99 protein-coding genes and 1 pseudogene (1 of these 100 running past the window's edge) are annotated in these 115,343 nt (G+C 72.0%); 60 read left to right on the top strand and 40 right to left on the bottom strand.

Translation table 11 applies throughout. The features are described from left to right. From ACZ7CF_RS05600 to ACZ7CF_RS05590, 3 genes are all read left to right on the top strand, one after another. Window positions 1-2,386, top strand: partial view of an nSTAND1 domain-containing NTPase gene (locus ACZ7CF_RS05600; protein WP_470368949.1) — the 3' portion only. Its footprint begins 1,148 nt before the window's first position; only the last 2,386 of its 3,534 coding nucleotides appear in the window; its start codon lies beyond the left edge, outside the window; its stop codon occupies window positions 2,384-2,386. A gap of 119 nt (window positions 2,387-2,505) precedes the next feature. Next, the gene (locus ACZ7CF_RS05595) at window positions 2,506-3,357 is read left to right on the top strand and encodes an NAD(+)/NADH kinase (RefSeq protein WP_360384571.1); all 852 of its coding nucleotides are present in this window, start codon (window positions 2,506-2,508) and stop codon (window positions 3,355-3,357) included. 20 nt (window positions 3,358-3,377) lie between these two features. Next, entirely contained in the window at window positions 3,378-3,734 is a 357-nt protein-coding gene (locus tag ACZ7CF_RS05590) for a 5-carboxymethyl-2-hydroxymuconate Delta-isomerase (RefSeq protein WP_458432697.1), read from the top strand. Here ACZ7CF_RS05590 and ACZ7CF_RS05585 read toward each other — a convergent pair. Continuing rightward, window positions 3,731-4,270: a CGNR zinc finger domain-containing protein gene (locus ACZ7CF_RS05585; RefSeq protein WP_458432698.1), complete on the bottom strand. Its 540-nt coding sequence runs from the start codon at window positions 4,268-4,270 to the stop codon at window positions 3,731-3,733. The two genes, ACZ7CF_RS05590 and ACZ7CF_RS05585, sit on opposite strands and share 4 nt — an antisense overlap. Before the next feature lie 72 nt (window positions 4,271-4,342). Here ACZ7CF_RS05585 and ACZ7CF_RS05580 point away from each other — a divergent pair, with 72 nt between their 5' ends. From ACZ7CF_RS05580 to ACZ7CF_RS05560, 5 genes are all read left to right on the top strand, one after another. Further along, entirely contained in the window at window positions 4,343-4,804 is a 462-nt protein-coding gene (locus tag ACZ7CF_RS05580) for a mycothiol transferase (RefSeq protein WP_470368948.1), read from the top strand. Further along, window positions 4,801-5,901, top strand: coding sequence for a MalY/PatB family protein (locus ACZ7CF_RS05575; RefSeq protein ID WP_470368947.1), 1,101 nt, complete (start codon window positions 4,801-4,803; stop codon window positions 5,899-5,901). Before ACZ7CF_RS05580 ends, ACZ7CF_RS05575 begins: the two co-directional genes overlap by 4 nt. Window positions 5,902-5,905: 4 nt before the next feature. Beyond that, a complete protein-coding gene (locus ACZ7CF_RS05570; protein ID WP_470368946.1) occupies window positions 5,906-6,097 on the top strand; it encodes a hypothetical protein in 192 nt (63 codons plus the stop codon). Window positions 6,098-6,252: 155 nt separating this feature from the next. Continuing rightward, window positions 6,253-6,975, top strand: a complete 723-nt coding sequence (locus ACZ7CF_RS05565; protein WP_360384584.1) for an MgtC/SapB family protein — start codon at window positions 6,253-6,255, stop codon at window positions 6,973-6,975. A 264-nt stretch (window positions 6,976-7,239) separates the two neighbouring features. Beyond that, a complete protein-coding gene (locus ACZ7CF_RS05560) occupies window positions 7,240-8,184 on the top strand; it encodes a hypothetical protein (RefSeq protein ID WP_360384586.1) in 945 nt (314 codons plus the stop codon). 160 nt (window positions 8,185-8,344) lie between these two features. Here ACZ7CF_RS05560 and ACZ7CF_RS05555 read toward each other — a convergent pair whose 3' ends face one another. Then, window positions 8,345-8,920, bottom strand: coding sequence for a TetR/AcrR family transcriptional regulator (locus ACZ7CF_RS05555; RefSeq protein WP_458432704.1), 576 nt, complete (start codon window positions 8,918-8,920; stop codon window positions 8,345-8,347). Between the two features lie 107 nt (window positions 8,921-9,027). Between ACZ7CF_RS05555 and ACZ7CF_RS05550 the strand changes: the two genes are divergently transcribed. From ACZ7CF_RS05550 to ACZ7CF_RS05525, 6 genes are all read left to right on the top strand, one after another. Further along, the gene (locus tag ACZ7CF_RS05550; protein ID WP_470369330.1) at window positions 9,028-10,551 is read left to right on the top strand and encodes an MDR family MFS transporter; all 1,524 of its coding nucleotides are present in this window, start codon (window positions 9,028-9,030) and stop codon (window positions 10,549-10,551) included. A 4-nt stretch (window positions 10,552-10,555) separates the two neighbouring features. Next, on the top strand, window positions 10,556-11,038 hold the full coding sequence (locus ACZ7CF_RS05545; RefSeq protein WP_360384590.1) for a universal stress protein: 483 nt from the start codon (window positions 10,556-10,558) through the stop codon (window positions 11,036-11,038). A gap of 34 nt (window positions 11,039-11,072) precedes the next feature. Next, the gene (locus ACZ7CF_RS05540; RefSeq protein ID WP_470368945.1) at window positions 11,073-11,546 is read left to right on the top strand and encodes a GNAT family N-acetyltransferase; all 474 of its coding nucleotides are present in this window, start codon (window positions 11,073-11,075) and stop codon (window positions 11,544-11,546) included. A 612-nt stretch (window positions 11,547-12,158) separates the two neighbouring features. Further along, window positions 12,159-13,169 carry a CobW family GTP-binding protein gene (locus ACZ7CF_RS05535; RefSeq protein WP_470368944.1) on the top strand — a complete coding sequence of 337 codons (1,011 nt, stop codon included), beginning with the start codon at window positions 12,159-12,161 and terminating at the stop codon, window positions 13,167-13,169. Continuing rightward, window positions 13,169-14,293, top strand: coding sequence for a GTP-binding protein (locus ACZ7CF_RS05530; RefSeq protein WP_470368943.1), 1,125 nt, complete (start codon window positions 13,169-13,171; stop codon window positions 14,291-14,293). Before ACZ7CF_RS05535 ends, ACZ7CF_RS05530 begins: the two co-directional genes overlap by 1 nt. A gap of 73 nt (window positions 14,294-14,366) precedes the next feature. Beyond that, window positions 14,367-15,326 (top strand): alpha/beta fold hydrolase, encoded by a 960-nt coding sequence (locus ACZ7CF_RS05525; RefSeq protein WP_360384598.1) that lies wholly within the window; start codon window positions 14,367-14,369, stop codon window positions 15,324-15,326. Between the two features lie 51 nt (window positions 15,327-15,377). On the opposite strand, the gene ACZ7CF_RS05520 is transcribed toward ACZ7CF_RS05525, so the two are convergent. After that, a complete protein-coding gene (locus ACZ7CF_RS05520; RefSeq protein WP_470368942.1) occupies window positions 15,378-16,679 on the bottom strand; it encodes a helix-turn-helix domain-containing protein in 1,302 nt (433 codons plus the stop codon). Window positions 16,680-16,801: 122 nt separating this feature from the next. Here ACZ7CF_RS05520 and ACZ7CF_RS05515 point away from each other — a divergent pair, with 122 nt between their 5' ends. The 22 genes from ACZ7CF_RS05515 to ACZ7CF_RS05410 all read left to right on the top strand — a co-directional run bounded on the left by ACZ7CF_RS05515 (window position 16,802) and on the right by ACZ7CF_RS05410 (window position 57,053). Continuing rightward, the gene (locus ACZ7CF_RS05515; protein WP_360384602.1) at window positions 16,802-17,749 is read left to right on the top strand and encodes an alpha/beta hydrolase; all 948 of its coding nucleotides are present in this window, start codon (window positions 16,802-16,804) and stop codon (window positions 17,747-17,749) included. Window positions 17,750-17,829: 80 nt separating this feature from the next. Next, window positions 17,830-18,900 (top strand): FecCD family ABC transporter permease, encoded by a 1,071-nt coding sequence (locus ACZ7CF_RS05510; RefSeq protein WP_470368941.1) that lies wholly within the window; start codon window positions 17,830-17,832, stop codon window positions 18,898-18,900. Next, window positions 18,897-19,970 (top strand): FecCD family ABC transporter permease, encoded by a 1,074-nt coding sequence (locus ACZ7CF_RS05505; RefSeq protein ID WP_470368940.1) that lies wholly within the window; start codon window positions 18,897-18,899, stop codon window positions 19,968-19,970. The genes ACZ7CF_RS05510 and ACZ7CF_RS05505 overlap by 4 nt, the downstream gene beginning before the upstream one ends. Before the next feature lie 29 nt (window positions 19,971-19,999). Then, window positions 20,000-20,833 carry an ABC transporter ATP-binding protein gene (locus ACZ7CF_RS05500; RefSeq protein ID WP_360384608.1) on the top strand — a complete coding sequence of 278 codons (834 nt, stop codon included), beginning with the start codon at window positions 20,000-20,002 and terminating at the stop codon, window positions 20,831-20,833. Between the two features lie 103 nt (window positions 20,834-20,936). Then, window positions 20,937-21,959, top strand: coding sequence for an iron-siderophore ABC transporter substrate-binding protein (locus ACZ7CF_RS05495; RefSeq protein ID WP_470368939.1), 1,023 nt, complete (start codon window positions 20,937-20,939; stop codon window positions 21,957-21,959). A 34-nt stretch (window positions 21,960-21,993) separates the two neighbouring features. Next, window positions 21,994-23,787 carry an ABC transporter ATP-binding protein gene (locus ACZ7CF_RS05490; protein ID WP_360384612.1) on the top strand — a complete coding sequence of 598 codons (1,794 nt, stop codon included), beginning with the start codon at window positions 21,994-21,996 and terminating at the stop codon, window positions 23,785-23,787. A 29-nt stretch (window positions 23,788-23,816) separates the two neighbouring features. Continuing rightward, entirely contained in the window at window positions 23,817-34,775 is a 10,959-nt protein-coding gene (locus ACZ7CF_RS05485; RefSeq protein WP_470368938.1) for a non-ribosomal peptide synthetase, read from the top strand. Next, window positions 34,762-36,465 (top strand): ABC transporter ATP-binding protein, encoded by a 1,704-nt coding sequence (locus ACZ7CF_RS05480; protein ID WP_470368937.1) that lies wholly within the window; start codon window positions 34,762-34,764, stop codon window positions 36,463-36,465. The genes ACZ7CF_RS05485 and ACZ7CF_RS05480 overlap by 14 nt, the downstream gene beginning before the upstream one ends. 34 nt (window positions 36,466-36,499) lie before the next feature. Then, window positions 36,500-37,576 (top strand): alpha/beta hydrolase-fold protein, encoded by a 1,077-nt coding sequence (locus tag ACZ7CF_RS05475; RefSeq protein ID WP_470368936.1) that lies wholly within the window; start codon window positions 36,500-36,502, stop codon window positions 37,574-37,576. Between the two features lie 124 nt (window positions 37,577-37,700). Further along, complete coding sequence (locus ACZ7CF_RS05470) at window positions 37,701-38,774, top strand: hypothetical protein (RefSeq protein WP_470368935.1); 1,074 nt, start codon at window positions 37,701-37,703, stop codon at window positions 38,772-38,774. A gap of 1 nt (window position 38,775) precedes the next feature. Then, window positions 38,776-39,918: a toxic anion resistance protein gene (locus tag ACZ7CF_RS05465; RefSeq protein ID WP_470368934.1), complete on the top strand. Its 1,143-nt coding sequence runs from the start codon at window positions 38,776-38,778 to the stop codon at window positions 39,916-39,918. Beyond that, entirely contained in the window at window positions 39,915-41,528 is a 1,614-nt protein-coding gene (locus tag ACZ7CF_RS05460) for a substrate-binding domain-containing protein (protein WP_470368933.1), read from the top strand. The genes ACZ7CF_RS05465 and ACZ7CF_RS05460 overlap by 4 nt, the downstream gene beginning before the upstream one ends. Further along, complete coding sequence (locus tag ACZ7CF_RS05455; RefSeq protein WP_458432723.1) at window positions 41,515-42,105, top strand: hypothetical protein; 591 nt, start codon at window positions 41,515-41,517, stop codon at window positions 42,103-42,105. Before ACZ7CF_RS05460 ends, ACZ7CF_RS05455 begins: the two co-directional genes overlap by 14 nt. A 60-nt stretch (window positions 42,106-42,165) precedes the next feature. After that, a complete protein-coding gene (locus ACZ7CF_RS05450; protein ID WP_470368932.1) occupies window positions 42,166-44,499 on the top strand; it encodes a glycoside hydrolase family 3 protein in 2,334 nt (777 codons plus the stop codon). A gap of 741 nt (window positions 44,500-45,240) precedes the next feature. After that, window positions 45,241-47,922, top strand: coding sequence for an AfsR/SARP family transcriptional regulator (locus ACZ7CF_RS05445; RefSeq protein WP_470368931.1), 2,682 nt, complete (start codon window positions 45,241-45,243; stop codon window positions 47,920-47,922). A gap of 91 nt (window positions 47,923-48,013) precedes the next feature. Continuing rightward, window positions 48,014-48,193: a thiazolylpeptide-type bacteriocin gene (locus ACZ7CF_RS05440; protein WP_360384633.1), complete on the top strand. Its 180-nt coding sequence runs from the start codon at window positions 48,014-48,016 to the stop codon at window positions 48,191-48,193. Next, window positions 48,190-50,607 (top strand): lantibiotic dehydratase, encoded by a 2,418-nt coding sequence (locus ACZ7CF_RS05435; RefSeq protein WP_470368930.1) that lies wholly within the window; start codon window positions 48,190-48,192, stop codon window positions 50,605-50,607. Before ACZ7CF_RS05440 ends, ACZ7CF_RS05435 begins: the two co-directional genes overlap by 4 nt. Next, window positions 50,604-51,683, top strand: a complete 1,080-nt coding sequence (locus tag ACZ7CF_RS05430; RefSeq protein WP_360384638.1) for a hypothetical protein — start codon at window positions 50,604-50,606, stop codon at window positions 51,681-51,683. Before ACZ7CF_RS05435 ends, ACZ7CF_RS05430 begins: the two co-directional genes overlap by 4 nt. A gap of 4 nt (window positions 51,684-51,687) precedes the next feature. Further along, window positions 51,688-53,169 (top strand): hypothetical protein, encoded by a 1,482-nt coding sequence (locus tag ACZ7CF_RS05425; protein ID WP_470368929.1) that lies wholly within the window; start codon window positions 51,688-51,690, stop codon window positions 53,167-53,169. Beyond that, entirely contained in the window at window positions 53,166-54,725 is a 1,560-nt protein-coding gene (locus ACZ7CF_RS05420; protein ID WP_470368928.1) for a YcaO-like family protein, read from the top strand. Before ACZ7CF_RS05425 ends, ACZ7CF_RS05420 begins: the two co-directional genes overlap by 4 nt. Before the next feature lie 12 nt (window positions 54,726-54,737). Beyond that, on the top strand, window positions 54,738-56,243 hold the full coding sequence (locus ACZ7CF_RS05415) for a thiopeptide-type bacteriocin biosynthesis protein (protein ID WP_470368927.1): 1,506 nt from the start codon (window positions 54,738-54,740) through the stop codon (window positions 56,241-56,243). Window positions 56,244-56,453: 210 nt separating this feature from the next. Further along, the gene (locus ACZ7CF_RS05410; RefSeq protein WP_470368926.1) at window positions 56,454-57,053 is read left to right on the top strand and encodes a DedA family protein; all 600 of its coding nucleotides are present in this window, start codon (window positions 56,454-56,456) and stop codon (window positions 57,051-57,053) included. Here the strand turns inward: ACZ7CF_RS05410 and ACZ7CF_RS05405 are convergent. After that, window positions 57,016-57,735 (bottom strand): SDR family NAD(P)-dependent oxidoreductase, encoded by a 720-nt coding sequence (locus ACZ7CF_RS05405; RefSeq protein ID WP_470368925.1) that lies wholly within the window; start codon window positions 57,733-57,735, stop codon window positions 57,016-57,018. The two genes, ACZ7CF_RS05410 and ACZ7CF_RS05405, sit on opposite strands and share 38 nt — an antisense overlap. Window positions 57,736-57,846: 111 nt before the next feature. On the opposite strand from ACZ7CF_RS05405, the gene ACZ7CF_RS05400 reads away from it, so the two are divergent. Further along, entirely contained in the window at window positions 57,847-58,689 is an 843-nt protein-coding gene (locus tag ACZ7CF_RS05400; protein ID WP_360384648.1) for an alpha/beta fold hydrolase, read from the top strand. On the opposite strand, the gene ACZ7CF_RS05395 is transcribed toward ACZ7CF_RS05400, so the two are convergent. The 8 genes from ACZ7CF_RS05395 to ACZ7CF_RS05360 all read right to left on the bottom strand — a co-directional run bounded on the left by ACZ7CF_RS05395 (window position 58,664) and on the right by ACZ7CF_RS05360 (window position 67,745). Next, window positions 58,664-59,770: a macrolide family glycosyltransferase gene (locus ACZ7CF_RS05395; RefSeq protein WP_470368924.1), complete on the bottom strand. Its 1,107-nt coding sequence runs from the start codon at window positions 59,768-59,770 to the stop codon at window positions 58,664-58,666. The genes ACZ7CF_RS05400 and ACZ7CF_RS05395 overlap by 26 nt on opposite strands. Window positions 59,771-59,811: 41 nt before the next feature. Continuing rightward, window positions 59,812-60,726: a Gfo/Idh/MocA family protein gene (locus ACZ7CF_RS05390; protein WP_470368923.1), complete on the bottom strand. Its 915-nt coding sequence runs from the start codon at window positions 60,724-60,726 to the stop codon at window positions 59,812-59,814. Between the two features lie 15 nt (window positions 60,727-60,741). Beyond that, on the bottom strand, window positions 60,742-61,806 hold the full coding sequence (locus tag ACZ7CF_RS05385) for an ABC transporter permease (RefSeq protein WP_360384654.1): 1,065 nt from the start codon (window positions 61,804-61,806) through the stop codon (window positions 60,742-60,744). A 1-nt stretch (window position 61,807) separates the two neighbouring features. Beyond that, entirely contained in the window at window positions 61,808-62,677 is an 870-nt protein-coding gene (locus tag ACZ7CF_RS05380) for an ABC transporter ATP-binding protein (RefSeq protein WP_360384656.1), read from the bottom strand. A 125-nt stretch (window positions 62,678-62,802) separates the two neighbouring features. Beyond that, window positions 62,803-64,242, bottom strand: coding sequence for an alpha/beta hydrolase (locus ACZ7CF_RS05375; protein ID WP_470368922.1), 1,440 nt, complete (start codon window positions 64,240-64,242; stop codon window positions 62,803-62,805). A gap of 331 nt (window positions 64,243-64,573) precedes the next feature. Further along, window positions 64,574-65,716 carry a galactokinase gene (gene galK, locus ACZ7CF_RS05370; RefSeq protein WP_470368921.1) on the bottom strand — a complete coding sequence of 381 codons (1,143 nt, stop codon included), beginning with the start codon at window positions 65,714-65,716 and terminating at the stop codon, window positions 64,574-64,576. Between the two features lie 125 nt (window positions 65,717-65,841). Beyond that, complete coding sequence (locus ACZ7CF_RS05365; RefSeq protein WP_458432742.1) at window positions 65,842-66,492, bottom strand: response regulator; 651 nt, start codon at window positions 66,490-66,492, stop codon at window positions 65,842-65,844. Then, window positions 66,489-67,745: a sensor histidine kinase gene (locus tag ACZ7CF_RS05360; protein WP_360384665.1), complete on the bottom strand. Its 1,257-nt coding sequence runs from the start codon at window positions 67,743-67,745 to the stop codon at window positions 66,489-66,491. Before ACZ7CF_RS05360 ends, ACZ7CF_RS05365 begins: the two co-directional genes overlap by 4 nt. Before the next feature lie 156 nt (window positions 67,746-67,901). On the opposite strand from ACZ7CF_RS05360, the gene ACZ7CF_RS05355 reads away from it, so the two are divergent. Then, a complete protein-coding gene (locus ACZ7CF_RS05355; protein WP_360384667.1) occupies window positions 67,902-69,215 on the top strand; it encodes an alpha-lytic protease prodomain-containing protein in 1,314 nt (437 codons plus the stop codon). 73 nt (window positions 69,216-69,288) lie between these two features. After that, the gene (locus ACZ7CF_RS05350; RefSeq protein ID WP_360384669.1) at window positions 69,289-70,035 is read left to right on the top strand and encodes an MBL fold metallo-hydrolase; all 747 of its coding nucleotides are present in this window, start codon (window positions 69,289-69,291) and stop codon (window positions 70,033-70,035) included. Here the strand turns inward: ACZ7CF_RS05350 and ACZ7CF_RS05345 are convergent. The 5 genes from ACZ7CF_RS05345 to ACZ7CF_RS05325 form a co-directional block, all read right to left on the bottom strand. Beyond that, the gene (locus ACZ7CF_RS05345) at window positions 70,022-70,444 is read right to left on the bottom strand and encodes a VOC family protein (protein WP_360384671.1); all 423 of its coding nucleotides are present in this window, start codon (window positions 70,442-70,444) and stop codon (window positions 70,022-70,024) included. The genes ACZ7CF_RS05350 and ACZ7CF_RS05345 overlap by 14 nt on opposite strands. Window positions 70,445-70,454: 10 nt before the next feature. Beyond that, window positions 70,455-70,889, bottom strand: coding sequence for a helix-turn-helix transcriptional regulator (locus ACZ7CF_RS05340; RefSeq protein ID WP_458432745.1), 435 nt, complete (start codon window positions 70,887-70,889; stop codon window positions 70,455-70,457). A gap of 44 nt (window positions 70,890-70,933) precedes the next feature. Continuing rightward, complete coding sequence (locus ACZ7CF_RS05335; protein ID WP_470368920.1) at window positions 70,934-71,827, bottom strand: helix-turn-helix transcriptional regulator; 894 nt, start codon at window positions 71,825-71,827, stop codon at window positions 70,934-70,936. A 55-nt stretch (window positions 71,828-71,882) separates the two neighbouring features. After that, on the bottom strand, window positions 71,883-72,686 hold the full coding sequence (locus ACZ7CF_RS05330; RefSeq protein ID WP_470368919.1) for an SDR family oxidoreductase: 804 nt from the start codon (window positions 72,684-72,686) through the stop codon (window positions 71,883-71,885). 165 nt (window positions 72,687-72,851) lie between these two features. After that, a complete protein-coding gene (locus ACZ7CF_RS05325) occupies window positions 72,852-75,128 on the bottom strand; it encodes a glycosyl hydrolase family 18 protein (RefSeq protein ID WP_470368918.1) in 2,277 nt (758 codons plus the stop codon). Between the two features lie 181 nt (window positions 75,129-75,309). Here ACZ7CF_RS05325 and ACZ7CF_RS05320 point away from each other — a divergent pair, with 181 nt between their 5' ends. After that, window positions 75,310-75,756 (top strand): hypothetical protein, encoded by a 447-nt coding sequence (locus ACZ7CF_RS05320; protein WP_470368917.1) that lies wholly within the window; start codon window positions 75,310-75,312, stop codon window positions 75,754-75,756. 57 nt (window positions 75,757-75,813) lie between these two features. On the opposite strand, the gene ACZ7CF_RS05315 is transcribed toward ACZ7CF_RS05320, so the two are convergent. The 9 genes from ACZ7CF_RS05315 to ACZ7CF_RS05275 form a co-directional block, all read right to left on the bottom strand. Continuing rightward, entirely contained in the window at window positions 75,814-76,266 is a 453-nt protein-coding gene (locus ACZ7CF_RS05315; protein WP_458432750.1) for a DUF4396 domain-containing protein, read from the bottom strand. 210 nt (window positions 76,267-76,476) lie between these two features. Next, the gene (locus ACZ7CF_RS05310) at window positions 76,477-77,472 is read right to left on the bottom strand and encodes a YdcF family protein (protein ID WP_360384683.1); all 996 of its coding nucleotides are present in this window, start codon (window positions 77,470-77,472) and stop codon (window positions 76,477-76,479) included. Window positions 77,473-77,494: 22 nt separating this feature from the next. Continuing rightward, window positions 77,495-77,695, bottom strand: coding sequence for a hypothetical protein (locus ACZ7CF_RS05305; protein WP_360384685.1), 201 nt, complete (start codon window positions 77,693-77,695; stop codon window positions 77,495-77,497). A gap of 32 nt (window positions 77,696-77,727) precedes the next feature. After that, complete coding sequence (locus ACZ7CF_RS05300; RefSeq protein ID WP_360384687.1) at window positions 77,728-77,880, bottom strand: hypothetical protein; 153 nt, start codon at window positions 77,878-77,880, stop codon at window positions 77,728-77,730. Window positions 77,881-77,920: 40 nt separating this feature from the next. Next, window positions 77,921-78,652: an aminoglycoside phosphotransferase family protein gene (locus ACZ7CF_RS05295; RefSeq protein ID WP_360384689.1), complete on the bottom strand. Its 732-nt coding sequence runs from the start codon at window positions 78,650-78,652 to the stop codon at window positions 77,921-77,923. Between the two features lie 46 nt (window positions 78,653-78,698). Further along, on the bottom strand, window positions 78,699-79,145 hold the full coding sequence (locus ACZ7CF_RS05290) for a YflT domain-containing protein (RefSeq protein WP_360384691.1): 447 nt from the start codon (window positions 79,143-79,145) through the stop codon (window positions 78,699-78,701). Between the two features lie 37 nt (window positions 79,146-79,182). Further along, entirely contained in the window at window positions 79,183-79,614 is a 432-nt protein-coding gene (locus ACZ7CF_RS05285; RefSeq protein ID WP_458432754.1) for a DUF2243 domain-containing protein, read from the bottom strand. Continuing rightward, on the bottom strand, window positions 79,614-80,828 hold the full coding sequence (locus ACZ7CF_RS05280) for an Nramp family divalent metal transporter (RefSeq protein ID WP_458432755.1): 1,215 nt from the start codon (window positions 80,826-80,828) through the stop codon (window positions 79,614-79,616). The genes ACZ7CF_RS05285 and ACZ7CF_RS05280 overlap by 1 nt, the downstream gene beginning before the upstream one ends. A 13-nt stretch (window positions 80,829-80,841) precedes the next feature. Continuing rightward, the gene (locus ACZ7CF_RS05275) at window positions 80,842-81,705 is read right to left on the bottom strand and encodes a manganese catalase (RefSeq protein ID WP_458432756.1); all 864 of its coding nucleotides are present in this window, start codon (window positions 81,703-81,705) and stop codon (window positions 80,842-80,844) included. A gap of 200 nt (window positions 81,706-81,905) precedes the next feature. On the opposite strand from ACZ7CF_RS05275, the gene ACZ7CF_RS05270 reads away from it, so the two are divergent. From ACZ7CF_RS05270 to ACZ7CF_RS05260, 3 genes are all read left to right on the top strand, one after another. Then, window positions 81,906-82,586 carry an AfsR/SARP family transcriptional regulator gene (locus ACZ7CF_RS05270; RefSeq protein WP_458432757.1) on the top strand — a complete coding sequence of 227 codons (681 nt, stop codon included), beginning with the start codon at window positions 81,906-81,908 and terminating at the stop codon, window positions 82,584-82,586. Window positions 82,587-82,622: 36 nt separating this feature from the next. Further along, window positions 82,623-84,068 (top strand): aminotransferase class I/II-fold pyridoxal phosphate-dependent enzyme, encoded by a 1,446-nt coding sequence (locus tag ACZ7CF_RS05265; RefSeq protein ID WP_470368916.1) that lies wholly within the window; start codon window positions 82,623-82,625, stop codon window positions 84,066-84,068. A 375-nt stretch (window positions 84,069-84,443) separates the two neighbouring features. Continuing rightward, on the top strand, window positions 84,444-86,996 hold the full coding sequence (locus ACZ7CF_RS05260; protein ID WP_470368915.1) for an NPCBM/NEW2 domain-containing protein: 2,553 nt from the start codon (window positions 84,444-84,446) through the stop codon (window positions 86,994-86,996). A 23-nt stretch (window positions 86,997-87,019) separates the two neighbouring features. Here the strand turns inward: ACZ7CF_RS05260 and ACZ7CF_RS05255 are convergent, their stop codons facing one another. The 6 genes from ACZ7CF_RS05255 to ACZ7CF_RS05230 form a co-directional block, all read right to left on the bottom strand. Continuing rightward, complete coding sequence (locus tag ACZ7CF_RS05255; RefSeq protein ID WP_470368914.1) at window positions 87,020-87,208, bottom strand: DUF3072 domain-containing protein; 189 nt, start codon at window positions 87,206-87,208, stop codon at window positions 87,020-87,022. 53 nt (window positions 87,209-87,261) lie between these two features. Next, window positions 87,262-87,555 (bottom strand): hypothetical protein, encoded by a 294-nt coding sequence (locus ACZ7CF_RS05250; RefSeq protein WP_360384699.1) that lies wholly within the window; start codon window positions 87,553-87,555, stop codon window positions 87,262-87,264. A gap of 396 nt (window positions 87,556-87,951) precedes the next feature. Continuing rightward, entirely contained in the window at window positions 87,952-88,155 is a 204-nt protein-coding gene (locus ACZ7CF_RS05245) for a hypothetical protein (protein WP_458432760.1), read from the bottom strand. A gap of 13 nt (window positions 88,156-88,168) precedes the next feature. Further along, window positions 88,169-88,345, bottom strand: a complete 177-nt coding sequence (locus ACZ7CF_RS05240; RefSeq protein WP_470368913.1) for a hypothetical protein — start codon at window positions 88,343-88,345, stop codon at window positions 88,169-88,171. Between the two features lie 207 nt (window positions 88,346-88,552). Continuing rightward, entirely contained in the window at window positions 88,553-89,617 is a 1,065-nt protein-coding gene (locus ACZ7CF_RS05235; protein ID WP_470368912.1) for a CU044_5270 family protein, read from the bottom strand. Continuing rightward, complete coding sequence (locus ACZ7CF_RS05230; RefSeq protein ID WP_360384705.1) at window positions 89,610-90,197, bottom strand: RNA polymerase sigma factor; 588 nt, start codon at window positions 90,195-90,197, stop codon at window positions 89,610-89,612. The genes ACZ7CF_RS05235 and ACZ7CF_RS05230 overlap by 8 nt, the downstream gene beginning before the upstream one ends. 174 nt (window positions 90,198-90,371) lie before the next feature. Between ACZ7CF_RS05230 and ACZ7CF_RS05225 the strand changes: the two genes are divergently transcribed. From ACZ7CF_RS05225 to ACZ7CF_RS05190, 8 genes are all read left to right on the top strand, one after another. After that, window positions 90,372-91,376, top strand: coding sequence for a LacI family DNA-binding transcriptional regulator (locus tag ACZ7CF_RS05225; RefSeq protein WP_360384707.1), 1,005 nt, complete (start codon window positions 90,372-90,374; stop codon window positions 91,374-91,376). A 10-nt stretch (window positions 91,377-91,386) separates the two neighbouring features. Further along, window positions 91,387-92,985, top strand: coding sequence for an FAD-dependent oxidoreductase (locus tag ACZ7CF_RS05220; RefSeq protein ID WP_470368911.1), 1,599 nt, complete (start codon window positions 91,387-91,389; stop codon window positions 92,983-92,985). A gap of 15 nt (window positions 92,986-93,000) precedes the next feature. Continuing rightward, window positions 93,001-94,194 (top strand): ABC transporter substrate-binding protein, encoded by a 1,194-nt coding sequence (locus ACZ7CF_RS05215; RefSeq protein WP_470368910.1) that lies wholly within the window; start codon window positions 93,001-93,003, stop codon window positions 94,192-94,194. Further along, the gene (locus tag ACZ7CF_RS05210; protein WP_458432762.1) at window positions 94,191-95,078 is read left to right on the top strand and encodes a carbohydrate ABC transporter permease; all 888 of its coding nucleotides are present in this window, start codon (window positions 94,191-94,193) and stop codon (window positions 95,076-95,078) included. The genes ACZ7CF_RS05215 and ACZ7CF_RS05210 overlap by 4 nt, the downstream gene beginning before the upstream one ends. Next, window positions 95,068-95,886, top strand: coding sequence for a carbohydrate ABC transporter permease (locus ACZ7CF_RS05205; RefSeq protein WP_360384715.1), 819 nt, complete (start codon window positions 95,068-95,070; stop codon window positions 95,884-95,886). The genes ACZ7CF_RS05210 and ACZ7CF_RS05205 overlap by 11 nt, the downstream gene beginning before the upstream one ends. Then, the gene (locus ACZ7CF_RS05200) at window positions 95,883-96,767 is read left to right on the top strand and encodes an alpha/beta hydrolase (protein ID WP_470368909.1); all 885 of its coding nucleotides are present in this window, start codon (window positions 95,883-95,885) and stop codon (window positions 96,765-96,767) included. Before ACZ7CF_RS05205 ends, ACZ7CF_RS05200 begins: the two co-directional genes overlap by 4 nt. A gap of 140 nt (window positions 96,768-96,907) precedes the next feature. Continuing rightward, window positions 96,908-97,207, top strand: coding sequence for a hypothetical protein (locus tag ACZ7CF_RS05195; RefSeq protein WP_360384719.1), 300 nt, complete (start codon window positions 96,908-96,910; stop codon window positions 97,205-97,207). Window positions 97,208-97,295: 88 nt separating this feature from the next. After that, window positions 97,296-97,451, top strand: a complete 156-nt coding sequence (locus ACZ7CF_RS05190; protein ID WP_360384721.1) for a hypothetical protein — start codon at window positions 97,296-97,298, stop codon at window positions 97,449-97,451. 14 nt (window positions 97,452-97,465) lie between these two features. On the opposite strand, the gene ACZ7CF_RS05185 is transcribed toward ACZ7CF_RS05190, so the two are convergent. After that, a complete protein-coding gene (locus ACZ7CF_RS05185; RefSeq protein WP_470368908.1) occupies window positions 97,466-97,939 on the bottom strand; it encodes an MSMEG_6728 family protein in 474 nt (157 codons plus the stop codon). 77 nt (window positions 97,940-98,016) lie between these two features. Here ACZ7CF_RS05185 and ACZ7CF_RS05180 point away from each other — a divergent pair, with 77 nt between their 5' ends. Then, a complete protein-coding gene (locus ACZ7CF_RS05180) occupies window positions 98,017-98,295 on the top strand; it encodes a hypothetical protein (RefSeq protein WP_360384725.1) in 279 nt (92 codons plus the stop codon). Window positions 98,296-98,356: 61 nt separating this feature from the next. On the opposite strand, the gene ACZ7CF_RS05175 is transcribed toward ACZ7CF_RS05180, so the two are convergent. Continuing rightward, entirely contained in the window at window positions 98,357-98,752 is a 396-nt protein-coding gene (locus ACZ7CF_RS05175) for a RidA family protein (protein WP_470369329.1), read from the bottom strand. Between the two features lie 91 nt (window positions 98,753-98,843). Between ACZ7CF_RS05175 and ACZ7CF_RS05170 the strand changes: the two genes are divergently transcribed. Continuing rightward, window positions 98,844-99,809: a helix-turn-helix transcriptional regulator gene (locus tag ACZ7CF_RS05170; RefSeq protein ID WP_470368907.1), complete on the top strand. Its 966-nt coding sequence runs from the start codon at window positions 98,844-98,846 to the stop codon at window positions 99,807-99,809. Here the strand turns inward: ACZ7CF_RS05170 and ACZ7CF_RS05165 are convergent. Further along, window positions 99,800-99,925, bottom strand: a pseudogene (locus ACZ7CF_RS05165) (family 2 encapsulin nanocompartment cargo protein terpene cyclase); the annotation flags it as partial. The gene ACZ7CF_RS05170 and the pseudogene ACZ7CF_RS05165 overlap by 10 nt on opposite strands. Before the next feature lie 415 nt (window positions 99,926-100,340). Between ACZ7CF_RS05165 and ACZ7CF_RS05160 the strand changes: the two are divergent. Further along, the gene (locus tag ACZ7CF_RS05160) at window positions 100,341-103,055 is read left to right on the top strand and encodes a CHAT domain-containing protein (RefSeq protein ID WP_458432770.1); all 2,715 of its coding nucleotides are present in this window, start codon (window positions 100,341-100,343) and stop codon (window positions 103,053-103,055) included. A gap of 237 nt (window positions 103,056-103,292) precedes the next feature. Beyond that, window positions 103,293-106,094: a right-handed parallel beta-helix repeat-containing protein gene (locus ACZ7CF_RS05155; RefSeq protein WP_470368906.1), complete on the top strand. Its 2,802-nt coding sequence runs from the start codon at window positions 103,293-103,295 to the stop codon at window positions 106,092-106,094. Window positions 106,095-106,168: 74 nt separating this feature from the next. Here the strand turns inward: ACZ7CF_RS05155 and ACZ7CF_RS05150 are convergent, their stop codons facing one another. Then, window positions 106,169-106,942 carry an ion transporter gene (locus ACZ7CF_RS05150; RefSeq protein ID WP_360384994.1) on the bottom strand — a complete coding sequence of 258 codons (774 nt, stop codon included), beginning with the start codon at window positions 106,940-106,942 and terminating at the stop codon, window positions 106,169-106,171. A gap of 64 nt (window positions 106,943-107,006) precedes the next feature. Beyond that, entirely contained in the window at window positions 107,007-107,963 is a 957-nt protein-coding gene (zapE, locus tag ACZ7CF_RS05145) for a cell division protein ZapE (protein WP_360384733.1), read from the bottom strand. Between the two features lie 120 nt (window positions 107,964-108,083). On the opposite strand from zapE, the gene ACZ7CF_RS05140 reads away from it, so the two are divergent. The 5 genes from ACZ7CF_RS05140 to ACZ7CF_RS05120 all read left to right on the top strand — a co-directional run bounded on the left by ACZ7CF_RS05140 (window position 108,084) and on the right by ACZ7CF_RS05120 (window position 111,805). Beyond that, a complete protein-coding gene (locus tag ACZ7CF_RS05140) occupies window positions 108,084-109,025 on the top strand; it encodes a pirin family protein (protein ID WP_360384735.1) in 942 nt (313 codons plus the stop codon). A gap of 98 nt (window positions 109,026-109,123) precedes the next feature. Further along, the gene (locus ACZ7CF_RS05135) at window positions 109,124-109,525 is read left to right on the top strand and encodes an SsgA family sporulation/cell division regulator (RefSeq protein WP_360384737.1); all 402 of its coding nucleotides are present in this window, start codon (window positions 109,124-109,126) and stop codon (window positions 109,523-109,525) included. 20 nt (window positions 109,526-109,545) lie between these two features. After that, complete coding sequence (locus tag ACZ7CF_RS05130; RefSeq protein WP_470368905.1) at window positions 109,546-110,739, top strand: amidohydrolase; 1,194 nt, start codon at window positions 109,546-109,548, stop codon at window positions 110,737-110,739. 63 nt (window positions 110,740-110,802) lie between these two features. Continuing rightward, the gene (locus ACZ7CF_RS05125) at window positions 110,803-111,654 is read left to right on the top strand and encodes a helix-turn-helix domain-containing protein (RefSeq protein ID WP_470368904.1); all 852 of its coding nucleotides are present in this window, start codon (window positions 110,803-110,805) and stop codon (window positions 111,652-111,654) included. Then, on the top strand, window positions 111,629-111,805 hold the full coding sequence (locus tag ACZ7CF_RS05120; protein WP_360384743.1) for a DUF397 domain-containing protein: 177 nt from the start codon (window positions 111,629-111,631) through the stop codon (window positions 111,803-111,805). The genes ACZ7CF_RS05125 and ACZ7CF_RS05120 overlap by 26 nt, the downstream gene beginning before the upstream one ends. A gap of 5 nt (window positions 111,806-111,810) precedes the next feature. On the opposite strand, the gene ACZ7CF_RS05115 is transcribed toward ACZ7CF_RS05120, so the two are convergent. From ACZ7CF_RS05115 to glpK, 3 genes are read right to left on the bottom strand one after another with little or no spacing between them, the layout of a single operon-like run. Next, a complete protein-coding gene (locus tag ACZ7CF_RS05115; protein ID WP_360384745.1) occupies window positions 111,811-112,107 on the bottom strand; it encodes a hypothetical protein in 297 nt (98 codons plus the stop codon). Window positions 112,108-112,129: 22 nt separating this feature from the next. After that, a complete protein-coding gene (gene glpD / locus ACZ7CF_RS05110) occupies window positions 112,130-113,740 on the bottom strand; it encodes a glycerol-3-phosphate dehydrogenase (RefSeq protein WP_470368903.1) in 1,611 nt (536 codons plus the stop codon). Between the two features lie 22 nt (window positions 113,741-113,762). After that, window positions 113,763-115,280: a glycerol kinase GlpK gene (glpK, locus tag ACZ7CF_RS05105; protein ID WP_360384749.1), complete on the bottom strand. Its 1,518-nt coding sequence runs from the start codon at window positions 115,278-115,280 to the stop codon at window positions 113,763-113,765. Window positions 115,281-115,343 lie beyond the last annotated feature (63 nt).

The following is a 115,343-nucleotide window of genomic DNA, read 5'->3' as shown; positions in this document are numbered from 1 at the left end:
GGACCACGACCGGGTGGAGCTCACCCACGAGGCGCTGATCCGCTGCTGGCCCCGGCTGCGCGAGTGGCTCACCGCCGACCGCGACGGCCTGCGCGCCCACCGCGACCTCACCGAGTCCGCCGGTGTCTGGGAGTCGCTCGACCGCGACCCCGGCGCGCTGGTGCGGGGTGCGCGGCTCGCGGCGTTCCGGTCGTGGCTCGACGAGCCGCCGCACCCGCTGACCGCCCGTGAACGCGACTTCCTCACCGCGAGCCTGGCCGCCGAGTCCGCGGAGCTCGCGAAGGCCCGCTCCGACCGGCGCCGGCTCGGCCTGCTCACCGCGCTGCTGTCGGTGCTGCTGGTGGCCACGGCCATCGGTGCCGTCACGGCGGTCGACGCGGGTTCCGAGGCCACCCGGCAACGCAACAACGCGCTTTCGCAGAAGGTCGCCCAGGACGTGCACCGCCTGCGCGGCACCGATCCCGCGCTCGCCGCCCAGCTCGCGCTGGCCGCGTTCCGCCTGTCCCCCACCGTCGAGGCGCGCAGCGCGTTGCTGGGCTCGTTCACCCCGTCCTACGCCACCCTGCTGACCGGCCACACCGACGCCGTCAACGCGGTCGCCCACAGCCCGGCGCGGCACCTGCTGGCCAGTGCGAGCCACGACCGCACGGTGCGGCTCACCGACATCGCCGACCCGCACCACCCCCGTGAGGTGCGCACGCTGACCGCCCACACCGACAACGTCCCGCACGTCGCGTTCAACTCCACGGGCAACGTGCTCGCCACGGCCGGTTGGGACCGCACGGCACGCTTGTGGGACACCAGCTCCGGCGCCGTTCTCGCGACGCTGACCGGTCACACCGGGCCGGTCAACGCCGTCGCGTTCAGCCGTGACGACCGCCTGCTCGCGACCGCCGGATCGGACAACTCCGTGCGGTTGTGGGACCTCACGGACCTCCGCTCACCCCGCGAGGTCGCCGTTCTCCCGCACCCGGCACCGGTGGTGGCGCTCGACCTGGGCGACCGGCACCTCGTGACGGGGTCGTGGGACGGCTCGGCGCTGCTCTGGGACCTCGGCACCCGCCGGGCACGGCCGTTGACCGGGCACACCGGCGCGGTCCAGGCGGTCGCGGTCAGCCGGGACGGCACCCTGGTCGCCACGGCGGGCCAGGACCGGGTGGTCAGGGTCTGGCCGGTCGAGGGCGGCGAGCCGCGCGTGCTGACCGGGCACACGGACGCCGTGCGCGGGCTGGCCTTCGAGGGCTCCCGGCTGGTGAGCACCGGCGTCGACCGCACGGCCCGCGTCTGGGACCTCGACCACCCCGGTGACCCGCTGGTGCTGACCGGCCACACCGCCGCGGTCGTCGGCGCGGTGGTCGCGGACGGCACGCTGGTGACCGCGAGCGACGACCACACCGTCCGGCTGTGGGACCTGCCGTTGCCGTTGAGCCACAACGACTCGGTGTACTCGGTGGCCTCCTCCGGCCCCCTCGTCGCCTCCGGCGGCTACGACCGCACGGTCCGGTTGCTGGCGGACGGCCGGACGGCCGCGGTGCTCACCGGACCGGCCGGCGCGGTGAACTCGGTGGCGTTCTCCGCCGACCGCCGCACCCTCTACGCCGCGAGCGCCGACCAGCGCGTGCACCGCTGGGACATCGGCGATCCCCGGCAGCCACAACCGCTGCCGCCGCTGACCGGGCACACCGACGCGGTGAACGCCATGGCCGTCAGCCCGGACGGCAAGGTGCTCGCCACCGGCAGCACCGACCGCACGATCGTGCTGTGGGACACCGCCACCGGCACGTCCCTGGGCACCCTGACCGGGCACGCGGAGTCGGTGCAGGCACTGGCGTTCAGCCCGGACAGCCGCAGGCTCGCGAGCGGCGGCGGCGACTTCGGCGTGCGGATCTGGGACGTGGACACCCACCGGGTCACGACCCACCTGCCCGGCCAGGGGCACGTGGTGAAGTCGGTCGCGTTCAGCCCCGACGGCACCCGGATCGCCACCGGGACCACCGACTTCGCCGTCCGCGTCTGGGACGCGGCGACCGGCGCCCGCACGGCGGAGCTGACCGGGCGCACCGACACCGTCCACGCCGTCGCGTTCTCCCCGGACGGCACGACGTTGGCCAGTGCGAGCGCCGACCACGACGTGCGGTTGTGGCGCCTGTCCGACCACACCCCGTTCGCGGTGCTCAGCGGGCACACCGAACGGGTGTACGGGCTGGCCCACCCGGACGCGCACACGGTGCTCAGCGCGAGCGGCGACCACACCGTCCGGACCTGGGAGGCCGACGAAGAGCATGCCGCGCAACGGGTCTGCGCCACCGCGTCACCACCGTTGTCACCGCAGGAGCACGACCGGCACTTCCCCGGCGTCGGGCACACCCCGCTCTGCGGATCGTGACCTTCCCCGAACGGGGTGCCGGCCGTGGCGGGAGGCCCGGTACGTCCCCCGTACCGCACGCTTCCCGCCGGACGAGGGCAGACTGGCGTCCGTGACCCAAGACGTGAGGACCCGCTGACGTGCACGCCGCAGGACTGGTGCTGCACCCGCGCCGTGACTCCGCCGCCGCGGTCGAGGCCGTGCTCGGCTGGGCGGCCAACCGCGGTGTCGAGATCCTCGGCATCGACGACGAGATCCAACGCCTGCGCTGCGCCGCCACCCCGGTGTCGGCGGTGGAGCTGGGGCGGCGGGCCGACCTGGTGGTGAGCCTGGGCGGTGACGGCACGATGCTGCGCGCGATGCGGCTGGCCGACGGGGAGAAGGCGCCGGTGCTGGGCGTGAACCTGGGCAAGCTCGGGTTCCTCGCCGAGGTCGACGTGCCGGACCTGCCCGCTGCTCTGTCGGCCATCGACGCGCACGAGTTCACCGTCGAGCCGCGGCTGGCGGTCGACGCGACGTTCGGCGATCAGGAGGTGACCGCGTTCAACGACGTCGCGGTCGTGCGCACGCCCGGTCAGGGCAGTGCGCGGGTGGCGGTGCGGGTCGCGCGGCAGCCGTTCGTGAGCTACGCGGCGGACGCGGTGATCGTCGCGACGCCGACCGGGTCGACCGCGTACAGCTTCTCGGCCGGTGGGCCGATCACCAGCCCGTCGGTGGAGGCGTTGCTGGTCACCCCGGCCGCGCCGCACTCGGCCTACAGCCGCGGGGTGGTGCTGTCGGTGGCCGACGAGGTGGACCTCGACCTGCTGCCGTCGAGCGGGCGGCTGGCCGTCGAGGTGGACGGGCAGGTCGCGGGCTACGTCGAGCCGGGTGAGCGGGTGTCGTTGCGCGGGCGGCCCGCCGCCGCGAAGGTGGTGCGGCTGGGGATGACCACGTTCTACCAGCGGGCGCGGCGCAAGCTGCAGCTCACCGACTCGGCCGAGCTCACCTGAGCACCCAGTAGGTTGACCTCATGCCACAGATCACCGTCGAGTACTCCGCCGAGCTGGCCGGCGCGTTCGACCGCCGCGGGTTCGCCCTCGCACTGCACCGGGCCGTGTCACCGCTGGTCTCCTCCGAGGTGGCCGCGTTCAAGACGCGGTTCCGGCAGATCGAGGAGTCGGTGATCGGCGAGGGTGCGCCGGCCGCGATGGTCCACGTCCGGGTCGGCCTGCTCTCCGGCCGTCCGGCCGAGCTGAAGCAGGAGGTCGGCCGCACGGTCGTCGGGCTCGCCGGTGAGCACCTCAAGCCGGTGGAGGGCCTGCCCACGCAGGTGACGCTGGAGGTCTACGACATGGACCGGGAGCAGTACCGGCAGCTGGAGTCCTAGCCGCTCCTGCGGCGGGCGCGGTACTGGGCCGCCTTGATCCGGTTGCCGCACTCCTCCATGTCGCACCAGCGCCGGTTGCCGGTGCGCGAGCGGTCGATGAAGATCCGCGTGCACTCGGCGCGCCCGCACTCCCTGATCACCAGCTCGTCCGCGCGCTCCAGCAGGGCCGCTGCCGCACGCGCGATCTCGCCGCCCACCGCACGCGCGGTGCCGTGCCTGCGCACCCCGGTTTCCGTCAGCGTGAACGTCGGCGCCGGGGCGTCCGCGTAGGAGTTCACCCGCAGCAGGTCGTCCTCCGGCCGGCCGCTGCCCGCGAGCGTGGCCCTGACCAGCCGGTACACCGACTCCCGCAGCTCGACGAGCGCGGTGAGCTGGGCCGCGGTCACCTCCGGCTGCTCCGTGACCAGCCCGGCCGCCACCGCCCACGCACCCACGTCCCGCGGGCCGGTCAGCAGCTCCTCGTCGTCGCCGCCGCGCCACTTCAGGGTGCCCAGGAAGTCCAGTGCCAGGTTGCCGCTGACGAACGCGAAACTCACGTCACCATCTTGACAGGTGACGCGGGTGCCCGGCAACGTTCGCGTCACCATCTGAGAAGGTGACGCGAACTGATGATCACTGTCGAGCAGTACCTCCACTTCACCGGCCAGGCCCTCGACGGCATGGCCGCGACCGTGCGCGACCTCGGAGCCGAGCGCGCGAACCGCACGCCCATTCCCGGCGTGAGCAGCCCGTACGCCCTGCTCACGCACTGCTGCGGCGTGGTCGACTACTGGGCGGGTGAGCTCGTCACCGGCCGACCGGCGCACCGCGACCGCGACTCCGAGTTCGTCGCCACCGGACCGGTCGAGCCGCTGCTCGCCCGCGTCGGCCGCACGAAGGCCGCGCTGGAACGCGCTGTGCGGCAGGCGGACTTCCGCGCGCCGCTGAAGGCCGAGCCCGACTCGAACTTCCTCGGCCCCGGCCTCCCGCTCGACCAGGGCGCCGCCCTGCTGCACGTGTACGAGGAGCTCGCCCAGCACCGCGGTCACGTGGACATGCTGCGGGCCGTTGTCGAACGGGGCACCGCGTGAGCTTCGACCGGATCGACGAGTCCCGGCTGCGGTCGGGTTCGGGCGTGAAGTGGGGTTCGCTGCCCACGGGCACGATCGGCGCGTGGGTCGCGGACATGGACTTCGGCCTCCCGCCCGCGGTGAAGGCCCGGCTGTGGCAGGAGGTCGAGCGCGAGGACTTCGGCTACCCGCACTGGCCCTCCGGCGACCCGGTGGTCGCGGCGTTCGAACAGCGGATGCACACGCGCTACGGCTGGACGCCGTCGGCGGGCCACACCAGGGTGTTCAGCGACCTCATCCAGGTGCTGCAGGTCGTCATCGAGCACACCACCGCACCCGGTGACGGCGTCGCGCTGCACGTGCCGACGTACCCGCCGTTCCTCGCGAGCATCCGGCGCGCCGGCCGCCGGGTCGTGCCGATCCCCCTGCGGCACACCGGGGACGGGTGGCGGTTCGACGCGGAGGTGCTGCGCGGGACGGGGTGCCGGTTGCTCGTGCTCGTCAACCCGCAGAACCCGACCGGCCGGGTCTTCACCCGCGCGGAGCTGACCGGGATCGCCGCACTGGCAGAGGAACTGGACCTCGTCGTGCTGTCCGACGAGATCCACGCCGACCTCACCCACCCCGGTCACCGGCACCTCCCGTTCGCGTCGCTGAGCGCGGAGACGGCCCGGCGCACGGTGACCGCCACGTCGGCCACCAAGGCGTTCAACATCGCCGCCCTGCGCTGCGCGGTGGCGCACATCGGCGTTCCGGCCCTGCGCCGGGCGCTCGACGCGGCACCGCTCGACTACTTCGGCACGCCGAACACGCTGGGGCGGGCGGCCACCGTGGCGGCGTGGCAGGACGGCGACCCGTGGCTCGCGGAGCTGCTGGAGACGTTGCGGCGCAACCGGGACACCGTGACCGCGTGGCTGGGGCCCGACCGGCGCTACCACCCGCCGGAGGCCACCTACCTGGCGTGGTTCGAGGGCACGGCCGCGCCGGGGGTGAAGCTCAGCGAGGGCGCGGAGTTCAGCGCGGGCACCGGCGTGGACACCTCGGCGTTCGTGCGGCTGAACTTCGCGACGAGCCCGGACACCCTGGCGGAGGTCCTGCGGCGGTTGGCATCCTCGTAACGGTGTGCCCGCCGCGCTCGATGTCCTGCGGCACGCGTTGACCGGCACCCCGGACGTGCCCGCTCCCCCGTCCCGCCGCGAGCTCGCCGCCCTGCTCACCGCTCCGAACTGGACAGAGGTGCTGCACGTCCTCGCCGCGTCAGAGCCGGAAGTCCTGCGGCAGCTCGCGGAGGCGTTGCCGGCGCTGTACCGGTAGCGGTCCCACCGCACGGGACCCGCGGGCCGCCGGAAAGTTCCCGGCGGCGTTCAAGATCATCCCTTGGTGGCGCATCGGGCAGGAGGGGTGGCCGCGTGGAGCGTCCACATCGGATACTCCGGTGGCCTTGGCCGCGACCGGAGGAAGGCCGCACGATGACCACCGCGGAAATGCTGCTGCGCCTGGGCACGGGTGTGGGGCTGGGTGCGCTGATCGGCATCGAGCGCCAGTACCGCGCCCGCATGGCCGGGCTGCGCACCAATGCGCTCGTCGCCGCCGGTGCGACGTTGTTCGTGCTGCTGTCCGCGCACGGCTTCACCGGCGGCACCGCCGACCCCACCAGGGTCGCCGCGCAGATCGTGTCCGGCATCGGGTTCCTCGGCGGCGGTGTCATCCTGCGCGAGGGCCTCACCGTGCGCGGACTGAACACCGCCGCCACGCTCTGGTGCTCGGCCGCGGTCGGAGCGCTCGCGGGTGCCGGCCTGCACCTCATGGCGGTGGCCGGAACCGTTGCCGTGGTCGCCGTCCACCTGGTGTTCCGCCCGCTCGGCCGGGTGCTGGACCGGCGCCCGGACACCGGTGAGGAGACACCGGCCACCTACACCTTCCTCGCGGTCACGAGGGACGACGACGAGGCCCACGTGCGCACGCTGCTCGTGCAGGCCCTGTCGCGCACCGACTTCGCGCTGCAGTCGATCGAGAGCACCAACGCCGGCCGCGACGGCCTGGTCGAGGTGCGGGCGGCGTTGAGCGCCGAACAGCGCGACGACAAGCAGATGGAGTCGGCGGTCAGCCGCCTGTCGCTGGAGCCGTCGGTCACCAGCGTGCGGTGGCGGGTGCACGCACCCGGCGAGCGCAACGACGAGGACGGCTGGTGACGCGGTCAGCCGATCCAGTTACCCCGCACGAGGTCTAACACCCCTTCAGGTGGCCGGTACATCAACGCACGATCAGCGCGTGTCGCCCGTTCAGCTATCGCTTGACCAGCATGTTTTCCGCCCTCCGGCACGGTTATTCCCACCCCGGGAGTCACGGTGCTCCGTCGAGAGGAGGGCTCTGCGCGGACGTGGTTCCCATGCTGTGTCCCGCACATCCGAAACGACATCACGTTCCAAGGCAGTTGTCGTCAAGGAAGGAAGACAATGCGCAAGAAACTCAAGGGCGGTCTGCTGGCCGCCGCCGTGGCCGGTGGGCTCGTGCTCGCGAGCGGGCCCGCCTCCGCGGACGTCGCCGCGTTCCACCCGTACTGGTTCGGCGGCGGCGCACACCCGCTGGCCGGGGAGATGCTGCTGCACCACGCTTCACCGTCCACTGTGGCCGCTGAGGACGACGAGGACGCCGAGGACGAGGACGGGCACCACCCGCACGGCCACGGTCACCACCACACCGGCCAGGCCGACTCGGACGCCACCGCGCTCGCCGTGGGCGGTCACGGCGCCCCGTCCGGTGAGGGCGGCGACGCCGAGAGCCAGAACATCGCCCTCTCCGGTCACTCCGGTGACTCCGGTGACTCCGGTGACACCGGCGACAACAGCGCGATCATCATGTGCGTGCAGGCCGACTGCGCGGCGGACGTGTCCTCCGGCGACTCGGGCGACACCGGCAGCGGTGACACCGGCGACGCCGTGAACCTCAGCGCCACCAACGGCGGCGACACGGGCAACGGCGGCAACGGCGGCGACGCCGGGGCCATCGCGGAGAGCGCGACCGCGACCGGGTCGGAGGACGACGACCACGGCTCGGCGAACGACTCGGACGCCACCGCGGTTGCCGTGGGCGGTCACGGCGCCCCGTCCGGTGAGGGCGGCGACGCCGAGAGCCAGAACATCGCCGTCTCGGGCAACTCCGGGCACTCCGGTGACTCCGGTGACACCGGCGACAACAGCGCGATCGTGATGTGCCACAAGGCGAACTGCATCGCCGACGTGAGCTCTGGCCACTCCGGCAACACCACCACCGGTGACACCGGCGACGCGGTCAACACGAGCGTCACGAACGGCGGCGACACCGGCCACGGCGGCAACGGCGGCGACGCCGGCGCATGGGCCACTTCTCTGAGCGAGCTGTACGAACTGGACCTCGACTGATGCCGTGACCGCCGGTGGGACGGACGGGATCGCCCCCTGTCCCGTCCGTCCCACCGGCGGTTCAGTCGAATGCGGGTCTTCGCCATCCGGATGACCGGCAGGCACGGCAGCGCCGGTTCGGGCCCGTCCGGCGCTGCCGTTCCGGGCTGCGGCCTCCCGCTCAGCAGCTGATCCCGCACCGGCCGAGCAGCCGGTCCACCAGGTCGGGCAGCGGTTCGTCCGCGCCCTCCAGCCACAGCGCGACGCCGGTGCGCAGGACCGCGAAGAACGTCGCCGCCGTCAGCCGCGCCAGCTCCGGGTCGGGGCCGCGCGCCACCAGCACCTCCGTCAGGTCCCGTTCGACCGCCACCTGGTCGCCCGCCTGCCGCGCGAGCAGCGACGGGTGCCTGCGCAGCATCCGCAGCTGGGCCATCCACTCCAGGTCGGGCACGGGCCACGTGGCGTACAGCCGGGCCGTCGCCGCGCGTAAGGCCGGCCACGGCTCCTCCTCCGCCGGCCGTGCCGCGACCAGGGCGACCAGTGCCCTGGTCCGTTCGCGCTCGGCCTCCAGGACGGCGTCTTCCTTGCCGGCGAAGTAGTTCGAGAAGGTGCGCCGGGAGACCCCCGCCGCGTCCGCGATGTCCTCGACCGTCACACCGTCCAGACCGCGCTCCATCGCCAGCCGCAACGCCGCCGCGGCCAGCGACCGCCTCGTCACCGCCTTCTTCTGCGCGCGGAGCGTGGTGAGGGTCTCCATGCACCCAGACTAGCCGTGGAGTAAGTTGCCCATTGTGCAAATTTGCACGACGCGCAAGAATTGAGGGGACGAAGGGACTCGGGGTGAAGACGCAAGAGAGCGGCGCGATGGGGCACCGGCAGGTGCTCGAGTCGTTGTCCGGACTGCTGCTCGCGCTGTTCGTGGCCATGGTCAGCTCCACGGTGGTGTCCACCGCGCTGCCGCGGATCATCGGCTCGCTGAACGGCACGCAGACCCAGTACACGTGGGTGGTCACCGCCACCCTGCTCACCGCGACGGCCACGACCCCGGTCTGGGGCAAGCTCGCTGACCTGTTCAACAAGAAGACGCTGGTCCAGGCCGCGATCGTGATCTTCGTGATCGGGTCGCTGCTGTCCGGCTTCGCACAGGACACCGGTCAGCTGATCGCCGCCCGCGCGTTCCAGGGCCTCGGCGTCGGCGGTCTGCAGGCGCTGGTCCAGGTCGTGATCGCCGCGATCATCCCACCCCGCGAGCGCGGCCGGTACAACGGCTACCTCGGCGCGGTCATGGCGGTCGCCACGGTCGGCGGCCCGCTGCTCGGCGGCCTGATCGTGGACGTGTCGTGGCTGGGCTGGCGCTGGTGCTTCTGGGTGGCCGTGCCGATCGCCGCGCTCGCGTTCGTCGTGCTGCAGGCCACGCTGAAGCTGGAGACCGTGCGCAGGCAGAACGTGAAGATCGACTACCTCGGCGCCGCCCTGATCGCCGCCGGTGTCAGCGTGCTGCTGATCTGGGTGTCGTTCGTCGGCAACTCGTTCGACTGGCTGTCCTGGCAGACCGCGGCGATGGTGGGCGGCGGGCTGGTGCTGCTCGGTGCCGCCGTGGCCGTGGAACTGCGCGTGCCCGAACCCGTGGTACCGCTGCACATCGTCACCCAGCGCACCCCGGCGCTGGCGATCATCGCGAGCCTCGCGGTCGGCATGGCGATGTTCGGCGGCGCGGTGTTCCTCGGCCAGTACTTCCAGATCGGCCGCGGCTACTCCCCCACGGAGGCCGGCCTGCTGACCATCCCGATGATGGCGGGCGTGCTCGTCTCCTCGACCGTCTCCGGCCGCATGATCAGCCGTTCCGGCAAGGTCAAGCCGTACATCGTGTCCGGCACGGTCATCCTGGTGCTCGGCTTCCTGGGCCTCGGGTTCGTCGACCACGCGACCGCGCTGTGGATCGTCGGCATCGCGATGGCCGTGGTCGGCATCGGTGTCGGCATGACCATGCAGAACCTCGTGCTGGCGGTGCAGAACACCGTGCCGCTGCGGGAGCTGGGCGCCGCGAGCGCCACGGTCACGTTCTTCCGCTCGCTGGGCGGCACGATCGGCGTGTCCGTGCTGGGCGCCGTGCTGGCCAACCGGGTCACCGCCGACCTGTCCGCCGCGCTGCACGTGCCCGCGGGCCAGTCGACCGGCGAGACCAGCGCCCTGAACCTGCAGGCGCTGCCGCCGCAGGTGCAGACCGTCGTGCACACCGTGTACGGCGACGCGACCGCCCACATCTTCCTGATCTCCGCGGCCGTGGCCGTGGTCGGTGTGGTCGCGGCGCTGCTGCTGAAGCCGATCACCTTGCGCACGACCATCGACCTCGAGAAGAAGGACGCCGACACCGCTGTCGTGAGGTGACATCGTGGACCGTTCGCTCAACACCTTCGAAGCCACCAAGGACGACTTCGGCCCCCGCCCGGTGCCGTCCGCGCGGACCATCCTCGTCGGCGTGGACGGCTCCGACACGGCCATGCGGGCCGCCGCCTTCGCCTTCGGCTCGGCCCGCCGCCAGTGCGCCCGCCTGGTCGTCACGTTCGTCGCCTGCCACTCGACGCTGGCCTCGCTGAGCCCTGGCGCGGCATCGGTGTTCGAACACGAGGCCACGGCCGGCCTGTACGCCGAACTGCGCGGCCAGGTGCGGGCGGCCGCCGAGGAGCTGGACGTGCCGGTGACGTTCGTGAAGACCTTCGGCGACCCGTTCACCACCCTGCGCGACTGCGCCGACCGCTGCCAGGCGGACATGGTGGTGGTCGGCGCCTCGCAGCAGGCGGGACACCGCTTCGCGGGCTCGGTGGCGACCCGGCTGATCCGCACGGGCCACTGGCCGGTGCTGGTCGTGCCGTGAGTTTTTCGTCGGTGCTCGTCGCTACGGTCATCCCATGCCCCACGTCACGTTGCGAGAGATCGAAGAGTCCGACCTGGACGCGCTGTTCGAGCTGATGCGCGATCCCGAGTCGGTGCGCATGGCCGCTTTCGTCGCCGACGACCCGGACGACCGCGCGGCCTTCGACGCGCACTGGCAGCGCATCCTGGCGCGCCCCGACGTCACGAACCGCGCCGTGCTGGCCGACGGCCGGTTCGCGGGCACCGTCGCGAGCTTCGTGCTGGAGGGCGACACCGAGGTCACGTACTGGATCGACCGCAGCCTGTGGGGGCAGGGCGTGGCCAGCCGTGCGTTAACGCTGCTGCTGGAGCTCGTGCCCGTCCGGCCGGTGTACGGGCGGGCGGCGAGCGACAACGCCGGGTCGAGGCGGGTGCTGGAGAAGGCGGGCTTCGAGGCGGTGGGGACCGACGTCGAGTACGCCACCGGGCGGCGTGAGGAGGTGGAGGAGACGATCATGCGGCTGGGCTGAGCCCGGTCGGCTTTGGTCTGCGCGGTCGCGCTGGCCAAGCGGCCTGTGTTGCCCTGCGGGCTCATGGTGTCCGCCGGACCCGCGCCGCCTCGCCGATCCGACGCGCGTCGGATCGTGGGCTCACGTTGCCTAGTTGGCACGCGCCGACCCGCGCCGTCCAGCGAACCTGCGTCGCCCCCGACCCGCGCTGCCCAGCGGGCCTGCGCTGCCCAGCCGACCCGCGCTGCCCAGCCGACCCGCGCTGCCCAGCCGACCCGCGCTGCCCAGCCGACCCGCGCTGCCCAGCCGACCCGCGCTGCCCAATCGATCGCGACGCCCGCTGGCATGCGCCGCCCAACCGATCCGCCGTCCGGCTGCCCTGCCCAGCTGGCACGCGCCGCCAGATCAACCTGCGCTGCCAGGCGGCTTGCGCTGGCCTGCGCTCCCTGGCGGACCCGCGCTGCCCAGACCAGCCCGTCTCCCTCAGCCGACCCGCACCGCCCAGCCCACCGCATCGCCCACCCCACACCACCCAACTCGCCCGCGCAGCCAACCACCCCACGTCGGCCCCAACCACTCTCCCACCCCACCCACTTGTGCTAACGATAATCATTGTCATGTACGCTGCCACCCATGGCAGCGAGGGTCGTATTGGTAGCCGGGTTCACGCAGCACGACGTGGCGGACGAGGTGTGGCGGGCGTCGCCGGACTCGGTGCTGGTCCGGCACGACCTCAGCCGCCTCGCCGACGGGGTGGTGCGCAGGTGGGTCGACGGCCGGTTGACGGTGCTGGAGCTGGCGCACGGGTGCGTGTCGTGCACGTTGCGGCTGGACCTGGTCCCGTTGCTGGAGGGGCTCGACGCCCGTGTGGTCGTGCACCTCGACCCGGCGTTGGAGCCGGAGGCGGTGTGCTTCGCCCTCAGCGCGACCGAGGTCGAGGTGGAGGCGGTGCTCACCGTCGTCGACCCGGCGCGGTGGCTGGCCGACGCCACCGGTGGTGACACGCTGGCCGAGCGCGGCATGGGTGCGGCGGCGGAGGACGAGCGGACGGTGGCGCAGGTCGTCGTCGGGCAGGCGGAGTTCGCCGACGCGCTGGTGCTCACCGCGGCACCAGACCCGGCGACGGCGGCGGTGCTGGAGCGGCTCAACCCGTTGGCGCCGCGGCAGCAGCTCGACGGGATTGACGTGCCGGCGTTGCTCGCCGCCATTCCCGCGACGGCGCGGCGGGGTGGGTTCGACGACGGGTTCGGGTCGTTGCTCTACGGGGCGCCGCCGCTGCACGCCGCGCACGGGGTGTCGGTGGTGTGCTTCAGCGAGGCGCGGCCGTTCCACCCGATGCGGTTGCACAAGGCGGTGGACGTGCTGCTCGACGGGGTGGTGCGCACGCGCGGGCGGGTGTGGGTGGTGAGCCAGCCCGATGAGGCGCTGTGGCTGGAGTCGGCCGGTGGCGGGTTGCGGGTGGGGAACCTCGGGGCCTGGCCGCGGGACAGGGGTCAGGAACTCGTCGTGATCACCACGAAGGACCCGGCGCGGATCACCGCCGCGCTGACGGCCGCGGTGGTCACGGACGAGGAGCTCGCGCTGGCGGACGAGCTCGACTTCGTGGACCCGTTCGGCGAGTGGCACGAGGAGGCGGAGCTCTGATGCGCACGCCCGTGACGGTGCTGTCGGGGTTCCTCGGCGCCGGCAAGACGACGTTGCTCAACCACGTGCTCGCCAACCGCGAGCAGCGCAGGGTGGCGGTGGTGGTCAACGACATGAGCGAGGTCAACGTCGACGCCGCGCTCGTGGCCGGGCAGGGGACGCTCGACCGCACCACCGAACGGCTGGTGGAGCTGACGAACGGCTGCATCTGCTGCACGCTGCGGGAGGACCTGCTGGAGAGCGTGGGCGAGCTGGCGCGGTCGGGGCGGTTCGACTCGATCCTCATCGAGTCGACCGGCATCTCCGAGCCGATGCCGGTGGCCGCCACGTTCGAGTGGACCTTCGAGGACGGCACCAGTCTGTCCGACCACGCCCGCCTCGACACGATGGTGACGCTGGTCGACGCGGCCGGGTTCCTGCGTGAGCTCAAGGCGGGTGACCGGCTCGACGAACGCGACCTGGCCGCCGCGGAGGAGGACGAGCGCACGATCTCGGACCTGCTCGTGGACCAGGTGGAGTTCGCCGACCTGATCGTCGTCAACAAGACGGACCTGGTCGGCGCCGAAGAGCTCGCGACGGTGAACGCGCTGCTCAAGCGGCTCAACCCGGTCGCACGGCTGCTGCACACCCAGCGCGGCGTCATCGACCTGACCGAGGTGTTCGACACCGGCCGCTACGACCCGGTCACCGCGGCCCGGTCCCCCGGCTGGGCGCAGGAGCTCGCGGGCACCCACACGCCGGAGACCGAGGAGTACGGCATCCGGTCGGTCACCTACCGCGCCGACCGGCCGTTCCACCCCGGCCGGTTGCTGGCCGCGCTGATGGACTGGCGGACACCGCTGCGCAGCAAGGGTTTCTGCCACATCGCCACCCGGCGGGACGTGCTCGCGGTGTGGTCGCAGGCCGGTCCCAACCTCACGTTCGAACCCGGCCAGCTGCTCACCGGCGACGAGCGGCCGCGGCAGGAGCTGGTGTTCATCGGTGTCGGTCTCGACCCCAACGAGCCGCGCCGCGTCCTCGACCCCGCCCTGCTGACCGATGCCGAGCTGGCGGACCCGGCCGGCTGGGCCGCGTTCGACGACCCGTTGCCGCCGTGGAGCGCCGAGGACCTCCACGCGCACTGACCGGTTCCACCGGTCTTCAAGCGCCGCTTGTTCGGATGTCCGCGCCGAGCAACGGGATGTGGGGGTAGGGACGATGGAGTTGAACAGACGCGGCGTCTTCGCACTGGGCGCCGCACTCGCCGCGGGCACGGGGGTCGCGGGCACCGGGGTCGCGAACGCGGAGGGCGCCGGGGCGAAGCACGCGGAACCGAACCTGCCCGGGTTCAAGCACAACTACGCGCGGGTGAACGGCGTCCGCCTGCACTACGTCACGGGTGGCAGCGGCGAGCCGCTGGTGCTGCTGCCGGGGTGGCCGCAGACGTGGTGGCTCTACCACAAGATCATGCCCGCGCTGGCCGCCCGGTACCGGGTGATCGCGGTGGACCTGCGCGGCATGGGCGGTTCGGACAAGCCGCAGTCCGGGTTCGACAAGAAGACGATGGCGACCGACATCCACGAGCTGGTGCGCGCGCTCGGGTACAGCAAGGTCAACGTCGTCGGCCACGACCTGGGCAGCATGGTCGCGTTCGCGTTCGCCGCGAACTTCCCCGCAGCCGTCGACAAGGTCGCGTTCATGGACGTGCTGCACCCGGACGAGAGCTTCTACCACATCCCGCTGCTCCCGCCGCCCGGCGGATTCAGCCTGTGGTGGTTCGCGTTCAACCAGGTGCAGGCCCTGCCGGAGCAGCTGCTCGCCGGCCGGTTCCGCCACCTCGCCGACTGGCTGTTCGCGAACACCGCGTTCACGCCGGCCGCGATCGACGAGCGGTCCCGCCAGATCTACGCGCGGTCCTACAACTCACCGGACGCGATCCGCGCGAGCAACGGCTGGTACCAGGCGTTCCACCAGGACATCGCCGACGGCAAGACCTACGCCAAGCTCGTCCCGCCGGTGCTGGGCCTCGCGTCCGTCTCGTCCTACGACCAGTTCCTGGGCGCGCTGCCGGCCGTGGCGAACGACTTCCAGGTCGTGCGGGTCGACGGCTCCGGCCACTGGCTCGCCGAGGAGCAGCCCGACTTCGTGGCACGGGCGCTCACCGAGTTCTTCGGCTGACCGCCCAGCGGCAGCGGGACGACCGCGGGCGCAGGGAGTGCGCCTGCCGGATCAGCCGGACCCGTTGTCCCGCAACCGGCGCAGCAGCAGCGCGAGGTGCAGCCGAAACCGCCCGCCCGCCGAGTCGACCTCGAACCCGAGCACCGTCTCGGCGCGGGCCAGCCGGACGGTCATGGTGCTGTGGTGGCGGTGCAGCACGGCGGCGGCCTTGCGCACCGATCCGGTGGCGCACAACGCGTCCAGTGCCGCGAGCGTGTCGGGCTGGACAGCGGCCAGCCGGTCGAGTGCGCGGACGTCGTCGAGCGCGGCGACGTCGTCCCGGTCGACTCGCTCGGCCACCAGCGCGAGGCCGCCGAGCCGGTCCCACCACACCACGGGTTCGCTGTCCGCGGTGAACCGCAACGCCTTCAGCGCGTCCTGCCACGACCGGGCCGCCTCGATCGCGGGCACCACCGGCCCGACGCCGACCCGCACCCCGGCTGCGGCCGGCAGCCTTGCAACGCCCGGTGCCCAGGCGGCACCCGGCACCCCGGCGGCATCCGGCGGCCCGACGACGCCTGGCATCCCTGCGGTGCCCGGCAGCCCTGCAACGCCCGGCGCCCAAGCGGCATCCGGCACCTCGGCGGCGCCTAGCAGCCCGACGGCACCCGGCACCCCGACGGCACCCGGCACCCCGACGGCGCCTGATACCCCGGCGGCGCCCGGCAGCCCGACAGCACCCGGCAGCCCTGCAACCCCAGGCGCCCCGGCGACGCCCGGAAGCCCGACGGCCGCCGGCACGTCGGCGGCTGGCACGTCCATGCTCAGCACCGCCCGCACGCTGCCCAGCACCACCGACCGCCCCGGCAGGTCGCCGGTGGTGGCCAGCACCCGCAACCGGCTCGTGGCGGCGATGCCGAGCAGGTGCAGCGCCCGCGAGCGCTCCGCCGTGCCGGCGCCCTCCGAGAGCACCAGCTCCACCAGCGCGGGATCGCCCAGTTCGGGCAACGGCACGCTGGAGTGGTCCAGCAGCACGGCGGCGGCGATGGCGAACCGTTCGAGCAGCATGTCGTCCAACGGCGCGGGCGCGCCCTCGCGGGCCACCCACACGTCGGCGCCGCCCTCCAGTGCGCGGACCGCTGCACGTGCGGGAGCCGGTGCGGCCGTCACGCCGGTGCCAGGGGCGGCGCGCAGCACCAGGCCCTGGCCGGGGGCCCGCAGGCCGACCGGGCAGCCGGCCAGCTCGGCCGTGCTGTGCACCAGGGTGTCGAGGCCGGAGCGCTCGGTGATCAGGCGGTCGAAGAACCCGATCACCCGCACGGCGTTCTCGGCATCGGCGTCCAACCCGGACAGCCGCAGCAGCAGGCCCTTCATCCCGTCACGATAGCCCCGCGGGACGGCCGCACCGGGCGATCCGCCACCTGGCTGTCCCGGAGCGCCGATCCCCCGCCACGTGTCGGCTGCCGCCGGAGCTGGAACGGCTCCATGATCGGTGCATGAGCTACGCCATCGACCCGGAACTGCTGCCCTGGCTCGACATGCTGCCCGCACTGCGGTTCACCGACCACGAGGAGCTGCTGGCCGCCCGCGCCAGGCAGTCCGAGCTCCTCGCCGCCATGCCGACGTACGAACCGGTGAACGCGATCGACGTCCGCGACACCACCGTGCCGGGACCCGACGGCGCGCCGGACGTGCCGGTGCGGGTCTACTCACCGACCAGGGACGCGCAGCCCGTACCCGGCCTGCTCTACGTCCACGGCGGCGGGTTCATCGTCGGCGACCTCGACATGTTCCACTCCTCCGTGCTGCGCATGGTCGACGAGCTGGGCGTCGTGGTCGTGTCGGTGGACTACCGGCTGGCACCGGAGCACCCGTTCCCGGCACCGGTCGAGGACTGTTATGCGGCCCTGCGGTGGCTCTCGGCCAACGCGGCCGAGCTGGGCGTCGACCCCGGGCGCATCGGCGTGGCCGGGGAGAGCGCGGGCGGCGGGCTGTCCGCCGGGGTCGCGCTGCTGGCCCGCGACCGCGGCGGGCCCGCGCTGTGCTTCCAGCTGCTCGGCATCCCCGAGCTGGACGACCGCCTCGACACCGAGTCCATGCGCGACTACGTGGACACGCCGCTGTGGAACCGGCCCAACGCGATCTTCAGCTGGGCCAGCTACCTCGGTGGTGCCGAGGAGGTCTCGCCCTACGCCGCGCCCGCCCGCGCCACCGACCTGTCCGGGTTGCCGCCCGCGTTCGTGACCGTCTGCCAGTTCGACCCGCTGCGCGACGAGGGCATCGAGTACGCCCGCCGGCTCGCGCACGCGGGGGTGCAGGCCGAGCTGCGCCTCTACCCCGGCACGTTCCACGGGTCGAGCCTCGTCGAGAGCGCGGAGGTCTCGCGGCGGATGTTCACCGACGAGCTGGACGCGCTGCGCCGGGGACTGCGGATCACGGGCTGACCGGGGGCCGGGCCAGGCACGCGGTCACGTGATCGACGCGCGTCACCCACTTAGGTAAGGGTGAGCTAACGTAGCGGCTCGTGAGCATCGTGGTGGAGCAACGCGGAGTCGACCCCGCACCGGCCGGTGGGGGCGCCGGTCCGCGACGGCGCAGGCTGCTGGGACTCGTCCTCCTGGTGGTCATGCTCGCCGCCACCGCGGTGCTCTCCACGACGATCGGCGCACGGGCGCTCAGCCCGGCGCAGGTGTGGCAGGGGCTGTTCGGCGACCCCGGCACCGACCAGCGGCTCACCGAGATCGCGCTGATCATCCACACGTCGCGCATCCCGCGCACGGTCCTCGCGGTCGTGGCGGGGCTCGCGCTCGGGGTCGCCGGTGCGCTGATCCAAGGCCACACCCGCAACCCGATCGCCGACACCGGCCTGCTGGGCGTCAACTCCGGCGCGTCGTTCGCGGTGGTGCTCGCGGTCTACCTCTTCGGCCTGCAGAACCCGCTGCAGTACCTGTGGTTCGCGCTGGCCGGTGCCGCGGCGGCCGGTGTGGTCGTGTTCGGGCTGGCGAGCCTCGGCCGCGGCTCGGGCAACCCGCTGACGCTCGCGCTGGCCGGGCAGGGCGTCACGATCTTCCTCGCCGCGATGACGACGGCGGTGGCGTTGCAGGACAAGGCGTCGCTGGACGTGCTGCGGTTCTGGAACGCCGGTTCGATGCAGGGCGTCGGCTGGAACGTCATCGCGGTCGCCGGGGCGTTCGTCGCCGCCGGGCTGGTGCTGGCGGTGGTGAACCTGCCGACGCTCAACCTGCTCAACCTCGGTGACGACGTGGCGCGCGGGCTCGGCGTGAACATCGCGGCCGGGCGGACCGTCGGCGTACTGGCGATCACGTTGCTCGCCGGCGCGGCCACGGCGGCGTGCGGGCCGATTGCGTTCCTCGGGCTGATGGTCGCGCACATCGCGCGCTGGATCACCGGCCCCGACTACCGGTTCCTGGTTCCGTTCGCGGGGCTGCTCGGCGGGGTCCTGCTGCTGGTGGCGGACATCGCCGGCCGGCTGGTCGTGCGCCCGGCGGAACTGCAGGCGGGCATCGTCGTCGCGCTGCTCGGCGCCCCGTTCTTCGCGGTGCTGGTGTGGCTCGGGAAGTTCAGGCAGGCATGAGCACCCCCGCGGCCGACCCGGCCACCGAGAAGATGCCCGCGGGCCTGCGCCTGGGCGGCTGGTCCTGGGTCTGGCGGCCCTGGCTCGTGCTCGCCGCGGTGGTGCTCGCCGCGGCCACGTTCCTGCTGTTCTGCGTGTCCATCGCGGTCGGCGACTTCACCATCGACCTGCCCGCCGTGATCAGGACGATCTTCGGCCAGGGCGAGCGGGTCGACGAGTTCGTGGTCATGGACCTGCGCATGCCGCGCTCGCTCATCGGCCTGATCGTCGGCGTCGCGCTCGGCATCTCCGGTGCGCTCACCCAGTCGATCGCCCGCAACGCGCTCGCGAGCCCGGACGTCCTCGGCATCACCACGGGCGCCGGCGCGAGCGCGATCTTCGTGGTGACCACGTCGGGTGGCGCGGTGGTCGGCGGGTCGATCGGGCTGCCCGCGGCGGCGCTGGCCGGTGGCCTCGGCACCGGGCTGCTCGTCTACTTCCTCGCGTGGCGGAAGGGCATCGACGGGTTCCGGCTGATCCTGATCGGCGTCTCGGTGAGCGCGATGATGACGGCGCTGACGACGTGGCTGCTGGTGCTGGCCGACATCCGCGACGTCGCCCGCGCGCAGTCGTGGCTGGTCGGGTCGCTCGACTCGCGGTCGTGGGCCGAGGTGTGGACGACGCTGTGGATCACGGTCGCGCTGGTCGTGGTCGTGCTGGCGGTCTCGTTCCACCTGCGCCCCATGCACTTCGGTGACGACGTCGCCGCCGGCCTGGGCGTGCGGTACTCGCTCGTGCGGGCGGTGCTGCTGCTGTGCGCGGTCCTGCTCGCCGGTGTCGCGGTGTCGGCGGCCGGTCCGGTGCCGTTCGTCGCACTGGTCGCGCCGCAGATCACGACGCGGCTGCTGCGCACCCCGGTGCCGCCGCTGGTCGCGTCCGGGCTCTTCGGCGCGCTGCTGCTGATCGGCTCCGACCTGATCGCGCGGCAGGTGCTGCCCAACGACCTGCCCGTCGGCATCGTGACCGCGATGATCGGCGGTCCGTTCCTCGTCTACCTGCTGGTGCGCGCGAATGTGAAGCGGCCTGCCTGAGGTGAGCCTCAGTTAAGTAAGGTTGACCTATGACCGCGATGCGCAACGATGTCGCCCGGCTGGGCGCCCAGGGCGTCACGGTCGGGTACGCCGACCGGGTCGTGCTCGACGACCTGGACGTCGCCATCCCGACCGGGGTGATCACCACGGTGATCGGGCCGAACGGCTGCGGCAAGTCGACGCTGCTGCGGACGTTGTCCCGGCTGCTCAAACCGCGCCGGGGCACGGTGCTGCTGGACGGCGACGACATCGCGCGGCTGCGGACCAAGGACGTGGCGAAGCGGATGGGCCTGCTGCCGCAGACCCCGATCGCGCCGGAGGGCCTGACGGTCGCCGACCTGGTCGCGCGGGGCCGGCACCCGCACCAGAGCTGGGTGCGGCAGTGGTCGTCGGACGACGCGGAGATCGTGGCGAGAGCGCTGGCCATGACCGGTGTCTCCGACCTCGCGCACCGGCCGGTCGACTCGCTGTCGGGCGGGCAGCGGCAGCGGGTGTGGATCTCCATGACGCTGGCGCAGGGCACCGACCTGCTGCTGCTCGACGAGCCGACGACCTACCTGGACCTCGCGCACGCCATCGACGTGATCGACCTCGTCGACGACCTGCACGAGAACGGCTGCACGATCGTGATGGTGCTGCACGACCTGAACCTGGCCGTCCGCTACAGCGACAACCTGATCGTCATGAAGCAGGGGTCGATCGTCGCGCAGGGCCACCCGAGCCAGGTGATCACCAGCGAGCTGCTGCTGGACACGTTCGGCCTGCAGGCGAAGGTCATCGACGACCCCGTCTCGGAACGGCCGCTGATCGTGCCGATCGGCCGGACGCACGTGGTATCGAAGAGTGACCAAGGACTAGGTTAGCCTGCCCTAACTGGGTGATAAGGTTCGGCTGTCCTAAATTCCCCCGCCGCGTGGGCAGCGAAGATCGAGGTGCCGAATGGGCTTCAACCGTCCGAGAACAGCCATGACCTGGAAGCGGCTGACCGCTGTGGCCGCCGCCGTGGTCGTCGGCGGCAGCGTGCTCGCCGGGTGCGGCTCTTCCCAGCCGGCGTCCACGCCCGAGGGTGGCAACGCGAGCGGTGGCACGTTCCCGGCCAAGGTCGAGCACTTCTTCGGCACGACCGAGATCAAGGAGGCCCCGAAGCGGGTCGTCTCCCTCGGCTACACCGACGAGCAGACGATGCTCGCGCTCGGCACGGTCCCGGTCGGCATGGTCGACCAGTACCCGAACCCCGAGGGCACCAGCCCCGACGTCAACACCCAGTGGCCGTGGGTGAAGGACAAGTGGGGCTCGACCAAGCCCGAGGTCGTCATGAAGAACGGCGACACCGAGCCCAACTACGAGAAGATCGCGCAGCTGCGCCCCGACCTGATCGTCGCGGTCTACTCCGAGGCCGACCAGGCCTGGTACGACAAGCTCAGCAAGATCGCCCCGACGGTCGGCCGCCCCAAGGGCGAGGCCGAGGCGTTCAGCGGCAAGTGGCAGGACACCACCCTGCAGATCGCCAAGGCGCTGGGCAAGCAGGCCGAGGGCGAGAAGATCATCAAGTCGGTCGACGACAAGTTCGCCGAGATCAAGAAGGCCAACCCGGACTGGGCGAACCAGACCGCGGTCGTCACCTCCTGGTACAAGGACGCCATTGCGCCGTTCGCCACGACCGACGTGCGCAGCCAGCTCGTGACCGGCATGGGCTTCAAGGGCAACACGAAGGTCGACGAGGTCGCGGGCGGCAAGTTCTTCACCACGCTGTCCCCCGAGCGCATCGACGTGATGAACGTCGACCGCATCTTCGTGATCGCCGACAAGGCCGACGCGGACAAGCTGAAGTCGTTCGAGCTCTTCGCGAACCTGCCCGCCGTCAAGGCGGGCAAGGTGTCGTGGCTGCTCGACAGCGAGGGCCCCGCGATCGGTGCCGCGATGTCGCAGGCCACGCTGGCCTCGCTGCCGTACGCGATCGACGAGATCGCCAAGTCCGCGAAGTCGTAGTACCCGCTCAACCCCTGCGAAAGGCCTCCGAACAGTGAGCACCACCGCGTCCGCGCCCGTGACCATCCTGCGCACGGCGACCGGACGGGAGGCCCTCCGCTGGGTGTACGACCACTGCCGCACCACCCCGCTGCTGCCGATCGCCACCGTGCTGGCGACGGTGGCCGGGGCGGTGCTGCAGGTGGTCCCGGTGTTCCTGCTGGGCACCGTCGTGGACGGCGTGCAGCAGGGCCGTGACCCGGCGGTGCTGTGGTCCATCGGCACCACCACGGTCCTGGCCGCGCTGGGCGGGGCCGTCATGACCTCCGTGTCGACCTACCTGGTCGGCCGGGTGGGCGCAGATTTGCTGGCACGCCTGCGGGAAGGCGCTGTCCGCGCGGTGCTGGGGATGCCGAGCGCGCGGATCGAACAGGTCGGCCGCGGTGACGTGCTGTCCCGCGTGGGCGACGACGTCGCCGTGATCTCCAAGGGTTTCCGCACCGCGATCCCGACGATCTTCTCCGCGACCGTGCTGGTCGTGATCGCCACGGCCGGCATGTTCGGCCTGGACTGGCGGCTGGGGCTCGCCGGTGCGATGGCACTGCCCGCCTACTGGTGGGCGTTGCGCTGGTACCTGCCGCGCTCGCAGCCGCTCTACCGCGCCCGGTCCGAGGCGCAGGCCGACCGCGCGCAGGCGTTGATCAGCGGCCTCGACGGCATCGACACCGTGCGGGCCTACCGGCTGGAGAGCGCGTTCCGGGACAAGGTGACCGCCGAGTCGTGGCGGGTGCGCAACATCGGCATCGACGTCTTCCGGTTCTTCGGCCGGTTCATCGGCCGCGAGAACCGCGCCGAGTTCATCGGCCTCGGCCTGATCATCGTGGTCGGCTACCTGCTGGTGGCGAACGGGCAGTCGACGCTGGGCCAGGTGTCGGTGGCCGCGCTGCTGTTCCACCGGTTGTTCAACCCGCTCGGGCTGATCATGGCGTTCTTCGACGAGGCGCAGAAGTCCGGCGCGGGGCTGACCCGGCTGGTCGGCGTGCTGTCGGAGTCCGACGGCGACCAGCTCGTGCGCAGCGCGGTGGCCGTGGACGCGAACGCGCGGCCGCTGCCCGTGTCGGTGCGCGGGCTTTCCTTCCGCTACCCCGAGTCCGACCACGTGGTGCTGCGGGACGTGGACCTGGAGATCCCCGCGGGCACGTCGCTGGCGCTCGTCGGCGCGACGGGTGCGGGCAAGACGACCCTGGCGGCCCTGGTCGCGGGCACCGGTACCCCGCTGACCGGGTCGGTGCACATCGGCGGGACCGACCTCGCGGACGTGGACGAGGCGGGCGCGCGGGCGTTGGTGAGCATCCTGACCCAGGAGGCGCACGTCTTCGCCGGCCCGCTCGCGGAGGACCTGCGGCTGGCCGCCCCCGACGCGACCGACGACGAGCTGATGGCCGCCCTGCGCACCGTCGGCGCCGCCGGGTGGGTGCAGGCGCTGCCCGACGGCCTGCGGACCGACGTCGGCGAGGGCGGCGAACGCCTCGACGTGACCAAGATCGCCCAGATCGCGCTGGCCCGCCTCGTGCTGGGCCGCTCCCCCGTCGTCGTGCTGGACGAGTCGACAGCGGAGGCGGGCAGCCAGGGCGCCGCACAGCTGGAGAAGGCGGCGCTGGCGGCCTGCCGGGGCCGGACGACGCTGCTCGTGGCGCACCGGCTCACCCAGGCCGTCGCCGCGGACCGGATCGCGGTGCTCGACGCGGGCCGCGTGGTGGAGCTGGGCACCCACGACGAGCTGGTCGCGCGTGACGGGCGTTACGCCCGGCTTTGGGCCGCTTGGCGACTCGGCTCCGCGACCACTTAGGTTAGGCTCACCTTCACCGAGATGAGGGGATGGCTGAGTCGTCGATGGAACTGGTGGCCGACCGTGACGTGCTTCTTCCGACCGCCCGGATCGACTCCGTCCGGCGCCGCGCCGGCGAGTACCCGCAGCGGACCGTCGCCGTCGCCGCAGCCGTCGCGCTGAACCACTGGGCGGACCCCGGTCTGCGGGTCGACGGCCTGGACCTCTCCCCCGCCACGCTCTTCGGCGACCTGCTCGTCTGGGCGGACAAGGGCGAGGACGCCGCGCGGTGGAACGTCACCGAGCGCCAGGAGGGCTGGACGATCGGCCTTCCCGCGGGCGTCGCGCTCGACGAGGCGCAACGGGCGCTGGACGACCTGGCCGAGTTCCCGAACAGGGCGATCGGCACGATGACCGCCCAGACCCCCGGCGACCGGCTCGCGGAGCTGGCCAGGTGGAACGACAACGACCTCCCGCGCGACCGGCCGAGCATCGTCGAGCTGTTCCGCGCCCAGGCAGCCGAGCGCCCCGGCGCCGTCGCGGTCAACGACGGCGACCGCGCGTTCACCTACGGCCAGGTGCTCGCGCTGTCCAACCAGCTGGCCCGCCACCTCCTCGACCGCGACCTGCGGCCGGAGCAGGTCGTCGGCATCTCGCTCGACCGGTCGGCGGAGATGGTCGTGGGCCTGCTCGCCGTGCTCCAGGCCGGTGGCGCGTTCGTGCCGCTGGACCCGCAGTGGCCGGCCTCCCGCCGCGAGTCGGTGATCACCGACGCCGGAGTCGTCCTGCTGCTCGGCAGCGGTCAGGACGGTGAACCCGAGGCGGTGCGGGTCTCGTTGGAGGACTGGGACTTCAGCGCGTACCCCGCCGACCCGACCGACGTCGAGGTCGGCGGCGCGCAGCTCGCGTACGTGATGTTCACGTCCGGTTCGACCGGCCGCCCCAAGGGCGCGATGATCCGGCACGAGGCGATCAGCGAGCGGCTGCTGTGGCAGGTGCACCAGATCCTCCACTTCGGACACTCCGACGCGTCGCTGTTCAAGGCGCCGCTGTCGTTCGACATCTCGATCAACGAGATCTTCCTGCCGCTGGTGTGCGGCGGGCGGACCGTCGTCGTGCGCTCCGGCGGGGAACGCGACCCGCACCACCTGCTGCGCACGATCGACCGGCACCGGGTGACGTTCGTGTACCTGGTGTCGTCGATGCTGGACGTGCTGCTGAACATCGCCTCGGACGGCGAGCTGGCCAGCCTGCGGCACGTGTGGTGCGGCGGCGAGGTGCTCACGCCCGAGCTGTACGAGCGGTTCCGCACGCAGCTCGACATCCCGATGTACCACGGTTACGGGCCCGCCGAGGCCACGATCGGCGTCTCGCACGTGATCTACCGCGGCGAGGCGGAGCGGCTGTCGACGTCGATCGGCAAGGCCAACCCGAACACCGACCTGTACGTGCTCGACGACGAGCTGCGGCCGTGCCCGGTCGGCGTCGGCGGCGAGCTGTACATCGGCGGGTTCCTGCTGGGCCGCGGGTACGTGAACGCGCCGGGTCTCACGGCTTCCCGGTTCGTCGCGAACCCGTTCGCCACCGACGGTTCCCGGCTCTACCGGACCGGTGACCTGGCGCGGTTCGCCGCCGACGGGTCGCTCGACTTCCTCGGCCGGGTCGACAACCAGGTCAAGATCCGCGGCATGCGGCTGGAGCTGGAGGACGTCGAGGTCGCCCTCGCCGAGCACCCCGGGGTCCGGCACACCTGTGTCGTGGTGAGGAAGAACTCCGCGGGCGGCAACTACCTCGTCGGGTACGTGATCCCGGTGACCGAGGGCCTGACCGCCGACGAGGTCAAGCGCTGGGCGGCCGAGCACCTCGTCGAGTACATGGTGCCCGCCCACGTCGTCGTGATGAGCGAGTTCCCGTTGACCGCCAACGGGAAGCTCGACCGGCGCGCGCTGCCGGAGCCGGTGGTGGACACCGGCCCGGTGACGGCCGCCGTCACCGACGACGAGGCCGTCATCTGCGCCGCCGTCGCGTCGGTGCTGCGGGTCGAGGCGGTCGGTGCCGACCAGGACTTCTTCGAGCTGGGTGGCGACAGCATCCTCGCGATCTCGCTGCTGAGCGCGCTGCGGGCCGAGGGCGTCTTCGTCACGGCCACGCAGATCTTCGTCCACCGCACGCCGCGCGCGCTCGCCGCCGTCGCCACCCGTGACGGTGGTGCGGTGGTCGACCACGACGACGTGCCGACCGGTCCGGTGGCCGGGCTGCCGATCGTGCAGTGGCTGGGCGAGACCACCGACGCGATCGACGGGTTCGTGCAGTCGGTCGTGCTGAACACCCCCGCCGATCTGACCGCCGAGGCTTTGACTCGGATTCTCGACGCCCTGGTGGCACGCCACGACATGCTGCGCGCCAAGCTCGTGCGCGGCACGCGGTGGTCGTTCGACGTCCTGGAGACCGGTGCGGCGCTGTGGGAGGAGAGCACCGCCTCGCTGGAGGACTGCGTCACGGCGGCGACCGAGGGCCTGAACCCGGACGCCGGGATCATGCTGCGCGCGGTGTGGCGGTCCGGTGCGCGGCAGCTCGTGCTCGTCGTCCACCACGTGGTGGTCGACGGCGTGTCGTGGCGAATCCTGTTCGACGACCTGGCGCTGGCGTGGCAGCAGGTGTCCTCGGGTGCGCCGGTGGAGCTGCGGCCGGTGGGGACGTCGTTCCGGCGGTGGACGCAGTTGCTGGAGCAGGCCGACTTCTCGGCGGACCTGGAGCACTACCGGCGGCCGTTGCCGGGTGCCGACGCGCTGCTCGGCCGTCGTGAGCTGAACGACGACGACGTCGTCGCGCGCGAACGGGTCCGGACGGTCACCGTCGGTGCCGCGGCGACCGCGGCGCTGCTGGGCGACGTGCCGGCGTTGTTCCACGCGAAGGTCAACGACGTGCTGCTGACCGGTCTCGCGGTCGCGCTCGCGAAGTGGCGGCGGGACAACGGCCAGGACCAGACGTTCGCGCACGTCGAGCTGGAGGGCCACGGCCGCGAGGGCCGGTTCGTGCCGCTCGACCCCGACCTGTCCCGCACGGTCGGCTGGTTCACCACGCTGTTCCCGGTGGTCGTCGACCCCGGCACGGTCGACGACCTGCCCGCCGCGCTGAAGAACGTCAAGGAGGACCTCGCTCGGGTGCCGAGCAACGGCGTCTCCTACGGTGCGCTGAAGTACCTGGGGCACACCGAGTTCGGCGGCACGCGGCCGCAGGTGCTGTTCAACTACCTGGGCCGGTTCGACGGCGGCGCCACCGGTGACTGGCAGCTCGCGGAGAACGCGGGCCAGCTCGGCGAGAAGCGCGACCCGCGGATGCGGCTGCCGCGGGCGCTGGAGCTCAACGCGAGCGCCGAACCCGGTGACAGCGGTGAGCTGGAGCTCGTCACGGTCCTCTCGTGGCCGGAGGGCGTGTTCACCGACGCCGACGTGGAGCGGATCGGCGGCTACTTCACCGAGGCGCTCTACGCGCTGGCGGCGTTGACGGAGGGCGGCCACTCCCCCAGCGACTTCGACCTGCTGCCGCTCACCCAGGCCGACGTCGACCTGCTCGACGGCCCGGCGTTGCGCGACGTCCTGCCGCTGACGCCGTTGCAGGAGGGCCTGTACTTCCACTCGATCTTCGACGACGAGTCGTCGCACCGGTACGTCGAGCAACAGCTGCTGACGTTGACCGGCGCGGTGGACGCCACCCGGCTGGAGGCCGCGGCCGCACGGGTGCTGGAGCTGTTCCCGAACCTGGCCGCCCGGTTCACCGGCCTGCCCGACGGCCGGGTCGTGTCGGTGCTGGAGTCCGGTGTGCGCCCGGAGTTCGCCACGGTGGACGGCCAGGGCATGACCGGCGAGGAGATCGCGGCCTTCGCCGAACGGGACCGGCTGGCCGGGTTCGACCTCGCGCGCGGGCCGTTGATGCGCTTCACGCTGATCCGCACCGCACCCGGCCGGTACGTGCTCGTGCAGACCGTGCACCACATCATCGCCGACGGCTGGTCGGTGCCGCCGATGCTGCGCGCACTGCTCGCCGAGTACGAGGAGCCGGGGTCGGTGCACGTGCGCGGCAGCTACGCCGACTACGTGCGCTGGCTGGTCACGAGCGACGCGGCCGAGAGCGACCGGGTGTGGGCCGCCGAGCTCGCCGGGCTGCCGGGGCCGTCGTTCGTGGCGGAGGGGCACACGCCGTCCGAGCGGTTCGCGGACTCGGTGCTCGACGCCCCCGCGGGCCTCGACGAGTCGGTGCGCGCGGCCGGGGTGCCGCTGAGCGCCGCCGTGCACAGCGCGTGGGGCGTGACGCTGGGTGCGTTGCTGGGCAAGCGGGACGTCGTGTTCGGGTCCACCGTGTCCGGCCGGGACGCCGACGTCCCGGGCATCGCGGACATGGCCGGGTTGTTCATCAACACGATCCCCGTGCGGACGCGGTGGGGCGCTGACACCTCCGCGACCGAGCTGCTGGCGTCGGTGCGCGACCACCAGACGGCCGTGCTGCCGCACCAGCACGTCTCGCTGACCCGGATCGGGCGGCAGGCCGAGCACGGGTCGGCGTTCGACACGCTCGTGGTGTTCGACGTGGCGACCGACGTGACGGCGTTGAGCGGCCCGTTCACGATCGCCGAGGTCGTCAACGAGGGCGCGCCGCACTACCCGCTGACACTGGTGGTCGAACGCGGCAACGACGGTGCGCTGCGGTTCAACCTCGTCCACGACACGACCGTGGTCAGGTCCGCCGGTGCCGAGGTGCTCCTGCGGGCGTTCACCGGCACGCTGACCGCGCTGCTGTCCGGTTCGCTGGTCACGCCGGTGCTGGAGCAGGCGCGCCCGGCGGTCGCGGTGGAGCCGGCCACGCTGGTGGAGCTGTTCGACGCTGCGGCACAACGTGACCCGTCCGCGCGGGCCGTGACGATGTGCCACCTCGACGGCAGCTCGGAGGGCCTGTCGTACGGGGTGCTGGCCGACACCAAGAACCGGTTGGCGCGCTCGCTCGTCAACGCGGGCGTCGGGCCGCACGAGCGGGTGGCCGTGGCGATGCCGCGGTCGTTGCAGCAGGTCGTCTCGCTGCTGGGCATCGTGTCGGCCGGTGGCGCGTACGTGCCGCTGGACCTCGCCTACCCGGACGAGCGGCTGGAGTACGTGCTCGCCGACTCGGCGCCGCAGGTCGTGCTGGTCGAGCGGGAGCACCGGGAGCGGTTCGAACGGCTGCTCGCGCGTGCGGGCGTCACCGCGCGGGTTCTCGTGCACGGCGAGGAGGTGCCGGGTGACGGCGTGCTGCCGTCGTTCGACTGGCGCACCCCGGCCTACGTGATCTACACGTCCGGGTCGACCGGCAAGCCCAAGGGCGTCGTCGTCTCGCACGCGAACGTGGTGGCGCTGCTCGCGAACACCCAGCCGGACATGGACTTCGGCCCCTCCGACGTGTGGACCCAGTTCCACTCGTACTCGTTCGACTTCGCGGTGTGGGAGCTGTGGGGCGCCCTGGTCCACGGCGGCGAGCTGCTCGTCCCCGACCACGGCCTGACCCGGTCGCCGGTCGACTTCCACCGGCTCGTGCGGGCGCGCGGTGTCACCGTGCTCAACCAGACGCCGTCGGCGTTCTACCAGTTCATCGAGGCCGATCGGCTCTCCGACCCGCTGCCCGCGTTGCGGCGTGTGATCTTCGGTGGCGAGGCGCTGGACCTGTCCAGGCTGCGCGGCTGGGTCGAGCGCTACGGCACCGACCGGCCGGAGCTGGTCAACATGTACGGCATCACCGAGACCACCGTGCACGTCACGCACCGGGTGCTGGACTCCGCGGACTTCGAGTCCGGTGCGGTGAGCCCGATCGGCGGCCCGATCCCCGGGCTGCGCACCTACCTGCTGGACTCCTCCCTGCGTCCCGTTCCGCCCGGCCGGGTGGGCGCGATCTACGTGGCCGGCGACCAGCTGTCGCTCGGCTACCACGACCGCCCCGGCCTGACCTCGACCCGGTTCGTCGCGGACCCGTTCGGCGGCGGCCGGATGTACAACACCGGCGACCTCGCGCGCCGCACCCTCGATGGCGAGCTGGAGTTCGTCGGCCGCGCCGACGACCAGGTGCAGCTCAAGGGCTTCCGCATCGAGCTCGGCGAGGTCGAGGCGGCCGTCCGTTCCGTTCCCGGCGTCGTGGACGCCGCGGTGACGGTGGCCTCCTCCGCCGACCACCTGGTCGCACACGTGGTCGGCACGCCTTCCGCTGACGTGGCCGGGTTCCTGGGCGCGAAGCTGCCGGTGCACATGGTGCCGCAGCGGGTGCTGTTCCTGGACGCCCTGCCGCTGACGGTCAACGGCAAGCTGGACCGCAGGGCGCTGGAGGAACGCGCTGCCGGCGAGGTCGAGGCGGTCGCGTCCGCGGACGCTCCGGCGCTGTCCGCGCTCGTCGCGATCTTCGCCGATGTCCTGCCGGGTTCTTCGGTGGACGCCGACACCGACTTCTTCGTCGCGGGCGGCGACAGCATCATCGCGATCGGCGTGGTCAACCGCGCCCGCGCCGCCGGCTTCTCCCTGACCCCCCGCGACCTCTTCCTCCACAAAACCCCCCGCCTCCTCGCTTCGCACGCGGGGCCCTCCCGTGCGCTCCTGGTGAACGAAAGCTCCCCGCGTGCACTCGAAACGGCGGTGGACGGGCCGGTCGTGCCGACGCCGATCGTGCTGCGGCAGCGGGAGCTCGGTGGGGAGCTTCGGCGGTTCGCGCAGGCCAGGCAGGTGGAATGCGCGTCGCTGGCGGATGCGCAGCGTGCCGCGGAAGCCGTCGTGCGGGCGCATCCGGTGCTGCGGATGCGACTGACGGTCACGCACGGGGTGTGGTCGCTCGGAATCGATTCCGACTCGCAGGCCCCCAGGGGGGATCGGGTCCCCACTCCAATCGTCTCAGGCGGGTCTGACAGTTCCGGCGAACCGCAGGTCGGGGGGCTCGCCGCTGTCACCGGCGAGCCGCAGGTCGGAGTGGACGCCGCCGCGGACAGGTCGCAGATCGGGGTCGTCGCCGCCGTCACCGACGACCCGCAGGTCGCCGCCGACGAGGCCGCCGACCGGCTCGACCCCGAAGCCGGTGTCCTGACTGCGTTCACCTGGCTGGAGGCCACCGGCACTCTCGTCGTCGTCATCCACCACCTGGCCGTGGACGCGGTCTCCTGGATGATCCTGCTCGACGACATCACCGCGGCCCTCCGCGGCGAGGACCTGGCGCCGGCCACCACGCCGTTCACCGCCTACGCCGCGGCACTCGCCCTGAGCGCCCACCACACCGCCGACCTGCCCCGCTGGGTCGACGCGCTCGACGCGCCGCCGCTCACCCCGCAGGTCGGCCAGGTCCGCGAGGTGACCGTCAACCTCGCGGCCGACATCACCGACCGCGTCGTCCACACCGCCCCGACCGCGCTCGGGCTCGCCCTGACCGAGCTGCTGGCCGGTGCCCTGCGCACCGCCCTCACCGAGATCCAGGGCACCCCCACGGACCTCACGGTCGAGCTGGAACGCCACGGCCGCGTCCCGGTCGAGGAGCACCACGACTACACGCGCACGGTCGGCTGGTTCACCTCCATCGCGCCCGTGAAGCTGAGCGCGCACACCGACCCGGTCGAGGCGGCACGTGAACTGACCGCCAGGCAGCCCGACGAGCAGCAGCACGTGCGGTACGGGCAGTTGCGCTACCTCAACCCGCAGACCGCGCCGGTGCTCGCCGCGCTGCCCCGCCCGCAGGTGCTGTTCAACTACCTCGGGCGTGGGAGCGAGGCGCAGGCGCTGCACGTCGACGCCGGTCCGCGGCCGGGTCCGTACGCGGTCGAGGTCAACACCTGGGTCGACACCACCACGGGCAGTCTGCGGGCCACGTTCGGGCTCTCCGAGGACGTGTCGGACGAGATCGCGGCACGGTGGCTGCTGGCGCTGGAGCGGATCGCGGACGCCTCGACGACCGCGCGCCGGACCGCGCCGGTGTCGCCGTTGCAGCGCGGGCTGTACTTCCAGGCCGAGCTGGCGCGCAGCGGCGGGCAGTACGTCGCGCAGAGCTGCTTCACGTTCCAGAACCGCCTTGACGCCGATGCGCTCCAGAAGGCCATGGCGCACGTCATCGCCCGGCACCCGGTGGTGGGCGCCGGGTTCGCGGACGAGGACGGTGAACCCGTTCAGGTCCTCGCACCGGGCCGCCAGGTCGCGGTCCGCACGGTGGACGTGCTCAACCAGGACGCCGTGGAGGCGTTGCGGACGGAGGACCGCGGCACTGGGTTCGACCTGGAGAACCCGCCGCTCGTGCGGCTGACGGTGCTGCGGCTGCCGGACGGCCGGGACGCGTTGCTGTTCAGCTACCACCTGCTGCTGTGGGACGGCTGGTCGCGCGAGATCGTGCTGCGCGAGCTGTTCGACGCCTACCGGGCGATCCGGAACGGCGAACCGGTCGACTCCTCCCCCGCCACGCCGAGCTTCGAGAGCTACACCCGCGCGCTGAAGGAAAAAGACGCGCAAGCCGCGGAACGGTTCTGGGCCGGCTACCTCGCCGACCTGCCCGGCCCGACGCTGCTCGGTGACGGGTCCACTTCGGACAGCCTGCCCACGAAGATCGTGCGGACGCTGGACGTCGAGACCTCCGAACGCGTCCGGGACGCCGCGCGCCGGCACGGTGTGACGCTCAACAGCGTCGTCACCGGCGCACTCGGCCTCCTGCTCGGCAGCGAGACCGGCCGCGGTGACGCGGTGTTCGGCGTGACCGTGTCCGGCCGCGAAGAAGAAGGCACCGACGGGATCGTCGGCGTGCTGCTCAACACCGTGCCGATGCGGGTCACGGCCCGGCCGCACGACACGGCAGCCGCGTTCCTGCAGGGCGTGCAGGCCAGCCGGGTCGACGCGATGGACCTCGAGCACGTCGGGCTCGGCGAGATCCAGCGCGCGAGCGGGCAGGACCAGCTCTTCGACACCCTGTTCGTGCTGCAGAACTTCTTGGACGACAGCACGTTCGAGGAGTTCAACGCCGTCAACGGCATCGTGGGGCACGAGTCGGAGGACTCGACGCACTACCCGTTCACCTGGGTCGTGATGCCGGGCCGGCAGCTCACGGTCAAGCTGGAGTACCGGCCGGAGGTCACCGATCCCGCGCTGGCGCACCGGTTGTTCGACGAGTACCTGCGGATCGTCGACGACCTCGCCACCACCGACGGCCCGGTCGGCGCGGTCCGCGGCACCGGCCCGCAGCCGGAGCTCCAGCCCTCCAACGACTTCGGCGACCGGACCGTCGTGGACCTGTTCGACGTCGCGGCCGACCGCACCCCGGACCGGATCGCACTGGTCTCGCACGGCACCACGATGACGTTCGCCGAGCTGCGGGACCGCAGCCGCCACCTCGCTGGCGTGCTGAAGGACCGCGGCATCGGTGTCGAGACGTCGGTCGCCATCGCGGTGCCGCGCTCGCTGGACTGGGTCGTGGCGCTGTTCGGCGTCCTGCGCTGCGGCGCGGCGTACGTTCCGCTGGAGCTGGACCACCCGGACGAGCGGATCGCCGCGATCGTCGAGGACGCGCGGCCCGCGCTGATCATCACGACGCGAGCGGTCGCACCGCGCATCAACGGCACCCTGTTCGAGCTGGACGGACCGTGGCCCGCCGCCGAACCGGTGACCACGTTCGCACCGGACGACCCGAACCGGCTCAGGCACGCGGCCTACACGATCTACACCTCCGGCTCGACCGGCAGGCCCAAGGGCGTGGTGACCGAGTACGCGGGCCTGACCAACATGCTCGTCAACCACCAGCGGCGGATCTTCGAGCCGGTGCTGGCCGAGCACGGGCACCGGACGTTCCGGATCGCGCACACCGTGTCGTTCGCGTTCGACATGTCGTGGGAAGAGCTGCTGTGGCTGGCCGACGGCCACGAGGTGCACATCTGCGACGAGGAGCTGCGCCGCGACGCCACCGGGCTCGTGGAGTACTGCCTGCGGCACGAGGTCGACGTCATCAACGTGACGCCGACCTACGCGCAGCAACTGGTCGCCGAAGGGCTCCTGGCCGGTGAGCACCACCGGCCGGCGCTGGTGCTGCTGGGCGGTGAGGCGGTCACGCCGGCGCTGTGGCAGCTGCTCGCCGACACCCCCGGCACGGTCGGCTACAACCTCTACGGGCCGACCGAGTACACGATCAACACCCTCGGTGTCGGCACGTTCGACTGCGTGGACCCGGTGGTCGGCGTGGCGATCGACAACACCGACGTCTACGTGCTCGACCCGTGGCTGCGGCACGTCCCGGACGGGGTCGCGGGCGAGCTGTACGTCTCCGGCGTCGGCATCGCGCGCGGCTACCTCGGCCAGCCCGGCCAGTCGGCGGAGCGGTTCGTGGCCTGCCCGTGGGTGCCCGGCGAGCGGATGTACCGCACCGGCGACCTGGTGATCCGGCGCCCCGACGGCAACCTGCTGTACCTGGGCCGCACCGACAAGCAGGTCAAGATCCGCGGTCACCGCGTCGAGCTCGGCGAGGTGGAGGCCCGGTTCGCCGCGCACCCGGACGTCCGGTTCGTGGCGGCCGTCGCGCAGTCCGACCCGCAGGTCGACGGCGCGCACCGGCTCGCCGCCTACCTGGTGCTCGCCGACGGCGCGGACATCCCGTCGATCGCCGCCGAGGTCGGGGCGGGGCTGCCGGACTACTTGCGGCCCTCGCACTACGCGCAGGTGGACGCGATCCCGTTGACGGTCAACGGCAAGGCCGACACCTCGGCCTTGCCCGAAGCGCGGCCGCTCGGCACGCTGATGACCAAGGTCGAGGAACGTGAGCTCACCGAGACCGAGACGGTGGTGCGCGAGCTGTTCGCCGAGGCGCTCGACCTCGACGAGGACGAGGTGGGCGTGGCGAGCGGTTTCACCGACCTGGGCGGGCACTCGATGCTCGCGGTGCGGCTGGTCGGTTTGCTCCGCCGCGAGTTCGGCCCGATCATCACCATCCGCGACCTGCTGGCCCTCTCCACCCCCGAAGCGATTGCGCAGCACCTTGACGAACACTGACACCACCCCCGACGTCCGCACCGGCAGGGAGATCCTGCGGATCGCGGTGCGCCGCAACCGGGGCGCGATGACGAGCGGGACCCTGCTGATGGGGTCCTACCAGGCAGCCGAGACCGCGGTGCCGGTCCTGCTCGGCGCGATCGTCGAGTTCGCGTTGCGCGGCGGGCAGCTCAGCTCGCTGGGCCTCGCGCTGCTGGGGCTAGGGCTCGTGATGGCGACGGTGTCGTACTCGTGGCGCTTCGGCATGCGAATCCTGCAAAAGGCGAACACGACCGAGGCGCACCGGTGGCGGGTCGCGGTGGCCGACCGCGGCCTGCAACCTGTGGCGCGCGACGTCGAGCTGAAGTCCGGTGAGGTGCTGACCGTCGCCACCGAGGACGCCGACCAGACCGCGGACATCATCGAAGTGGTGCCGCTGCTGATCGCCTCGCTGGTGTCGATCACGATCGCGGGCGCCGTGCTCGCGGTGATCAGCGTGCCGCTGGGCATCACGGTGTTCGCGGGCACGGCGGCGATCCTGACCGTGCTGAGCGTGATGTCACGGCGGATCGGCACGAGCACGCAGGTGCAGCAGGCGAAGGTGGCGCGGGCCGGCGCGAAGGTGTCGGACCTGATCGCCGGGCTGCGGCCGCTGCACGGTTTCGGCGGCTCGTTCCAGGCGTTCCAGGCGTACCGGCGGGTGTCGGACGAGGCCAGGAAGCAGTCGGTCGTGGTCGCGCGGGTCAACGGCGTGTACGCGGGCACGGCGCTGGCGCTGAACTCGTTGCTGGCGGCCGCGGTCACGCTGTGGGCGGGCTGGCTGACGTTCGACGGGCAGATCTCCGTCGGGCAGCTGGTGACGGCGGTCGGCCTGGCGCAGTTCCTGATCGAGCCGCTGAAGCTGTTCTCCGAGATGCCGAAGTACGTGATGATCGCGCGTGCCTCGGCCGACCGGATGGCGCTGGTGCTGGCCGCGCCACCGCGGATGACGCCCGGCGTGGAGGAACCCGGCCCTGACGGCGGGCTCGAGGTCGAGGACGTGCACCACGGGGCGCTGCAAGGGGTTTCGTTCAGCGTGCGGCCCGGCGAGCTCGTCGCGGTGGCCGCCTACCAGCCGCAGGCGGCGGAGGAGCTGGCCGCAGTGCTGTCGGTCGCCGTGCCGCCCGCGGCGTACTCGGGCGTGGTGCGGATCAGCGGGCGCGAGCTGGCGCGGCTGTCGATCGAGGGCATCCGCGGGCACCTGCTGGTGAACCCGGCGCACCACGAGGTGTTCGCGGGAACGTTGCGGGACAACGTGGACCCGTCCGGCACCGCGAAGCTGGTCGACGAGGCCGTGGCGGCGGCGATGCTGACCGACGTCGTGGCGCTGCACGCCGAAGGCCTCGACTACGCCGTGCGGGACCGGGGAGCGAACCTCTCCGGTGGCCAGCGGCAGCGGTTGTCCCTGGCTCGCGCGCTGGCCGCGGACCCGGAGGTCCTGGTGCTGCACGACCCGACGACCGCGGTCGACGCGGTGACGGAGCTGCTGATCGCCCGCAACGTCGCCGAGCTGCGCCACGGCCGGACCACCGTCGTGATCACCAGCAGCCCGGCGCTGCTGGACGCGGCGGACCGCGTGGTGGTGCTCGACAACGGCGTGGTCACCGGTGAGGGCACCCACCGCGAGCTGCTCGGCCGGGACGCCGAGTACCAGCTCGCGGTGGCGCGCTGACCACGCCTCCCCCAGGAAAGGACCCCCACCTCCCATGCAGGCACGTTTCGCCGAGTACGGCCTCACCGCGGTCCCCGGCACCGCCGAGTTCTGGGACGCGGTGCGCGGGCCGGTCCCGGTCCCCGCTGACGGCGGCCACCGGACGTTGTTCCTCTGGCGCGGTTCCGCCGCGGTGCTGCGCTTCGAGTCGTGGTCGGGCCCGGTGCCGTTGCAGCGGTTCGAGGACAGTGACTGCTGGTACGCCGAGGTCGTCCTGCCGCCGCGGCTGCGCGTGACCTACCACTTCTTCGACGGTGACGACTACGACGGCGAGCACGCCGACCCGTTCAACCCGGTCGGCGCCGGTCCGAACCGCTCGATCGCCGCCACCCCGGACCTGGACCCGCAGCCGCACTGGCCCGTCGTGGGCCCGGACGAGGTGCTGGACGTGCCTTCCACTCGAATCCGGTGGAACGGCTCGCTGGGACGCAAGACCGTGCGTGTGCACAAGGGCGGTGAACCGGTCGTGCTGCTGCTGGACGGCGACGACTGGATGTACGTGCACCCGGCGGTGGCCGCGTTCGAGTCGGCGGTGCGTGCGGGCGAGATGCCGTCGGCCACGCTGGTCTTCCTCCCCACGCCCCGTGATCGCGACGCCGAGTACACGGGTGCGGCGCTGTGGCCGGCGGTGCGGGACGAACTGCTGCCGTTGCTCGCCGAGAACGGCGTGACCGTCGACCCGCGGCGGTTCGTGGTCGCCGGGCAGAGCCTGGCCGGGTTGAGCGCCTTCCGCGCGGCACTGGACTTCCCGGAGCTGGTGACGCGGGTGGCCTGCCAGTCGGGGTCGTTCTGGTGGACGCCCGGCCTGCCCGACCAGGGCCTGTCGCTGGACGGCCCGGCGGGTGGTGACACCGCGGAACGGGTGCGCGGCGCGGACCTGTCCCGCCTGCGGGTCGCGTTCGACGTCGGCGAGCACGAGCCGCGGATGCACCGCCACTGCGAGGCGGTCGAGGGCCTCGCGGAGAAGGCGGGGGCGTCCGTGCGTGCCACCCGCTCCCCCTCCGGGCACGACCGCGCGGGCTGGCGGCACGCGCTGGTCCGCGACGTCGCCTGGTTGCTGACCGAACGGTGACGGGCGCGCACTAGCAGGACACGTTCATCGACTGTTCACCTCCTGCTTGCGACCACCCCCAGCGCCACGGCGTCGGAGTGACGAAGGATCTGTTCTCCGGCAGATGGTTCGCAAAGGGTGGGCAGTGAAGAGAACGCTCGGCATCGGTTTGGCGGTCGTGCTCCTGGTGGGCGTGGTGGCCGCGGTCTACTTCGGCCAGGGCGACGGCGGGACCGCGCGGCTGCGGACCGTGCGCGGGGTGATCGGTTCGGAGAAGCTCGCCTTCTTCGCCGACCAGCGCGTCAGGGACGTGTTCGCGAAGCACGGCCTGGAGGTCGAGGTGGACCCCGCCGGGTCGCGGCAGATCGCCACCGCCACGGACCTGGCGCCGTACGACTTCGCGTTCCCGTCGAGCGCCCCGGCGGCCGAGAAGATCCAGCGCGACCGCAAGGCCGCCCGCACCTACGCGCCGTTCTCGTCACCGATGGTGGTGGCGACGTTCGACCCGGTCGTCGAGCTGCTGACCAGGGCGGGGGTCGTCCAGGACGGCCCCGGCTACCGGACGTTCGACGTGCGGGCCTACCTGGACCTCGCCGCCAGGGGCACGCGGTGGGACCAGCTGCCCGGCAACACCGCCTACCCGGCGCGCAAGAACCTGCTCGTCACCACGACGGACCCGCGTGACTCGAACTCCGCGGCGATGTACCTGGCGATCACGTCGTTCGTGGCCAACGGCGGTGTGGTCAGCACGCCGGAGGCCGAGGCGAAGGTGCTGCCGGCGGTGTCGAAGCTGTTCCTGGACCAGGGGTACACGCAGAGCAGCACCGAGGGGCCGTTCGAGGACTACCTGTCGGCGGGCATGGGCAAGACGCCGCTGGTGCTGGCCTACGAGGCGCAGTTCGTGGACCGGGTGGTGCGCGGCGACTCGACAGTCCGGCCGGACATGAAGCTGCTCTACCCGGCGCCGACGGTGCTCTCGAAGCACACGCTGGTGCCGTTGAAGGACAACGGCGATCGGGTCGGGGAGCTGCTGCAGACCGACGCCGAGCTGGGGCGGCTCGCGGCCACGTTCGGGTTCCGCACCGCCGACCCGCGGCACTTCACCGAGGTGGTCAAGGAGAAGAACCTCCCGGTGCCGCAGGACGTCGTGGACGTCGTCGAGCCGCCGGCGCACGAGACGCTGGAGCGGATGCTCGAAGCGATCGCGAAGCAGTACTGACATGTCCGACTTCGTGCTCACTCCCCCGGACCCCGTCGAGCCGGTGCCGGTCGAGCGGGCGGCGGGTCTCATCCCGGTGCCCGACGACGCCAGGACCGAGCTTTTCACCAGGGCGCAGGCGTTCGTCGACGCGCTGGGTGCCGTTGATCCGCGGTCGCCGGACTTCGGCCGGATCGTGGACGAGGCGCTGGTGCTCGGCGAGGCGGAGATGCGGGTGGCCGCGCAGATCGCGGGCCGGCTGCTGGACCGCACGCTCGCGTCGGTGTCGTCGCCGAACACCACGCAGGTGACGGCGAGTCTGACCGAGCTGCGCCGGTCGGTGCGCGAGCTCGACCCGCAGGACCTGTCGAAGCTGACCGGCCGCAAGGTCCTCGGGTTCCTCCCCGGTGGCAACGCCGCCAAGGGCCTGCTGGCCCGGCTGCGGGCGGCCGACGAGCCGGTCAACCGGATCGTGCTGCGGCTGCGGTCCGGGCAGGACGCGCTGAAACGGGACAACGCGGCCATCAAGGGCGAACGGCAGCGGCTGTGGGACCTGATGACCAGGCTGTCGCAGGACGCCGCTTTGGCCGGTGAGATGGACGCGGCCGTCGACCGGCAGGTGCAGATCTTCGACCTGTCCGATCCCGGCCGCGCCACCGCGTTGCGCGCCGACGTGCTGTTCGGGCTGCGGCAACGGCACCAGGACCTGCTGACCCAGCTCGCGGTCTGCGCGCAGGGGTACCTGGTGCTCGACGTCGTGCGCCGCAACAACGACGAGCTGATCAAGGGCGTCGAACGGGCCGTCACCACGACCGTCACGGCACTGCGGATCGGGGTCGCGGTTGCCGCGGCGCTGGCCGGGCAGCGCGAGGTGATCGACCAGGTCGACGCCGTGCGCGGACTGACCGACGAGATCCTGAGGTCGAACGCGACGCTGATGTCCGTGCAGGCTCAGGACGTCCAGCGCATCGCGGCGACGCCGACGGTCGGCATCGACGCGGTGCGGACCTCGTTCGACCAGATCTACGCGGCGATCGACGCGATCGACACGTTCAAGGCCCGCGCGGCCGACTCGATGTCCAGCACGGTGCACGCGCTGGACGCCGAGATCCGGCGCGCCCACGACCACCTGAGCCGCGTGCGCGGCACCGAGGAGCCAGCATGATCCGCCGCTTCATCCCGGCAGTCGCCGTCGTGGCGCTGCTCGCGGGGTGCTCCGACGACCCCGACCCGGCCAGACCGGTCGGCGACGCGGAGCCGGGGGTGCTGCGCGTGCTCGCCGGCAGCGAGCTCGCCGACCTGCAACCCGTTCTCGACGAGGCCGCCCGCGCCACCGGTGTCACCGTCAAGTTCGACTTCACCGGCACGATCGAGGGCGCGGAGAAGGTCGCGTCCGGCGCCGCCGAGCAGGGTTTCGACGCGGTGTGGTTCTCCTCCAACCGCTACCTGGAACTCGTTCCGGAGGCGCAGAAGCGGCTCGGCACCGCCACGAAGGTGATGGGGTCGCCGGTCGTGCTCGGGCTGCCCGCAGCGAAGGTGCGGGAGCTCGGCTGGGAGGGCAGGCCGGTCGGCTGGGCGGAGATCGCCGCGGCCGCCGGGCAGAAGAGGTTCACCTACGGCATGACCGACCCGTCGGCCTCCAACTCCGGCTTCTCCGCGCTGGTCGGCGTGGCGGCGGCGTTGTCCGGCTCCGGTTCCGCGCTCGACGCGGCCCGGGTCGCCGCGGTCTCCCCTCAGCTCAAGGAGTTCTTCTCCGCGCAGACGCTGTCGGCGGGCTCGTCCGGCTGGCTGTCGGAGGCGTACGCGCGGCGGGCGAAGGGCGAGGACCCCGGCGCGAAGGTGGACGGTCTGATCAACTACGAGTCGGTGCTGCTGTCGCTCAACGCCACCGCGCCCGACCCGTTGACGCTGGTCTACCCCAGCGACGGCGTGGTGACCGCCGACTACCCGCTCACGCTGCTCACGTCGGCGTCGTCGGAGGCCCGCGACGCGCACCGGAAGCTCTCCGACCACCTGCGCGGCACCGACGTGCAGCGCAAGATCATGGAGTCCACCCACCGGCGCCCGGTCGTGCCGCAGGTGCCGCTCGACTCGCAGTTCGCGGTGCGCGACCTGGTGGAACTGCCCTTCCCCGGCAGTCAGTCCGCTGTGGACGGTCTGGTCACCACCTACTTCGACCAGCTGCGCCGACCGTCCCGCACGCTCTACGTGCTCGACACGTCCGGGTCGATGGAGGGCGACCGCATCGACGGCCTGCGTTCGGCGCTCGTCGGCCTCACCGGCGCGGACTCCTCGCTGGCCGGCCGGTTCAGCCGCTTCCACGGCCGCGAGCAGGTGACGCTGCTGCCGTTCGACAGCAGCGCCCGGTCCCCGCTGACCTACGAGGTGCCGCAGGCCGACGCCCGCCCGGTGCTCGACCAGATCGGCACCACGGCGAAGTCGCTGGACGCGGGCGGCGGCACCGCGATCTACAGCAGCCTGCGCAGCGGCTACGACGTGCTGCGCCGCCAGCTCGACGCCGACCCGGACCGCTTCACCTCGATCGTGCTGATGACCGACGGCGAGAACACCGGGTCCGAGGGCATCGAGGACTTCACCGTGTTCCACACGACCCTGCCGCGTGACCTCAGGGGCGTCCCGGTCTTCCCGGTGCTGTTCGGCGAGAGCGAGACCGAGGAGATGGAGCGGGTCGCGAAGATGAGCGGCGGCAAGGTGTTCGACGCCCGCAGCCGTTCGCTCTCGGCCGCGTTCAGGGAGATCCGTGGCTACCAGTGACGCGGTGCTGCGCTACCTGGCGTCGTGGAAGAACCTCGCGGGCTGCGCCGGCGGCCTGCTCGGGCTGGCGCTGCACTTCGCCGGGCTGGCCGGGTCCTACTGGGTGCTCGTGGTCGCCGGCCTGTACGGGGTGGGCGCGCTGGCCGCGCCGCCGGAGGAGGTCGTGCTGGTGACCGCCCCCGAGGAGGAGGCGGGGCAGCTGCGTTCCGAGCTCGACGCACTGGTGGCGCGCGTGCACGGGTTCGGCGGCCGGGTGCCCGCCGAGGTGGCGCCGAAGCTCGCCGAGGTCGCCGACGTGCTGCGCGGCATGCTCGACCGGCCGCGCGAGCTGCGCGGCGACCCGGACGCGCTGCACTCGGTGACCCGGTTGATCGGCACGGACCTGCCGCTGTCGGTGCAGACGTACCTGAACCTGCCGTGGTGGTACGCCGCCGCGCGCGGGTCGGGTGCGGAGCTGCTGCGGCAGCTGGACCTGCTCAGAGCGGACGCCGTCCGGGTGGCCGAACGGTTCCACGCGGCGGACGAGCAACGACAAGCCGACCACGGCAGGTACCTGGAGGACCGCGACCGGCTCTGAGGTGGCTCAGGCCCGGCTGTCGCGACCGCGGACCTCGACACGGGCCCTACTGTCGTCGGGGTGACGGACATCGAGGAAGCGCTCACCGGACTCGACCTGGAGCGGAAGGTCCGGCTGCTGACCGGCGCCGCGCTGTTCGCGCTCCACCCGGAGCCCGCGATCGGGCTGGCGGCGCTGAAGGTGTCCGACGGGCCGACCGGGGTGCGCGGTGCCGAGCTGCGCGGCGGCACGATCGCCGCCCTGCTGCCCAACGCCACGCTGCTGGCCCAGCACTGGGACCCGGAGCTGGCGCGCGAGGTCGGCGCGCTGCTCGCCGACGAGGCCGCCGCCCAGCAGGTGCACGTCGTGCTCGGTCCGACGATCAACCTGCACCGCACGCCGCTGGGCGGGCGGCTGTTCGAGGCCTACAGCGAGGACCCGCTGCTCACCGGCGTGCTCGCGGCCGCGTACGTGCGGGGCTTGCAGGACAAGGGCATCGCCGCGACGCCGAAGCACTTCGTGGCCAACGAGTCCGAGACCGAACGGCGCACGGCCAGCTCGGTGGTGGACGAGAAGGCGTTGCGCGAGGTGTACCTGCTGCCGTTCGAGGTCGTGGTCGAAGACGCCCGGCCGTGGGCGGTGATGGCCGCGTACAACCGGGTCAACGGCATCGCCGCCACCGACCACGCCGAGCTGGTCGAGGGCGTGCTCAAGGGCGAGTGGGGGTTCGACGGCCTGCTGATGTCCGACTGGTTCGCCACGAAGTCCACGGCGGAGAGCGCGAACGGCGGGCTCGACCTCGTCATGCCCGGACCGGGCGGCCCGTGGGAGGAGCGGCTGGTCGAGGCGGTGCGGGCGGGCGAAGTCGCCGAGTCGACCGTCGACGAGCACGTGCGCCGGTTGCTGCGGCTGGCCGACCGGGTCGGCGCGTTCGGGGAGCGGTCCTGGCCGACCGGCCTGCCGGCGCCGGACAGCCCGCGGCGCCGCGAGCAGCTGCGCCGGTTCGCCGCCGGCGGCATGACCGTGCTGACCAACTCCGGGGTGCTGCCCCTGGACGCGCAGGAGGTCGCGCTCATCGGCCGGCCCGCCCTCGACACCGTGGCGCAGGGCGGCGGTTCGGCCGGGGTGCGGCCACCGCACGTCGTGAGCATCGCGGACGGCCTGGCCGCGGAGCTGGGCGACCGGCTGTCCGTTGTGGACGGTGTGGAGGTGCGCACCCGCCACGCCGCACCGGCACCCGGCGTGCTGCGGAACATCCGTGCCACGACGTTCGACGCCGACGGAGAAGTGCTCGTGCGGGACGTGGAGATCGCCGAGCTCGCCGCGTACGGCGGGTGGGCGCAGGGTGCCGCCGCGATCGAGCTCTCCGGTGAGGTCGTGCTGCCGGGTCCGGCACGGCTGCTGGTGGGCGTGCGCGGCTTCGGCGCCTGGACCGTCGAGGTCGCGGGCGAGCGGTACGAGGAGCGACTGGCCTGGGCGGACGGCGTCGTGGAGGAGGCGCTGCTGAAGCCGCCGGCGTGGACCACCGAGGTCGAGCTCTCCCCCGGTGACCGGATCACGGCGACCGTGCGCGAGGCCGCCGCGCTCGTCGGCTTGATCACCCAGCCGGTGCCCCGCCCGGCCGCCGCCGCGATCGACGCCGCCGTGCGGGCCGCGCGGGAGGCCGACGTCGCGGTGGTGGTCGTGGGTCTCACCGAGGAGCAGGAGACCGAGGGCTTCGACAAGACCACGCTGGCGTTGCCGGGTGAGCAGGACGCGCTGGTCGCGGCCGTGGCCGCCGCCGCTGCACGGACCGTGGTCGTCGTGAACGCCGCCACGCCGGTGCTGATGCCGTGGCTGGAGCAGGTCGACGCCGTGCTGTGGGCGGGACTGCCCGGTCAGGAGGCCGGTGCCGCGGTGGCGGCGGCGTTGCTCGGCCACGTCGAACCGGCCGGGCGCCTGGTGACGACGTTCCCGCGCTCCGACGCCGACGCGCTGACGCCGGTGCCCGTGGGCGGCGAGCTGGTCTACGGCGAGGGAACCGCGATCGGGTACCGCGGCGCCACCGACCCGCTGTTCTGGTTCGGCCACGGCCTCGGTTACACCGAATGGCGCTACGGCGACCTCTCGGTGTCCACTCGGGACGATGCGGTCGACGTCGTGTCGGTGCGGCTGGACAACGTCGGCGACCGGGACGGGCGCGAGGTCGTGCAGGTCTACCTGCGAGCGGTTGACGAACCGGTCCGGCTCATCGGCTGGGCGGTCGCGGACGTCGCGGCCGGCTCGTCGGCGCTGGTCGAGGTGCGGTGCTCGCCGCGCGTGCAGCGGACCTGGTCGGACGGCTGGCAGCCGTTGACCGGCGACGTGCTCGTGGCGCGCGGGCTCGGTGACGTGCGGGCCGTGCACGTGCGGGTGCCTCGGGACGGACAGGACTGAGCCGCCCGGACAGTCATCCTCGCTCAACGGTGTCGTTACGGCGCAACGACACCGTTGAGCGAGGAAGTGGCGCGCACTGGGAGACCGTGGCGGTGTGGGTGGACGGTGCCGGTGTGCGCGAGCCGCGCCATCCGCCACCGCGCCACCGCGAAGCGGGCGGTGAGGAGCCGGTCCGTTGATCTTCCTCGTCCACGCCGCGCGCTCATCGCAGCGGCGGTACGTTTGGCTCCGGGGGGAGGAATCATGGTCGAGCCGATCACTCCACCGGCGCCCGGACCCGTGCGGTCCGCGCCGGTCCGCCGGCGGGAGGTCGCACCCGCTCGCGCGCTGCCGGCCCGTGGTGCGGGCGCGGCACCTCCCGGGTGAGGCCGGACCGGTCGAGGCGCACGCCGGGGGTGGTGGCCGCGGCCGGGCTGGGGGCCCCAACCGGGCCACCGGCCAGCGTGCTCCACCTGCCGTGGGTGCCGGTGCGGTCCGGCCGGCCCGCGGCGGTGGGCTGGTCCCAGGTGGCCGGCGTGTGCGGTGACTTTCACACGCCGGCCGGGTTCTTGGGGGAACCGGACCAGACCGCTGCGCCGACCCCCAATTCCCGGTCGGTCCGGCGGCGCAGTTGCCTGATCTGGGTACAAAGGTGCCAGGTGCCGTGCACAGATTTCGCCCAGACGGCGCACAGACCGTGACCAGGGCGAAGGCGACGATGGCGCACACACGCTTCGTGATCATGGAGGAGGACGGTTCAGGGTGGAGTTCCTGGTGCTCGGCTCGCTCGCGGTGCGTCGTGACCGGACGCCGCTGGAGCTGGGCGGGCCTCGCCAGCGCGCGGTGCTCACGATGTTGCTGCTGCACGCGAACGAGGCCGTGAGCGTCGCACAGCTGACCGAGGCGGTCTGGGACTCGCCGCCGGTGTCGCCCGAGTCGAACCTGCGCACGTACGTGGCCGGGTTGCGGCGCGCGGTGGGCGACCGGCTCGTGACCCTGCCCGGCCACGGCTACCGGCTCGTCGTGCGGCCGGGCGAGCTGGACCTCGACGAGTTCGACCGGCTGGTGCGCCGGGGCGAGGAGGCGGCGGCCGACAACGACACCGAGGCCGCCGCGGACTTCTTCGCCCAGGCGCTCGGGAAGTGGCATGGCACGCCGGTGGAGGTCACCGCGGGACCGTTGCTGCGCGCGGAGTTCACGCGCCTGCAGGAGCGCAGGCTGACCGCGGTGGAGAAGTTCGCCAAGGCCGCCACCGAGCTCGGGCGGTTCGGCGACGTGATCGACCGGTTGCGCCGCGAGGCGGCCCAGCACCCGTTGCGGGAGGAGCTGTGGGCGCTGCTGATGCTCGCCCTGGACCGCGCCGGCCGCCGCGGCGAGGCGCTCGAGGTGTACGCCGCTGCCCGCAGGCACGTGGTCGAGCAGCTCGGCGTCGAACCGGGGGCCCGGTTGCGGCAGCTGCACCAGGTGGTGCTGGAGAGCCGGGCGCCCTCGCCCGCGGCTCTGAGCGCGCACCGGCAGCTGCCGATGGACATCGCCGAGTTCACCGGCCGCGAGGCCGAGCTGCGCAGGCTGTGCGAGCCGGGACCGCAGTCCACGGTGGTGATCTCGGCGATCGAGGGCATGGCCGGTGTCGGGAAGACCAAGCTCGCCGTCCGCGCCGCGCACCGGCTCGTCGAGCGGTACCCGGACGTGCAGCTGTGGGCGGACCTGCACGGCTTCGACCACGACGAGCTGCCGGCCGACCCGGCAGCGGTGCTGGAGAGCTTCCTGCGCCTGCTCGGGGTGCCCGGCGCGCAGATCCCCGAGTCGCTGGCCGACCGCGCCGCGCTCTACCGCGACCGGCTCGCGGGCAGGCGCGCGGTGGTGCTGCTCGACAACGCGGCGGGTGAGGACCAGGTCCGGCCGCTGCTGCCGGGCAGCTCGACGTGCCTGGTGCTGATCACCAGCCGGCGCAGCCTGCTCGGGCTGGACGGGGCGAAGTCGGTCTCCCTGGACGTGTTCACGCCGGACGAGGCGGTCGCGCTGCTGGCCCGCATCGCCGGCGCGGACCGGGTGTGCGCCGAACGCGAGGCCGCCGCCAGGGTCGCGCAGCTGTGCGGGCACCTGCCGATCGCCGTGGCGCTGGCCGCGAAACGGCTCGCCCGCCGTCCGCAGTGGACCGTGCTGGACCTCGTGGCACAGCTGGAGAGAGGCGGTCTCGGCGCACGGGGCGTGTTCGACCTCTCGTACCAGGCGCTGCCCGAGCACCAGAGGCGCCTGTTTCGGCTCCTAGGACTGCACCCCGGTGAGGACGTCACCGCCGAGTCCGCCGCCGCCCTCGCGGGGCTCACCGCGTACGAGGCGGAGGACCTGCTGGAGACGTTGCTCGACGAACACCTGCTCCAGCAGCACACCCCCGGCCGGTACGTGCTGCACGACCTGCTGCGCGCCTACGCCGTGGAACAGGCGAAGGCCGCCGAGCCGCCGCCCGCGCGCGCCACCGCGTTGCGCCGGGTGCTCGACTGGTACCTGCACACGTCGTGGCGTTCGGCCGTTCAGCTCAACCCGCAGCGCAAGCTGGAGCTGCCCGCGGCGGACCCGGCCGTGCACCCGCGCGAGTTCGCCGACCGCGACGCCGCGCTGCTGTGGTGCGACACCGAGCGGGCGAACCTCGTCGCCGCCGTCCGCGACGCGGCCGAGCACGGCCTGAACGGGCAGTGCTGGCTGCTCGCGCAGTGCCTGTGGGACTTCTTCAACCTGCGCAAGCACTGGGCGGACTGGCTGGAGACGCACGGCGTGGCGCTCGGTGCCGCCCGCTCGGCAGGCGACCGTTCCGCCGAGGGCCGGATGCTGATCACCCTCGGCATCGCCCTGCGCGAGGTCCGCCGCCACGACGAGGCGATCGACTGCGGCCGGCAGGCGCTCGCGATCTTCCGCGCGATCGGCGACCGGTACCGGCAGGAACCCGTGCTCAACAACCTCGGCATCGCGTACATGACCACCGGCCGCCTCGACGAGGCGCTGAAGTGCTTCGAGCAGGCAGCCGAGATCGCCCGGGACCTCGGCGACCTGCACACCGAGGCAGTGCTGCTCAACAACATCGCCCTGCTGCACGCCGACGCCGGCCGCTTCCACGAGGCGCTGGACCGCTACCGGCGGGCGCTGGAGATCCGCGGCGAGGTCGAGGACCCCTACAGCGAGGCGATCCTGCTCAACAACATCGGCGAGGTGCACCGGGGGCTGCTCGACTTCCCGGAGGCCGTCGCGCACGTCGAACGCGCGCTGGAGACGTTCCGGCGCATCGGCGACCGCTACGGGCAGGCCGAGTCGCTCGACAACCTCGGTCTCGCGCTCGACGGGCTGGGCGACCGGCGCGGTGCCGAGAAGTGCTGGCTGGAGTCGGTGGCGCTGTTCGAGGAGCTGGGCGAACCCAAGGCGGACGAGGTGCGCGCCCGGATCGGCTGAGCGTTGTCGATCCGGGCTCCAGGCCCGGTCCATCGTGATCTCCGACCCTTCACCCACGGCCTCCCCGGCCTTCTCGTGAAGGGACAACTCCATGAAGGACCTCTCGTTCGACCTGGACGACCTGGAGCTCGGCGACCTCGCGGTCACGTCGATCCGCGACTCCGCGGCGCTGCCCGAGGGCGGTGCGTCCGGAGCGGCGTCGTCGTGTTCGTGCGGCAGCTCGTCGTGCAGCAGCTGCACCCAGCCGAACCTGCCGACGCTGAACGCATGACCGACCCGACGCGGGGAGAACCGGCGCCCTACGCACTGGTGCGCCTGGCCGCCCTGCCCCACCCGGACGGCGCCGCCGACGCGGCGCCGTTCCGGCGTGCCGCGGCGGCGCTGGCGGACAAGGAGGCGGAGCTGCTCGCGCTGGCCGGGCCGCTGGGCGAGCAGCTGCACGACAGCGCCGCCGAGCACGACCCCGGTTTCCACCGCCGGGTCGTGCTGCCGTTGCGCCGCGACGTCCACAACGGGCGGACCCCGCGGCCCGCGCTGGTCGAGGCCGCGGCGGACCTGGTGTCGCGCTACCCGGACCTGCGCAAGTGGCTGGAGCTGCTGGCCGAACGCGCCGCGCTGCTGGCGGAGGCCGACCGCGCCCGGCCCGCCGCGCTGGCCGCCGAACGCGCCGTGCTGGCCGAGGTGTGCGCAGCGGAACCACTGCGCAAGGCCGCCGTCTTCAGCGGCCGGGACCTCTGGCAGGGCCTCGCCCGCGCCGGTGCCGGTGACCGCCGCGCCCGCAAGGCCGAGCCGACCGTGCTGCGCTACGCCCTGCGCGCCACCGCGAAGACCAGTCCGCTGTCCTGGTACACCGCCGTCGGCTGGGGCACCTGGTCCGCCGACGCGCCCGCTCCCGAGTGGGGCGAGCCGGTCGCCGTCACACGGGTCAGCCAGGTGCTGCTGGCCCGTCTGGTCGCCGCGCTGCTGGCCGACCGCGAGCTGCTGTTCGACCACCCGCACCGCCTCGCCGCCGACGTGCACGAGGAGGGCGACCGGGTGCGGTTCCGCCGGGACGTGCCCGCGACCGGCCCGCTGCGCGCCCACGTGGGTGCCGAGGAGGACGTCGAGCTGGCCGCGAGCGCGCCGCTGCGCTACCTCGTCGGCCTGACCGCCGCGAACCCCGGGGGCATCACCCCCGCCGAGCTCGCGAGCGTGCTGGCCACCCGGCTGCCCGACGGCGAGTCCGAGCGCGCCCACTCCTACGTGGCGCTGCTGCTCGACATCGAACTGCTCCTGCCGGTGCTCCCGGTCGACCCGCAGGACCCGTCCGCCTGCCTCGCGCTGGCGGCGTGGTTGCGCGGCACCGGACGCGCGGACCTGGCCGACCGCGTGACCTCGGTGCACCGCGACACCACCGCGTTCAGCGGGCTGCCCGCCGCTGCCCGGCCGGCCGCGCTGACCGCGTTGTTCGCTGCCTGGGCGGAGCTGGGTGAGCTGGTCGGTGCCGACCTCACCGGCGTCACGCCGCTGAGCGAGGACGTGGTGCTGCCCCAGCCGGTCCGGCTCGGCCGCGCCCACGGCTACGACGGCGTGCGCTCGCTGGCCGGCCTGACGCCGTTGCTGATGCTGTTCGACCGGCACCTCGCGATCCGCAGGAACATCCGCGACCGGTTCGTCGTGGAGTTCGGCCACGGCGGTGTCGCCCGGCTCGCCGCGTGCGCTCCCCTGCTGCGCGACTCGCTGTCCGGTGCCCCGACCGGCGGCCTCGGTGCCAGCCGCGCGCAGGTGGCGGACCTGGTGCGGGACGGCGTGATCACCGACGAGGCCGTGACCGCGGCGGCGGACCTGCTGCCCGCGTGGATGAAGACCCGGCCGGTGTCGTACTCGTTCTTCGCGCAGCCCGCACGGGGCGGACTGGTGGTGAACCACGTCTACGACGGGTTCGGCCGCTTCCCCGGCCGGTTCCTGGACCTGCTGCCACCCGAGGCGTACGCGACCGTCCGGGCCACTTTGGACGGTGTGTTCCCGCGCGGTTTCGTCGAGTACCGGCCGGTGCAGGGCTTCACCCCGAACCTGCACCCGCTGCTCGGCCGGCGCGAGGTCGGCGAGGACCCGCACTGGGCCGACCTGACCCCCGACGCGCTGGAGCTGTTCCACGACCAGGAGCACGACGAGCTCCGGTTGCGCCACCGCGACTCCCGCGCCGTGGTCGACGTGCTGTACCTCGGCTACCTGATGCCGATCTCGCTGCCCGACCGGGTCGCCGCCCTGCACACCGACCTCACCTGCGGTGGCGTGGAGCTGAGCCCGTTGCGGCGCACCACGTCCGTCGACGGCGTCCTGCGCTCGGAACGGCTGCGCCACCACGACGTGGTGCTCAGCCGCCGGTTCTGGGACGCCGACTCCGCACAGCTGACCGCGGAGCTCACCGACGTCGCCGCCGTGGCCCGGTTCCGCGCCCGCCACGGCCTGCCGGCACAGGTGTTCGCCGGACCCGGCGGCGTGATCATCTCGAACGAGGACGCCGTGGCCCGCGTGGCAGCGGCGAAACCGCAGTACGTCGACCTCACCAACGCACTGCACCTGCGCGGCCTGTCCCGCCTGCTCGCCCGCTACCCCGGCCGCGTGCAGCTCACCGAGGCGCTGCCGGTGCCGTCCGGCCAGGTGCTCGAAGTGCTGGCGGAGACCTACCGGAGGGCCGGATGACCGACGTCGTCGTGCACTACCACGACCCCGTCAAGGCCCCGTTGCTGCGCGACGGCGTCCTGCCCGCACTCGCCGCGGCCACGGCGGCGTTCTCGGACGTCACGGGCCACGTGGAACGCCACTGGCTGCACGGCCCGCACCTGCGCGTCCGCCTCGACGGTCCGTCCGCCGACCCGGCCGCCCTGCTGCTCGCCGCACTGCTGCGCTCCCACCTGGCCGCCCACCCGTCCACGGTGGAGCTGTCAGAGGCGGAGCAGCTGGCCCACGCCTCGGCCGCCGCGATCACCGAACTGCTGCTGCCACCGTTCACACCGCTGCACCCCAACAACTCCGTGCGCATCGAACCCACCTCGCACGACCGCCTGCTCGACCTGCTGCCCGCGAGCCACATCCCGTTGCGCGCGCACGGCCTGCGCCTGGGCATCCCCGCCGTGCGGCAGTCGCTCGACGTCCCCCGCGCGGTGCTGGCGCTGACCGCGATCGCCGTGCACGCCAGCCGCTACCCCGCCGGCCTGCAGTACGGCTACCACTCGTTCCTCTCGCACGTCGAGGACTTCCTGCTCGCCAACGACCCCGACGGCACCCTGCGCACCCGCCTCGACGCCGTGTGGGCCGCCAACGCCGACACCGCCCGCACCCTGGTCTCCCGCGTGGCGTGGGGCCACCCCACCAGCGCACTCGAAGCCGCCTGGCAAACCTGGACCATCGACCTGCGCCTCGCCGCGGAGGCCCACTACGACGCGGGCCACCTCGACCCGGCCCCCAACCCGCGCCACGGCACCCGCGCCCGCGAGATCGGCGACCCGGCCACCGTCCGCCGCTACAACTACGGCGAACGCACCGAGTTCAGCGCCTACCACAGTGCCATGTGGACGGTCGACCTCTCCGACCCCGGCGTGGTCCGCAACATGACGGTGTACCGCTTCGGCACCAACGTCCTCTACCAGCTCCTGACGCTGTGCGACGTCACCCCGATGGAGCGCTACGCCGCCGCCCACCTGCTGTCCCGCGCGGCCCAGGACGTCCTCGGCACCACCTGGTCCGACCAGTTCGCCGCCCTGCCGAAGGTGGGGTGAGCACGTGCTCGTGCGCCTGCGCCCGGTCGTGTGCGCGACCCGGACCCCTGACGGCCTGCACCTGCGCGGCTGGGCGTCGAGCTGCACCATCACCGGTGGCGCGGGGCTGTGGCGGGTGTGGCAGCGCCTGGCCCCGCAGCTGTCCGCCGGGCTCACCGCGGACGCCCTCGTCGTGCCGGAGGAAACGACTCCGGCGGTGCGGGCGGCGGTGGAGGTGATCCTGGAGGCGTTGCGGGAGCACGACATGCTGGTGACGGTGCCGGCGGAGTGGGACGGGCCCGCGCCGGACGTCGCCGAGTGGCTGGAGTCCGTCGCGGCCGACCCGGTGGACGCGTGGCGGCGGCTGCGGGCCGTCACCGTTGAGATCACGGGATGTGGCGAGCCGGCGAGCGCGGCGGCACGGGCGGTCGAGGCGGTCGGCCTCGCCGTGCGGGTGAGCCCTCGTGTCGAACAGCCGACCTCCCTGCTCCTCCTCACCGCGGGCCCGTTCACCCTCCAGGCGGGGTGCGGCGCCGACGTCGGCTACGTCCTGCCCCCATCCTCTCTTTCAGCCAGCACTGAAGCCACTGCACAAACTGCTCGACTCAACGCCACCGGCACCTCGCCCGCCGTCCTGGCCGCCCTCGTCGGCTCCACCGCCGTCCACCGCCTCCTCTGTGCCGTCGCCGGCCTCGAAGACCCCGCCGCAGCCGAAGCCAGAACCCCGCACCCACAGGTCCTGATCGCCCGCACCACCCCGCTCCGCGCCACCTACCACCCCCTGCTGACCGGCCCACCCCCGACGGACCCGTGGCGCGCCCTGGACGCCCTCACCGACGCCGAGCTCGGCCTGGTCGAGCCCCCGGTGTTCGGCGAGCTGCCCCAGGTCCCGGTCAAGCTCGCCACCTGCGGCACCGCGCTGGGCATCGGCACCACCGCCGACGCGGCCCGCCTCGACGCCGCCCTCGCCGCGGTCAAGACCGACGCCGTCCTGGGGGTCGACGACCTCCACGCCCGCGGCGCCGCCCTGCGCCTCGCCGCACGCCACCACCCCGGCGAGCCGGTGGAGCCGCCGGACGACCCGACCGCACGGCGGTGGTGGAAGGCGCTGACGGAACGGTTCGCCGTCCCCGCCGAGCTCCGCACCACCCGTCTCGCGCCGGGTGTGCACCGGGCGGAGGTCCACCGGGGCCACCACCTGCTGGCCTGGGCCGTCGAGGCGACCGCGGCGGACGCGGTGGCGTTCGCCGCGCTGGCCGCCACCGGGCACGCGCAGGCCGGCCGCACCGGCACCGCCCACCTCACCGGTGCCGCTCCCCACCGCGCGGACGCCGGCCAGCCGAGCTGGGTCACCAGGGAGTGGTTGTGGCCCAACGACGTCCGTGACCGCGAGCAGGAGTTCCAGGAAGCCCTCACCGCACTGCCCGGTGTCCGGGTCACCCCACGACCGCTCGACCCGGAGCCGCACGCCGCCGGACTCGTCGCCTACGCCGTGGACCCGCGATGATCACCTACGCCCCCGCCGACCCACCGGCCGTCCGTGCCGACGGCGCGCTCACCCTCGTCGGACCCACCAGCGGTGTCTGCACGGCCTGCGCGGAACACGCCCGCCTGACCGTCGCCGGCGCCCCGCCGCACGGCGACCTCCGGCTCGCGGGCCTGGTCCCGCCCGCGTTCCGCCCGTTCGTCGAGGCCGTGGGGCAGCTGGAACCCGGCACCGTCCTCGCCCTCCGCACCGACCTCGCCCTCGTCTCCACCCACCGCGTCCGCCCCCGTCCCGGCTGCTGTCCCCTGCCGGAACCCCGGGGCACCACGGAGATCACCGGGAACGCCTTGCGCGCCGACAACCCGCTGACCACCGTCGAGAACCTCACCGCCGCGGTCGTGGACCACCGGTTCGGCCCGGTCACCGGGTTGTTCCGCGCGGGCCACCTGCCGCTGCCGACGATGACCGCCGAGCTGCACGGGCACGGCGCCGGTCACGGCCGCACCGCCGGCTTCGAGCAGGCGGAACGGGTCGCGCTGTTCGAAGCGGTCGAGCGGTACAACGGAATGCGCCCGCGCAGCCACCGGACCACGTTCGAGGCGTCGTTCGCGGAGCTCGGCCCCGACCACGCGGTCGACCCGGCGGCGCTCGGCCTGCCCGACCACCACCGCTACACCCCGAACCTCACCTTCCGCTGGGTCGAAGGCTGGTCGTACACGAGGCAACGCACCATCGCCGTACCGGAACAGGTGGCCTACTGGGACGTCGAAACCCCGCCGGAGCAACGGTTCCTGCACGAGACGTCCAACGGCTGCGGTCTCGGCAACAGCCTCACCGAGGCCGTCCTGCACGGCCTGTTCGAGGTCGCCGAACGCGACGCGTTCCTGATGGCCTGGTACGCGCAGACACCGTTGCGGCGCATCCGGCTCCCCAGGGACCCCTTGCTGCACCACCTCACCGACCGCCTGGAAGAGCTCGGCTACGAGCTGCTGTTCCTCGACTCCACCACCGACATCGGCATCCCGTCGGTGCTGGCGCTGGCCCGCACCGACCGCACCGACCGCACCACGCTGCCCAGGGCTTTCTTCGCCGCCGGCGCGAGCCCCGATCCCACAGCGGCGCTGCGGTCCGCGGCCGTCGAGGTCGTCGTGGACGTCGAGTCGTTCGTCGACCGCGTCCGTGCGAACCCCGGGGCCTACGACCGGCACCGCCTCCTCCGCCTGCTGCACGAGCCGGAACTGGTGCGGTCGATGGACGACCACGTCGCCGTCAACACCCTGCCGGAGGCCGCCGACCGGTACGCCTTCCTCGTCGGCACCGGCGAGACCGTCCTCGAAGACCACCGCGACCACACCAGCCTCGAAGGCCTGCTCGACCACTACAGCGCCCGGCTGCGCCACCAAGGCCTGGAACTGGTCGCCGTCGACCAGACCGACCCGGTCACCGCGGGCGGTCTCGGCCTGCACTCGGCCAAGGTCCTCGTGCCGGGTGCGCTGCCGATGACGTTCGGCCACCGGCGCACCGCCGGTCTGCCCCGGCTGCGGGCGAAGGCCCTGCACCCCCACCCGTTCCCGTGAGATGGAGCAGCTGTGACCTGGACCGGCCTGCACTGCAGGGTCTCCTGGAACCGCACGGACGTCGACACGTTCATCGCCGACGCGCTCGCCCCGGCGATGGCCGGCCACGAGTGGTACTTCCTGCGCTACTGGGAGACCGGCCCGCACCTGCGCGTCCGCGTCAAGGACGCCACCGGGGACCAGGTCGGCGAACTCACCGCGACGCTCACCCGGCTCATCGCCGCACAGGACTTCCAGCCAGGCACCGACGACCCGGACTGGTTGCCGCACGGGGACGTCCGCGAGGTCGAGTACGTCCCGGAGACCGAGCGGTACGGCGGCCGGGAGGCGCTGCCGGTCGCCGAGGAGGTGTTCTGCCGCAGCACGGAGGTCGCACTGGCCGTGCTGCGGGCGGCCCGCACGGACAGCGCCCGCCTCACCGCGGCCATCGACCTCACCATCGCCACGGCACGGGCGCTCGACCTGAACCTGCCGCAGGCCGCGAGCTGGTTGCGCAGCCTCGGCGCGGGGTGGCGCAACGTGCAGGAGCAGGCGCCGCCGCCCACGATCGGCTCGCAGCACGCCGCCTACCAGCTCCTCGCCAAACGCGGCCGCGACCTCGCCGCCCGCTGGTACCGCGAGCCCCGCGGCGCCGTCTCGCACTGGACCGCGGCGGTCACCGACGCCGGGCGGCGCCTGGGCACCTGGTTGCCGCACGTGTGGGCGTCCCAGCTGCACATGCTGCTCAACCGCGTGGGCGTCACGCCCAACGAGGAGCGGATGATCTGCTGGACCACGGCGGCCGCCGCCCTGTCGCCCACCGGCCTGACCGACTTCCACGAGGACGGCGAGACCGCGCCGGACCGCCGTTACCTGGAGGCGAGCAAGTTCCTGCCCGGCTTCACCGACCAGCTGCCCCGCAAGACCGCCCTGAACCGGCGGGTCTGGCCGGCCACCGCCACGCTGCCCTCCACGGTGGACACCGACACGCTGCGGGCCCGCCGGACCAGCCGCGACCTGACCGGCGACCTCACCTCCGAGCAGCTCGGCACGCTGCTGTGGAACGCGATGTCCCCGAAGGACGGCCGCTGGCCCTACCCGAGCGCCGGGGCCCAGTACTGCGCCCGCATCCGGCTCATCGCGCTCAACGTCGACGGCCTCGCCCCCGGCCGCTACGAGGTGAACGAGGTCGACCGGGCGCTCACCTGGTTCGGCGAGGCACCGCCGGTGCCGGACCTGGAGGCGACCTCGATGTGGTTCGGGCCGGGCACGACCGAGCTCGGCGGCACACCGGCCGTGCTCGCGCTCTACATCCGGCTCGGCTCACTGCGGCAGACCTACGGCCTGCGGGCGCTGCGGTTCGCGTTCACCGAGGCCGGGCACCTCGCCCAGAACCTCACGGTGACCGCCGCGAACCTCGGCATCCGCACCGGGCTCGTCGGCGGGTTCTACGACGACATCGCCCACGACGTCATCGGGCTCGACGGCGTGGACGACGCGCTCGTGTACTTCCTGCCGCTGGCCTCGGACCCCGACTGACCCCGGCACCGCCTCGCACACCTGCGTCAGCATCGACGCCGACACCGAGGACCGGACCACGGAGCCGGCCGGGATCAGGGCCGGCAGCCCCCGTCCGGGTCCACCGCCCAGCTCGCCCCTGCTTGACTGGCGTGTGCAAGGTGCTTAGCTGACCGCTGTCCTGGTCGACGTTCCCTGCGCTCCCGGCGGATTCGGGGGAAGATCGCATACGTGCTGTCCCACTGGCTCCAGACCGTCCCGCCGCTGCTGGTCTACGTGGTCGTGGGCCTGGTCGTGGGTCTCGAAAGCGTCGGCATCCCGCTGCCCGGCGAGATCGTGCTCGTCACGGCCGCGCTGATGGCCTCGCACCACGACGGCGTGAACCCGGTCGTCGTGGGCATCTGCGCGAGTGCGGGCGCGATCCTCGGCGACAGCGTCGGGTACGCGCTGGGCAAGCGGTTCGGGCCGCGCGTCTTCACGTGGGCGGAGGCCAAGTTCCCCCGGCACTTCGACGCAGGAAAGGTCGGCCGCGCCCAGGCGCTGTTCGAACGGCACGGCGCCTGGGCGGTGTTCTTCGGCCGGTTCGTGGCGCTGCTGCGGATCCTGTCCGGTCCGCTCGCGGCCACGATGGGCATGCACTACGGGAAGTTCCTGCTGGCCAACGCTCTGGGCGGCATCGCGTGGGCCGGCGGCACGACGGCGGCGGTCTACTTCGTCGGCGAGGCGGCCGAGCACTACCTGGCCGAGTTCTCCTGGGTGGCGCTCGCCGGCGTGCTGGTGGCGGTGGTCGCCTTCAGCGTCCGAGCCCGGCTCCGCCGTTCACGCCGATGACCTGGGCAGTGATGTGCCCCGCCTCCGGTGCGGTCAGGAACGCCACCGCGGCCGCGACGTCAGCGGGCGTGCCCGCGCGGCCGTTGGCGGGGTTGCCGACGAGCTTCTTCCGGCGTTCCTCCGACAGCGTGCCGCCGAAGAACTCGGTGTCCTCGACGACGCCCGGTGACACCACGTTGACCGTGATCCCCCGCGTTCCCAGTGCGAACGCCAGGTCCGCCGTCCACGCCTCGACCGCCGACTTGGCCGCGCCGTAGGCACCGGAGCCGCGCCGGCCCGCGATCGAGCCGATCGTGACGACGCGGGCGTTGTCGGCCAGCCGCGGTTCGAGCGCGGTCGTGACGAGCACCGCGCTGATGACGTTGGACTCGTAGTTGGCGATCCACAGGTCGCGGACGTCGGTCAGGTTCCGCGGCGCGGGCAGGCGCCGGGTCATGTTGCCGCCCGCGTTGTTGACCAGCACGTCCACCTGGGACGGCAGGTCGGCCACCGCGTTCTGGACGGCGTCGGGATCGGCGGCGTCGAAGACCACCGCCCGCGCACCGATCTCGTCGGCCGCGGCCTTGAGCACGTCCTCCCGGCGGCCGGTGACCACGACGTCGAGGCCCTGCTCCACAAGCCGCGCCGCCACCGCCCTGCCGATGCCCGTGCCGCCGCCGGTCACCACTGCTGTTCGGGTCATGCACCCGTTGATATCAGCCGGTTTCCCGCACGTCGATCGGCTTGTCGGGGCAGCGCGGTTCACGTCTGTGACTACGCTGCTCAGGGCATCCACAGCACTGGGGAGAACACCATGACGACCCACATCCTGGACACCGAGGGCGCCGCCATCGCCTACGACGTGGAGGGCGAGGGCGGCCGGCCGCTGATGATGATCGGCCAGCCGATGGACGCGAGCGGTTTCACGGCGCTGCGCGCGCAGTTCCCCGACCGCACGGTCATCACCTACGACCCGCGCGGCCTCGGCCGCAGCACCAGGTCGGACGGCCGCACCGACAACACCCCGGAGACGCAGGCGGCGGACGTGCACGCGGTGATCCAGGCCGTCGGCGGCCCGGTGGACCTGTTCGCGTCCAGCGGCGGCGCGGTCACGGCACTGGAGCTCGTCGCGTCCTACCCGGACGACGTCGTCACGCTCGTGGCGCACGAGCCGCCGATGATCGACGTGCTGCCCGACGCGGCCGCCGCCCGGCGCGCGCGTGACGCGTTCATGGCCGCATACCAGGCCAAGGGCGGCGGCGCGGGCATGGCGGCGTTCATCCAGATGAGCTCGTGGCAGGGCGAGTACACCGACGAGTACTTCGCGCTGCCCGCACCGGACCCGGCGCAGTTCGGCATGCCGTCCGAGGACGACGGCAAGCGCGACGACCCGCTGCTCGGCACCTCGTCGCTGGCGATCACCGACTACTACCCGCGCGTCGACGACCTCAAGGCCGCGTCCACCCGCGTCGTGATCGCCGTCGGCGAGGAGACCGGCGACGCGTTCACCGCGCGCACTGCCGTCCACACGGCACGGTTGCTCGGGCAGGAGGCGGTCGTGTTCCCGAGCCACCACGGCGGGTTCATCGGCGGTGAGTTCGGGTACGCGGGCAAGCCGGAGGAGTTCGCCGTCAAGCTGCGCGAGGTGCTCGGCTGAGCACCAGGTCGGCGGCCCGCTGCACACCGCCGCCGCTGCGGACAGCGGCCCGCATCCGGTCGACGTTGCGCCGGATGCGGTCGCTGGTCGCGACCCGGTCGACGACCGCACGCAGGTCCGCGAGGTCGTGCACGCGTTCGCCCAGTCCCAGCGCGGTGATGTGGTTGGCGTTGCTCACCTGCTCGGGCGTCTGCGGGACGACCACCAGCGGCACACCGGCGTGCAGGGCCTCCATGGTGGAGTTCATGCCGCCGTGCGTGACGAACACGGCCGCGTGCCGGAGGACCGCGGGCTGCGGGAACCACGGGCGCACGTCGATCGTGTCCGGCAGCGGGCCGAGGTCGGCGCGGGCGCTCAACGCGACCTGCCACGCGCCGTCGCCGAACTGCTCGACGCACACCCGGTAGAAGTCCTCGTCGCTGAGCAACGAGCCGAGCGAGACGTAGAGCAGCGGCAGGTCGTGCCGCGGCGTCCACCGCTCGTCCAGGCGGCGGCCCAGCAGGGGTCCGACGAAGTGGCAGGTCTCGTCGAACGTGTCCCCGGCCGGCTGGAACTCCCGTGGCACCAGCACGATGCTGCACTCCTCCGGCGCGTCCAGCGTGCTCGGCACGTCGAGCTCGACGCCCTGCTCCGCCGCGAACCGCGCGCACGGTTCCTCGACCGCCCAGGCGATCGCGGGGTCCATCAGCCGGAAGTGCTCGTTGGACACGAAGTGCGGCACGGTCCGCACCGCCGGGATGTCCAGCTGGCGTGCCACCACCCGTGCGGGCCAGTTCGTGGCGTCGTAGCAGACCACGTCGGGCCGGTCGCGGCGGCAGTGTTCGAGCAGCACCGGGTGGATCGCGGCCATCGCGGCGAAGTAGTGCGGGAACCACTCGTCAACCGGGTTCGCGGTCTTCGGCTCGAACGGCGGCAGCGCGGGCAGTTCCAGCCAGCGCGCGCCCGCCGCCGTGACCGCGTCGGCGTGCTCGGCGGCGGTCGCGTACCACACCTCGTGGCCGCGCCGGGTCACCTCCTCGACCAGCGGCAACGTCGGGGTGAGGTGGCCGTGGCCGAAGAGGGTGACGAACAGCAGCTTCACCCCGCCGATCCTGGCGGGGCGTCATGCGCGCGGCAACGCGATTACCGCAGGAACGCCTCCACGACCTCGGCCACCCGCAGGCCGCTGGCGAAGTCCGCCAGGTCACGCGGGTGCTCCCCGCGCACGGCCTGCGCGAACAGCCCGAGCCGCGCCGAGTCCGAGCCGCGCGCACCGAGCTCGACCGGCTCCCACGGCCCGCCGTCCGAACCGGACAGCCGCGCCCACTGGCTGAGCCGCAACGACCTGCGCGTGCCCCAGACCGTCCACTCGTAGACCTCGGGCCCGGCGAGCCCGGAGAACGCCGACACGTGCACCGGCACGCCACCGCCGCTGCGCAGCACCCCGCGTGCCGCGACCTCGGCGGCGCCGGCCGACGGGAAGTCCGCCGACACCGACTCCACCGCCAGCGGCCCGAGCACCCGGTCGGTGAGGTACACGAAGTGCGACAGCACCTCCCGCACGAACCCGCCCTGCCGCGACTCGGCCAGCCACAGCGCGTCCTTCTGGAACTCCCGCGGCCACTTCGGGAACTGCAGCCGCACCTCGACTCCGCGCAGCTCGCCGAGGGAAGGCAGCTGCCGTTCGACCTCCAGCGTCGCGGCCATGTCCGACAGCGCGAAGTTCACCGCGTTCGGGTGCCCGGCCGCGGCCTCGGCCATCGCCCGCGCCTCGCCGAGGTCGACGGCCAGCGGCTTCTCGCAGAACACCGCCTTGCCCGCGGCGAGCGCTTTGACGGCCTGCCCGGCGTGCACGGCAGGCGGCGTGGCGAGGTAGACGGCGTCCACATCGGACAGCACGTCGTCGAGCGACGGCACCACGGGGACGTCCACCGCACGCGGCACGACGTCGACACCGGCGACCACGGTGAAGTCGGGATGTGCCTGCGCCGCCGTCAGCATCCGGGTGCCCATCGCACCCAGGCCGACGACGGCGAGGCGAATCGGATCAGCGACCATGCCGCACAGTCTCGCCTATTCGGCGGGCGCCCACGCACGGGCCAGCTTGACCCGTCCCCCGGTCTGCAGCAGCGATCCGGTGTACAGCCGCGAGGCGACCAGCAGGATCACCACGACGGTGGCGGCGAGGATGCCGAGCGACACCAGCGCCTCCCACGGTGCGGCCTGCTGGGCGAACATCCGCACCGGCATCGCGACGCCGGCCGTGAACGGCACGAACGACATGACGCCGAGCACCGCGGGGTTGTCGAAGAAGAACTGGACGCCGAAGTACGGGCCCATCACCGCGAGCATCACCAGGCCCATGGTCGAGCCGAGGTCCTCCTGGCGGCTGACCAGCGCGCCCGCGACCGCCCACAGCGACGACACCAGCACGAACCCCAGGCACAGGAACGGCACGAACCACCCCAGCGCCGGTGCCACGACCGCGAGCAGCTCCTGCTGCCCCGCGACCCGCAGCGCGATCGGCGCGGTGAGGGCGAGCACCACCACCTGCCCCATCGTCAGGATGACGTGCCCGACGATCTTGCCGGCGAGCAGCGCCTTGACCGGCACCGTGGACACCAGGATCTCCACGATCCGGGTCTGCTTCTCGGTCACCGTGCTCTGCGCGATCGCGGCGCCGCCCATGCCGAACATGAGGAACACCAGCCCGAACACGAGCACCACGACGAACCGCTGGTCCGAGCTCACCGCCGACGGGTCGAGCAGCTCCACCGGCGGCGCCTGCACCAGCTGAGAGATCACCGCGGTCGGCGGGTCGTTGAGCGCCAGCACCTTGATGCCGGAGCCGTCGGGCACGATCGCCGCCTCGACCTCGTCCGCGCGGACCAGCTCCTGCGCGGCCTGGACGTCGGCGACCTCCCGCACGTCGAGCGGTTTGCCCTGCACGACCTGGGCAGCGGACCCGACCACCGCGACCTTCGGGTCGTCACCGCCGAACACCGTCGGCAGCACGGTGAGCGCGAACAACCCTGCGATGGTGGCGAGGAAGCCGATCCAGAACCCCTTGGTGCTGACGAACGTCCTCATCTCCCGCTCGGCGACCAGCCACGTCGCCTTCGTGAACGTCTGCGCCACGTCAGCTCACCTCCTTGAAGATCTCGTCGAGCGTGGGCACGACCGGCGCGAACGACCGCACCTCACCGCGTTGCAGGGCCTGTTCGAGCACCGCGCGTGATGCCCCCTCGAACACCACGCGCGGCCCGTCCAGCTCCACGACCGACACACCCGGCACGTCCCGCACCCACCCCGCGTCGGTGTCCACGACGACCTCGTACCGGTCGTTCGCGTGCCGCTGCCGCAGCTCCTCCCGCGACCCGCTGGCCGCGATCCGCCCCTTGGAGATGATCACGACGTCGTCGCACAACCGCTCGACGATCGCGAGCTGGTGGCTCGAGAACAACACCGGCACCCCGTTCGCGGCGCGCTTGCGCAGCACGTCGAGCACCGTGTCCACGGCGATCGGGTCGAGCCCGGAGAACGGTTCGTCGAGGATGAGCACGTCCGGCTCGTGCACCAGCGCCGCCGCGATCTGCACCCGCTGCTGGTTGCCCAGCGACAGCTGCTCCAGCCGGTCGTCGGCCCGGTCGGTCAGCTCCAGGTCGGCGAGCAGCTCGTCGGTGTTGCGCTGCGCGACCTCCCGGTCGACCCCGTGCAGCCGCCCCAGCCACGTGATCTGCTCGCGCACCTTCATCTTGGGGTAGAGCCCGCGCTCCTCCGGCATGTACCCGAAGTGCGGCTTGTTCTGCGGCGTGATCGCCTGCCCCCGCCAGCTCACCGCACCCCCGTGCGCGGCCAGCACCCCCAGCACGATCCGCATCGTGGTCGTCTTGCCGGACCCGTTGGCGCCCAGGAACCCCGTCATGCGGCCGGGCCGCACGTCGAAGCTCACGTCGTCGAGCACCCGGTGGTCGCCGAAGCTCCGGCTGATCCCCGTCACCGTCAACATGCCGGGAACGCTATGCGGCCGGGTTCAAGATCGCGTCCGCCGCGCGGCATCATCCTCGCGGAGGACGACCCGTGCCGCGTGCCCGAGCGGGCACGCGGCACGGTTCCGGCCGGTTGCTCAACCACCTAGCACTTCTGGTCGCCCGGCCGTTCCCCGCCGAGGAGGTACGACGTCACCTTCTCGTTGGCGCACGCGTTGCCCGCGAACGGGTAGGCGCCGTGCCCACCGTGGTCGAGGGTCAGCATCGCCGCCCGGTCCCCGAACGCCCGGCGCATCGTCCGCGCACCGGACAGCGGCGTCGCCGGGTCGCGCTCGTTCTGCACCATCAGCACGTTGCGCGGCCCGCGGTCGGTGGGCTTGACCTGCTTCTCGACCGGGTCCGGCCAGAACGCGCACGGCATGATGTTCGCGCCCGCCGCGCCGAACAGCGGGTACCGCACGCGGTCGACGGCCACGTTGCGCTCGTAGGTGCTGACCGCGGTCGGCCAGCGGGAGTCGCCGCACACCACGTAGAACCGGCCGGAGATCAGGCTTTCGACCCGTGCCGGGACCGGCGTGTTGTCCGGCGGCAGCGGGGTGCCGGCGTCGAGGGCCTGCCAGCGGGCGGCCAGCTTGCCGAACGACGCGTCGGTCGTCGAGTACAGGCCGCCGAAGGTCAGCAGCCGGAACAGCTGGCCGGTGACGCCCTCCGGGGACGGCGTGCGGTCGAGCTTCCCGGCGATGGCGAAGTACTTCGCGCGCACCGCCGCGGGGGTGGCGCCCAGGCCCAGTTCGGGGCGTGCGGCGGCCCACCGCGCGAAGTCCGGGAACGTGTCCTCGGTGCCGCGGCCGTAGTTGCGGCTGCCCTCGACGTCCCAGCCGCCCGCGCCCAGGTTGCTGTCGAGCACCACGCGGTCGGTCGTGCGCGGGAACAGCGTCGTGTAGACCGCGCCCAGGTTCGTGCCGTACGAGTAGCCGAGGAACGACGCCTTGCGCTCGCCCAGTGCCTGGCGCACCGAGTCGAGGTCGCGGGCGATGTTCGCGGTCGTGTTGTGCGGCAACAGGTACGCCGTCGACGACGTGGTGCACTGCTGGGCGATCTGGCGGACCTCGTCGGCCCGCTTGCGCACGTCGGCCTGCGTCACCGCGTACGGCGGCACGTTGCCGAGGTACATCTGCTCCTCGGTCAGGTCGCACGTGGCCGGCGTGCTGTAGCCGAAGCCGCGCGGGTCCATGCCGATCAGGTCGTAGCCGTCCAGCACGCTCTGCGGCATCCCGCCGAGCTTGAGGTCACCGGGCAACGTCAGGCCCTCACTGGGCCCACCGGGGTTGGTCAGCAGGATGCCGCGGCGCTTCTCCGGGTTCGTGCTGGCCAGGCGCGAGATCATCAGCTCGATCTTGCGCCCCTCGCGCTTGCGGTAGTCCAGCGGCACCTGCAGGGTGCCGCACTCCAGCCCCGGCCGCGCCACGTCCGCGGGACACTCCCGCCACTGCACGACCGGTGCCGGCGTCGCCGATGCCGCGCCCGGCACCACCAACGCCGTCGCCGCGGCCAGCGCCGCGGCCAGGGACAACGCTTTTCGCATGTCCGAATTCCTCCCCCGACGGCGCGCTGCTCGAGCGCGCCCTCCACTGTGGAAACCCGGCCGTTCGATGCGGAACGACCGGGTCCCAGTCGAAACCGTGCCGTAGCGGCACGGTCAAGGCGGGAGGGCCGGTTTCAGCCGAAGGTCGACGGCAGGTGTCGACCTTCGTCGCCCCCGGGGGTGTCGTTCGTCCTCGTTCGTCGGTACGCACGGCGACCGAGGACGCGTCGGCGTGCTCCGGCAGGCGTTGGTCACGTCGCGTGTCGCTGCCGGCCTTGCCGTGCGACTGCCCTTGCGCGACGACCCCGGCACTGCCGCACGTGGCAACCGGTCAGAGGTCGCGCCCGGCCCCGGCCGACGGCACCGCGACGAACGTCCTGGGTGCGGTGAACCCGTTCTCCGCGAACGCTTCCGCGACCCGCCGCTCGACCTCGCCGCGCACCTCCCGCGGCACCAGCGCGATGGCCGACCCGCCGAACCCGCCACCGATCATCCGCGCTCCGAGCGCACCGGCCTCCTCCGCGGTGGCCGCGGCGACGTCGAGCTCGGCGCAGGACACCCGGTAGTCGTCGCGCAGGCTCGCGTGCGACGCGCTCAGCAGCGGCCCGATCTCCTCGTACCGGTCCTGCCGGAGCAGCGCGACGGTGTCCTCGACGCGCCGGTTCTCGGTGACGACGTGCCGGACCAGCGGCCGCAGGTGCTCGGGCAGCCCGTCCCAGCCCCCGGCGTCCCGCAGCGACGGCAGCCCGAGCAGCCGCGCCGCCTCCTCGCACCCCTTGCGCCGCTCCCCGTACCCGGACTCGACCAGCGAGTGGCTCACCCGCGTGTCGATCACGAGGACCTCCAGCCCGTGCCGCGCGGCGTCGAACGGCACCTGCTCCCGCTCCCCCGACCACACGTCGAGGAACAGCACGTGCGCGTCCGTGCAGCACAGCGACGCCGTCTGGTCGAGCAGCCCGGTCGGCGCGCCCACGAAGTCGTTCTCCGCCACCTGCACCCACTTGGCGACGTCGCTCGCGGACTCCTCCCGCCCGCTCAGCCCCAGCAGCGCCAGCGCGCTCGCCACCTCCAGCGAGTGCGACGACGACAGCCCGGCCCCGCGCGGCACGTCCCCGGCGATCACGAGGTCAGCCCCGCCGGTCACGCCCTGCTGCCGCAGCACCCACGCGACCCCGGCGGGGTAGGCCGCCCAGCCCTGCACGCCGCCCGGCTCGACCTCGCCGACGGGGACGGGCTCGGCGGTCGTGGTCCGGTCGCCCTCCACGGTCGCGAGCGTGAGCAGGCCGTCCTCGCGCGGCGCCGCGGCCACCCACGTCCGCTGCGGGATGGCGAACGGCAGCACGAACCCGTCGTTGTAGTCGGTGTGCTCGCCGATGAGGTTCACCCGGCCCGGCGCGGACCACACCCCGATGGGGTCGGTGCCGTGCAGCCGCCGGAAGGCCTCAGCCGCGTTGTTCGATCCTGTTGAGCTCATGCCACCCGATCCCACGCCGTCGTCCGTGTTGCCGCAGAAGTGCTGGCGATGAGGATGACGGGCGAGGGCCGGTCTTGACAATGTTGAATCTTGGTCGACAAAGTTCGATGACGTTCCCGCCCTGGTCACCCGCCGGGCGTGACGATCCCCTGCTCGTAGGCGAACACCACCGCGTGCGTCCGGTCGCGCAGCCCCAGCTTCGCGAGCACGCGGGACACGTGCGTCTTCACCGTCGCCTCCCCCAGGTACAGCGCGGCGGCGATCTCCGCGTTCGACGCGCCCTTCGCCAGCTCCACCAGCACCTCGTACTCGCGGTCGGTCAGCTCGGGCGGCCGGGTGCGCGCGGGTTGCCGGGGTGCACTGAAGCGGGCGATCACCCGCCGGGTCACCTCGGGTGAGAGCAGCGCGTCGCCGCGTGCCACCACCCGCACCGAGTCGACGAGGTCCTCCGGGGAGGCGTTCTTCAGCAGGAACCCGCTCGCTCCCGCCCGCAGTGCCTCGAACAGGTAGTCCTCGCGGTCGAACGTCGTGAGGATCACCACGCGGGTGCCGCCGTCGGCCGACAGGATGCGCCGGGTGGCCTCCAGGCCGTCCATGCGCGGCATCTGCACGTCCATCAGCACGACGTCGGGCCGCAGCCGCGCGACCAGCTCGACGGCCGCGGCGCCGTCGCCGGCCTCGCCGACCACCTCGATGCCCGGCTCGGTCCCGAGGATGACCCGGAACCCGGCGCGCACCAGGTCCTGGTCGTCGGCCAGCACGACCCGCAGACTCACACCTTCTCCTCTGTCGGCAGCGATGCGCGCACAAGGTAACCCGCCGAGGTGCGCCGCGGTCCCGCTTCGAGGGTTCCGCCGTGCACGGCAACGCGTTCGCGCATGCCCACGAGCCCGAAGCCGCTCTCACCGGAGGGGCGCCCGCGCCCGTCGTCGGCCACCTCCAGCTCCAGTGCGCTGTCCAGGTACCGCATCCGCACGTCGACGTGGCCGGCTCCGGCGTGCTTCACCACGTTCGTCAACGCCTCCTGCACCACCCGGTACGCCGAGACGGCGACGGCCGGCGGCACCTCGCGCGGCTCGCCGTAGACGCCGTGCGAGACCTCCAGACCGGCCGACCGGGCGGTTTCGAGCAACTCGGGCAGGTCGTCGAGTCCGGGCGCAGCCTGGAAGTCCTGTTCCGCGTCGGCCCGCAGCACGCCCAGCAGCCCGCGCAGCTCGCTGATCGCGGTCCGCGCCGTCTTCTCCACGGTCTGCAACGCGTCCCGCGCCAGCACCGGGTCCGAGTCCAGCACCCGCCGCGCCGCACCGGCCTGGATGCCCATCACCGACACGTGGTGGGCCACCACGTCGTGCAGGTCGCGGGCGATGCGCATGCGTTCGGCGGCGATCGCGCCCCGCACGTTCTGCTCCTGCGACCGGCGCAGCTCGTCGGCCTGGAACTCCAGCTGCGCCTGCCGCCGCGCCGCCGTCCACGCCATCTCACCGACCACATAGGCGAAGACGAAGAAGAAGATGTTGAATTCGAGTCCATAGAGGACACGGGCGAGCACCGGGTCCAGAAGGCCGGGCACGAGGTCCTCCGGCACGTCCGGGCCGAGCAGGAACTGCACGAGGTTGAACCCGAGCCACAGGAACATGGCGGCGATCACGCCGATCCGCGACCAGCGCGCCAGCACCCGGTTCGGCTCCCACGCGCCGACGGTGAAGATCGCGAGGAACAGCACGGCCGACGGGACCAGGCTGTCACCGGCCTTGTTCACCTGGGCGGCGATGAACAGCGCCGACACGACCAGCATCACCGCGATCGGGTACCGGCGGCGCACGACCAGCGGTACCGCCAGCGCGACCATCCAGGCGAGCTGCTCGCGCAGGCCGGCCGGGTCGGAGAACGCGTACCCGCCGATGCTGTCCACCAGGACGGTGAACTCGACCCCGCCCAGCAGCACGAGCACCGCGACGCCGATGTCCCGCCGCCGCTGGGCCGGGGCGGGGCCGGGCCGGCGCCACTGCAACCACTGGGGTTCGTCCACCGGCCAACCCTATCTTTCCGGCGGGCAGCGGACGGCGTTCGCACCGGGGACCGGGCAGGGCGAACTCCCGATTTTTATGGCCAATTGGTATGTACCTATTGGTCTGGACCTCATCTTAGGGTGTGGCGGCAACCACCCTGCACGCAAGGAGCGGACATGAACCGCAAGCTCATCGCCGCCGCCACAGCGGCGATCACAGCGGCCGGACTGGCCGCCGCGGTGGCGCTGACGACCAGCGCCACCGCGGCCGACACGACCGACCAGGGCATGCTGACCGCGATGGCCCGTGACCTCGGCATCTCCCCTGACCAGGCGCGTGCGCGCCTGAGCGCCGAGAAGGTCGCCGGCCAGACCGACGCCGCGCTGAGGGCGCAGCTCGGCGCGGCCTACGCCGGGTCCTGGCTGGACGGCACCGGCCGCACCCTCACCGTCGCGGTGACCGACTCGGCGCTGACGGGCGCGGTGCGCTCACGGGGCGCCGTCGCCGTCGCGGCGAAGCACAGCGCGTCCACTCTGGACAGCGCGAAGACCAGGCTGGACGCCAAGGCCACCACGGCACCTGACGCCGTTCCCGGCTGGTACGTCGACGTGCGCACCAACAAGGTCACCGTGCTCGCCCGCTCCGGTGGCGAGGCGCAGGCGAGGGCGTGGGCGGCCGAGGCGGGGGTGCCCGGCGACGTCGTCACCGTCGAGGCCAGCACCGAGGACCCGAGGCCGCTGGTCGACGTCATCGGCGGCAACGCCTACAGCATCCCGGGCGGCGGCCGCTGCTCCATCGGCTTCGCCGTCGAGGGCGGCTTCGTCACGGCGGGCCACTGCGGGTCCGCGGGTGGGCGCACCTCCAACCCCGGCGGCACCATCCAGGGCAGCAGCTTCCCCGGCAACGACTACGCCTGGGTCCGCACCGACGCGGGCAACACCCCGCGCGGCCTGGTCAACCGCTACCCCGGCACCGTCCCGGTCGCGGGCTCCCAGGAGGCCCCGGTCGGCGCCTCGGTCTGCCGCTCCGGCTCCACCACCGGCTGGCGCTGCGGCACCATCCAGCAGAAGAACGCCTCCGTCACCTACCCCGAGGGCACCATCACCGGCCTGACCCGCACCAACGCCTGTGCGGAGCCCGGTGACTCCGGCGGCTCGTGGCTGACCGGCGACCAGGCGCAGGGCGTGACCTCCGGCGGGTCCGGCAACTGCCAGTCCGGCGGCACCATCTACTTCCAGCCGGTGACCGAGATCCTGCAGGCCTACGGTCTGCGCCTGGTCACCTCCGCCGGCCCGACCACGACCACCCAGCCGACCACCACGACCACGAGCACCCCGCCCGGCGGTGGTGACTCGTGGGCCGCGTACACCTACTACGCCACCGGCGCCCAGGTCACCTACGACGGCGGGTCCTACCGCGCGCTGCAGGGGCACACGGCCCTCCCCGGCTGGGAGCCGCCGAACACGCCCGCCCTCTGGCAGCGGGTCTGACGGCACTCCCCTCCCACCGCCCCCGACGGCCACCCGCCGCCGGGGGCGGCCCGTGTGCGGCTAGGGTCGTCCGGTGGTGAGCCTGCGCCTGACCGTGCTCGGCAGCGCGACCCCGTACCCGGCGGCGGACAACCCGTGCTCGGGCTACCTGGTGTCGCACGGCGACACTCGCGTGTGGATGGACGCGGGCACCGGCACCCTGGGCCCGCTGCAACGCCACACGTCGCTGGCCACCCTGGACGCCATCTGGATCTCGCACCTGCACGCCGACCACTGCGCCGACCTGCTCACCGCGTTCTACGCCCTGCGGTACGCCGACGTCGACCGCGCGCCGGTCCCGCTGTTCGGCCCGCCCGGCACCGCCGACCGGCTCGCCGCGTTCCTCACCAACGGCCCGCGGCGCAGCCCGGTCGAGGACGCCTTCGCGATCACCGAGCTCACCGACGGCCACGAGGCGCGGATCGGCGGCCTGCACCTCACGTCCAGGGCGGTGCGGCACGGCCTCCCGGCGTTCGCGGTGCGCATCGAGGCGGGGACGTCCCTGACCTACTCCGGTGACACGGCACCGTGCGCCGCCCTCACCGACCTCGCCCAGGACACCGGCCTGCTGCTGTGCGAGGCCGACGGCACAGTGCCGGACGAGGCGCACCACACGCCGGAGCAGGCGGGCGAGACGGCGCGGCAGGCACGGGCGCGACGGCTGGTCGTCACGCACGTGGGCCGCTCCCTGACCCCGCAGGACGCGGTCACCCGTGCCGGCACCCGCTGCGAGGGGCCGGTCGGGTACGCCGCGCCCGGCGCCGTGCTCACAGCTGGTTGATGCGCACCAGGTTGCCGGCCGGGTCGCGGAACGAGCAGTCCCGCACGCCCCACGGCTGGTCCTCGGGCTCCTGCAGCACCTCGCCGGCGCCGGTGGACTCGACCCACTTCCGCGCGCGGTCGAAGGTGCCCTGGAGGTCCTTCGTGGCCAGTGACAGCGCCGTGTAGACGCCCTTGGCCATCAGGACGGCGATGGTGCGGCGTTCCTCGTCGCTCACGCCGGGGTCGGCGGCGGGCGGGTGCAGCACGATGCCGGTCTCCGGCTGGTCGGGTGGCCCGACGGTGATCCAGCGCATGGTGCCCTGGCCGACGTCCTGGCGGACCTCGAAACCGAGTGCGTCGCGGAAGAAGCCGAGTGACTTCTCGGGGTCGTCGGCCGGCAGGAACGCCGCGGCGATGATGACGGACATGGCGGTCAACCTAATCGGACGGACCGGCCGCCGCTTCTCGATTCCTGATGGGTCGCATCACGGCCTTCGCGAGGCAGTTCGGGATGCCCTGGCCGTCCTCGGCCGCGACCTTGCGGTACTGGCTCGGCGACATGCCGACGAGCTCGGAGAACCGGGTGCTGAACGTGCCGAGCGAGGTGCAGCCGACCTCGAAGCAGACCTCGGTGACGGACAGGTCGCCGCGCCGCAGCAGCGTCATGGCCCGCTCGATGCGGCGGGTCATCAGGTAGCTGTAGGGCGACTCGCCGAACGCCGCGCGGAACGCCCGCGACAGGTGCCCGGCGGACAGGTGCACCCCGCGGGCCAGCGCGGCCACGTCGAGCGGCTCGCGGTACTCGCGGTCGATGCGGTCGCGCACCTTGCGCAGGAGCACGAGCTCCTGCAGGCGCGGGTCGGAGGCGGTCACGCCGACCAGCGTAAGACCCGCGCCTGACAGATCGCTGACTCTCCTCAGCCGGGTGTCCGCGCCCCGGTCGCCTGCCGGTCCTGGCCGGCCGCCCACGACGCCAGCAGTGCCAGGCCGTCCGCGGCCGGCGTGCCGGCGGGTGCGGTGTAGACGGTGAGGAGCAGGCCGGGTTCGGCGGGCAGCTCCATCGACTCGACGTCCAGGTCCAGCCGGCCCACCACCGGGTGGTGCAGGCGCTTCCGGCCGGACCGGTGGTGCCGGACGTCCTGGGTCGCCCACCGCTGCCGGAACGGTTCACTGCGCGTCGACAGCTCACCGACCAGGGCGACCAGCTCCTCGTCGTGGGGGCTGCGCCCGGCTTCCAGCCGCAGCTTCGCGGCCACGTCGCCGACGATCCGGTCGTAGTCCACGAAGAACGCCCTCGCCGCCTCGGGTTCCAGGTACACGAACCGCGCGGTGTTCGCCGGCCGTCGCGCATCCGCCGGCAGCGGTGCGTACAACGCGCGGGCGAGCTGGTTCGTGGCCAGGACGTCGTACCGGCCGTTGCAGATCCAAGCCGGCGCGTCGGTGATGGCGTCGAGCACCTGCTGGAGCGCCGGACGCACCGTCATGGCGGGGCGCCGGCGGCGTGGACCGCCGGGTGTCCTGGACTGCCGCGCGAGGCGGAACAGGTGTTCGCGCTCGGCCTCGTCGAGCCGCAGGGCGGCGGCGACCGCGTCGAGCACCCCGTCGGAGGCGCCGGCGAGGCCACCGCGCTCCATCCGCACGTAGTAGTCGACCGACACCCCGGCCAGCACAGCCACCTCTTCGCGCCGCAGACCGCGGACCCGGCGGTTGCCGCCGCCGTGGGCGGGCAGTCCTGCCCGTTCCGGTGTGAGCCGCGCGCGACGCGAGCTCAGGAACTCCTTGATCTCGGTGCGGAGGTCGGTCGTCGCCATCCCTTCACCGTAGGCGCTGGCCGCAGGGCGTGGGAGGCCCTGCCGGTACCCCGCACTACGTGCCCGACGCGGTCGTCGCGATGCCGCCGTCCACCGGGATGACGGCGCCGGTGAGGTAGGACGCGGCCCGGCTGGCGAGGAACACGGCGGTTCCCGCCATGTCGTCGTCGCGGCCCAGCCGGCGCAGCGGGGCCTTCGCCGCGATCCGGTCGCCGGCGGTCTCGATCGTGGCCGCCATCATCTGCGACGGGAACGGTCCCGGCGCCACCGCGTTCACCGTGATGTGCTGCGGGCCCAGCTCCCTGGCGAGCACCCTGGTGAGCTGGTGGAGCGCCGCCTTGCTGCTGGCGTAGGAGTAGTTGGGCGCCTCGGCGACGTGGATGGCGGCGATGCTGCCCACGTTGACGACCCGTGCGGGGTCATCGGCGGTGCCTGCCCTGCGCAGTGCCGGGAGCAGTGCCTGCACCAGCCAGAACGGCGACTTCACGTTGAGGTCGAGCACGGTGTCCCAGCCCTCGTCCGGGAACGTCTCCAGCGGCTCGCGCCACATCGCGCCCGCGTTGTTCACGAGGACGTCCAGGCGTTCCGAGCCGGCCTGCACGAGATCCGCGAGACGCCGGCACTCGTCGTGCCGGGACAGGTCGGCGGGGATCGCCCGGACGTCGCCGAACTCGGACAGCCGGCGCTGGGCCTCCGCGCACGCGTCCTCGTTGCGCGAGCTGATGACGACGCGGGCGCCCGCCTGCAGGAGGCCGCGCGCCATCATCATTCCGATGCCCCTGGTGCCGCCGGTGACGAGCGCGTGCTTCCCGCTCAGGTCGAAGAGCTCCGCGTGAGTGGTGAACCGGTTGTCCGCCATTGGTTTCCGTCTCCCCTTGGTTCGGCTGCCGCGGAAACGCTGACACGCGTCCCGGGGCGTCCGGGAGACCCTGCTGTGACCGGTACTGCGAGAGCCCCTGAAGCAGAACGCGGGTCCCGAGCGGTCACACCCGCCCAAGACCCGCGTCCTGACGATCACCGCCTGCTAGCAGGCGCCCTGGTCGCGCCAGACGCCCCACTCACCGGTGGTGCCGGGCTCCTCGCCCTGCGTCCACCACTGGGCCCGCCACTTGCGGCCCTTGTGCGAGACGTCGTTGCCGCCGTTGTAGACCTTGCCCCGCTCCCACGCCGGCAGCGCGCACACCGGCGGGTTGGAGGTGGTCGTGGTCGTGGTGGTGGTCGTGGTCGTCGTCGTGGTGGTCGAGGTGGGCGGGGTGCCGCCGCCGATCCGCGGGTGGTCGGCGGAGATGGCGTAGGACTGGCCGCCGAAGGTGAACACGAAGTTCGACGGCGTCGAGATCGGCAGCTGGTAGCTGACGGTCAGCTCGATCGACGCGCCCGGTGCGAGCGACTGCCACGACGGCAGCGCGAGCTCCGCCTTCTGGAAGTCGCCCTTGAGGCCGCCGACGTTCGGCCCGCTGTGCCCCTTCGACACGACCTTGAGCCCGAACCCGGACTGGTCGGCCATGCTGCCCGGCGCGCTGGTGCCGTAGTCGAACGCGATCTTCGTGCCACCGGGGATGGTGACGTTCGAGCGGTTCGTGAACTTGATCTTCGGCGTGATCGGGTAGTTGTTGTCGCCCAACGCGAAGCCGTGGACGTCGACGTCGACCGCGAGCACCTGTGACTGCTGGGTCGTGGCCTTCGCCGCACCGTAGGGCGCCGCGCCGTTCAGGCCGGTGTCGATCGTCGACAGCAGCGTGTCGCCGATGAAGTACTCCTTCTTGACCGGGTCGTACCGGTAGTCACCGGCGAGCTCCCAGATCATGATGCCACCGAGGCCCTTGTCGCGGACGTACTTGGCCTTGGCCGCGATCGACTGCTCGTTCTCGGTGGAGAGGAACACCTTCTTGTCGTTGTTCCACAGCCACGGCGACTGCATGGTGGTGTCGTAGAACGGCGAGTAGGTGCCGGTGAGCCGGTCGGTCGGGTCGTTCACCGGGTCGAGGCCGTACTGCGCCGAGTACGAACCGGTGATCTTGTTCTCCAGGTTCTTCGTGTGCCACAACGGGTTCACGCCCGACGGGACCTCGGCGCCACCGGCGGTGACGTCGTGCCAGAGGTTGTCGATGCCGGTCGCGCCGTTGCCGCACGGCGTGGTCGAGCCGACCGACGTGCCGGTGCCGGGCGGGCACTGCGACTGGTTGGGCAGGGCCGCGCGGCCCCACAACCCGTTGGTGCCACCGGTGACGCCCTGCCAGCCGCGCGAGTAGAACGGCACGCCGACGTTGATCCGGCCGGCCTGCATGGCACCGCGGTAGTAGTGGTAGGACCAGTCGGTGTTCAGGTAGCCCATGCCCTCGTACTGCGGTGCCGTGTACACGCCACCGGCCGCGAGCTCACCGTCCTTGCCGTCGTCGTACAGCGCCGCGTTCGGGCCCACGAAGTGGTTCCACGAGCCGTGCAGGTCGTAGCTCATGACGTTGAGGTAGTCGAGGTACTTGACGACCTGGTAGGTCTCCTGGCCGCGCAGCAGCCAGCCGGAGGCGGGCACGGCGGCGGTCAGCAGGTAGTGCTTGCCGTCGGCGGCACCGGCGCGGTCGAGCTTCTCGCGCAGCGTCTTCATGATCGCCTGGTAGCCGGCCCACAGCGTGCCGCGGTTGGCGTTGGAGATCCAGAAGTCGTCCGGGTTGCCGGCGTGGTTGTTCGACGTCGCGTACTCGTAGTCGATGTCGGCGCCGTTGAACCCGTACTGGCGCAGGAACGCGACCACGCTGTCGGCGAACGTGTCGATCGCCGCCTGTGACTGGCCGAGCTTGTAGAAGCCGCCGGAGGCGTTGCGGGTGCCGTCGGCGTTGAAGAAGCCACCGGTCTCGGCCCAGCCGCCGACCGAGATCAGCGTCTTGACGTTCGGGTGCTGCTTCTTGTACTTCGTCAGCTGGTTGAAGTGGCCCTTGTAGGGCAGCGACGGGTCCATCTCGGCACCCGCGACGCCCGGCCACTCCATGCCGATCGAGGAGTTGTTCGCGTCCGGCGCACCCACGGAGATCTTGTTCTGCGCGTCGATGTGGGCGAACGCGTAGTTGAGGTGGGTGACCTTGGTCCAGGGGACGTCCTTGGCGAGGTAGCCCGGCTGGCCGTTCTTGCCGGTGCGCCAGCTGGTGAAGTACCCGATCACCCGGCGGGACTTGTCGGTCCCCATGTTCTCGCGGCCGGCGGTGTCGTAGACGGTGCAGTAGGGCACGTCGACGCCCGGCGTCTTGTACAGCCCGTCCGGCCGGCAGTCCTCGTGGGCTGCGGCTGCGATGGGCGCGTTCGTCACGGCTATCAGGGTCCCGGCTAGCAGGGCTAGCACCGGGACCACTCTGGCGAGCAGGCGCAAGGGAAGGACCTCCTGGCTAGGGCGGCGGCCACTGCCCCGAACCGTAAAATGGTCCAGACCTTTGCGTCAATACTCGATCACTGACAAGAGGTGTCAGCGGTATCGGTTCAGCATCTCCACCATGACTGCAAACGATTTCGACTTCCTCCACGGGCGCTGGCGGGTCGCCAACCGCAAGATCGCCGACATCGCCGGGCGCGGCACCGAGTGGGTCGAGTTCGGCGCGCGGGCCGACGTGCGGCCGGTGCTGGGCGGCGCGGCGAACGTCGACACCTTCGACGCCGGCGACTGGGAGGGCATGACCCTGCGGCAGTACGACCCGGCCGCCGGCCTCTGGCGCATCTGGTGGGCCTCGACCCGCGCGCCGGGCCAGTTGGACCCGCCGCTGGAGGGCCGGTTCACCGACGGGCACGGCGTGTTCCTCGGCGAGGACGTCGTCGGCGGGCACGCGGTGGCGGTGCGGTTCGACTGGACGGCGGGCCCGGCACCGGTGTGGCGGCAGTCGTTCTCCTACGACGGCGGCGACACCTGGCAGGGGAACTGGGTCATGCGCTTCGAACCGGCCTGACCGGCGAGGAGCGCGGGACGCCGGGGCGGGTACCCGGCGTCCCGCGCCCCACCCGGCTCAGTGGTGGTGCCGGTGCACGACCGCGTGCCCCTTGCCGCGCGCGATCATCCACCGGTTCACCGGCACCGTCACCGCGAACGCGACCGCCAGCGAGAACACCAGCGCCGCCCAGAACACCCAGTCCGCCAGTCCCGCGTCCATCGCACCCGGCACCAGCAGCATCACCGCGTTGTCGACGACCTCCATCACGGCGATCGACACGGTGTCGGCGGCCAGCGCGACGCCCACGGCCGCCTTGAGGGCGAGGCCGGAGCGCAGGACCGGGCGGATGGTGAGCGAGTAGCCGAACAGGAACGCCAGCGCCACGGCCAGCACGACGGTGGCCAGGTTGCCCCAGCCCAGCGCGGTACCGATGACCATGCCGAGCACCTCGCCGATCGCACAGCCGGTGAGGCAGTGCAGCGTCGCCGAGACCGCCTGGCGGGTCAGGCTCACGGGTGCGTGGTCCATCTCGTCCTCCTCCGTCAGCGCTGAACGGTACCCCTAGGGGGTATGGGTATCAAGGCAGCGGACGGGTACGGTGGCTCACACGACGAGGCGCCTCCTCACGGCTCTCTGCGTGCTCGGGAACTGCCGAGTCCCGTCCACACGGCACCGTCCACAAGGCGCGGAGAACCCAGCCGCGAACAACGCCGCGGACGTCACGTTCGCCGGCTCGCGCTAGCCGATCTGGGTCAGCGCCAGCCCGCCCGCCATCAGCACCGTGCACGCCAGCGCGTGCACGCCCGGGTTCTGCGCCAGCAGCGCCACGAACTCGCGGATGAACGCGCTCGGCACGAAGTACCACGCCGTCGGCGCGCCGATCACCTGCATCCGCAGCCCGTGCGAGCGGGACAGCACGGCGGTGCGGAACACGTGGTAGTTGTTCGTCACCGCCACGACCGACCCGGTGAGCCCGCGTTCGACGAGCAGTTCCTTGCTGTAGCGCAGGTTCTCGTCGGTCGTGCCGGCCTGGTCCTCCAGCACGACGTCGTCCTCCGGCACCTCGCGCTCCAGCAGGTACCGCTTCATGGCGAGCGCCTCGGACACGTCCTCGTCAGGACCCCTGCCGCCGGTCACGACGATCACCGGCGTGCGTCCGGCTGAGCGTTCCCGCAGGTAGAGGCGCAGGGCGCGGTTGAGCCGGCTCGCGAGCAGCGGGGGCACCTGGGAACCGACCAGCCCGGCGCCGAGCACGACGATGCCGTCGAACCCGCTGCGCCGGCCGGTGCGGCCGTAGATCACCGAGTACAGCAGCAGGCTCACGAACAGGAACGCGATGTAGGCGGAGACGAGGAACAACCCGATCGCGCTGCCGCGGACCCAGTCGTTGGGCTGGGTGATGCCCCAGAAGAAGTAGGCCATCTCGCCGAGCAGCGCGAGACCGGCGAGGAACGACAGGAGGTTGCCCAGCGACCGGCCCTCGCGGCGGATCATCACCAGGCCGTTGGCCAGCAACGCGAGCGGCAGCAGCAACAGCCCGAACACCGCCAGCGCGAACGCGAGCAGCAGCGGCAGGCTCACCGCCGGGTTGTCCCGCCCCGCTTCGGCGAGCAGCAGCAGGAACAGCACCAGCGTGATGCCGAGCCAGATGGCGTTGCTCAGCCTGCGCCGGTCACGGACCACTCCGACGAGGAAGAACAAGGCGGGGATTACGACGAGCAGACCTACCAGCACCGGCCAAGGGTAGTACCCGTGATCACGCGCCGCTCTCGGGCAGGGGCCTCTCGGCGCCCTCGGCCTCCTCGGGAGCGGGCTGCGGCTTGGGGCGGGGCCTCAGCTGGACGACTCCGGTGGTGAGGTCGAGGGGACCGGTCTCCTCGAAGTCCTCACCGGTACCGGAGTCGCCTGCTTCGCTGCGGAGCTTGCGTCCGGGGAACAACTCACCCAACTGACCCATGCCCCGACCATACCGCTCGGACCGACGGCGGGTCAGAAGACGGCGATGAGCAGGATGATGAACAGGACCACGACGGCGATCGGCAACCACGCGTTGAGCGGGCGCCTGCGGTAGTGGCTGCGGACCGTGGTGGAGCGGAACCAGCTGTACGGCGTGCGACGTCGGTGCCGCTGAACCCAAGGCATTTTTCCTCCCAGCGTTTCGTTGCACCGGGAATACCCAAAGTCAGAACCAGCTACTCCGGTTCTTGATGCCTTCCAGGCCGCTGGCGGCCATCGCCGGGTCGCCGTTGTCGTTGCCGAAGAGCACCTCGTACCACGGCCCGATCCGGTGCCACAGCAGCGAACGCTCCCTCAGCTCCGGCGTGACGCCGTAGGTCGCCGCCAGCGCGCCGGCGAACTCCGGCGGCGTCGAGTGCAGCGCCCACGCCAGGTCGATCGCCGGGTCGCCGACGTGCACGTCACCGAAGTCGATCACGCCGGTCAGCACGCCGTCGCGGCCCAGCACGTGCTCGGGGCCGAGATCGCCGTGCACCAGCACGTCCGCCGGTGCGGCCGCGACCGCGTCGAGCAGGTCGGCCTGGTCGGGCACGAGCGGCAGCACCTCCGCGCGGAACCGGTCGAGCGGCACCGGCGGTGTCCCCACGCCGCGCGCGACCGCCCCGGCCACCGGGACCGCGTGCAACGCCAGCAGGAACTCCCCCAGCTGTTCGCCCTGCACCGCGTTCAGCGTCGCGAGCTCAGCACCGGGCACGAGCTCGTGCCGCACCACGAACGGGTCCACCGAGACCAGCTCCGGCACCGGGACGGGCAGCGGCAGCAACGGCGCGAGCCACGGCATCACGACCGTCTCGCGCCGCAGCACCGCCTCGATCGCGGGGCGCTGCGGCCGCCGTTCCACCCAGCGCCCGTCGACGAGCGTCGCCGTGCTGTCCCAACCCTGTCCCAAGAACGTCACGGCGCCAGTGTGGCAAGCAGGTCCCGTGCGCCGGAACCGAATTTCGTCAGAGCACGTACTTGCCCGCCCGGCTCGCGTGCTCGCCGTCGACCAGCACGTCGTAGCGCTTCGCCTCCAGGGTCATGACGCTGGAGAAGTCGCGCTTGCCGCGGGTGGTCCAGTGCGCGGCGAACCCGAACACGGCTCCCCAGAAGGCACCGATCACCAGGCTGAGCACCAGCATCCACACCCAGGCCACACCGGAGGTGAACAGCCCGAACAGCAACCCGATGAGCACGCCGAACCAGGCGCCGCCGGCCGCACCGGAGACCGCGGCCTTCGCGCGCGTCATCCGGCCGGTCACCTGCTCGACCGTGCGCACACCGTCGCCGATGATCCGCACGTGCTCGACCGGGAACCCGTCGTCGGACATCCGGTCCACCAGCCGCTGGGCCTCCGCGTAGTCGGAGAAGCTCGCGAGCAGGCTCGACCGCGCCGCCGGCTGAGCAGGCACAGGCACGGGGGTGGTCGCCGGTTCCGTCGTTCCAGCCTCAGGAGTCACGGTCTACGACTAACCGGTCCGGGCGCCGCGCAAACACCAGGCCCAGCGCCAGCAGCGCCGCTCCGGAGGCGAGGAACGCCAGGTCGTAGGCGAGCTGGTCGGGGCCGGGCCGGACGTGGTGGATGCCCAGCACCTGGTGGTCGACCACGCCCTCGACCAGGTTGAACACGCCCCAGCCGACCAGGACGCCGCCGAGCAGCACCCGGTCCGGCAGCGGTGCGCGCCGGTTGAGCAGCGCGGTGCCGACGAGCACGAGGACGAGGCAGAGCAGGTGGAACAGCCCGTCGCCGACCATCATCAGCCGCATGTCCTCCTCGGGGTACCAGCCGGACAGCACGTGGTGCCAGCCCAGCAGCTGGTGGATCACGATGCCGTCGAGGAAACCGCCGATCCCGAGCCCCAGCACGATCGCCGCGAGCATCAGCCCACCACCGTCCGGACGAGCAGGAACAGGTTCAACGCCGAGATGACGCCGGCGGCCGCACCGCCGGCCACCGTGACGCGGCGCCGGTTCGCGGCCGCGCCCATGACGTCCTTGCGCCGGGCGAGCAGCACCATCGGCACCAGCGCGAACGGGATGCCGAACGACAGCACGACCTGGCTCAGCACCAGCGCCCTGGTCGGGTCGACGCCCAGCGCGAGCACGACCAGGGCGGGCGCCATGGTCACCGCCCGGCGCAGCCACAGCGGCATCCGCCTGCGCAGAAACCCCTCCATCACGACCTGGCCGGAGTAGGTGCCCACGCTGGACGCCGCGAGACCGGAGGCCAGCAGCGCGAGGGCGAACGCCAGTGCCGCGCCGGGGCCGAGCAACTGCCCGAGCCCGGAGTGCATGTCCTCCAGCGACTCCCGCGGCGCACCGGCCTGGTGGAACGCCCCGGCCGCCACGACGAGCATGCTGACGTTGACCACGCCGGCGACGCTGAGCGCGACGACGATGTCGGTGCGGCTGGCCCTGAGCACCCCGCGGACGTCACCGGTGCCGTGGTGCCGCTGGGTGAGCGCCGAGTGCAGGTAGATGACGTGCGGCATGACGGTCGCGCCGAGCATGCCGGTCGCGAGCAGCACGCTGTCGACCCCGGCGAAGCCCGGCACCAGACCGGCCGCCGCGCCGGTCAGGGGCCCGAGCTGCAGGGTCTGGTAGAGGAACCCGCCGAGGACGACGGCGAGCAGGCCGATGATCACCGACTCGAACCGCCTTCGGCGCAGCGGTGCCAGTGCGAGGATGCCGAACGACACCACCGCGGTGATCAGGGCGGCCGGTAGCAGCGGTACGCCGAACAGCAGGTTCAGCGCCACCGCCGCGCCGACGAACTCCGCCAGCTCGGTGGCCATGGCCACCAGCTCCGCCTGCACCCACAGCAGCCGGGTCACCGGCCGCGGGTAGTGCTCCCGGCAGAGCTCCGGCAGGTTGCGGCCGGTCACGATGCCCAGCTTCGCGGACTGGTACTGGATGAACATCGCGAGCAGGCTCGCGGACACGATCACCCACAACAACAGGAACCCGTGAGTCGCGCCGCCCGCCATGTTCGTCGCGAAGTTGCCGGGGTCGACGTAGGCGACCGCGACGACGAACGCGGGTCCCATGACGACGGCGGCGGTGCGGACGCGAGCTGGCACCGTGATGCCGACCATCGGTGGAGCCTCCTCACGTGAGCTTGCGGATGGCCTTCTCGATCAGCCCGAGGTTCGCGGGGCTGGTGGCGTAGAGCAGCGGGTCGGGCATCGGCGCGGACGCCTTGCCACCCAGCGGTTCGGGGTTCATGACGTAGGAGAACTCGTGCTGGCCGTCCGGTGCGGTGCCCGAGGCCCAGCCGCCCTCGGCGCCCGCGGGGCCGTCGGAGTTGTGCCAGATCGTGCCCGCGTGCTCGGCGTGCTCCTCGTCGAACAGGGTGCTCGGCGAGATCGGGCCTTCGAGGCCGTCCTCCTGCAGCTCCTCGATGGCGGCGAGCCACATGTTCTGGTGGGCGGTGTCGCGCGCGAGGTTGAACTTGAGCATGTCGCGCACGCCGGCGTCGTCGGTCATGTTGTAGAGCCGCGCGGTCTGCAGCCGGCCCTGCGCCTCGGCGGCGACGTTGGCGCGGAAGTCGGCCATGAGGTTGCCGCTCGCGACGATGTAGCGGCCGTTCCACGGCACGCCGTTCGAATCGGACAGCGTGGGCCCGCCGCCGCTCACGATGGCCTGCTGCGGGTCCATGCCGCCGATCACCGCGGCGACCACCGGGTCGTCGGCCACGGCCTTCGCCGTCACCTCGGACGGTGCGCCTTCGAGCAGCCGCGCGACCATCGTCGCGAGCATCTCGACGTGACCGATCTCCTCGGTGGCCACGTCCATGATCAGGTCCTTGTACTTGCCCTCCATCCGGCAGTTCCACCCCTGGAAGAGGTACTGCATCGTGACGGTCATCTCGCCGAACGCGCCGCCGATGAGCTCCTGGAGCTTGCGGGCGTAGTGCGCGTCCGGCCGGTCCGGCTTGGCCTCGAACTGCAACCTGCTGGTGTGCAGGAACATGTCGCCTCCCGTGTGCTTGAGAACTGCACGACGAAGCTAGGAAGCGCATGTGACCCGCACGGTGCGAAGACACCACCCGTACGACACGGCCGCGTCACCGCGGCTGGTCAGGACGGAGCAATTTCTCCGGTGGACGTGTGAGGCGGCAACCACCGGGCACTCGGCGACTCCTGATGTCGGTGGTATGGCGGGTGACTCACATGGCGCAGTTGCACCTCCAACTGCTGGGTGGATTCCGGTTGGACTGCGATCACACGCCGATCCACGTGGTGCCCGCCGCCCGCAGACTGCTCGCGCTGCTGGCGCTGCGGGACACCCCGGTGCCCCGTCCGGTGGCCGCCGCCCTGCTGTGGCCCGCCGCGACCGAACGACGCGCCGGCGCCTGCCTGCGCTCGTCGCTGTGGCGGCTGGTCAAACCGACGACGCCGCTGGTCGTGGTCGCCGAGGACGCACTGGAGCTGAGCCCCGCGGTCTCGGTCGACTTCCGCCAGGCCAGCGCGTACGCCGCGGTCCCCGGAACGCACCCGGAGGTGCTGACGCAGCTCACCGCCGACCTGCTGCCGGGCTGGTGGCAGCCGTGGGTGCAGACCGAGCGGGACTGGTGGCGGCAGGCCCGGCTGCGGGCGCTGGAGGCGTTGAGCGACCGGTTCCGCGTGTCCGGCGACCACCACCACGCCCACCAGGCGGCACTCGCGGCGGTGCAGGCCGACCCGTTGCGGGAAAGCGCTCACCGCACGCTGGTCGAGCTGCACCTGGCCGACGGCAACCCGGCGCAGGCCGTGCGGCAGTACGAGAGCTACCGCCGCCGGCTGCGCACCGAGCTCGGCCTCGAACCGTCGGACCACATCCGGGCCCTCGTCCGCCCGCTCCTGCGCGCCTGAGGTTCGAGCCTCGGCCGGACGGGCTACTCCCCGTCCATGGACCACAGCAAGGCACCGGTGCTCGAAGCGCTGCAGGACTTCCGCTCACGCGGCTTCGTGCCGTTCACCCCGCCCGGCCACCGCCAGGGCCGCGGCGTCGACCCGCGCGTGCTCGACGTGCTCGGCGAACAGGTGTTCACCGCCGACGTGGTCGCGCTGAACGGCCTGGACGACCGGCTGATGAGCGGCGGGGTGATCGAGGAGGCCCAGCAGCTCATGGCCGACGCCGTGCACGCCGACCACGCGTTCTTCTCCACGTGCGGCAGCTCGTTGTCGGTCAAGAGCGCGATGCTCTCGGTGGCCGGCCCGCACGAGAAGCTCATCGTCCCCCGGCACGCGCACAAGTCGGTGGTGTCCGGCCTCGTGCTGAGCGGCGTCAGGCCGGTGTGGTTGAGCCCGCGCTGGGACGCCGACCTGCACCTGTCGCACCCGCCGGGCCCCGACGAGGTGCGTGCCCTGCTGGAGGCGGAGCCCGACGCCAAGGGCGTGCTGCTGGTGACCCCCACCGACTACGGCACCTGCGGTGACATCAAGGCCATCGCCGACGTGTGCCACTCGTTCGGCAAACCGCTGATCGTCGACGAGGCCTGGGGCGCGCACCTGCCGTTCCACGCCGACCTGCCGCCGTGGGGCATGGACGCCGGCGCGGACGTGGTGGTGACGAGCGTCCACAAGTCCGGCGCCGCCGTGGAGCAGAGCTCGGTGTTCCACCTCCAGGGCGACCTCGTTGACCCCGCGGTGCTGAAGTCCCGCGAGGACCTGCTCGGCACGACCAGCCCGACCTCCCTGGTCTACGCCACCCTCGACGGCTGGCGCCGGCACATGGTCGAGCAGGGCGAGTACCTGCTGACGGCCGCACTGGCACTGGCCGGCGCGACCCGTTCCGCGATCTCCGCACTCCCCGGTCTCCAGGTCGTGGACTTCACCGGCCTCACCCACTCCACCGACCCGCTCAAGATGGTCATCGACGTGTCCGGCCTCCACATCAGCGGCTACCAGGCCGCGGACTGGCTGCGCGCCGAACAGCGCGTCACGGTCGGCCTGTCCGACCACCGCCGCATCGTCGCCCAGTTCACCCACGCCGACGACCAGCGCACCGCCGACATCCTCGTCGAGTCGCTGCAGGCGCTGACACGGGCCGACCTGCCCACGCCGAAGCCGGTCGACCTCCCCTCCCCCGACGACCTGCAGCTGGAGACGGCGATGCTGCCGCGCGACGCGTTCTTCGCCGAGGTGGAACAGGTGCCGGTCGAGAAGGCCGCCGGCCGGGTGGCCGCCGAGATGATCACGCCGTACCCGCCGGGGGCGCCCGCGGTGCTGCCGGGTGAGGTGATCAGCGAGGAGGTGCTGGCCTACCTGCGGAGCGGGCTGGCGGCGGGGATGGAGCTGCCGGACCCGGCCGACTCGGAGCTGGAGACCGTGCGGGTGGTGGCACGGGGCTGACGCCGGGGGAAGTGGGCGGCTCGCGCTGAGGGCGACCGCGCCGGTAGCGGCTCGCGGTGGCGGCGACGACCTGCGTGGAAGACGCGGCTTGCGGTAGCTGGGACGGCTCGCGGCGGCTGGCGTGGCTCGGGTTCGCGGCGCCACCGCGTTCGCGACGCGGCTCGTTCGCGGCACGGCGCGGCTCGTTCGCGGCACGGCGCGGCTCGTTCGCGGCACGGCGCGGCTCGTTCGCGGCACGGCTCGCTCGCGGCGCGAGCCGCCCCTCCACCGGACAATTCCTGTCCTGCCCGACACCGCCGCCGGCGTTGACCGCTCCTCCTACCCCACGCCAAGGTGAGAACGTTCTCACCGCCGGACTCCCGGGAGCTGACAACGATGTCAAGGCTGCTGGCCGCCCTCACGACCGCCCTCCTGCTCGCTCCGACCCCCGCCACCGCCGCACCCTCGTCCAGATGGCAGGTCCACGGCCCCTCCGCGCTCACCGCCACGGTCGAACTCACCAACGGCTCGCCGACGCTGGGCGTCACCCGCGACGGCGTCCCCGTCCTCGCCCCCGCTCCGATCGGTCTCCGGACCACGACCGCCGACCTCACCACCGGCCTGCGCCTGACCGCCAGGAAGGACCGGACGGTCACCGAGCGCTACTCGATGACGACCGGCAAGGAGCGGCAGCGGTCCACGACCATGACCGAGACGACGCTGACGTTCGAGGGCGCGGGCCGGTTCGACCTGGTCGTGCGGGTGGCCCCGGACGGCGTGGCCTACCGGTACGTGCTCCCGGCCGCCCACACCGTCACCGGCGAGGCGTCCGCGTTCCGGCTGCCCGCGGACGCGCCGGCCTGGCTGCTCCCCTACAACGCGTGGTACGAGCAGAACAGGGTGCGCACGACGGCGGGCGCGGCCACCGGTGAGTTCGGCTACCCGTCGCTGTTCCGGGCGGACGGCGCGTACGTGCTGCTCACCGAGTCCGATGTGGATGGACGGCACTCGGGCAGCCGGTTGCGGCGCACCACCGGCGACTACGAGGTCGTGCTCGCCGACGCGCAGGTGACGCTGACCAGGACGCCGTGGCGCACGGCGGTCATCGGTGACCTCGCGACCGTCTCGACGTCCACGCTCGTCGACGACCTCGCCTCACCGTCCGAGCTCGCCGACACGTCGTGGGTGAAACCCGGCAAGGTCGCGTGGTCGTGGCTGAGCGAGCACGACAGCCCGCGGTCGTTCGAGCGGCAGCAGCGGTACGTGGACTTCGCCGCCCGGTCCGGCTGGCCGTACGCGCTGGTCGACGAGGGGTGGAGCGCGCAGTGGGTGCCGGAGCTGGTCCGGTACGCCCGCGCCAAGGGGGTCGAGGTCCTGCTGTGGCTGCACTGGACCGACCTCGACACCGCCGAGGAGCGCGACACCCTGCTCCCCCGCTTCAGGCAGTGGGGCGTGAAGGGCGTGAAGCTCGACTTCATGGAGTCCGACTCGCAGGCGCGGTACCAGTGGTACGACGCGGTGCTCGCCAAGACCGCGGAGCTGCGGTTGATGGTGAACTTCCACGGCTCGACGATCCCGCACGGGCTCGCGCGGACATGGCCGCACATCATGACCATGGAGGGTGTGCGAGGAGCGGAGAACTCGCCGCCCGCGGGCAACAACCCCGTGCAGTTCTTCACCCGCAACGTCGTCGGCTCGATGGACTACACGCCGGTGTCGCTGGAGGTCGGCACGCGGGAGGCGTCGGTCGCGCACGAGGTGGCGTTGCCGGTGGTCTACGAGTCGGGCTGGACGCACTTCGCCGACAAGCCCGAAGCCTACGAACGGCACCCGCAGGCGTTGCGGTTCCTCAACCAGGTGCCGACCACGTGGGACGAGACGCGGCTCATCAGCGGTGACCCCGACACGCACGCGGTTGTCGCACGGCGCAACGGCGCGCGTTGGTTCATCGGTGCGATCTCGGCCGACGCGCGCACGCTCGACGTGCCGCTGTCGTTCCTCGGTGGCGGGCAGTGGCTGGTCGAGACGGTCCGGGACCCGGCTGTCCGCGGTGACGTCACGCGTGACCGGCAGGTGGTGTCGTCGGCTCAGACGCTGTCGCAGGTGGTGCAGCGCAACGGCGGGTTCGCGGCGGTCGCGTGTCGTTACCGGCCCGGTCTGCAAACCTGTGACCAGGTGATTCCGCAGGTGCCGGTGACGTCGTTGACGATCACGCCGACCGACGTGGACGTCGCGCGGGGTGCGTCGTTCGAGGTGTCCGGGACGTTCACGAGCACCGCGGACGTGTCCGACGTGGTGCTGACGGCGGCCCCTCCCGCGGGCTGGATGGTCACCGGTGCGCCGGTGACCAGGACGAAGCTGCGGGCGGGCGAGACGGTGACCGGCACCTGGACGGTGCGGGCGGGTGGCCCGGTGGGGTTCACGGACGTGCCGGTGTTCGCGGAGTTCCGCGCGCATCAGACCGTGCACGTGGAACGGGCGGTGCGTGCGTTCGTGCCGCCGCCGGTGCCGAGCGGGACGCCGTTCGCGAGCGACCTGCCGTTCGTCAGCGAGTCGAACGGCTGGGGTCCGGTGGAGCGGGACCGGTCCAACGGTGAGACCGGCGCCGGTGACGGGCGGCCGTTGCAGATCGCGGGCGTCACCTACGCCAAGGGCCTCGGCACGCACGCCCCGGCTGAGGTCTCCCTCTACCTGGGTCGCGGGTGCCGGACGTTCGACGCGCTGGCCGGCCTCGACGACGAGACCACGTCGCCCGGTTCGGTGAGCTTCCAGGTGTTCGGCGACGGGCGGTTGCTGCACGACAGCGGTGTCGTGCGCGGCGGCGACCCGGCCCGGCCGGTCTCGGTGGACACGACCGGGGTCCGGATGCTGGGCCTGCGGGTCACCGACGGTGGCGACGGCCGCGACTTCGACCACGCCGACTGGGCGGACGCCCGCCTGTCCTGCTGACGCACGGCAACGGCCGGGGCAGGTCAGGTGCCCCGGCCGGTCTTCTCCTGCAACCGGTCGATGAGCTGCGACGCCTCGACCTTCGTGAGCTCGCCCGGCACCTCCTCGCCCGCCTCCTGCGCGAGGGTGTACAGGTACGACTCCTGCGGCCCGGTCATCGGCTCGTCACCGGTCGTCCAGTCCTGCGGGTCCTTCTCCGGCGTGCGGTTCACGATCGTCCCCTTTCACTCGAACGCCCGTTCGAGATACCCGAGGGGACGCCGGTTCACACCCGGATCGGGGTGGTGGGCGGCACGGCCTGGCTCGGCAGCACCACCGCGGGCTGCCCGGTGCCGGACTGCGCCAGCAGCCGGTGGGCCACCGTCAGCAGCGTCCGCGCTTCCATCAGCTCGCCGTGCGCGAGGTGGTCGTCGGCTGCCCTCACACAGGCCAACGCCTGCGGCGGCACCGCTCCTGCCAGGGACAACGCCTCCCGCAGGTCCTGGACGGCCGGTCCGGGTGCCCCGGTGCGGAGGTGGGTGAGTGCCGAGGTAACGGCATCGTCGAGATGCACGGTCATCGCCGCCTTTGAACAGCCGAAGGTACCGCGCCGACTGCTTGACGCGCCGGACGCGAATACCCGGTCCGATCCACCTCAAACCACGACTTCACCCGTTCCGGTCACGGTGACGGGTTGCGGTGGTGGCGAACCGGCGTGAGCACAGCACGCCATGGCGCGGTGAGCCCATCTCCTGGCCCGACATGCGACTGATGGCCGTCTGCCAGCTTGCCCACACCCATGGCACTCGTCCCACCCGCCACCCCTCCCTCCCCAACCCCGCTTGACCGCACGCGGGGCCCTTTCGTGCGCTCCTGTCGCACGCGGGGACCTTTCGTGCGATGCCCGCGCGCGAGGGCTACCTGCGTGCGCAACGAAAGGGCGCCCTCCGAGGAGGGCGCCCTTGGGGAGCGAGGGTCAGAGCTCGTCGAGCGGGCGGCGGGTCACCGGCGGTGTGACGTCGCCGAGAACCGGGGAGGCGGGACCGGTCGCGGGCACCTGCTGCTCGGCCACGACCCCGGTCGAGGTCTCGGCCGGCACGTGGCCGCGCGCCGTGTCCCCGCGACCGCGCCGGTACGCCTGCGGGAGCACGGCCTCGGCGCGACGAGCCAGCCCTCCCACCGCCACTCAACGCTCACGAAGCCGGCCGCAGGTCCCGATCACTCGCCACCAGGTCGCTCCACGTGCGGCCGCGCTGGCTCGGCGGGGCGGACCCGTCCGCCGCGCAGATCGGGTACACCAGACCGAAAGGAACCGGCTGATCGAACTCGTCACCCGTGTGGACGTCTACCAGCCGACGCACGTGTGCCATCACAACCACTCCTCACGACCGAACAGGGCCGCACGCATCCGGGCAATCGCCGGGGCGGGGGGACCGGGGTTTGGAATCACTGATTACCCCGCGAGCTGCGCGAACATGCGCGCAAACGTTGCTGCATAAGAGTGAAACAAGTGTCCTAAGTGGACAAAATCACGGCGGGGACACCTCTGTGCCGCACAAGATCACCGCTCGACGCGATCACTTCGGCGCATTCCCCGCGCGGTCGACCACGGCGAAGTCCACCGCGGAGGAGGAGACCTCGGTGCCCGGCTCCAGGCCCTCCCACGCGCCGGTGCCGGGGCGGAGCAACACCCACCGCGTGCCGATGTACCGGCCGGTCGCCGGGTCGATGATGATGTCCTCGCGGGCGTCCGCTCGCGCCAGGCCGAGGGCGGTGCCGGTCTTGCCGTCCAGGTTCGCCGTCTCCTCGGTGACCCGCAGGTCCGGCAGGTGCTGCAGCGCCTGGTAGAGCGCGGACCTCAGCTCCGGCGACGCGTCGGGTGCCGCCAGAACCGTTGCGGCGTGGGACAACGCGTTCGCGGCGTCGTTGCGCGCATCGGCCCACAGTCGGTCGTACAGCGCCTGCGGAGCGGTCGGCAGCGAGGTGAGGAACCGGGGGTTGGGCTGGTACCAGCTGCCCGCGCGCTCGGTGCACGGCTTGCCCCAGTCCGGATCTCCGCCGAGCTCCTCGTTCACGTCGGGGTAGTCGCCGCACGGTCCGCGGCGCTCTTGCACCGGCGGGTTGCCCGCGAACAGCCCTCCGTCGCCCTCGGCCTCGACGAGGTCGTCACTGCCGACCAGCCACCGGCTGCCCAGCGTGGAGCGGCGTTCCAGCCACTCGCCGGTGCGGTCGGCCGGGACCCAGACCTCGACGAGGGTGTGGATCAGTGCCGAGAGGGGCTTGCCCGTTCTGGTCGTCGCACTGCCCACGTCCCAGGAATGCGTTGCCACGTAACGGTACTGGCCCTCCGACGGCGCGGTGTGCGCGGTCGTGGCCGCGGCGGCGCGGCGCAACGTCTCCGCGGCGCTCGCGGCGGGACCCGAGTCGTCCGACCACAGCGGGGGGACGGCGACGAGGGCGCCGACGACGAGCGCGACCGCCGCCGCGGCGACCAGCCAGCGCTTCCTGCCGGGCCGCGGCGCCTCCGCCGCCAGCATGCGGGCGAGCGCCCGTTCCCGCGCCGCCGCGCTGAACGCCGGACCGGCCGGCTGGTCGGCGATCGCCTGGTCGAGCTCGTCGTCGGTCCACATCTTCTCAGTCATCGTTGTTCTCCAGGACGATGTCGGGACACGCGGTGCGCAGCTGCCGCCGCACGCGGTGGAGCCGGGACCGCACGGTGCCGACGGGGATGTCGAGCGCCTGTGCGACCTCGGCGGAGTCCAGCCCCGCCCAGCCGGTGAGCAGCAGCACGTCGCGGTCACGCGGTTCGAGCCGCTGCACCGCCACGGCGAACTGGCGTGCCCGGACCTCGGCGTCCACGGTGTCCACGACGCGGCTCTCGTGGCTGTCGCTCTCCCGCCCGTGCACGAGGCGCGCGTAGGCCTCGCGTTCCCGCCGGCGCCCGCGCAGGTGGGTGTGCAGCAGGTTGGTCGCGATGCCGAAGAGCCACGCTCGCGCCGATCCGCGCGAGGGGTCGAAGCGGGCACGGCTGCGGATCGCCGAGACGAACACGTCCCCGACGAGGTCGTCGGCCGCCATCGGCACCCAGCGGGCCAGGTAGCGGTGCAACTCGTCGGCGTGGCGGGTGAACAGAGCTGTGAAGTCCTCCCCGTCCGAGTGCTCCGCCGAGCGCTCGTCGTCTGGGGGGACTCCGTCCCGCGAACTGCGGTTGATCACGGTCATCACACAGGTACTTAGCCGCAGCCCGCTTCCACGTTCACCGGAGTGGCCCCAGCGTACCGGCAAGCTGGGCCACCCACCGCACCCGTCAGCGTGCTAATTCGAATTATTACAAGGGGTTGACGACACCTGGGCCGCCGCAGCACAATCCGTGCCAATTCGAATTGGCAGGTGGTCATGGCCAAGCGGCTCACCCAGCAGGACATCGCCAGGATGGCAGGCGTCAGCCAGGCCACGGTGTCGCTGGTGCTCAACAACCGCCAGGACGGCGGCGTCCGGATCGCGCCGGAGACCCGCGCACGGGTGCTGGAGGTGATCCGCAGGACCGGCTACGTCGCGAACCCGATCGCGCGCAGGCTGCACGACCGGCGCAACCAGATCCTCGGCGTGTTCACCTACGAGGCGGTCTTCCCGAGCACGCGCGCCGACTTCTACCAGCCGTTCCTGGAGGGCATCGAGGAGCAGGCCGAGGCGGTCGGCTGCGACCTGCTGCTGTTCACCGGCGCCAAGGCCGTCGGCGGGCAGCGGCGGATCTTCAGCGACGACAGCCGGGTGCGGCTGGCCGACGGGTGCCTGCTGATCGGCCGCACGGTCGACCGCGACGACCTGGCCCAGATGCTCGCCGAGGGCATCCCGTTCGTGTCGATCGGCCGCCGCGACGACGCCGGCGCGGCCGTGCCGTGCGTGGGTGCCGACTACCGGGCCGCCGTGCGCGACCTGGTCGACCGGGCCGTCGCCCACGGCCACCGCAGGATCGCCTACGTCGGACCGGGCACCGGTGCCGAGTCGTCCGCCGACCGGTTGCGCGGGTTCCGCGACGCCGTCGCGGCCCATGGGGTCGAGGGCACGCACCTGCCGGCCACCACGCTCGGCCACGTGCGCGGCGCGGGCGTCACGGCCGTGCTCGCCGAGGAGGTCTCCGACGGTGCCGCGCTCGTGCTCGCCGCCCGCGAGCACGGCCTGTCGGTGCCCGGCGACCTGTCCGTGCTCATGCTCGGCGCGGCCACCCGGCCCGCACCGGGCGACGTCGACCTGACCGGGTTCCGCATCCCCCGCCGCGAGATGGGGCGCAGGGCGGTGCAGGCGCTGACCGAGGTGCTCGAACACGGCACCACACCGCGGGAACTGCTGCCGTGCGCGTTCGTCGAGGGTTCGACGCTCGGCGCACCGGTGGACCACTGAGGAGGAAGCTTTGCCGCACCACACGGACGTCGTCGTCATCGGCGGCGGACTCGGCGGAGTCGCCGCGGCGCTCGCACTGCTGCGCGCCGGCCGCCGGGTCGTGCTCACCGAGGAGTTCGACTGGCTCGGCGGGCAGCTCACCAGCCAGGCCGTGCCACCGGACGAGCACAGCTGGGTCGAACGCTTCGGCGTCACGGCTTCGTACCGCGCCCTGCGCGAGGGCATCCGCGACCACTACCGCCGCAACTACCCGCTGACCCCGCGGGCACGGGCGTGGCGCGAGCTCAACCCCGGCGCGGGCAACGTCAGCCGGCTGTGCCACGAGCCGCGCGTCGCCGTGGCGGTGATCGACGAGATGCTCGCGCCCTACCGCGGCAGCGGCCGGCTCACGGTCCTGCAGCCGGCGCGGCCGGTCAGCGCCCGCACCGACGGCGACCGGGTCGTGTCCGTCACCGTGGAGCACCACGGCAGCGAGGTCGAGCTGTCCGCGCCGTACATCCTCGACGCCACCGAGACCGGCGAGCTGCTCCCGTTGACCGGCACCGAGTACGTGACCGGATTCGAGTCCACACTGGACACCGGTGAGCCGAGCGCACCGGAGGTGGCGCAGCCGGCGAACATGCAGGCGATGTCGGTGTGCTTCGCGATCGACCACGTCGACGGCGACCACACGATCGACAAGCCCGCGCGCTACGACTTCTGGCGCGAGTACCAGCCGGACTACTGGGGCGACCGGATGCTGTCGTTCCGCTCCCCCGACCCGCGCACGCTCACCACCGCCGAGCGCACGTTCACGCCGAACCCGGACGACGACCCGCTGTCCGTGCTGTCGGACCAGCGGCTCAGCGCGGGCGACAGCAACCTGTGGACGTTCCGCCGGATCGCCGCGCGGCGCAACTTCGTCGAGGGCGCCTACGACAGCGACATCTGCCTGGTGAACTGGCCGATGATCGACTACTTCGAGTCGCCGGTGATCGACGTGCCGGACGCCGACCGCCACATCGCGGCGGCACGGGAGCTGTCCAGGTCCGTCCTCTACTGGCTGCAGACCGAGGCACCGCGCCCGGACGGCGGCACCGGCTTCCCCGGCCTGCGGCTGCGCGGTGACGTCACCGGCGGCGGCGCCGACGGCCTCGCCCAGGCGCCCTACATCCGCGAGTCGCGCCGGATCAGGGCCGAGTACACGATCGTCGAGCAGGACCTGTCGCTGGCCGTGCGCGGCGACAAGGGCGCGGTCCAGCACCACGACGCCGTCGGGGTCGGCATGTACCGCATCGACCTGCACCCCTCGACCGGTGGCGACAACTACCTCGACGTCGCGAGCTGCCCGTTCGAGATCCCGCTCGGCGCGCTCATCCCGCAGCGGGTGGAGAACCTCCTGCCCGCGGGCAAGAACATCGGCACCACCCACATCACCAACGGTTCCCACCGGCTGCACCCGGTCGAGTGGAACGTCGGCGAGGTCGCGGGCGCGCTCGCGGACTTCTGCCTCGCGCACAACACCACCCCCCGTGCCGTGCGCAACACCCCCGGCCTGCTCGCGGACTTCCAGCACCGGCTGGACCGCGACGGCGTCGAGCTCCGCTGGCCGGACGTGTCCGGTTACTAGTCCAGGGAGACAACGATGTCCCGACTGCTCGCCCTCATCTGCACCGCACTGCTCGCCCTCACCGCCTGCGGCGGCTCCTCGGCCCAGTCCGGTCCGAAGACGCTGCGCATGACCGTGTGGACCGCCAACGAGGCACATCTCAAGCTGCTCACCGAGATCGCCACCGAGTACAAGGCCGCGCACCCGGACGTCACCGAGATCAAGTTCGACTCGGTGCCGGCCGACGGCTACACCACCACGCTCACCACCCAGATCGCCGGCGGCAACGCACCGGAACTGGCCTGGCTGCTGGAGGAGTCCGCGCCGGACTTCGTCTCCTCCGGCGCGCTCGCCCCGATCCGCGGCAAGGTGGAGAAGGCCGACGAGCTGGTGCCGTCCGCGACCAAGCTGTGGGAGAAGGACGGCGAGCTGTACGCCTACCCGTTCTCCACCTCGCCGTTCGGCCTGTTCGTCAACACCGACCTGGTGAAGGAGCTGCCCACGACCTGGGAGCAGGCCGTGGCGGCGTCGGCGGGCAAGAACCTCGTGCTGCCGGACTTCAAGTACCAGAACTGGGCCGTGCTGTCGACCATCTGGCGCGGCTGGGGCGCCAACGCCTGGAGCGAGGACGGCAAGCGCTGCGGGTTCGCCAGCCAGGAGATGAAGGATGCCATGGCGTTCGTGCACAAGGCGATCTTCACGGACAAGGCGATCCCCGGACCGGGCACGACCGTCGACTTCTTCGCGGGCAACGCGGCGATGGCCGTCAGCCAGATCTCGCGCGCCGGTGCGTTGAAGGACGCCAAGTTCGGCTGGACGCTGCTGCCGCTGCCCCAGGGCCCGAAGGGCGACTACGCGGTGATCGGCCAGGCCGGCGTCGGCGTGCTGAAGCGCTCGAAGAACGCCGATGCCGCCGCGGACTTCCTCGGGTTCCTCACCAACCCCACCAACTCCGCGAAGCTCGCCCAGTTCTTCCCGCCGGCCAGGCAGTCGCTGCTCAACGCCGACACGCTGGCCAAGTCCAACCCGCTGCTCAAGCCCGAACAGCTGCAGTCGGTCGTCATCGACGGCATCAACAAGGGTGTCGTCAAGCCCAGCCACCAGGGCCAGGAGGAGCTGAACCAGACGATCCGCGCGGCGCTCGACCCGCTGTGGAAGCCCGACGCGAACGTCGGCCAGGTGCTCGACGGGGTGTGCGCGAAGATCAAGCCGCTGCTGGAGCGCCCGTGACGTTCTGGACCTACCGCAGGCGCGACAACCTGGTCGGCTACCTGTTCGTCGCGCCCGCACTCCTCGGCAGCATTGCGTTCGTGCTGGTCCCGCTGGCCCTGGTCGGCTGGTACAGCCTGAACGAGTGGAACGTGCTCGGCGGCACCTTCGAGTTCATCGGCGCGGAGAACTACGAACGCCTCCTCGCCGACGAGAAGCTGCGCGACTCGCTGGTGGCCACGGCGTGGTTCGCCGGCGGGCTGGTGGTGCTGAACCTGTCGCTCGCGCTGCTGCTCGCGGTGCTGCTGAACCAGAAGCTGCGCGGCACCACGTTGTTCCGCACGCTGTTCTTCTCACCGGTGCTGGTGTCGCTGGTGGCGTGGACGCTGGTGTGGCAGCTGATGCTGCAACCGGAGGGCAGCGTGAACGGCCTGCTCGGGTTCTTCGGGGTGGACGGGCCGAACTGGCTGCGCGGCGAGTCCACGGCGATGGTGTCGGTCATCGTCGTGCAGGTCGTCAAGAACGTCGGCCTGAACATGGTGCTGTTCCTGGCGGCGCTGCAAGGTGTCCCGGCGCCGCTGTACGAGGCCGCGAAGCTCGACGGCGCCGGGGCGTGGACGCGGTTCCTGCGGATCACGATCCCGTTGATCAGCCCGACCATCCTGCTCACCTCGATCATCACGATCGTCGGCTCGTTGCAGGTGTTCGCGCAGATCGCCGTGCTCACCCAGGGCGGGCCCGGCACCTCGACCACCGTGCTGATCTACTACCTGTACCAGCAGGCGTTCCAGTTCCACCACTTCGGCTACGGCGCGACGATCTCGGTGCTGCTGTTCGCCATCGTCGCCGCGCTGACGCTGGTGCAGTGGCGGATGCGCCGGAAGTGGGTGCTCCATGAGTCGTAAGGTCTGGCTGTACGGGTTGCTGTGCCTGCTGTGCGTGCCGTTCGTGTTCCCGACGTGGTGGATGGTCACCTCGTCGATGAAGCCGATCGGCGAGATCTTCTCCGTGTCGCTGCTGCCGTCCGACTGGACGTTCTCGACGTACTCGCAGGTCTTCGAGCTGCAACCGTTCGGGCAGCAGTACTGGAACAGCCTCTACATCGCGGTGGTCGTCACGATCGGCACGATGGTGGTGGCGGCGATGGCCGGGTACGCGTTCGCCCGCATCCGCTTCCCCGGCCAGAACGCGCTGTTCGTGGTGGTGCTCGTCGGCCTGCTCATCCCGAGCGAGGTCACCATCGTGCCGCTGTTCCAGCTCTTCCAGCAGCTCGGCCTCACCAACACGCACTGGCCGCTGATCATCGTGCCGATCTTCGGGGCGCCGTGCGTGCTGGCGATCTTCATCATGCGCCAGTTCTTCATCGCCCTGCCCGCCGAGCTGGAGGAGGCCGCCCGCATGGACGGCCTGGGCAGGGCCGGCATCTTCTACCGGGTCGCGCTGCCGCTGTCGCGGCCGGCGCTGGGCGCGGTCGCGATCTTCACGTTCCTGCACTCGTGGAACCTCTACCTGGAACCGATCGTGTACCTGTCCACACCGGACATGTTCACGCTGCCGCAGGCGCTGACCCAGTTCGTCGACATCTACGGCGGTCCGATGTGGAACGTGCAGCTGGCCGCCGCGACGATGACCGCCGTGCCGATCCTCATCGTGTTCGTGCTGGCACAACGGCAGTTCATCGAGGGCCTCGCGCACACGGGCGTGAAGGGGTGATCGACCGGGAGATCGCGGCCGCCGCCGACCTGTCCCGGCCGCCGCTGACGCCCGGCGGCATCCCGGAGCGGCGCCGCACCGGCCGGGTGGTGACCGACGCGGAGCTCACGCGGGGCGGTGCGGTGACGTTCTCGGAGGAGGACGCGGACGGGGTGCCCGTGCTCGTGCTGCGGCCCACCGGCGGTGACGGGCCGCCCGTGCTGCACCTGCACGGCGGCGGGATGGTCGCGGGCACCCGCCGCTCCGACCTGCACGTGCTGGCCGAGTGGGTGGAGGAGCTGGGCGTCACGCTGGTCTCCCCCGAGTACCGGCTGGCGCCCGAGCACCCGCACCCGGCACCTGTGCGGGACTGCTACTGGGCGCTGACCTGGATGGACCGCGCGGGTTTCGCCCCACCGGTGGTCGCCGGAACGTCGGCGGGCGGCGGTCTCGCGGCGGCGGTGACGCTCATTGCCCGCGACCGCGGCGGTCCGGCCGTCCGCGGTCAGCTGCTGATGTGCCCGATGCTCGACGACCGGTGCGAGACCCCGTCCAGCCACCAGTTCCTCTCCGGGACGACGTGGGTCCGCGCGTCGAACCTGACCGGCTGGACGGCGTTGCTCGGCGCGGCCCGCGGCGGCCCGGACGTGTCGCCGTACGCCGCACCGGCCCGTGCCACCGACCTCTCCGGCCTGCCGCCGACGTACGTGGACGTCGGCTCGGTGGACGTCTTCCGCGACGAGGCGGTCGACTACGCGGCCCGGATCTGGCGCGCGGGCGGTGACGCCGAGCTGCACGTGTGGCCCGGCGGCTGCCACGGCTTCGACCAGCTGGTGCCGGACGCCGTGCTGTCCCGCCGGGCCCGCGCGGCCAGGATCGAGTGGCTGCGCCGCGTGCTGTAGCCGCGGCTTCGGGCAGCGGGGCACGACCGGTGCCGGCCAGACGCGTGCCGCGGCGGTGCCGTTCCCGAAGACCGCTGACTAGTGGGCGGATTCTCAGCGGAGAGCATCAATAATCCGCCCGTTGCGGGTACCCCGAGCTCATGACTGCCACCACCCGCACGATGCAAGCCGACGCCGACATCGTGTTCAACACCGCGTCGGACGACACCCGCGCCCTGGCCTGGCTGCCGCCGTCGCTGCGCACCTGCGAGACCGTCGTGCACACGGAGGAACGTGCCCTGGAATGGCGGCGCGACGACGTGCAGCAGGCCTACCTGCGCGTGGCGCCCGGCGGCGCGGGCACGAGCGAGGTCGAGCTGCGGATTCCGGACGACACCGACGGCGACGGCGCGTTGCGCGCGCTGGAGGCCGAGGTGGCGGACAACTTCACGGCGGGCTGAGGGTGCGACCGTCCGCGGGCCAGCCTCGCGGCGGTGTGAACTTCCCCGCGGGCGGCATAGCGCCCGGCCCGCGGGGTAACCGCGCGGCATGACCGATCCCGTGAACCCGGAGGCCCCGCACTCGCCGGGCACCCCCGACCTGGACGACCTCGACACGCCGGAACCCGATGTCACGCAGGATGGCGCCGACACCGAGCCCGAGGTCCCGCAGGAGAACCCCGACGCCCCCGAGCCCCCGGACTGACCGCCGGGGCCCGTTCAGACCCGGACCTCCCGGTCCGACCTCGGCCACACGTACGGCAGGTCGTCCGGGACGTCCGGGAAGAACCGCCGGTAGAACTGCGGGTCCTTGCGCACCAGGGCCGACCGGTGGCTGCGGTGCAGTCCCTCGTCACCCAGCCACCACGGCAGGTCGCCGTCCGCCGCCAGCTGCTCCTGGGTGCGCACGACCGTGATCTCCTTGGCCCGCGCCAGGTCCGCGCGCATGGTGGTCTCGCACGTGTCGCGGTACCCGCCCGCGCGCCACTGCGCGCAGGTCTCGATGCCGTACCGCACGAGTGCTTCCTCGTAGCCCGCCCACATCCGCACGGCCGGGTGGTTCCGCCAGCCGTGACCCGGCACGACCAACGCGCGCTGTACCTGCAGGGTCTCGACGCGTTGTTTGCCGAGCCTGCGCTGGTCCAGCACGCGGGCCGTGAAGGTGAAGTCCTCGTAGGGCAAGAAGGTCTGCACGACAAAGGCGTACCCGCACAGCCCCGTCGCAATCCCCGCACAGGTTTTCGGGGTCACCGCACGGGTAGCCGAGCGACATGAGCACGGATGTTCGAGTCATGCCGATGGCCGCCCACGAGTACGCCGCCGAGGTGCGCGAGGGCACCGAGACGACCCGGCACCACGTGGTGCTGTCCGAGGGGTTCTTCGACGACCTCGCACTGGTCGAGCCCGACGAGCCCGTCCTCGTCAGCGAGATCATCCACTACCTGCTCGACCGCGAGCCGAACACGTCGGTCCCGCACGAGCTGGACGCCGCCCGCCTGGTGGCCGAGGACCCGGAGTTCCTCCCGGAGCTGCGCCGCCGCCTCACCTGACCAGCCGTGTGGGGCACCCGGGCTGCTCGTGCCGCACGAGGGCACGAGCAGCCCGTCCACGTCACGCCACCGCGGTCCCCTCCAGCTCCACCACCAGCCCCGGCACCGCCAGCCGCGACACGCCGAGCATCGTCGTCGCCGGCGCCACGCCCGCGGCGCCCAACCGGCCGGCCAGCACGCCGTAGTGCGCGAACAGCGTGTCCACGTCGGTCGTGTACACGGTCAGGCGAACGAGGTTCGCGAGCGCCATCCCCGCGGCGGCCAGCACCGCCTCCAGGTTGTCCAGGCTCAACGCCAGCTGCGCGCCCACGTCACCGGCGTGCTCGGGCTCACCGGAGGCGTTCATCGCGGCCTGCCCGGAGCAGTACAGCGTCCGGGTCTGCCCCGACACGACCTCGCCCTGGTTGTACCCCAGCTCCACCGACCACTCCCACGGGTTGACGGCGGTCCGTTCCACTGCCACTTCCAACTCCATTCGTCGAATCCGAAAAGGAGCTTCGCAAGCAATACACGACACCCTGTGTCATGTATTGCCGTACGGTTCGGGCATGCGCGCCGATCGCCTGGTGAAGCTGGTACTGCTGCTGCGCCAACGAGGACGGCTCTCCGCCACCACGATCGCCCGCGAGCTCGAGGTCTCCACGCGCACGGTTCTGCGTGACGTCGAGGCGCTGTCGACCGCGGGCGTCCCCGTCTACGCCGAACGCGGGCGCAACGGCGGGTTCGCGTTGCTGCCCGGTTTCCGCACCGAGCTCACCGGGCTCGGCCACGACGAGGCGCTCGCCCTGCTGATCGCGGGCTCACGGCGGGGCGCGCAGGTGTTCGGGCTCGGCTCGGCGCTCGCCTCGGCCGTGCTGAAGGTGGCCGACGCGTTGCCGGCGGGCCACCGCGACCTCGCGGCCGGTGCCGCTCGTCGGCTGCTCGTCGACCCCGACACGGACCTGCTGGAACGCCGCACCGCGACCGAGGAGCTGTCCGACGCGCTCGTGACCGAGGTCCGGCGCGCGGTGTTCGCCGGGCACAAGCTCAAGATCCACTACGCCGCCCGCGGTCAGCAGCCGCGGTGGCGGACGGTCGACCCGATCGGGTTGGTCACCGTGCGGGGCCAGGGCTACCTGCTGGCCACGGCGGACGGTGCCGACCGCACCTACCGGCTGGCGCGCATCAGGGCGGCGGAGGAACTCGACGACCCGGCCGACCGCCCGGACCACGTCGACCTCGGCAAGACCTGGCAGGAGCGCGGCACCCGGTTCCGCACCGGCGGCGAGCAGACCACGGTCCTGCTCCTGCTCGACCCGGCGCGGCGGCAGCAGCTCGCCGACACCGCGCTGACCGTCCACTCCGAACACACCGAGGCCGACGGCCGGCTGCGCGTGGAAGCCTCGTTCCAGGACGCCTGGCACGCCGAATGGGCGCTGTGGCAGCTCGCCACGGGCGCGGAGGCCCTGTCACCGCCGTGGCTGCGCACCGCGCTGCACGACCGGGCCGTCGCGATTGCCGGTCGCTACCGGTAGCGCGGGTGCGTGGTGTGCCACTCGAACCCGCCACCCATCCAGGCCTTCACGCCCCTGAGGAACCGGTGCAGCTCCACCGACGGCACCGCCAGCAGCGCCCGGTGCCCGGCCTCGAAACGGCTCGTCGACACCGGTCGCGACGTTCGACTGCGCCCGCAGCTCCCGGTACGGGATGGTGTCGGGCATCAGGGCAGCCTGTTCTCCCACGGCGACGCGGGTGCTCCTGTTCGTTGGAACGCTCACTGCCGAACAGCAACTGACCCTTGCACCTTTCGCAGCAGTCGGCGACACACCGTTCAGGGTTGTTTCGGCCACGAACGTATCGGTCGGCTGATCGCGCGGGTAGGTGCCTTAACGCACACTTCAGGTACGGAAGCCCCGCTTCTGATGGTTTGCTGCACCCGTTCGCATGACAACGCTCCGCGTTATTCCACGCGACCTGACAGCACCAAACGGGGGAAACAACGGCAAAGCACCACACGGCGCCCGGTCGGCGCACCAGGCTGTGAGCGGATGACTCTAGGAGAACCGATGGCGGACGCGGTCGCCGTGCACAACCAGGGCGGTGCGCTGATCGAGCAGTACCAACGCACGGGCGACCACCGCCTGCTCGACGAGGGCGTGTCGGTGCTGCGCGACGCGTTGCGGCTGGGCGGTCTCACCGAGACGATCAGCACCCTCGCGTCGTCGTTGCTGCACCGCTACGAGACCGCGCACGACCCGGCCGACCTCGACGAGGCGATGGACCTGCTGACCCGCCTGGTCGACGGGCCGGGCGTGAACCTCACCCAGGCCACCGAGATCGTCCGCATCCAGCGCCACCGCTACGAGCGCGACGGCGACCTGAGCAGCCTGAACGAGGCGATCGCGCTCGCGCAGGGCGTGGTCGGCCAGACCGGTCCCGGCCAGCGCGACTACGACCTGATGCAGCACCTGCTCGGGCTGGCGCTGGCCGAGCGCTACGACCGCACCCGCCACCTCACCGACCTCGAAGGCGCGATCGCCGCGCACCGCATCGCCGCCGACAACGCCCGTGACGAGCTCCGGCCGGGCATGCTGCTGAACCTCGCGGCCACGTTGCGCGCCCGGATCGCGGCGACCGGCGACCTGTCGATGCTGGAGGAGGCGGAGGCGATGGTCGGCGGTGCGCTCGCCGCCCTGCCCAAGACGGACCCCGAACGCGGCAACGCCGAGTGGCTGATCGGCGCGCTGGCGCAGTTCCGCGCCCAGCTCAACCGCGACACCGACGTGCTGACCGACGGCATCGGGGCGTTGCGCAGGTCCGTGGAGTCCGCGCGCGACCCGGAGTCGCTCGGCACCCGGCTCGACAGCCTCGCCGGTGCGCTGCTGCAGCGGTTCGAGCAGGCCGGGGAGCCGGGGGCGCTGGACGAGGCGATCGAGGTGCTGCGCCGCACGCCGCCGACCGCCGAGCACCTGACGAGCCTGGGCAACGCGCTGCGGCTGCGCTACCGGCACCTCGGTGACGTGGACTCGTTGCGCGAGGCGGTGCGGGTCCTGCGCGACGCGGTGGCGGCGGCCGTCGACCCGCACGCGCACACCGCGGCCGCGACCAGCCTGACGCGCGCGTCGACCGAGATGGCCGAGCGGTTCCCCGAGCTGGTCACCGACGCCGTCAACGCCGCACGGGCCCTGGTGGCCGCGACGCCCAGCGCCGACGCGAACGAGATGCTCGCCGTCGCGCTGCGGATGCGGTTCGACGTGACCGACGCCCGCGAGGCGCTGATCGAGGCGGGCGAGCTGTTCGAACAGGTGCTGCGGCAGCGCCCGGCCAAGGACCCGCTGCACCCGCGGGCGCTCGCGAACCTCGGCGGGTTCTGGCAGCAGATCTACGAGCTCACCGGCACGCCGGAGACGTTGAACGAGGCGGTCATCTACTACGGCAGAGCCGCGCGCGCCGACCCGCAGCAGGCCTCCTACCAGCACTGCTTCGCCCGGTTGCTGCTGCGCCAGGCCGAGCAGGCCGGTGACTCGGGCCGGCTGCGCGCGGCGGCGCGGGCGCTGGCGGAGGCGGCGGCGAGCGAGGCGCTCGACCCGGTGACGCGGGTGCTGGCCGCGCACACGGCGTCGGTGACGTCGGCGGGGATCAACGACTGGGAACAGGCGCTGCGCGGTGCCGAGCGGGCGATGGCGTTGCTGCTGCGGCTCCGGCGGGCCGACGTCGAGAACGGGCTGGCCGAGCTGACCGGGCTGGTGGCCGACGCGGCGGCGTGCGCGGTGCAGGCCGGACAGCTGGCGCTGGCGGCGCAGTGGCTGGAGTACGGCAGGGACCTGTTGCTGGCGCGCGTGTTCGAGGACGACCGGCAGGTGGCGTTCCCGTCCGTCGGCGACCTGCAGCAGTCCGCGGTGGACGGTCCGGTGGTGCTGGTCAACGTGAGCCGGCTGCGCTGCGACGCGCTCACGCTGTGGCCGGGCCGGGTGGAGCTGCTGCCGTTGCCGCGGCTGCGCTACGACGACGCGGTCGCGCACGCCGAGCACTTCGGCAGCGACGACCGGGCGTTCGCCGAGACGCTGGAGTGGTTGTGGGACACCGTGACCGAGCCGGTGCTCGAAGGCGTGCCCGAGCACACGCACGTCTGGTGGTCGCCGACCGGCCCGCTCGCCGGGCTGCCGCTGCACGCGGCCGGGCGGGACGGGCGGACCGTGCTGGACCGCGTGGTGTCCTCCTACACGCCGACGGTGCGCGCGCTCACCTGGGCCCGTGCCCGCGCCGCCGCACCCGTGGGCGCGCCGAGCATGGTCGTGGTCGCGCCTGCCGACGCGCCGTACGAGGTCGCGGTGCTGGCCGAGCTGTGGGAGGCCGCCGCGCTGGAGGGCCCGCTCGCAACGCGGGAGAACGTGCTGGCGGCGCTGGAGCACCACCCGTACGTCCACTTCGCCTGCTCCGGCTCCCCCGACGACAACCCGGCGCGCAGCGGGCTGCGGTTGCACGACGGGCCGTTGACCGCGCTCGACGTCGCCCGGCTGGGACTGCCGGCCGCCCGGCTCGCGGTGCTGTCGTGCGGGCACCTCGCCGGTGCGTTCCTGCTCGCCGGCTACCCGAGCGTCGTCGACACCCTGTGGGAGGTCGGCGAGCAAGCGGCGGCGGACGTGAGCGTCGCGTTCCACTCGGCCCTGCTCGACCACGGCCTGAGCCTGCCCGCGAGGGCGCTGCACGCCGTCGTTTGCGAGCTGCGCGACCGGTATCCGGCGCGGATCTGGGCGGCGTTCACCCACACCGGAGCCTGAGCCCGGCCGACCGCTCGCTCGATTCAGCAGCGTGAGCTGGCGGTGCCCGCGGGCGGTTTCGGAATTCAGTAATTGAAACCCTTTGCAGGAAGACAATTTCAGTCACGTGAATGTTTGACACATTCCGCGGCTGTCGGCTACAAAGATTTCGCCCCGCCCTGCCGAAGGGTTCCCGCAAAGATGCGAACTCCGATAGCTCTGCTGTCCGCGGTTGTGATAGCCGGTCTCGCCCTACCCGTGACCGCGACGGCCACACCTGCGGCGACCGGCCTGGACGTCTCGTCCGGCAACCGGCGGGCCGCCATTCCCGGCCTCTACGACTGGTCGAAAGCCGGTTATCGCGGCACCGGCGTGCTGCCCGGCGACAATGACGTGAACCCGAGCGCGAGCTGCCGGATCACGGCTGCGGAACTGGCTTCCCGGTTCGGCGTCCGGCCCGATGACGCGGCCGACGACACCGCGGGGCTGCAGGCCGCGATCGACTTCGTCCGCACGTCGTGCTCACCGGGCGCGAGCTACTCCAGGCTGAGCCTGATCACCCTGCCCGCCGGGGTGCTGAAGGTGTCGAAGGAGCTCCACGTCGATGCCGACCACCTGGTCATCAGGGGCGCGGGCGCGACCGCGACGAAGATCGTCTACACCCCGGACGCGACCACCCGCTACGACGCGCTGACCCCGGACGGCTCGGACTGGGACGAGGACGGGATGACGTTCGGGCAGGGCAAGGGCGGCTGGCTGTGGCCGGGCCGCGGCCTGTTCCGCGTGCAGTCGCGCGGCGTTCACCCCGGCTACGCGAGCGACCACTCCCAGGCCCCGGAGAACCGCAAGGACATCTTCGAAGGCACGGTGAACGTGCACTGGAAGGCCGGCACGAAGGTCACCGCCGCCGCGAAGACCGGTGACCGCACGGTGAAGGTGGCGTCCACCACGAACATCACGGCCGGGTCGCTCGTCAACGTGCGCGCGGCGAACTCGGTGAAGTTCTACGAGCAGCAGAACGCCACCGGCACCCCGCACCCGTTGCTGAACATGCACATGCGGCAGCAGATCTTCACCGTCGCGTCCGTCTCGGGCACGACGGTGACGCTGGACAAGCCGCTGGAGTTCGACGTCCCGGTCAACTCCACCTCGGACGGTTCGCCCGCGATCGACGGGACGACGTACGACTCGAAGGTCTCGCCGCTGGTGGACCCGGTCCTCGGCGTCGGGTTCGAGAACTTCGGCTTCACGCAGGAGGTGCCGGGTCTCGACCCCGCCGGGGCCGTCCACGACTACGGCAACATGGCGCCGGCCGACGAGATGCACGGCATCGTGTTCAAGTGGGCGGCGAACTCGTGGGTGCGCGGTGTCCGCGCGGAGATGACCGGGTCGCACCCGATCGTCACCGAGGAGGCCAAGAACCTGCAGATCGTCGACAACGTCCTCGACGGTGCGTGGAACAAGGGCAAGGGCGGCAACGGCTACTTCCGCGGCTCGCGGGTGTGGGACTCGCTCTACGCCGGCAACACCTCCCGCAACCTGCGCCACTTCACCTTCCAGTGGTCGGCCTCGGGCAACGTCGTGATCGGCAACGACTTCGACTCCGACCTGAACCTGCACGGCGGCTGGGAGCGCAACAACCTGTTCGAGAACAACACGGTCCGCGTCCCCCACGCCCACCGCTCCGGCAACTGCCGCGCGAACTGCGGTGAGGAGGGCGGCGGCGGTCCCGACGACTCGAACTGGTTCCCGATCTGGTGGGGCGCGGGTCAGAAGGCCGTGAAGTGGTCGGGCGCCTCCGGTCCGCGCAACGTCTTCTTCAACAACGCCATGACCAAGCAGCTGTCCGCCGGCGGTGGCTACGAGCCGTTCTACGCCGACCGCCGGCGCGTCTACCAGTTCGGCTGGAACGGCAGCGGGTACCGGCACCTCGACGTGAACGGCATGCCGATCACCGACTGGGCGAAGAACGAGCAGCGCGACTACACCGGCGGCCACGGCGTGGACGCGACCAGGACCGACGCGGCGAAGTCGTTGTTCCTCAAGAACGTCCCCGACTCGACCACACCCGTCGAGGAACCGGCGGGCACGGTCCCGGTGTCGACCGCCGGCCAGCTCCAGGCCGCACTGGCGAACGCCCGGCCCGGTGACGTCATCAGCCTGGCCCCCGGCACGTACCGCGGTTCGTTCGTCGCGCAGAAGGCCGGTACCGCGAGCAACCCGATCACGCTCACCGGCCCGTCCTCCGCGGTGCTGGTCAACGACGGCCCGTCCGGCACGGCGCCGACCCCCTGCCCGGTGCCGGCAGCGGGCTGGGACTCCGGTTACGGCCTGTGGTTGTTCGACGCGCCGCACTGGACCATCAGGGGCATCACCGTCGCGGAGTCCAAGAAGGGCATCGTCCTCGACAACTCCCACCACGTGACGATCGACGGCGTCACCGTGCGGAGGACCGACGAGGAGGGCGTGCACTTCCGCCGTTCCTCCGCGGACGGCGTGCTCAAGGGCTCGACGATCACCGACGCCGGTGTCTTGACGAAGGACTACGGCGAGGGCGTGTACATCGGCTCTGCGAACTCGAACTGGAAGTGCCACGGCAACTCCGGCGGCGTCGACCGCTCCGACCGCGTGCAGGTGCTGGACAACCGGATCGGCCCGAACGTCTCCGCCGAGCACGTCGACGTCAAGGAGGGCACGCAGGGCGGCCTGATCGCCGGCAACACCTTCGACGGCACCGGCATCAGCGGCGCGAACTCCGCGGACTCGTGGGTCGACGTGAAGGGCTCCGGCTACCGGATCGAGAACAACACCGGCACGTTCACCGCACCCGGCACGTTCAAGAACGGCTACGAGACGCACAACCCGAGCACCACGCCGTCGTTCGGCAACGGCTGCGGCAACGTGTGGCGCGGCAACCGTTCCGACCTCGGCGGCGTCGGTGAGTACGGCGTCCACGTCAGCTCGACGTCGAAGTGCAAGGACAACCCGAACGTCGTGCACGCCTCGAACACGGTCTCCCGCGCGACGAAGGGCCTCACGAACATCCCGGTCACCCCGTGACCCGGGGTTGAGGTGGTCCGGCCGGTGCACGGCGGCGTCACCGGCCGGACCACGTCGCGGCTCTCAGGCGGGGGTCACACGTTCGCCTTCAACGCTCGCACCTCGTCGCGCAGCGCGCGCACCTCCTGCAACAGCAGGTCGTCGTGTGCGCCGGAACGGGGTGCGGGCAGCGTGACCTCCTCCTGCATCGCGCTGCACACCACCGCGATGAACAGGTTGAGCATCGTGAACGTGCCGACCAGCAGGTAGACCAGGAAGAAGATCCACGCGTACGGCTTCTGCTCCATCAGGTCGCGCATCACGTCGGACCACCCGTCACCGGTGGTGATCTGGAACAGCGTCAGCAACGTCGATCCGAGCCCGGAGAATCGCGGGTCACCGGTGTCGCCGAACAGGTTGCTCGCGATCACGCCGCCCACGTAGACGAGCAGCACCAGCAGACCCGACAGCGACACCAGGCCTGGGATCGACCGCACCAGCGCCGTGACGACGCGGCGCATGCTCGGCACCATCGCGACGAGGCGCAACGCGCGCAAGATCCGCAACGCGCGCAAGACCGACAACGGGCCCGCGGACGGGATCAGCGCGATGGCCACGATCACGAAGTCGAACACGTTCCACGGGTCGCGGAAGAACCTCCAGCCGAACGCGTACAGCCGCGCGCCGAGCTCCAGGGTGAAGATCATCAGCGCCAGGCGGTCGACGAACGTCAGCACGGGACCCAGCTCCGCGTGCAGCACCGTCGTCGTCTCCGCGCCCAGCGCCAGCGCGTTGACGACGATCACCGCGACGATGAACGCCTGGAACCGGTTGCTCTCCACTGCCGACGCGACACGGGCGCGCACCATCTTCACTTGCTCGCTCCTAGCACAGGGGTTTTGGGTGCTATCGGCGGTGGAGGCGCTCCACTGTTCACCCGATGGAGTTGATCAGCTCCAGCCGGCTGGCGGTGCGGGCGAGGTCGAGGGCCCGGCCGCCGACGATCTCGGCCAGCGGGTGGTCGCTCACCAGGGTCAGCCGGGCGTCGCGGTCGACGAGGACGTCCACGACGTTCGCGAACCGCTGCTGCGCCTCCCGGTCGCACGTCTCCAGCCGCGGCACGCCCACGACCACCCAGTCGTCGTGGCGGTCGGCGAGCGCCAGGTAGTCCGCTGTGGACGTCGGCTTCTCGCACAGGTCGCCGAAGTCGAACCAGATCCGCCGCCCGTCGACACCGAGCGCGGTGATCGCCCGGCCGCCCACGTCGAGCACCACCGGGACGGCCGGCAGCTCCACCGCACGCACGACCGCCCCGGTCTCGAACCGCGAGCGGGCCCGTCCGCGCAGGTGCCGGTAGTCGGTCGGGCCGTCGAGCTCGACGGTGTCCATCAGCTCCTCCACGAGCGCGATGCCCGGCAGGAAGTGGTCGTGGTAGAGCGGGTTGGGCAGCAGGCCGTCCGGCGGGTAGTTCGAGGTGGCGATGATCATCACCCGGCGTGCCCGCAGCTCCTCCAGCAGCCGCGTCATCAGCATCGCATCGCCGACGTCGTGCAGGTGGAACTCGTCGAACGCGAGCACGTCACACCGGCCGATGAGCTCCTTCAGCGCGTGGGCCACCGCACCGCGTTCGTGCAGCCGTGACGAGATCCGGGCGTGCAACTCGTGGAAGAACGCGTGGAAGTGCACGCGCCGTTTGTGCCGCACGGGCAGCACGTCGAAGAACGCGTCGGCGAGGAAGCTCTTGCCCCGCCCGACCGGCCCGTGCAGGTAGACGCCCCGGCGCCGCTCCCCCAGCCCTGCGAGCCGCTCGACCGCCCGCGCCTGCGCCTCGTCCAGCTCGTACCCGCTGCTCGCCACGCGCGCGAACAACCCGTCCCGAAGTTCCGCCACCGCTGCCCCCAGCTCTCACCTGTCTGCTCCCATGCTGCCCCCACCGGCCGGACGCCGAGCCCGCCGGGGGGCTCGGCTCAGGAGCCACGTGCTCGCTGAACCACGCCTACGATCACCGGCGTGAGCAACGTCGAGGTCGAGCCCGCCGAAGTCACCTGCACGCCCACGCCGGGCGGGGTCGAGGTCCTCCAGCCGCGCGACGTGCCGTTGGGCGGCCCGCGGGCGATGTCAGTGCGCCGGACGCTGCCGCAGAAGCAGCGGTCGTTCATCGGCGCGTGGTGCTTCTGCGACCACTACGGGCCCGACAACCACAAGATGGACGTGGCGCCGCACCCACACACTGGGCTGCAAACGGTCAGCTGGTTGTTCACGGGCGAGATCGAGCACCGCGACAGCCACGGCGTGCATGCCTACGTGCGGCCCGGTGAGCTCAACCTGATGACCGGCGGCCGGGGCATCTGCCATTCCGAGGTGTCCACGGCGGCGTCGACGGTGTTGCACGGTGTCCAGCTGTGGCTCGCACTACCCGATTCCAACCGAGATGCGGCACGTGATTTCCAACACTACGTGCCACCCGCCGTTCAGCTGGACAACGCCACCGTCAAGGTGTTCCTCGGTGAGTTGGCGGGTTCGAAATCTCCCGTTCACACGTTCACCCCGCTGCTGGGTGCGGAGATCGTTCTCGCACCGAACAGCAAGATCACTCTTGGTACCAAGACCGACTTCGAGCACGGCGTGCTGCTCGACACCGGCGACGTGAAGATCGACGAGACCGCTCTCACGCCGGGGCAGCTCGGGTACGTCGGCACTGGTCGGAGCACCCTCACCCTCACGACGGAGGCCGGTGCGCGGGTAGTTCTGCTGGGTGGCACGCCATTCGGGGAAGAGATCGTCATGTGGTGGAACTTCGTCGGCCGCACCCACGACGAGATCGCCGCCTATCGCGAGGAATGGCAGGCGGAGACGGACCGGTTCGGCCGTGTCGAGGGCTATGCCGGAAGCCGCCTGCCTGCGCCTCCGCTGCCCGGTGGCCGTCTGCGCCCGCGCGGCAACCCGTCGTGACCAATGTCAAAAGTCATATTCGGACCGCTTGAAAGTCGCGTTGTCATCGATTTTCCTGATGGAGGCATCCAGGGAGGATGTCGCACGTCTTAGGAGGCATGACGAACGTGACACGAGTGGGCGCCGAGTCGGTCTTCGCCTTCATCGCACCGTCCGGGCGCCCCATGCCCGTCGAGGTCGAGCTGGGCTACCGCGCCGACGACCCGCACGCCGTGACGATGACGTTCCGCATGGGACGCCAGGAGACGGTCTGGCTCGTCAGCCGCGACCTGCTCGCCGACGGCCTCATCACCTCGGCCGGCGCCGGTGACGTGCGGCTGCGCCCGCACAACTCCACGACCGCCGTGCTCGAACTGCAGTCCGACGTCTCGCACGCGGTCTTCCACGTGCGCTCGACCGAGCTGCAGGAGTTCCTGAACTCCACCTACGACGTCGTCGCCCCCGGTCGCGAGACCGACCACTTCGACTTCGACGCCGAGCTGCGCAAGCTGCTCGACTAGAACTGGGTTGGAACTGTGGCGTGACCCTCGACCTCGCCGCGCTCTACCGCGACCTGCACCGGCACCCCGAGCTGTCGTTGCAGGAGTTCCGCATCGCCGGAGTCCTCGCCGACGCACTGCGCCCCCTGGGCTACGCCGTCACGACCGGGGTCGGTGGCACCGGTGTGGTCGGCGTGCTGCGCAACGGTGACGGGCCCACCGTCCTGCTGAGGGCCGACATGGACGCCCTGCCGGTGCGCGAGGAGACCGGGCTGCCCTACGCCAGCACAGCGCGCGCGGTGGACGCCAACGGCGACGAACAGCCTGTGGCGCACGCGTGCGGCCATGACATGCACGTCACCTGTCTGGTCGGCGCGGCCGAAGCGCTCGCGAACACCCGTGACGAGTGGTCCGGCACGCTGCTCGTGGTCGGTCAGCCCGCCGAGGAGCTCGGCCGGGGCGCCCGGGACATGGTCGAGGACGGGCTGTTCGACCGGTTCGGCACGCCGGACGTCGTGCTCGCCCAGCACGTCGCTCCCCTGCCCGCCGGGATGCTCGCTCACGGCAGCGGCCCGTTGATGGCGGCCAGCGACACCGTGAACGTCACCCTCTTCGGCCGCGGCGGTCACGGTTCGTCGCCGGAGACCGCTGTCGACCCCGTGCTGATGGCCGCGCACGTCGTCGTGCGGTTGCAAGGGATCGTCGCGCGCGAGATCTCCCCCAGCGAACGTGCGGTGGTCACGGTCGGCCAGATCCACGCCGGGACCAAGGAGAACATCATCCCGGACACCGCCGGGCTGGGCATCAACATCCGGACGTTCAACGACCACACGAGCGGCATCATCCGCGACGCCGTCGAACGGATCGTGCGCGCCGAGGCCGCGGCCTCCGGTGCGCCGCGGGAGCCCGAGTTCGAGTGGCGGGACGCCATGCCGCCGCTCGTGTCGGACCCGGACGCCACCGCACGGACCGTGGCCGCGTTCACCGAGCACTTCGGCACCGAGCGCCTGATCCCCGGCGCGGTCGTCAGCGCCAGCGAGGACGTCGGCGTGTTCGGCACGGCCGCCGGCGCACCGACGGTCTTCTGGTTCCTCGGTGGAATCGACTTCAACGCGCGCACGCCCGACCCCGTGCCGATGAACCACTCCCCCGCCTTCGCACCCGATATCGAACCAACGGTGAAAACCGGCGTTGAAGCACTAGTGGTCGCCGCGAAAGCATGGCTTGATCACTAGCCCGCTGTTTTCACCCGAATGTGGCTATTACTTGTTCCAAAAACAAGCCATAGCGTATTTGGCATGACCGCGATGACCTCTACGGCCTACAGCCGAGACCTCGGCGACGAACTGCGCCGACTCCGGGAAAAGTACACGACGATGACGGGCCGCGCGCTCGCGACCCAGCTGGGGTGGGACCCGAGCAAGGTCTCCAACGTCGAGAACGGCAAGGCGCGGGCGAGCGAGATCGACCTCGTCCAGTTCCTCACGGCCTGTGGCCAGAGCCTGGACTTCATCGAGACCTTCCGCCGCCGCTACGCCAACGCCTTCGACCCGTACTACGCCCAGGTCGCCGACAACCTGCGCACGCTGGCCATGACCGAGTCCCTGGCCACGAAGATCACGAGCTTCGAGGTCCTGAAGGCGCCCGGCCTGCTCCAGACGCGGGAGTACGCGCGCCAGCTCCTCCTCGACACCTCGTTCCACGAACCGGCGGACATCGAAAAATTCGTCGACCTCCGCATCGAACGGCAGACGATCCTCCGACGCCCCTTCCGCCCGGAATGCTTGTTCTACGTCCACGAGCTTGCATTGCAACTAATCCTGGGCGACGCACAGCTCATGGAGGACCAGTACCTGCGTCTGCTGTTCAACACCCACATCATGCGAATCGTGCCCGACCGCTACCGGGCCATCGCACTACAGGGAAAGACCACGTTGTTCGAGTTCGACAAGGCCGACCCGACCACCTACAGCGAATCGGACCTGGTGCAGGTGTTCGCACAAGACAAGGCGGCGGTCGCGCGCGCACGGCAGCTGTTCAGCCATCTGGATGCCATCGCCTTGGATGAGGAACAATCGAAGAGCATGCTGACGGAGTACATCAGCGCTCTTCGAAAGGACTCCGATGACCCAGGACCGGACGTGGCGTAAGAGCACTTACAGCGGCGGCAACGGCAACACGGACTGCGTGGAGGTCGCGCTGACCCAGGACGCGCTCGTGCGGGACTCGAAGAACACCGGTGCCGAACTGACGTTCTCCGGTCCCGCCTGGCGCGCCCTGGTCGGCTGGGTCGCCGAGTAGTCCGCTCAGCGGGCCGTGAGACCCGGCTGCAGCGGCAGCAGCGGTGCGACGACCCGCGCGAACGGCCCGCTCTGGGCCGTCGCGCCGGTCGGCACCGCGAACGGTGCGGCGGCGTCGAGCACGTCGGGCAGCCGGGCGTAGACCGCCCAGTGCTCGTCCCACGCCTGGATCACGTCGAGGTGGCCGCCGGGCAGGAACCGGGTCAGGTGCACCCCTGCGACCTGACCGGTGTTCCCGAGCAGTGGCAACAGCCGGAAGCCACCCTCCCGGCGCAACCTCTCGATCAGCTCCGTGCTCTGCATCGCACCGTCACATCTCCTACGCCTAGTGGGCGGCCAACTCTGCACTCTCCCGATAAGCGCGCACGGCGTCATCACGTTCGGCCGTGGTCCACCCGAGCGGACCAGCGACCAGATCGGCCACCCGGTCGACGACCGAGGCGCCGCCGTCGAGGTGTTCCACCGCGATTCGCGTCCGCCTGGCAAGGACGTCGTCGAGCGAAAGCGCTCCCTCGTGCGTCACGGCGTAGACGACCTCGGCGGCGAGGTGGCCGGCCACGTCCTCGGTGAGCGCCGGGTCCCGGGAGACCAGCGCGAGCACGTCGGAGATCGCCGAACCGTAGCGGCGCAGCAGTCGCTCCACAGTGGATGCGGACAGGCCGGACTCGGCGGCGACACGGGTCCGGTCTGCCCACAGCTCTTGGAAGCCAACGGCTCCGCACAGCGGCAGGCGCGCGGTCAGCGACGGCGCGACGGCCTTGCCCAGACCCGCGACGGCGGCGTTGACGACGTCGGCGGCCATCACGCGGTAGGTCGTGTACTTGCCGCCCGCGATCACGAAGAAGCCCGGTTCCGGCTGGGCCACGGCGTGTTCGCGCGACAGCTTCGCGGTGTCGCCGGACGCGCCGTCGAGCAGCGGGCGCAGACCCGCGTACATGCCGACGACGTCGTCGGCCGACACGCTGTCGCGCAGCACGGCGTTGACGTGGTCGAGGATGTACGACACGTCCTCGGGGGACGCCGACACCGCGGCCGGGTCGCCGTCGTAGGGCGTGTCCGTGGTGCCGATGATCCAGTACGCGCCCCACGGGATCACGAACAGCACGCTCTTCTCGGTGCGCGTGATCAGGCCGCCGTCGAGCTGGATCCGGTCGCGCGGGACGAGGACGTGGACGCCCTTCGACATCCGCACGTGGAACGGAGGGGTGCCGGGGCTCATCGAGTTCAGCGAGTCGGTCCACACGCCGGTCGCACTGATCACGCGCCGCGCGCGCACCACGTGCGTCACACCGGTCAGCTCGTCGCGCACGGACGCGCCGGCGACGCGGCCGCCGTTGCGCAGCAAGGAGGTGACCTTGGCGCGGGACAGCACGGTGGCGCCGTGCTGCGCCGCCGTGCGCACCAGCGTGGTGACGAGGCGGGCGTCGTCCACCTGCGCGTCGTAGTAGCGGATGGCGCCGGCGAACGCCGAGGTGTCGAGCGAGGGCGCGATCTCGGCCATCCGCCTGCGGGACAGGTGCCGGTGCATCGGGACCGCACCGGCGCCGCCGATCGAGTCGTACAGCAGCACGCCCGCGCCGACGTAGGCGCGTTCCCACTGCTTCTCCAGCGGGAAGAGGAACGGCACCGGCCGCACCAGGTGCGGTGCGAGCCGGCGCAGCAGCAACCCGCGTTCCTTGAGCGCTTCGCGGACCAGCTTGAACTCCAGCTGCTCCAGGTAGCGCAGCCCGCCGTGGACGAGCTTGCTGGACCGGCTCGACGTCCCCGCCGCCCAGTCGTGGGCCTCGACCAGTGCGACCGAGAGACCTCTCGACGCCGCGTCCAACGCGGCACCCGCACCGACGACACCTCCACCGACGACGAGCACGTCGAACTCGGTGCCGTCCAGGGCAGCCAGCGAGTCGGCACGTCGAGCCGGATCCAGCCTTGCGAACACCTTCAGCTCCCTCAGCAGAAAATCAGCGGACGTCGGCGTCGACCCAGTCGAACGACTTGGTCACGGCCTTCTTCCAGTTGCGGTACTGGCGCTCGCGCTCGTCGGCGTCCATCTCGGGCGCCCAGCGCTTGTCCTCGGACCAGTTGGCGCGCAGCTCGTCGAGCGAGGACCAGTAGCCCACCGCGAGACCGGCGGCGTAGGCGGCGCCCAGCGCGGTGGTCTCGGCGACGACCGGCCGGATCACCGGCACGTCCAGCACGTCGGCCTGGAACTGCATCAGCAGCTCGTTGGCCACCATGCCGCCGTCGACCTTCAACTCGGTCAGCGGCACGCCGGAGTCGGCGTTCATGGCGTCGAGGACCTCGCGCGTCTGGAAGGCGGTGGCCTCCAGGACGGCGCGGGCGATGTGGCCCTTGTTGACGAACCGGGTGAGGCCGACGACCGCACCGCGGGCGTCGGAGCGCCAGTACGGCGCGAACAGGCCGGAGAACGCGGGCACGAAGTACGCGCCACCGTTGTCCTCGACCGACTTCGCGAGCGTCTCGATCTCCGGCGCCGAGCCGATGATGCCGAGGTTGTCGCGCAGCCACTGCACCAGCGAACCGGTGACCGCGATCGAGCCCTCCAGGGCGTAGACCGGGGCCTCGTCGCCGATCTTGTAGCAGACCGTGGTCAGCAGGCCGTTCTTCGACGCGACCTTCTCCGTGCCCGTGTTGAGGAGCATGAAGTTGCCGGTGCCGTAGGTGTTCTTCGCGGTGCCCGGCTCGTAGCAGGCCTGGCCGAACGTGGCGGCCTGCTGGTCGCCCAGGATGCCGGCGATCGGCACGCCCTTGAGGACGCCGCCGGGGCCGCCGTGGCCGTAGACCTCCGAAGAGGACTTGATCTCCGGGAGCATGGACAGCGGGATGCCCATCTCCTCGGCGATCGTGGCGTCCCACTGCAGCGTGTCGAGGTCCATGAGCATGGTCCGCGACGCGTTGGTGACGTCGGTGGCGTGCACGCCGCCGTTGGGGCCGCCGGTGAGGTTCCACAGCGTCCACGTGTCGGTGTTGCCGAACAGCAGGTCGCCGGCCTCGGCGCGCTCGCGGGCACCCTCGACGTTGTCGAGGATCCAGCGGATCTTCGGACCGGAGAAGTAGGTGGCGAGCGGCAGGCCGACCTTGGCCTTGTAGCGGTCACCACCGCCGCCGAGCCGACCGAGCTCGTCCACGATGGCCTGGGTGCGGGTGTCCTGCCAGACGATCGCGTTGTAGACCGGCTGCCCGGTGTTCTTGTCCCACACGACGGCGGTCTCGCGCTGGTTGGTGATGCCGACCGCGGCGATGTCGCTCGTGTTGAGGTCGGCCGTGGCAAGCGCCTGGCCGATCACGAACCGGGTGTTCTCGGAGATCTCCACCGGGTTGTGCTCGACCCAGCCGGCCCGCGGGAAGATCTGCTCGTGCTCCTTCTGACCCACGGAGACGATGGAACCGCTGTGGTCGAAGATGATCGCCCTGGTGCTGGTCGTGCCCTGGTCGACGGCGAGGACGTACTGCGTCATCGAAACTGTCCTTTCGGGATGGTCAGAACACGGTCAGAACGCGAGAGCTGCGACGACACCGGC

This window comes from Lentzea sp. NPDC036955 (assembly GCF_055608005.1).
This window is presented reverse-complemented; position numbering and strand designations above follow the sequence as displayed.

Bases quoted from the DNA above. Each gene is read 5' to 3' on its own strand.
- ACZ7CF_RS05315 (WP_458432750.1), bottom strand. From the start codon at position 76,266: ATGGACCACGCACCCGTGAGCCTGACCCGCCAGGCGGTCTCGGCGACG.
- ACZ7CF_RS05190 (WP_360384721.1), top strand. From the start codon at position 97,296: ATGACCGATCCCGTGAACCCGGAGGCCCCGCACTCGCCGGGCACCCCC.
- ACZ7CF_RS05590 (WP_458432697.1), top strand. From the start codon at position 3,378: ATGCCACAGATCACCGTCGAGTACTCCGCCGAGCTGGCCGGCGCGTTC.
- ACZ7CF_RS05420 (WP_470368928.1), top strand. From the start codon at position 53,166: ATGATCACCTACGCCCCCGCCGACCCACCGGCCGTCCGTGCCGACGGC.
- ACZ7CF_RS05300 (WP_360384687.1), bottom strand. From the start codon at position 77,880: ATGCCTTGGGTTCAGCGGCACCGACGTCGCACGCCGTACAGCTGGTTC.
- ACZ7CF_RS05565 (WP_360384584.1), top strand. From the start codon at position 6,253: ATGACCACCGCGGAAATGCTGCTGCGCCTGGGCACGGGTGTGGGGCTG.
- ACZ7CF_RS05320 (WP_470368917.1), top strand. From the start codon at position 75,310: ATGACTGCAAACGATTTCGACTTCCTCCACGGGCGCTGGCGGGTCGCC.
- ACZ7CF_RS05230 (WP_360384705.1), bottom strand. From the start codon at position 90,197: ATGACCGTGATCAACCGCAGTTCGCGGGACGGAGTCCCCCCAGACGAC.
- ACZ7CF_RS05270 (WP_458432757.1), top strand. From the start codon at position 81,906: ATGGCGCAGTTGCACCTCCAACTGCTGGGTGGATTCCGGTTGGACTGC.
- ACZ7CF_RS05180 (WP_360384725.1), top strand. From the start codon at position 98,017: ATGAGCACGGATGTTCGAGTCATGCCGATGGCCGCCCACGAGTACGCC.
- ACZ7CF_RS05380 (WP_360384656.1), bottom strand. From the start codon at position 62,677: ATGTTGACGGTGACGGGGATCAGCCGGAGCTTCGGCGACCACCGGGTG.
- ACZ7CF_RS05515 (WP_360384602.1), top strand. From the start codon at position 16,802: ATGAGCTACGCCATCGACCCGGAACTGCTGCCCTGGCTCGACATGCTG.
- ACZ7CF_RS05560 (WP_360384586.1), top strand. From the start codon at position 7,240: ATGCGCAAGAAACTCAAGGGCGGTCTGCTGGCCGCCGCCGTGGCCGGT.
- ACZ7CF_RS05205 (WP_360384715.1), top strand. From the start codon at position 95,068: ATGAGTCGTAAGGTCTGGCTGTACGGGTTGCTGTGCCTGCTGTGCGTG.
- ACZ7CF_RS05495 (WP_470368939.1), top strand. From the start codon at position 20,937: ATGACCTGGAAGCGGCTGACCGCTGTGGCCGCCGCCGTGGTCGTCGGC.
- ACZ7CF_RS05240 (WP_470368913.1), bottom strand. From the start codon at position 88,345: ATGGCACACGTGCGTCGGCTGGTAGACGTCCACACGGGTGACGAGTTC.
- ACZ7CF_RS05275 (WP_458432756.1), bottom strand. From the start codon at position 81,705: ATGTTCCTGCACACCAGCAGGTTGCAGTTCGAGGCCAAGCCGGACCGG.
- ACZ7CF_RS05430 (WP_360384638.1), top strand. From the start codon at position 50,604: ATGACCGACGTCGTCGTGCACTACCACGACCCCGTCAAGGCCCCGTTG.
- ACZ7CF_RS05345 (WP_360384671.1), bottom strand. From the start codon at position 70,444: ATGTCCGTCATCATCGCCGCGGCGTTCCTGCCGGCCGACGACCCCGAG.
- ACZ7CF_RS05485 (WP_470368938.1), top strand. From the start codon at position 23,817: ATGGCTGAGTCGTCGATGGAACTGGTGGCCGACCGTGACGTGCTTCTT.
- ACZ7CF_RS05225 (WP_360384707.1), top strand. From the start codon at position 90,372: ATGGCCAAGCGGCTCACCCAGCAGGACATCGCCAGGATGGCAGGCGTC.
- ACZ7CF_RS05355 (WP_360384667.1), top strand. From the start codon at position 67,902: ATGAACCGCAAGCTCATCGCCGCCGCCACAGCGGCGATCACAGCGGCC.
- ACZ7CF_RS05150 (WP_360384994.1), bottom strand. From the start codon at position 106,942: ATGGTGCGCGCCCGTGTCGCGTCGGCAGTGGAGAGCAACCGGTTCCAG.
- ACZ7CF_RS05400 (WP_360384648.1), top strand. From the start codon at position 57,847: ATGACGACCCACATCCTGGACACCGAGGGCGCCGCCATCGCCTACGAC.
- ACZ7CF_RS05335 (WP_470368920.1), bottom strand. From the start codon at position 71,827: ATGGCGACGACCGACCTCCGCACCGAGATCAAGGAGTTCCTGAGCTCG.
- ACZ7CF_RS05465 (WP_470368934.1), top strand. From the start codon at position 38,776: ATGTCCGACTTCGTGCTCACTCCCCCGGACCCCGTCGAGCCGGTGCCG.
- ACZ7CF_RS05265 (WP_470368916.1), top strand. From the start codon at position 82,623: ATGGACCACAGCAAGGCACCGGTGCTCGAAGCGCTGCAGGACTTCCGC.
- ACZ7CF_RS05120 (WP_360384743.1), top strand. From the start codon at position 111,629: ATGACCCAGGACCGGACGTGGCGTAAGAGCACTTACAGCGGCGGCAAC.
- ACZ7CF_RS05555 (WP_458432704.1), bottom strand. From the start codon at position 8,920: ATGGAGACCCTCACCACGCTCCGCGCGCAGAAGAAGGCGGTGACGAGG.
- ACZ7CF_RS05125 (WP_470368904.1), top strand. From the start codon at position 110,803: ATGACCGCGATGACCTCTACGGCCTACAGCCGAGACCTCGGCGACGAA.
- ACZ7CF_RS05475 (WP_470368936.1), top strand. From the start codon at position 36,500: ATGCAGGCACGTTTCGCCGAGTACGGCCTCACCGCGGTCCCCGGCACC.
- ACZ7CF_RS05550 (WP_470369330.1), top strand. From the start codon at position 9,028: ATGGGGCACCGGCAGGTGCTCGAGTCGTTGTCCGGACTGCTGCTCGCG.
- ACZ7CF_RS05540 (WP_470368945.1), top strand. From the start codon at position 11,073: ATGCCCCACGTCACGTTGCGAGAGATCGAAGAGTCCGACCTGGACGCG.
- ACZ7CF_RS05505 (WP_470368940.1), top strand. From the start codon at position 18,897: ATGAGCACCCCCGCGGCCGACCCGGCCACCGAGAAGATGCCCGCGGGC.
- ACZ7CF_RS05390 (WP_470368923.1), bottom strand. From the start codon at position 60,726: ATGGTCGCTGATCCGATTCGCCTCGCCGTCGTCGGCCTGGGTGCGATG.
- ACZ7CF_RS05580 (WP_470368948.1), top strand. From the start codon at position 4,343: ATGATCACTGTCGAGCAGTACCTCCACTTCACCGGCCAGGCCCTCGAC.
- ACZ7CF_RS05530 (WP_470368943.1), top strand. From the start codon at position 13,169: ATGCGCACGCCCGTGACGGTGCTGTCGGGGTTCCTCGGCGCCGGCAAG.
- ACZ7CF_RS05250 (WP_360384699.1), bottom strand. From the start codon at position 87,555: ATGACCGTGCATCTCGACGATGCCGTTACCTCGGCACTCACCCACCTC.
- ACZ7CF_RS05375 (WP_470368922.1), bottom strand. From the start codon at position 64,242: ATGCGAAAAGCGTTGTCCCTGGCCGCGGCGCTGGCCGCGGCGACGGCG.
- ACZ7CF_RS05535 (WP_470368944.1), top strand. From the start codon at position 12,159: ATGGCAGCGAGGGTCGTATTGGTAGCCGGGTTCACGCAGCACGACGTG.
- ACZ7CF_RS05520 (WP_470368942.1), bottom strand. From the start codon at position 16,679: ATGAAGGGCCTGCTGCTGCGGCTGTCCGGGTTGGACGCCGATGCCGAG.
- ACZ7CF_RS05115 (WP_360384745.1), bottom strand. From the start codon at position 112,107: ATGCAGAGCACGGAGCTGATCGAGAGGTTGCGCCGGGAGGGTGGCTTC.
- ACZ7CF_RS05135 (WP_360384737.1), top strand. From the start codon at position 109,124: ATGACGAACGTGACACGAGTGGGCGCCGAGTCGGTCTTCGCCTTCATC.
- ACZ7CF_RS05215 (WP_470368910.1), top strand. From the start codon at position 93,001: ATGTCCCGACTGCTCGCCCTCATCTGCACCGCACTGCTCGCCCTCACC.
- ACZ7CF_RS05285 (WP_458432754.1), bottom strand. From the start codon at position 79,614: ATGCTCGCGGCGATCGTGCTGGGGCTCGGGATCGGCGGTTTCCTCGAC.
- ACZ7CF_RS05435 (WP_470368930.1), top strand. From the start codon at position 48,190: ATGACCGACCCGACGCGGGGAGAACCGGCGCCCTACGCACTGGTGCGC.
- galK (WP_470368921.1), bottom strand. From the start codon at position 65,716: ATGAGCTCAACAGGATCGAACAACGCGGCTGAGGCCTTCCGGCGGCTG.
- ACZ7CF_RS05500 (WP_360384608.1), top strand. From the start codon at position 20,000: ATGACCGCGATGCGCAACGATGTCGCCCGGCTGGGCGCCCAGGGCGTC.
- glpK (WP_360384749.1), bottom strand. From the start codon at position 115,280: ATGACGCAGTACGTCCTCGCCGTCGACCAGGGCACGACCAGCACCAGG.
- ACZ7CF_RS05195 (WP_360384719.1), top strand. From the start codon at position 96,908: ATGACTGCCACCACCCGCACGATGCAAGCCGACGCCGACATCGTGTTC.
- ACZ7CF_RS05440 (WP_360384633.1), top strand. From the start codon at position 48,014: ATGAAGGACCTCTCGTTCGACCTGGACGACCTGGAGCTCGGCGACCTC.
- ACZ7CF_RS05525 (WP_360384598.1), top strand. From the start codon at position 14,367: ATGGAGTTGAACAGACGCGGCGTCTTCGCACTGGGCGCCGCACTCGCC.
- ACZ7CF_RS05260 (WP_470368915.1), top strand. From the start codon at position 84,444: ATGTCAAGGCTGCTGGCCGCCCTCACGACCGCCCTCCTGCTCGCTCCG.
- ACZ7CF_RS05170 (WP_470368907.1), top strand. From the start codon at position 98,844: ATGCGCGCCGATCGCCTGGTGAAGCTGGTACTGCTGCTGCGCCAACGA.
- ACZ7CF_RS05460 (WP_470368933.1), top strand. From the start codon at position 39,915: ATGATCCGCCGCTTCATCCCGGCAGTCGCCGTCGTGGCGCTGCTCGCG.
- ACZ7CF_RS05280 (WP_458432755.1), bottom strand. From the start codon at position 80,828: ATGGTCGGCATCACGGTGCCAGCTCGCGTCCGCACCGCCGCCGTCGTC.
- ACZ7CF_RS05160 (WP_458432770.1), top strand. From the start codon at position 100,341: ATGGCGGACGCGGTCGCCGTGCACAACCAGGGCGGTGCGCTGATCGAG.
- ACZ7CF_RS05305 (WP_360384685.1), bottom strand. From the start codon at position 77,695: ATGGGTCAGTTGGGTGAGTTGTTCCCCGGACGCAAGCTCCGCAGCGAA.
- ACZ7CF_RS05235 (WP_470368912.1), bottom strand. From the start codon at position 89,617: ATGACTGAGAAGATGTGGACCGACGACGAGCTCGACCAGGCGATCGCC.
- ACZ7CF_RS05405 (WP_470368925.1), bottom strand. From the start codon at position 57,735: ATGACCCGAACAGCAGTGGTGACCGGCGGCGGCACGGGCATCGGCAGG.
- ACZ7CF_RS05330 (WP_470368919.1), bottom strand. From the start codon at position 72,686: ATGGCGGACAACCGGTTCACCACTCACGCGGAGCTCTTCGACCTGAGC.